This window comes from Pseudomonas migulae NBRC 103157 (assembly GCF_002091715.1).
Taxonomy (GTDB): Bacteria; Pseudomonadota; Gammaproteobacteria; order Pseudomonadales; family Pseudomonadaceae; genus Aquipseudomonas; species Aquipseudomonas migulae_A.
In genome coordinates this window covers 1-112,707 of sequence record NZ_BDAG01000014.1, presented here as the reverse complement: position 1 = coordinate 112,707, position 112,707 = coordinate 1, and the positions used below count along the sequence as shown (strand labels likewise).

General features: G+C 59.5%; 109 protein-coding genes, 2 tRNA genes, 1 other RNA gene, 1 pseudogene and 1 riboswitch (1 of these 114 only partly in view). Of the genes and pseudogenes, 55 read left to right on the top strand and 58 right to left on the bottom strand.

What is annotated here, in order from left to right; all coding sequences use genetic code 11:
• The 4 genes from PMI01S_RS13350 to PMI01S_RS13335 form a co-directional block, all read left to right on the top strand.
• On the top strand, positions 1-70 hold the final stretch of the coding sequence (locus PMI01S_RS13350) for a heavy metal sensor histidine kinase (RefSeq protein ID WP_084320484.1). Its footprint begins 1,295 nt before the window's first position; only the last 70 of its 1,365 coding nucleotides appear in the window; its start codon lies beyond the left edge, outside the window; it ends in the stop codon at positions 68-70.
• A 214-nt stretch (positions 71-284) separates the two neighbouring features.
• Complete coding sequence (locus PMI01S_RS13345) at positions 285-509, top strand: hypothetical protein (RefSeq protein ID WP_084320503.1); 225 nt, start codon at positions 285-287, stop codon at positions 507-509.
• A 246-nt stretch (positions 510-755) separates the two neighbouring features.
• Entirely contained in the window at positions 756-2,024 is a 1,269-nt protein-coding gene (locus PMI01S_RS13340; protein ID WP_371850920.1) for an OprD family porin, read from the top strand.
• A 148-nt stretch (positions 2,025-2,172) separates the two neighbouring features.
• Positions 2,173-3,681, top strand: a complete 1,509-nt coding sequence (locus PMI01S_RS13335; RefSeq protein WP_084320482.1) for a sensor domain-containing diguanylate cyclase — start codon at positions 2,173-2,175, stop codon at positions 3,679-3,681.
• 182 nt (positions 3,682-3,863) lie between these two features.
• Here the strand turns inward: PMI01S_RS13335 and lpxC are convergent, their stop codons facing one another.
• The 18 genes from lpxC to rsmI all read right to left on the bottom strand — a co-directional run bounded on the left by lpxC (position 3,864) and on the right by rsmI (position 23,355).
• Complete coding sequence (gene lpxC / locus PMI01S_RS13330; RefSeq protein ID WP_017340679.1) at positions 3,864-4,775, bottom strand: UDP-3-O-acyl-N-acetylglucosamine deacetylase; 912 nt, start codon at positions 4,773-4,775, stop codon at positions 3,864-3,866.
• Positions 4,776-4,887: 112 nt separating this feature from the next.
• Positions 4,888-6,081, bottom strand: a complete 1,194-nt coding sequence (ftsZ, locus tag PMI01S_RS13325) for a cell division protein FtsZ (protein WP_017340680.1) — start codon at positions 6,079-6,081, stop codon at positions 4,888-4,890.
• A gap of 69 nt (positions 6,082-6,150) precedes the next feature.
• On the bottom strand, positions 6,151-7,410 hold the full coding sequence (gene ftsA, locus PMI01S_RS13320) for a cell division protein FtsA (protein ID WP_017340681.1): 1,260 nt from the start codon (positions 7,408-7,410) through the stop codon (positions 6,151-6,153).
• A 15-nt stretch (positions 7,411-7,425) separates the two neighbouring features.
• Positions 7,426-8,295, bottom strand: coding sequence for a cell division protein FtsQ/DivIB (locus tag PMI01S_RS13315; RefSeq protein WP_084320481.1), 870 nt, complete (start codon positions 8,293-8,295; stop codon positions 7,426-7,428).
• A gap of 4 nt (positions 8,296-8,299) precedes the next feature.
• Complete coding sequence (locus PMI01S_RS13310; protein WP_084320480.1) at positions 8,300-9,256, bottom strand: D-alanine--D-alanine ligase; 957 nt, start codon at positions 9,254-9,256, stop codon at positions 8,300-8,302.
• Positions 9,253-10,713: a UDP-N-acetylmuramate--L-alanine ligase gene (gene murC, locus PMI01S_RS13305; RefSeq protein ID WP_084320479.1), complete on the bottom strand. Its 1,461-nt coding sequence runs from the start codon at positions 10,711-10,713 to the stop codon at positions 9,253-9,255. Before murC ends, PMI01S_RS13310 begins: the two co-directional genes overlap by 4 nt.
• Positions 10,706-11,776 (bottom strand): undecaprenyldiphospho-muramoylpentapeptide beta-N-acetylglucosaminyltransferase, encoded by a 1,071-nt coding sequence (murG, locus tag PMI01S_RS13300; RefSeq protein WP_084320478.1) that lies wholly within the window; start codon positions 11,774-11,776, stop codon positions 10,706-10,708. Before murG ends, murC begins: the two co-directional genes overlap by 8 nt.
• Positions 11,766-12,983, bottom strand: coding sequence for a putative lipid II flippase FtsW (gene ftsW, locus PMI01S_RS13295; protein ID WP_084320477.1), 1,218 nt, complete (start codon positions 12,981-12,983; stop codon positions 11,766-11,768). Before ftsW ends, murG begins: the two co-directional genes overlap by 11 nt.
• On the bottom strand, positions 12,980-14,326 hold the full coding sequence (murD, locus tag PMI01S_RS13290) for a UDP-N-acetylmuramoyl-L-alanine--D-glutamate ligase (RefSeq protein ID WP_084320476.1): 1,347 nt from the start codon (positions 14,324-14,326) through the stop codon (positions 12,980-12,982). The genes ftsW and murD overlap by 4 nt, the downstream gene beginning before the upstream one ends.
• 6 nt (positions 14,327-14,332) lie before the next feature.
• Complete coding sequence (gene mraY / locus PMI01S_RS13285; RefSeq protein WP_008037292.1) at positions 14,333-15,415, bottom strand: phospho-N-acetylmuramoyl-pentapeptide-transferase; 1,083 nt, start codon at positions 15,413-15,415, stop codon at positions 14,333-14,335.
• Positions 15,415-16,782, bottom strand: a complete 1,368-nt coding sequence (locus tag PMI01S_RS13280) for a UDP-N-acetylmuramoyl-tripeptide--D-alanyl-D-alanine ligase (protein WP_084320475.1) — start codon at positions 16,780-16,782, stop codon at positions 15,415-15,417. The genes mraY and PMI01S_RS13280 overlap by 1 nt, the downstream gene beginning before the upstream one ends.
• On the bottom strand, positions 16,775-18,238 hold the full coding sequence (locus tag PMI01S_RS13275) for a UDP-N-acetylmuramoyl-L-alanyl-D-glutamate--2,6-diaminopimelate ligase (protein WP_084320474.1): 1,464 nt from the start codon (positions 18,236-18,238) through the stop codon (positions 16,775-16,777). Before PMI01S_RS13275 ends, PMI01S_RS13280 begins: the two co-directional genes overlap by 8 nt.
• Positions 18,238-19,977, bottom strand: coding sequence for a peptidoglycan D,D-transpeptidase FtsI family protein (locus PMI01S_RS13270; protein ID WP_174602668.1), 1,740 nt, complete (start codon positions 19,975-19,977; stop codon positions 18,238-18,240). The genes PMI01S_RS13275 and PMI01S_RS13270 overlap by 1 nt, the downstream gene beginning before the upstream one ends.
• Positions 19,977-20,270 carry a cell division protein FtsL gene (gene ftsL / locus PMI01S_RS13265; RefSeq protein ID WP_032828607.1) on the bottom strand — a complete coding sequence of 98 codons (294 nt, stop codon included), beginning with the start codon at positions 20,268-20,270 and terminating at the stop codon, positions 19,977-19,979. Before ftsL ends, PMI01S_RS13270 begins: the two co-directional genes overlap by 1 nt.
• Positions 20,267-21,214 carry a 16S rRNA (cytosine(1402)-N(4))-methyltransferase RsmH gene (gene rsmH / locus PMI01S_RS13260; protein WP_084320472.1) on the bottom strand — a complete coding sequence of 316 codons (948 nt, stop codon included), beginning with the start codon at positions 21,212-21,214 and terminating at the stop codon, positions 20,267-20,269. The genes ftsL and rsmH overlap by 4 nt, the downstream gene beginning before the upstream one ends.
• A complete protein-coding gene (gene mraZ, locus PMI01S_RS13255) occupies positions 21,211-21,666 on the bottom strand; it encodes a division/cell wall cluster transcriptional repressor MraZ (RefSeq protein ID WP_008025967.1) in 456 nt (151 codons plus the stop codon). The genes rsmH and mraZ overlap by 4 nt, the downstream gene beginning before the upstream one ends.
• A gap of 354 nt (positions 21,667-22,020) precedes the next feature.
• An RNA gene (gene rnpB / locus PMI01S_RS13250) (RNase P RNA component class A) lies at positions 22,021-22,374 on the bottom strand.
• Between the two features lie 75 nt (positions 22,375-22,449).
• Complete coding sequence (gene rsmI, locus PMI01S_RS13245; protein ID WP_161990822.1) at positions 22,450-23,355, bottom strand: 16S rRNA (cytidine(1402)-2'-O)-methyltransferase; 906 nt, start codon at positions 23,353-23,355, stop codon at positions 22,450-22,452.
• Positions 23,356-23,531: 176 nt separating this feature from the next.
• Between rsmI and PMI01S_RS13240 the strand changes: the two genes are divergently transcribed.
• From PMI01S_RS13240 to PMI01S_RS13225, 4 genes are all read left to right on the top strand, one after another.
• Positions 23,532-25,343: a penicillin-binding protein activator gene (locus PMI01S_RS13240; protein ID WP_084320471.1), complete on the top strand. Its 1,812-nt coding sequence runs from the start codon at positions 23,532-23,534 to the stop codon at positions 25,341-25,343.
• Positions 25,343-25,705: a YraN family protein gene (locus tag PMI01S_RS13235; protein ID WP_084320470.1), complete on the top strand. Its 363-nt coding sequence runs from the start codon at positions 25,343-25,345 to the stop codon at positions 25,703-25,705. Before PMI01S_RS13240 ends, PMI01S_RS13235 begins: the two co-directional genes overlap by 1 nt.
• A 104-nt stretch (positions 25,706-25,809) precedes the next feature.
• The gene (locus tag PMI01S_RS13230) at positions 25,810-26,403 is read left to right on the top strand and encodes a phosphoheptose isomerase (RefSeq protein WP_008025961.1); all 594 of its coding nucleotides are present in this window, start codon (positions 25,810-25,812) and stop codon (positions 26,401-26,403) included.
• Positions 26,400-26,978, top strand: a complete 579-nt coding sequence (locus tag PMI01S_RS13225; protein WP_008025960.1) for a BON domain-containing protein — start codon at positions 26,400-26,402, stop codon at positions 26,976-26,978. The genes PMI01S_RS13230 and PMI01S_RS13225 overlap by 4 nt, the downstream gene beginning before the upstream one ends.
• 142 nt (positions 26,979-27,120) lie before the next feature.
• Here PMI01S_RS13225 and PMI01S_RS13220 read toward each other — a convergent pair whose 3' ends face one another.
• The 7 genes from PMI01S_RS13220 to rplM form a co-directional block, all read right to left on the bottom strand.
• Positions 27,121-27,534 (bottom strand): ClpXP protease specificity-enhancing factor, encoded by a 414-nt coding sequence (locus PMI01S_RS13220; protein WP_008037283.1) that lies wholly within the window; start codon positions 27,532-27,534, stop codon positions 27,121-27,123.
• Positions 27,535-27,550: 16 nt separating this feature from the next.
• Positions 27,551-28,168 carry a glutathione S-transferase N-terminal domain-containing protein gene (locus tag PMI01S_RS13215; protein ID WP_007905304.1) on the bottom strand — a complete coding sequence of 206 codons (618 nt, stop codon included), beginning with the start codon at positions 28,166-28,168 and terminating at the stop codon, positions 27,551-27,553.
• 150 nt (positions 28,169-28,318) lie between these two features.
• Complete coding sequence (locus PMI01S_RS13210) at positions 28,319-29,101, bottom strand: cytochrome c1 (protein WP_084320469.1); 783 nt, start codon at positions 29,099-29,101, stop codon at positions 28,319-28,321.
• Positions 29,101-30,312, bottom strand: a complete 1,212-nt coding sequence (locus tag PMI01S_RS13205; RefSeq protein ID WP_007943720.1) for a cytochrome b — start codon at positions 30,310-30,312, stop codon at positions 29,101-29,103. Before PMI01S_RS13205 ends, PMI01S_RS13210 begins: the two co-directional genes overlap by 1 nt.
• The gene (gene petA / locus PMI01S_RS13200) at positions 30,312-30,905 is read right to left on the bottom strand and encodes a ubiquinol-cytochrome c reductase iron-sulfur subunit (protein ID WP_084320468.1); all 594 of its coding nucleotides are present in this window, start codon (positions 30,903-30,905) and stop codon (positions 30,312-30,314) included. Before petA ends, PMI01S_RS13205 begins: the two co-directional genes overlap by 1 nt.
• A 267-nt stretch (positions 30,906-31,172) precedes the next feature.
• A complete protein-coding gene (gene rpsI / locus PMI01S_RS13195; protein WP_003205364.1) occupies positions 31,173-31,565 on the bottom strand; it encodes a 30S ribosomal protein S9 in 393 nt (130 codons plus the stop codon).
• Positions 31,566-31,579: 14 nt separating this feature from the next.
• Entirely contained in the window at positions 31,580-32,008 is a 429-nt protein-coding gene (rplM, locus tag PMI01S_RS13190; RefSeq protein WP_007905295.1) for a 50S ribosomal protein L13, read from the bottom strand.
• A 245-nt stretch (positions 32,009-32,253) separates the two neighbouring features.
• Between rplM and PMI01S_RS13185 the strand changes: the two genes are divergently transcribed.
• Positions 32,254-33,294 (top strand): NADP(H)-dependent aldo-keto reductase, encoded by a 1,041-nt coding sequence (locus PMI01S_RS13185; protein WP_084320467.1) that lies wholly within the window; start codon positions 32,254-32,256, stop codon positions 33,292-33,294.
• Between the two features lie 89 nt (positions 33,295-33,383).
• Here PMI01S_RS13185 and PMI01S_RS13180 read toward each other — a convergent pair whose 3' ends face one another.
• Positions 33,384-34,520, bottom strand: a complete 1,137-nt coding sequence (locus tag PMI01S_RS13180) for an acyl-CoA dehydrogenase family protein (protein ID WP_084320466.1) — start codon at positions 34,518-34,520, stop codon at positions 33,384-33,386.
• 244 nt (positions 34,521-34,764) lie between these two features.
• Here PMI01S_RS13180 and PMI01S_RS13175 point away from each other — a divergent pair, with 244 nt between their 5' ends.
• From PMI01S_RS13175 to PMI01S_RS13155, 5 genes are all read left to right on the top strand, one after another.
• On the top strand, positions 34,765-35,661 hold the full coding sequence (locus PMI01S_RS13175; protein WP_174602667.1) for a GlxA family transcriptional regulator: 897 nt from the start codon (positions 34,765-34,767) through the stop codon (positions 35,659-35,661).
• A 248-nt stretch (positions 35,662-35,909) separates the two neighbouring features.
• Complete coding sequence (locus PMI01S_RS13170; RefSeq protein ID WP_084320464.1) at positions 35,910-37,856, top strand: flavin monoamine oxidase family protein; 1,947 nt, start codon at positions 35,910-35,912, stop codon at positions 37,854-37,856.
• A gap of 145 nt (positions 37,857-38,001) precedes the next feature.
• The gene (locus tag PMI01S_RS13165) at positions 38,002-38,889 is read left to right on the top strand and encodes a nitrilase family protein (RefSeq protein ID WP_084320463.1); all 888 of its coding nucleotides are present in this window, start codon (positions 38,002-38,004) and stop codon (positions 38,887-38,889) included.
• A 17-nt stretch (positions 38,890-38,906) separates the two neighbouring features.
• Complete coding sequence (locus tag PMI01S_RS13160; RefSeq protein WP_084320462.1) at positions 38,907-40,103, top strand: threonine/serine exporter family protein; 1,197 nt, start codon at positions 38,907-38,909, stop codon at positions 40,101-40,103.
• Between the two features lie 79 nt (positions 40,104-40,182).
• A complete protein-coding gene (locus PMI01S_RS13155) occupies positions 40,183-41,163 on the top strand; it encodes an asparaginase (protein WP_084320461.1) in 981 nt (326 codons plus the stop codon).
• Positions 41,164-41,321: 158 nt separating this feature from the next.
• Here PMI01S_RS13155 and zapE read toward each other — a convergent pair whose 3' ends face one another.
• From zapE to PMI01S_RS13140, 3 genes are all read right to left on the bottom strand, one after another.
• Positions 41,322-42,416: a cell division protein ZapE gene (zapE, locus tag PMI01S_RS13150; protein WP_084320460.1), complete on the bottom strand. Its 1,095-nt coding sequence runs from the start codon at positions 42,414-42,416 to the stop codon at positions 41,322-41,324.
• Between the two features lie 90 nt (positions 42,417-42,506).
• Positions 42,507-43,862 (bottom strand): tryptophan--tRNA ligase, encoded by a 1,356-nt coding sequence (locus PMI01S_RS13145; protein ID WP_084320459.1) that lies wholly within the window; start codon positions 43,860-43,862, stop codon positions 42,507-42,509.
• Positions 43,863-43,886: 24 nt separating this feature from the next.
• Positions 43,887-44,516 carry an alpha/beta hydrolase gene (locus PMI01S_RS13140; protein ID WP_084320458.1) on the bottom strand — a complete coding sequence of 210 codons (630 nt, stop codon included), beginning with the start codon at positions 44,514-44,516 and terminating at the stop codon, positions 43,887-43,889.
• A gap of 144 nt (positions 44,517-44,660) precedes the next feature.
• On the opposite strand from PMI01S_RS13140, the gene PMI01S_RS13135 reads away from it, so the two are divergent.
• Complete coding sequence (locus tag PMI01S_RS13135) at positions 44,661-45,095, top strand: Z-ring associated ZapG family protein (protein ID WP_008025941.1); 435 nt, start codon at positions 44,661-44,663, stop codon at positions 45,093-45,095.
• A 252-nt stretch (positions 45,096-45,347) separates the two neighbouring features.
• Here PMI01S_RS13135 and PMI01S_RS13130 read toward each other — a convergent pair whose 3' ends face one another.
• The 7 genes from PMI01S_RS13130 to PMI01S_RS13100 form a co-directional block, all read right to left on the bottom strand.
• The gene (locus PMI01S_RS13130; protein WP_084320457.1) at positions 45,348-46,079 is read right to left on the bottom strand and encodes a YiaD family glycine zipper/OmpA-like lipoprotein; all 732 of its coding nucleotides are present in this window, start codon (positions 46,077-46,079) and stop codon (positions 45,348-45,350) included.
• A gap of 101 nt (positions 46,080-46,180) precedes the next feature.
• Positions 46,181-46,822 carry an MBL fold metallo-hydrolase gene (locus PMI01S_RS13125; protein ID WP_084320456.1) on the bottom strand — a complete coding sequence of 214 codons (642 nt, stop codon included), beginning with the start codon at positions 46,820-46,822 and terminating at the stop codon, positions 46,181-46,183.
• An 86-nt stretch (positions 46,823-46,908) separates the two neighbouring features.
• Complete coding sequence (locus PMI01S_RS13120) at positions 46,909-49,647, bottom strand: winged helix-turn-helix domain-containing protein (protein WP_084320455.1); 2,739 nt, start codon at positions 49,645-49,647, stop codon at positions 46,909-46,911.
• Between the two features lie 174 nt (positions 49,648-49,821).
• Complete coding sequence (locus PMI01S_RS13115; protein WP_084320454.1) at positions 49,822-51,186, bottom strand: DUF1329 domain-containing protein; 1,365 nt, start codon at positions 51,184-51,186, stop codon at positions 49,822-49,824.
• 28 nt (positions 51,187-51,214) lie between these two features.
• On the bottom strand, positions 51,215-53,161 hold the full coding sequence (locus tag PMI01S_RS13110; protein WP_084320453.1) for a DUF1302 domain-containing protein: 1,947 nt from the start codon (positions 53,159-53,161) through the stop codon (positions 51,215-51,217).
• A gap of 337 nt (positions 53,162-53,498) precedes the next feature.
• Positions 53,499-55,181, bottom strand: a complete 1,683-nt coding sequence (locus tag PMI01S_RS13105; protein ID WP_084320452.1) for a fatty acid--CoA ligase — start codon at positions 55,179-55,181, stop codon at positions 53,499-53,501.
• 234 nt (positions 55,182-55,415) lie between these two features.
• Positions 55,416-56,045: a LysE family translocator gene (locus PMI01S_RS13100; protein WP_084320451.1), complete on the bottom strand. Its 630-nt coding sequence runs from the start codon at positions 56,043-56,045 to the stop codon at positions 55,416-55,418.
• A 242-nt stretch (positions 56,046-56,287) separates the two neighbouring features.
• Here PMI01S_RS13100 and PMI01S_RS13095 point away from each other — a divergent pair, with 242 nt between their 5' ends.
• From PMI01S_RS13095 to PMI01S_RS13085, 3 genes are all read left to right on the top strand, one after another.
• Positions 56,288-57,253, top strand: coding sequence for a 2-hydroxyacid dehydrogenase (locus PMI01S_RS13095; protein WP_084320450.1), 966 nt, complete (start codon positions 56,288-56,290; stop codon positions 57,251-57,253).
• Between the two features lie 34 nt (positions 57,254-57,287).
• Positions 57,288-58,286 carry a methyltransferase gene (locus PMI01S_RS13090; protein WP_084320449.1) on the top strand — a complete coding sequence of 333 codons (999 nt, stop codon included), beginning with the start codon at positions 57,288-57,290 and terminating at the stop codon, positions 58,284-58,286.
• Positions 58,287-58,325: 39 nt separating this feature from the next.
• A riboswitch (yybP-ykoY riboswitch) is annotated at positions 58,326-58,451 on the top strand.
• An 88-nt stretch (positions 58,452-58,539) separates the two neighbouring features.
• Complete coding sequence (locus PMI01S_RS13085; protein WP_084320448.1) at positions 58,540-59,124, top strand: TMEM165/GDT1 family protein; 585 nt, start codon at positions 58,540-58,542, stop codon at positions 59,122-59,124.
• A 148-nt stretch (positions 59,125-59,272) separates the two neighbouring features.
• Here the strand turns inward: PMI01S_RS13085 and PMI01S_RS13080 are convergent, their stop codons facing one another.
• The gene (locus PMI01S_RS13080; RefSeq protein WP_371850919.1) at positions 59,273-59,977 is read right to left on the bottom strand and encodes a M48 family metallopeptidase; all 705 of its coding nucleotides are present in this window, start codon (positions 59,975-59,977) and stop codon (positions 59,273-59,275) included.
• A gap of 322 nt (positions 59,978-60,299) precedes the next feature.
• On the opposite strand from PMI01S_RS13080, the pseudogene PMI01S_RS32410 reads away from it, so the two are divergent.
• Positions 60,300-61,586, top strand: a pseudogene (locus tag PMI01S_RS32410) (methyl-accepting chemotaxis protein); the annotation flags it as partial.
• 12 nt (positions 61,587-61,598) lie between these two features.
• Entirely contained in the window at positions 61,599-62,441 is an 843-nt protein-coding gene (locus PMI01S_RS32405; protein ID WP_371850918.1) for a methyl-accepting chemotaxis protein, read from the top strand.
• Between the two features lie 97 nt (positions 62,442-62,538).
• Here the strand turns inward: PMI01S_RS32405 and PMI01S_RS13070 are convergent, their stop codons facing one another.
• The 3 genes from PMI01S_RS13070 to PMI01S_RS13060 are packed head-to-tail and all read right to left on the bottom strand — an operon-like array spanning position 62,539 to position 63,652.
• Complete coding sequence (locus tag PMI01S_RS13070; RefSeq protein WP_084320445.1) at positions 62,539-63,162, bottom strand: SOS response-associated peptidase; 624 nt, start codon at positions 63,160-63,162, stop codon at positions 62,539-62,541.
• 35 nt (positions 63,163-63,197) lie between these two features.
• Positions 63,198-63,461, bottom strand: coding sequence for a putative signal transducing protein (locus PMI01S_RS13065; RefSeq protein ID WP_084320444.1), 264 nt, complete (start codon positions 63,459-63,461; stop codon positions 63,198-63,200).
• An 8-nt stretch (positions 63,462-63,469) separates the two neighbouring features.
• Positions 63,470-63,652: a CPXCG motif-containing cysteine-rich protein gene (locus tag PMI01S_RS13060; RefSeq protein WP_084320443.1), complete on the bottom strand. Its 183-nt coding sequence runs from the start codon at positions 63,650-63,652 to the stop codon at positions 63,470-63,472.
• A 142-nt stretch (positions 63,653-63,794) separates the two neighbouring features.
• On the opposite strand from PMI01S_RS13060, the gene PMI01S_RS13055 reads away from it, so the two are divergent.
• Positions 63,795-64,958, top strand: coding sequence for a 1-acyl-sn-glycerol-3-phosphate acyltransferase (locus tag PMI01S_RS13055; RefSeq protein ID WP_174602666.1), 1,164 nt, complete (start codon positions 63,795-63,797; stop codon positions 64,956-64,958).
• A 71-nt stretch (positions 64,959-65,029) separates the two neighbouring features.
• On the opposite strand, the gene PMI01S_RS13050 is transcribed toward PMI01S_RS13055, so the two are convergent.
• Entirely contained in the window at positions 65,030-65,308 is a 279-nt protein-coding gene (locus PMI01S_RS13050; protein WP_084320441.1) for a hypothetical protein, read from the bottom strand.
• Between the two features lie 195 nt (positions 65,309-65,503).
• On the opposite strand from PMI01S_RS13050, the gene PMI01S_RS13045 reads away from it, so the two are divergent.
• Positions 65,504-65,710, top strand: a complete 207-nt coding sequence (locus PMI01S_RS13045) for a hypothetical protein (RefSeq protein ID WP_084320502.1) — start codon at positions 65,504-65,506, stop codon at positions 65,708-65,710.
• 190 nt (positions 65,711-65,900) lie between these two features.
• Here PMI01S_RS13045 and PMI01S_RS13040 read toward each other — a convergent pair whose 3' ends face one another.
• The gene (locus tag PMI01S_RS13040; protein WP_084320440.1) at positions 65,901-66,485 is read right to left on the bottom strand and encodes a YajG family lipoprotein; all 585 of its coding nucleotides are present in this window, start codon (positions 66,483-66,485) and stop codon (positions 65,901-65,903) included.
• Between the two features lie 206 nt (positions 66,486-66,691).
• Between PMI01S_RS13040 and PMI01S_RS13035 the strand changes: the two genes are divergently transcribed.
• Together PMI01S_RS13035 and mqo are read left to right on the top strand one after the other, a co-directional pair.
• On the top strand, positions 66,692-66,925 hold the full coding sequence (locus PMI01S_RS13035; RefSeq protein WP_084320439.1) for a hypothetical protein: 234 nt from the start codon (positions 66,692-66,694) through the stop codon (positions 66,923-66,925).
• Positions 66,926-67,662: 737 nt separating this feature from the next.
• Positions 67,663-69,171 (top strand): malate dehydrogenase (quinone), encoded by a 1,509-nt coding sequence (mqo, locus tag PMI01S_RS13030; RefSeq protein WP_084320438.1) that lies wholly within the window; start codon positions 67,663-67,665, stop codon positions 69,169-69,171.
• A 197-nt stretch (positions 69,172-69,368) separates the two neighbouring features.
• Here the strand turns inward: mqo and PMI01S_RS13025 are convergent, their stop codons facing one another.
• On the bottom strand, positions 69,369-69,656 hold the full coding sequence (locus PMI01S_RS13025) for a PA4642 family protein (protein ID WP_084320437.1): 288 nt from the start codon (positions 69,654-69,656) through the stop codon (positions 69,369-69,371).
• Positions 69,657-69,719: 63 nt separating this feature from the next.
• Positions 69,720-70,205 carry a hypothetical protein gene (locus PMI01S_RS13020; RefSeq protein WP_084320436.1) on the bottom strand — a complete coding sequence of 162 codons (486 nt, stop codon included), beginning with the start codon at positions 70,203-70,205 and terminating at the stop codon, positions 69,720-69,722.
• A gap of 150 nt (positions 70,206-70,355) precedes the next feature.
• Between PMI01S_RS13020 and dauA the strand changes: the two genes are divergently transcribed.
• On the top strand, positions 70,356-72,077 hold the full coding sequence (dauA, locus tag PMI01S_RS13015) for a C4-dicarboxylic acid transporter DauA (protein WP_084320435.1): 1,722 nt from the start codon (positions 70,356-70,358) through the stop codon (positions 72,075-72,077).
• Positions 72,078-72,084: 7 nt separating this feature from the next.
• Here dauA and PMI01S_RS13010 read toward each other — a convergent pair whose 3' ends face one another.
• On the bottom strand, positions 72,085-72,558 hold the full coding sequence (locus tag PMI01S_RS13010; RefSeq protein ID WP_084320434.1) for a WbuC family cupin fold metalloprotein: 474 nt from the start codon (positions 72,556-72,558) through the stop codon (positions 72,085-72,087).
• Positions 72,559-72,561: 3 nt separating this feature from the next.
• A complete protein-coding gene (locus PMI01S_RS13005) occupies positions 72,562-73,119 on the bottom strand; it encodes a hypoxanthine-guanine phosphoribosyltransferase (RefSeq protein ID WP_084320433.1) in 558 nt (185 codons plus the stop codon).
• Positions 73,120-73,295: 176 nt separating this feature from the next.
• Here PMI01S_RS13005 and upp point away from each other — a divergent pair, with 176 nt between their 5' ends.
• Together upp and PMI01S_RS12995 are read left to right on the top strand one after the other, a co-directional pair.
• The gene (upp, locus tag PMI01S_RS13000; RefSeq protein WP_017340734.1) at positions 73,296-73,934 is read left to right on the top strand and encodes a uracil phosphoribosyltransferase; all 639 of its coding nucleotides are present in this window, start codon (positions 73,296-73,298) and stop codon (positions 73,932-73,934) included.
• A 2-nt stretch (positions 73,935-73,936) separates the two neighbouring features.
• The gene (locus PMI01S_RS12995; RefSeq protein ID WP_084320432.1) at positions 73,937-75,211 is read left to right on the top strand and encodes a uracil-xanthine permease family protein; all 1,275 of its coding nucleotides are present in this window, start codon (positions 73,937-73,939) and stop codon (positions 75,209-75,211) included.
• Between the two features lie 122 nt (positions 75,212-75,333).
• On the opposite strand, the gene hemH is transcribed toward PMI01S_RS12995, so the two are convergent.
• Together hemH and PMI01S_RS12985 are read right to left on the bottom strand one after the other, a co-directional pair.
• Entirely contained in the window at positions 75,334-76,359 is a 1,026-nt protein-coding gene (gene hemH, locus PMI01S_RS12990; protein ID WP_084320431.1) for a ferrochelatase, read from the bottom strand.
• Positions 76,360-76,372: 13 nt separating this feature from the next.
• Positions 76,373-77,275, bottom strand: a complete 903-nt coding sequence (locus PMI01S_RS12985) for a TIGR01777 family oxidoreductase (protein ID WP_084320430.1) — start codon at positions 77,273-77,275, stop codon at positions 76,373-76,375.
• Positions 77,276-77,471: 196 nt separating this feature from the next.
• Between PMI01S_RS12985 and PMI01S_RS12980 the strand changes: the two genes are divergently transcribed.
• The 12 genes from PMI01S_RS12980 to PMI01S_RS12925 all read left to right on the top strand — a co-directional run bounded on the left by PMI01S_RS12980 (position 77,472) and on the right by PMI01S_RS12925 (position 87,618).
• Positions 77,472-78,458: an NAD(P)/FAD-dependent oxidoreductase gene (locus tag PMI01S_RS12980; RefSeq protein ID WP_084320429.1), complete on the top strand. Its 987-nt coding sequence runs from the start codon at positions 77,472-77,474 to the stop codon at positions 78,456-78,458.
• Positions 78,455-78,670, top strand: a complete 216-nt coding sequence (locus PMI01S_RS12975) for a TIGR02450 family Trp-rich protein (protein WP_084320428.1) — start codon at positions 78,455-78,457, stop codon at positions 78,668-78,670. Before PMI01S_RS12980 ends, PMI01S_RS12975 begins: the two co-directional genes overlap by 4 nt.
• Positions 78,671-78,887: 217 nt before the next feature.
• The gene (locus PMI01S_RS12970; protein WP_084320427.1) at positions 78,888-79,847 is read left to right on the top strand and encodes a YbgA family protein; all 960 of its coding nucleotides are present in this window, start codon (positions 78,888-78,890) and stop codon (positions 79,845-79,847) included.
• Entirely contained in the window at positions 79,847-80,788 is a 942-nt protein-coding gene (locus PMI01S_RS12965) for a MerR family transcriptional regulator (protein ID WP_084320426.1), read from the top strand. Before PMI01S_RS12970 ends, PMI01S_RS12965 begins: the two co-directional genes overlap by 1 nt.
• Before the next feature lie 18 nt (positions 80,789-80,806).
• Positions 80,807-82,252, top strand: a complete 1,446-nt coding sequence (gene phrB, locus PMI01S_RS12960) for a deoxyribodipyrimidine photo-lyase (RefSeq protein ID WP_174602665.1) — start codon at positions 80,807-80,809, stop codon at positions 82,250-82,252.
• On the top strand, positions 82,245-82,667 hold the full coding sequence (locus PMI01S_RS12955) for a nuclear transport factor 2 family protein (RefSeq protein WP_084320424.1): 423 nt from the start codon (positions 82,245-82,247) through the stop codon (positions 82,665-82,667). Before phrB ends, PMI01S_RS12955 begins: the two co-directional genes overlap by 8 nt.
• The gene (locus PMI01S_RS12950; RefSeq protein ID WP_084320423.1) at positions 82,664-83,446 is read left to right on the top strand and encodes an SDR family NAD(P)-dependent oxidoreductase; all 783 of its coding nucleotides are present in this window, start codon (positions 82,664-82,666) and stop codon (positions 83,444-83,446) included. The genes PMI01S_RS12955 and PMI01S_RS12950 overlap by 4 nt, the downstream gene beginning before the upstream one ends.
• The gene (locus PMI01S_RS12945) at positions 83,443-84,690 is read left to right on the top strand and encodes an NAD(P)/FAD-dependent oxidoreductase (RefSeq protein WP_084320422.1); all 1,248 of its coding nucleotides are present in this window, start codon (positions 83,443-83,445) and stop codon (positions 84,688-84,690) included. Before PMI01S_RS12950 ends, PMI01S_RS12945 begins: the two co-directional genes overlap by 4 nt.
• Positions 84,687-85,502: a DUF1365 domain-containing protein gene (locus PMI01S_RS12940; RefSeq protein WP_084320421.1), complete on the top strand. Its 816-nt coding sequence runs from the start codon at positions 84,687-84,689 to the stop codon at positions 85,500-85,502. The genes PMI01S_RS12945 and PMI01S_RS12940 overlap by 4 nt, the downstream gene beginning before the upstream one ends.
• Entirely contained in the window at positions 85,489-86,760 is a 1,272-nt protein-coding gene (locus tag PMI01S_RS12935; protein WP_084320420.1) for an SAM-dependent methyltransferase, read from the top strand. Before PMI01S_RS12940 ends, PMI01S_RS12935 begins: the two co-directional genes overlap by 14 nt.
• Entirely contained in the window at positions 86,753-87,259 is a 507-nt protein-coding gene (locus PMI01S_RS12930) for a DUF2878 domain-containing protein (protein WP_084320419.1), read from the top strand. Before PMI01S_RS12935 ends, PMI01S_RS12930 begins: the two co-directional genes overlap by 8 nt.
• Positions 87,260-87,312: 53 nt before the next feature.
• A complete protein-coding gene (locus PMI01S_RS12925) occupies positions 87,313-87,618 on the top strand; it encodes a YkgJ family cysteine cluster protein (protein WP_084320418.1) in 306 nt (101 codons plus the stop codon).
• Between the two features lie 130 nt (positions 87,619-87,748).
• Here PMI01S_RS12925 and PMI01S_RS12920 read toward each other — a convergent pair whose 3' ends face one another.
• The 6 genes from PMI01S_RS12920 to hemA all read right to left on the bottom strand — a co-directional run bounded on the left by PMI01S_RS12920 (position 87,749) and on the right by hemA (position 93,106).
• Entirely contained in the window at positions 87,749-88,267 is a 519-nt protein-coding gene (locus PMI01S_RS12920; RefSeq protein ID WP_084320417.1) for an acyloxyacyl hydrolase, read from the bottom strand.
• A gap of 113 nt (positions 88,268-88,380) precedes the next feature.
• Positions 88,381-89,172 carry a glutamate racemase gene (gene murI, locus PMI01S_RS12915; protein ID WP_084320416.1) on the bottom strand — a complete coding sequence of 264 codons (792 nt, stop codon included), beginning with the start codon at positions 89,170-89,172 and terminating at the stop codon, positions 88,381-88,383.
• Positions 89,165-89,920, bottom strand: coding sequence for a molybdopterin-synthase adenylyltransferase MoeB (locus PMI01S_RS12910; protein ID WP_084320415.1), 756 nt, complete (start codon positions 89,918-89,920; stop codon positions 89,165-89,167). The genes murI and PMI01S_RS12910 overlap by 8 nt, the downstream gene beginning before the upstream one ends.
• Positions 89,914-90,744, bottom strand: a complete 831-nt coding sequence (prmC, locus tag PMI01S_RS12905; protein ID WP_084320414.1) for a peptide chain release factor N(5)-glutamine methyltransferase — start codon at positions 90,742-90,744, stop codon at positions 89,914-89,916. The genes PMI01S_RS12910 and prmC overlap by 7 nt, the downstream gene beginning before the upstream one ends.
• Complete coding sequence (prfA, locus tag PMI01S_RS12900) at positions 90,741-91,820, bottom strand: peptide chain release factor 1 (RefSeq protein ID WP_017340754.1); 1,080 nt, start codon at positions 91,818-91,820, stop codon at positions 90,741-90,743. The genes prmC and prfA overlap by 4 nt, the downstream gene beginning before the upstream one ends.
• Complete coding sequence (gene hemA / locus PMI01S_RS12895; RefSeq protein ID WP_084320413.1) at positions 91,817-93,106, bottom strand: glutamyl-tRNA reductase; 1,290 nt, start codon at positions 93,104-93,106, stop codon at positions 91,817-91,819. Before hemA ends, prfA begins: the two co-directional genes overlap by 4 nt.
• A 326-nt stretch (positions 93,107-93,432) precedes the next feature.
• Here hemA and PMI01S_RS12890 point away from each other — a divergent pair, with 326 nt between their 5' ends.
• The 8 genes from PMI01S_RS12890 (at position 93,433) to ychF (ending at position 100,356) form a co-directional block, all read left to right on the top strand.
• Positions 93,433-95,157 carry a tetratricopeptide repeat protein gene (locus PMI01S_RS12890; RefSeq protein ID WP_084320411.1) on the top strand — a complete coding sequence of 575 codons (1,725 nt, stop codon included), beginning with the start codon at positions 93,433-93,435 and terminating at the stop codon, positions 95,155-95,157.
• Positions 95,158-95,161: 4 nt separating this feature from the next.
• The gene (gene lolB / locus PMI01S_RS12885; protein ID WP_084320410.1) at positions 95,162-95,779 is read left to right on the top strand and encodes a lipoprotein insertase outer membrane protein LolB; all 618 of its coding nucleotides are present in this window, start codon (positions 95,162-95,164) and stop codon (positions 95,777-95,779) included.
• Position 95,780: 1 nt separating this feature from the next.
• Positions 95,781-96,632, top strand: a complete 852-nt coding sequence (gene ispE / locus PMI01S_RS12880) for a 4-(cytidine 5'-diphospho)-2-C-methyl-D-erythritol kinase (protein ID WP_084320409.1) — start codon at positions 95,781-95,783, stop codon at positions 96,630-96,632.
• A gap of 36 nt (positions 96,633-96,668) precedes the next feature.
• Positions 96,669-96,743 (top strand) — tRNA-Gln (locus PMI01S_RS12875).
• A gap of 46 nt (positions 96,744-96,789) precedes the next feature.
• The gene (locus PMI01S_RS12870; RefSeq protein ID WP_003171603.1) at positions 96,790-97,731 is read left to right on the top strand and encodes a ribose-phosphate pyrophosphokinase; all 942 of its coding nucleotides are present in this window, start codon (positions 96,790-96,792) and stop codon (positions 97,729-97,731) included.
• A gap of 141 nt (positions 97,732-97,872) precedes the next feature.
• Positions 97,873-98,475 (top strand): 50S ribosomal protein L25/general stress protein Ctc, encoded by a 603-nt coding sequence (locus PMI01S_RS12865; RefSeq protein WP_084320407.1) that lies wholly within the window; start codon positions 97,873-97,875, stop codon positions 98,473-98,475.
• 172 nt (positions 98,476-98,647) lie between these two features.
• The gene (pth, locus tag PMI01S_RS12860) at positions 98,648-99,232 is read left to right on the top strand and encodes an aminoacyl-tRNA hydrolase (RefSeq protein ID WP_008037207.1); all 585 of its coding nucleotides are present in this window, start codon (positions 98,648-98,650) and stop codon (positions 99,230-99,232) included.
• A gap of 23 nt (positions 99,233-99,255) precedes the next feature.
• Entirely contained in the window at positions 99,256-100,356 is a 1,101-nt protein-coding gene (gene ychF / locus PMI01S_RS12855; protein WP_017340760.1) for a redox-regulated ATPase YchF, read from the top strand.
• Between the two features lie 189 nt (positions 100,357-100,545).
• Here the strand turns inward: ychF and PMI01S_RS12850 are convergent, their stop codons facing one another.
• Positions 100,546-101,763, bottom strand: a complete 1,218-nt coding sequence (locus tag PMI01S_RS12850; protein ID WP_084320406.1) for an MFS transporter — start codon at positions 101,761-101,763, stop codon at positions 100,546-100,548.
• Between the two features lie 440 nt (positions 101,764-102,203).
• Here PMI01S_RS12850 and PMI01S_RS12845 point away from each other — a divergent pair, with 440 nt between their 5' ends.
• On the top strand, positions 102,204-104,264 hold the full coding sequence (locus PMI01S_RS12845; RefSeq protein WP_084320405.1) for a methyl-accepting chemotaxis protein: 2,061 nt from the start codon (positions 102,204-102,206) through the stop codon (positions 104,262-104,264).
• A complete protein-coding gene (locus tag PMI01S_RS31690; RefSeq protein ID WP_159439544.1) occupies positions 104,257-104,424 on the top strand; it encodes a hypothetical protein in 168 nt (55 codons plus the stop codon). The genes PMI01S_RS12845 and PMI01S_RS31690 overlap by 8 nt, the downstream gene beginning before the upstream one ends.
• A 611-nt stretch (positions 104,425-105,035) precedes the next feature.
• On the opposite strand, the gene PMI01S_RS12835 is transcribed toward PMI01S_RS31690, so the two are convergent.
• A complete protein-coding gene (locus PMI01S_RS12835) occupies positions 105,036-105,941 on the bottom strand; it encodes a LysR substrate-binding domain-containing protein (RefSeq protein ID WP_084320403.1) in 906 nt (301 codons plus the stop codon).
• 226 nt (positions 105,942-106,167) lie between these two features.
• Between PMI01S_RS12835 and PMI01S_RS12830 the strand changes: the two genes are divergently transcribed.
• The 6 genes from PMI01S_RS12830 (at position 106,168) to PMI01S_RS12805 (ending at position 111,769) form a co-directional block, all read left to right on the top strand.
• The gene (locus PMI01S_RS12830) at positions 106,168-107,286 is read left to right on the top strand and encodes an ABC transporter ATP-binding protein (protein ID WP_084320401.1); all 1,119 of its coding nucleotides are present in this window, start codon (positions 106,168-106,170) and stop codon (positions 107,284-107,286) included.
• A 15-nt stretch (positions 107,287-107,301) separates the two neighbouring features.
• Complete coding sequence (locus PMI01S_RS12825; protein WP_084320400.1) at positions 107,302-108,222, top strand: ABC transporter permease; 921 nt, start codon at positions 107,302-107,304, stop codon at positions 108,220-108,222.
• Positions 108,219-109,028 (top strand): ABC transporter permease, encoded by an 810-nt coding sequence (locus PMI01S_RS12820; RefSeq protein ID WP_084320399.1) that lies wholly within the window; start codon positions 108,219-108,221, stop codon positions 109,026-109,028. The genes PMI01S_RS12825 and PMI01S_RS12820 overlap by 4 nt, the downstream gene beginning before the upstream one ends.
• A gap of 27 nt (positions 109,029-109,055) precedes the next feature.
• The gene (locus PMI01S_RS12815; RefSeq protein WP_084320398.1) at positions 109,056-110,090 is read left to right on the top strand and encodes an ABC transporter substrate-binding protein; all 1,035 of its coding nucleotides are present in this window, start codon (positions 109,056-109,058) and stop codon (positions 110,088-110,090) included.
• Between the two features lie 61 nt (positions 110,091-110,151).
• On the top strand, positions 110,152-111,612 hold the full coding sequence (locus PMI01S_RS12810; protein WP_084320397.1) for an amidase: 1,461 nt from the start codon (positions 110,152-110,154) through the stop codon (positions 111,610-111,612).
• Between the two features lie 80 nt (positions 111,613-111,692).
• Positions 111,693-111,769: transfer RNA gene (locus PMI01S_RS12805), tRNA-Met, on the top strand.
• A gap of 243 nt (positions 111,770-112,012) precedes the next feature.
• Here PMI01S_RS12805 and PMI01S_RS12800 read toward each other — a convergent pair.
• Both PMI01S_RS12800 and PMI01S_RS31845 read right to left on the bottom strand, forming a co-directional pair.
• A complete protein-coding gene (locus PMI01S_RS12800) occupies positions 112,013-112,336 on the bottom strand; it encodes a hypothetical protein (protein WP_084320395.1) in 324 nt (107 codons plus the stop codon).
• Positions 112,337-112,511: 175 nt separating this feature from the next.
• A partial coding sequence (locus PMI01S_RS31845) for a hypothetical protein (protein WP_218028107.1) occupies positions 112,512-112,707 on the bottom strand: 196 nt, incomplete at its 5' end.

Here is a 112,707-nt window from a genome sequence, read left to right as displayed (position 1 = left end):
GCATGGCGGCGACGTGTTTGTGCGCAGTGACCACGGCATGAATACCTTCGGCATCCACCTCCCGGTCTGATCTTTCGCAAATCTGTAGGAGCCGGCTTGCTGGCGATCGGTCTTAAGTTCTGCGATGTTTTTGAAGACGCCATCGCCAGCAAGCCGGCTCCTACAGGTAGCGATCTTTGCTTATCCCGCAACAGTCCTTTCTTGAATTGGCTCTGTTTCCCGCCCGCCAAGATCCTTATCTTTGCGCCACCAAACAGCACTTGCCAAGCAAGAAGGTTTTAAAGATGTCCAACACTATGGGTATTGCCAGCGCTTTCGTTTTGTCTTCCTTGTTCCTCTCCCCGTTCGCCGTCGCTGAAGAGTCGCAGACCTTCGTCGCGCACAATGCCGCGCGCGCCGCAGCGTATGAAGAGCAACACAGCGAAATGACGGCCAAGGCTCAGGACGCTGCGCAAACCCCTCAAACATCGACCATTCAGGCCCAGCCACGGGTCGAGAAAGATAGCTGATCGCAAAATACCGCTCTGTTTCCCTCGACACTTTCCATCGGCTCTTCCCTTTGAAAAGTTGTCTTCAAAGCCGCTGCTATCAGCGGCTTTTTTTCGTTGCGGGTTAAACACCGTCCGGTTCGTCTTCACTAACAAGAAACATTTTGCACTTCAAGCCTGTGAAGTGCCTGGTTGACCCAAGGAGCTTTACCGCAAGTGCATTTTCCTCTCCGCTTCAGCCCGCTGTTCATTGCAATCGCTGCAACGATGCCCCCCGCCGCCGACGCCGCCGACGAATCCAGCCATGAAGGTTTTGTGGAAGGTTCGAGCCTCAACCTCAATGCCCGTAACTACTACATGAACCGCAACCGTCTGCAGCAGGCGGACGACAACGTCGAATGGGGCCAGGGTTTCCTGGGCATCTTTGAATCGGGTTTCACCCAGGGCACCGTCGGATTCGGCGTTGATGCCCACGCCATGCTCGGGCTCAAGCTCGACGGTGGTGGTGGTACGGATGGCTCGAGCATCCTGCCGATCGGTGATGGCAATGGTAAAGCGCCGGGGTCGTTCTCGACGGCGGGCGGCACGCTGAAAATGCGCGCCTTTGATACCGAACTGAAAGCCGGCGACCTGTTCCTCGCCAATCCGGTAATTGCCGGCGGCGAGACTCGCATGCTGCCGCAGACCTTTCGTGGCGTCAGTGTGACCAACCACAGCTTCGACGGCTTCCTGATCGAAGGTGGCCAAGCGAGCTTCACCAAGCCGTACAACCAGAGCGGTCACACCCGCATCGGCACCTCCTATGGCAGCCTGGCAGACGGTGACGACAGTCAGCACCTGAACTGGGCCGGCGTGGCCTGGAGCGGTTTACCGGGTCTGACCAGCAGCCTGTACGCATCCGAACTCAAGGACATCTGGAACCAGTACTACTACGACCTGGATTACACCTACGCGCTGAACGACCTGGTCAGCCTCAACCCAGGCCTGCACTTCTATCACACGCAAGACACCGGCGATGCGTTGTTGGGCAACATCGACAACAACACCTACAGCCTGCATTTCACCGTCGGCGTGGGCAATCACAGCGTTACCGCGGCGTATCAGCGGGTCAACGGCAACACGCCGTTCGACTACATCAGCCAGGGCGATAGCGTCTTCCTCGACAACTCCCAGCAGTATTCGGACTTCAACGGCCCGAACGAGCGCTCGTTGAAACTCAAGTACGCCTACGACTATGCCAGCCTCGGCCTGTCCGGCCTGACCTCGGCGCTGTCCTACTCCCGGGGCGAACTGAACCTGACCAAAGCCGATCCAGACAGCCGCGGCTACGCCTCGTGGTACAGCGCCGACGGCAAAAATGCCACGCACTGGGAACGTGACATCGATCTGAAGTACGTGGTTCAGGGCGGCAAGGCCAAGGATCTGTCGGTACGCTTGCAATGGGCCACCAACCGTGGCGGCAAAGGCTACGGCGCGCTGGATCAAGACACCGACGAATACCGGGTGATCGTCGACTACCCGCTGAATGTCTTCTAAGCTTCACTAAGCAAAAGGCCAGCATGTTTTGCTGGCCTTTTTTTTATCCGGCATTTATACAAGCCCTCTGGACGCGACCGGTTTCTGGGACTCTGCCCGATTTTTGTAAGAAAATTTTCATAACGCCTTATTTGCAGAAGTCAGAACCATGAGTGTGAGCAGTGTGAAAACTCAAGATCCGATCGGCTCGACACGATCGGAGCAACTTCTGATTCTCGGCAGTGTGATATTGGTGATTGCGATACTCAGCATCGTGACTTTCCTGTTGATCCGTGAGCGCGCGAGCGCCGAATTGTCCGCCGCTCGCGCCGCCAAAAACATCGTGCAATTGATCGACGCCGACGTGCTGCGCAATGTCGAACTCTATGATATTTCCCTGCTGGGTTTGATCGCGGCCTCCCAGCGAGAAGATCTCAAGAGCGTATCTCCAGCCATTCGCCATATGGCCTATTTCGACCGCGCCACTGTCGCGCCGTACAAGGGCAACATTTTGTTGCTCGACAATAAGGGCGACGTGATCGCCGACTCGGCTTCGGTGGAGCCCAGGCAAGGCAACTACGCCGATCGCGAATACTTTCAGTCTCACGTGAACAACCCGGACCCGGGCATGTTCATCAGCCCCCCCTTTAGAGGCAGGTCGCCCGAACAGGATTGGCGTATCAGTTTCAGTCGACGCCTGAGCGGCCCCCACGGTGAGTTTCTGGGGGTGGCCGAAGCCGCCATGCGCTTGAGTTACTTCGATCAGTTGTTCAACAGTTTGAGCATCGGCCGCGATAGCTCGGTCAATCTGATCAGCAAGAACGGGATTCTCCTGGCCCAGCAACCACGCCTGGCCGAAGAGCTTATCGGCAAGGATTTCAGTAATCGCCCCAATTTCCAACGCATCGTCAAAGAAGGCAACGGCAGCTTCACCAGCATGTCCGACCGATACCGTGACAAGCGTCTGTACACCTTTTCCAAGGTCGGAAATTTGCCGTTGATCGTCATCGTTGCGCTGTCCAGTGATGAAGTTTTTGCGGCCTGGAAGCGCACGGCAGTGGTGGTCAGCTCTGCAACCTTAGCCTTGTGCGCGAGCCTGCTGTGGCTGACGTGGTTGCTACGCCGCGAATTGCGCCGGCGTCACAACGCCGAACACGAACTGGCGCAACTGGCCGCCACCGATGCGTTGACGGGGCTGGCCAACCGCCGAACGCTGGATCAGACCCTGCGCCATGAGTGGTTTCGCGCCCAACGGTCGGGTAAACCGCTGTCGGTGCTGATGATCGATGCCGATCACTTCAAGGCGTTCAATGATCAACATGGCCATCAGGCCGGCGACGATGCGCTACGCGCACTGGCCAAGGTGATCGCCGAGAACGTAAGGCGGCCGGCGGATCTGGTCGCCCGGTACGGAGGAGAGGAGTTTTCGGTGATCCTGGCCGAAACGGACAGCGCAGGGGCGCAGCAGATTGCCGAACACATCCGCGTTGCCGTGGAGCAGCTGCCGTTTGTGGCGGGCGTTGAATCGCCGGTTACTGTCAGTATCGGCATCAGCACCTGGACCTCGGCCTCGACCTCGACCACCGATGGCAGCCTTGAGCAGTTGCTGTTTGCGGCGGACAAGGCGCTGTATCAGGCGAAAGAAGGTGGACGGAATCGGGTGGTGGCTGCGCGGTGAGATTTTCGCTGTAGCTGCAGGCCCTATCGCCAGCAAGCCGGCTCCTACACGTCATTCGGCGATCCCCCCTGTAGGAGCCGGCTTGCTGGCGATGACGTCAGAACAAACACCGCATGACTTTCCGGCAGGCATAAAAAAAGGCCACCCGAAGGCAGCCTTTAAAAACTAGAGAGGTTTTTTACTTACACCGCCGCAACCGGACGCATGTAAGAGATCGGTGCAGTGCTGGCGTCTTCGAAAGTCACGACTTCCCAAGCATCTGTCTGCTCAATCAACTTGCGCAGCAGCTGGTTGTTCAATGCATGTCCGGACTTGAAGCCCTTGAACTCACCAATCAGGCTATTGCCCAGCAGGTAGAGGTCACCAATTGCATCGAGGATCTTGTGCTTCACGAATTCGTCTTCATAGCGAAGGCCGTCTTCGTTCAGTACACCATCCGCGTCGACCACAATAGCGTTTTCAACGCTGCCGCCGAGTGCGAGGTTGTGCTTGCGCAGGTACTCGATGTCACTCATGAAACCAAAGGTACGGGCGCGGCTGACTTCTTTTACGAACGAAGTGCTGGAAAAGTCCACGCTTGCACTTTGTGTGCGATTACGGAAAACCGGGTGATCGAAATCGATCTCGAAACTCACCTTGAAACCTTCGAAAGGGACGAAAGTGGCGCGCTTGTCGCCGTCTTCCACTGTCACTTCCCGCAGAATCCGGATGAACTTCTTCGGTGCGTCCTGTTCTTCCAGGCCGGCCGATTGAATCAGGAATACGAAAGGTCCAGCGCTACCATCCATGATCGGGACTTCGGACGCGGAGAGCTCGACGTAGGCGTTATCGATGCCCAGGCCAGCCATGGCCGAGAGCAAGTGCTCCACCGTATCCACTTTGGTGTCACCACTGACCAGCGTGGTCGACATCGTGGTTTCACCAACGTTTTCCGCGCGGGCAGGAATCTGCACCACAGGGTCGAGATCGGCACGACAAAACACAATGCCGGTGTCGATAGGTGCGGGCTTGAGGGTCAGGTATACCTTCTCCCCGGAGTGCAGGCCTACACCTGTGGCACGGATAATATTTTTCAGTGTGCGTTGTTTAATCATGGCTTGGGCCGCTTCAGCGCAAATTGCGAACTGGTATCAACAAAGGCTGGCGATGATAGCAGACCAGACCTTTGCTGAACACCAATCACCTTCATAGCCCTGATACATTCCATTAATCGGCCTGACGACGCAGGAAAGCCGGGATGTCCAGGTAGTCCAGATCATCTTGCGGATTCATCTTCGCGGCAGTTGCAGCACCGGCCTGGGCCTGGTTGCGCATGACGGTCGGACGGTCCAGATCACGGTAGTTAACCGCTGGCGCTTCCTGACGAGCGGGAGCCGATTGTTGCGGCTGCGACGCCATGGAGGTGTGAACGGTGTTGTCGATGACCTTCACAGGCTTCTCGATTTTCGCGCCCAGACCTGTGGCAACCACAGTCACGTGCAGCTCGTCGCGCATGTCCGGATCGATAACGGTACCGACCTTGACCATCGCGTGCTCGGAAGCGAAGGCTTCAATGATGCTACCCACGTCGGAGTACTCACCCAGAGACAGGTCAGGACCGGCGGTGATGTTCACCAGGATGCCGCGTGCACCTTGCAGGTTCACGTCTTCCAGCAACGGGTTGCGAATGGCCGCTTCGGTGGCCTCGCGTGCGCGGTTCGGACCGCTGGCGCAGCCAGTGCCCATCATCGCCATGCCCATTTCGCTCATCACGGTACGTACGTCGGCAAAGTCGACGTTGATCATGCCCGGACGCTTGATGATGTCGGAGATACCGCGAACGGCACCGGCCAATACATCGTCAGCCTTGGCGAAAGCCGACAGCAGGCTGGCGTCTTTGCCGAGGATGGTCAGCAGCTTCTCGTTGGGAATGGTGATCAGCGAGTCGACGCTTTCGGACAGCAGACGAATACCTTCGTCGGCGATCTGCATGCGCTTGCGACCTTCGAACGGGAACGGACGGGTCACCACCGCAACGGTGAGGATCCCCATTTCCTTGGCCACTTCAGCAATGATCGGCGCAGCACCGGTACCGGTACCGCCACCCATGCCGGTGGTGATGAACACCATGTTCGTGCCCTGCAGGACTTCGGCAATGCGCTCGCGATCTTCGAGAGCGGCCTGACGACCTACTTCAGGGTTGGCGCCAGCGCCGAGACCTTTGGTCACGCCGGTACCCAGTTGCAGGATGGTCCGCGCGCCAATGCTCTTCAGCGCCTGGGCATCAGTGTTGGCGCAGATGAATTCAACGCCTTCAATGTTGCTCTTGACCATGTGATTGACAGCGTTGCCGCCGCCTCCGCCAACACCGATAACTTTAATGACCGGGCTTGCGGGGATGTTGTCTACGAGTTCGAACATTTTCCCTCTCCTTTGATTCTCTAGTTTTTTCGCCTACTGCCTGTATCTACAACGGTGCTGCGGTAATTCTTAGAAGTTGCCTTGCACCCAGCTCTTGATGCGATCGATCAAGGCGGCTTTCGGCTCTTCATTGCTGTAGCTGTCGCGGCTGCTGATACCCGAGAACGAAATCCCGTCGGACTGCTTTTGCAGGCCGTACATCAACAGGCCAACGCCGGTGGAATAAATCGGGTTGCGCACCACATCGTCCAGCCCCTTGACGCCATGGGGCACGCCCAGGCGGACCGGCATGTGGAAGATCTCTTCGGCCAGTTCGACCGCGCCTTCCATCTTCGAAGTACCACCGGTCAGCACGATGCCGGCCGGGATCAGGTCTTCGTAGCCGCTGCGACGCAGCTCAGCCTGGATCAGCGTGAACAGCTCGTCGTAACGCGGCTCGACCACTTCGGCCAGGGCCTGGCGGGACAGCTCGCGCGGCGGACGGTCACCAACGCTTGGCACCTTGATGGTTTCACCGGCACCGGCCAGTTTGGCCAGGGCGCAGGCGTAGCGAATCTTGATTTCTTCGGCGTACTGGGTCGGGGTGCGCAACGCCATGGCGATGTCGTTGGTCACCTGATCGCCCGCAATAGGGATCACCGCGGTGTGACGGATCGCGCCTTCGGTGAAGATCGCGATGTCGGTGGTGCCGCCGCCGATGTCGACCAGGCACACGCCCAGCTCTTTCTCGTCGTCGGTCAATACCGAGTAGGCCGAGGCCAGTTGCTCGAGAATGATGTCGTCGATTTCCAGACCGCAGCGACGCACGCATTTTTCAATGTTCTGTGCGGCGTTAACGGCGCAGGTGACCACGTGGACCTTGGCTTCCAGACGTACGCCGGACATGCCCAGGGGTTCACGAACGCCTTCCTGGTTATCGATCACGTAATCCTGCGGCAGGGTGTGCAACACGCGCTGGTCAGCCGGGATCGCCACGGCCTGGGCCGCGTCAAGCACACGTTCGAGGTCGGCGGAGCTGACTTCGCGATCACGAATCGCCACGATGCCGTGGGAGTTCAGGCTGCGGATGTGATTGCCCGCCACGCCGACGAACGCCGAGTGGATCCGGCAACCGGCCATCAGCTGCGCTTCTTCGATGGCGCGCTGGATCGACTGCACGGTGGACTCGATGTTCACCACCACGCCTTTCTTCAGGCCGCGGGACGGATGAGTGCCGATCCCGACGATTTCCAGCGTGCCGTCGTCCGAAACCTCGCCTACCAGCGCCACCACCTTGGAGGTGCCGATATCGAGACCGACGATCATTTTGCCGCTTTGCACGTTTGCCATGGGTCCTGCCTCTTCTTAATTCTTCGCGACAGCGGGTTGGGCTGTCGTGGGCGCTACAGGTTCCCGCCAGCCAACAGCGAGGCCGTTGGCGTAGCGCAGATCGATGCGCGCAATGTTCGTAATCTGTTCTTTAAGCGTCTTGTCGTAGATGGCAATGAAACGGCGCATCTTTTCCACCAGGTTGCCGCGGCCCAGCAGCAGTTCGATCCCCGGGCCCGAGCTGCCGGCGCCGGTGGTCAGGAACCAGCTGCCCCGTTCACGCAACTCCAGGCGTGCAATCGAGAAGCCCAGCGGCCTGAGCATCTGGCTCAGCACCTGGTATTGCTGCATCACTTGCTGCTGAGCCCGTTGTGGGCCGAACAGCTGTGGCAAGTGTTCGTAGTTCGCCAGCTCACGCGGGGTGAACGCCTGACCCTGGTTGTTCAACAGCGACTCATCGCCCCAACGGGCCACCGGCAGTTGTTCTTCCAGGCGGATCACCACTTGATCCGGCCACACCCGACGCACTTCGGCGTGGGCAATCCATGGCATCTGTTCCAGCTCGGTGCGCATGCTCGCCAGGTCGATGGTGAAGAAGCTCGACGCCACGTACGGGGCGATCCGCTGCTGCACCGCTTGTTGGCTGATGTAACTCAGGTCGCCCTGCACCGCGACCTTGGTGATCGGCCGGTCGGCGTATGGCAACAAACGCTGCGCGCCTTCGTAAGTACCGAACCCCACCGCCACCAGCATCACCGGCCAGAACAAGGCTTTGAGAAAACCAAAATTGGCTTTCGGCAGGCGCGCGGACATCGGCTCTTTGGCCACCATTCGGCTGGCACCCCGCGGCACCGGCTTGCGGCCGGGGACGGGTGGGGGCTGATGTCTGAGCTGTGCGCCTTGCATGGTCTTAACCTCGCGCCTCGATGCTGGCTGCCAGAATCGCCAGAACCAGCTGCTGGAAATCCAGACCGGCAGCACGGGCCGCCATCGGCACCAGACTGTGATCGGTCATGCCCGGTGCGGTGTTGACTTCGAGGAACCAGAACTGCCCGTCGGCATCCTGCATCACGTCTGCCCTGCCCCAACCGGCGATACCCAGCGCCTCACAGGCTTTCGCCGTGAGGTCCATCAGTTCTTGTTCCTTGTTGCTGTCCAGGCCACACGGAATCCGGTACTGGGTATCGGAGGCCACGTACTTGGCGTCGTAGTCGTAGAAACTGTGCGTCGTGCCCAGGGCAATCGGTGGCAACACCTGGTCACGCAGGGTGGCGATGGTGAACTCCGGACCTTGAATCCATTGCTCGACCAACACTTGCGAATCGTAGGTACTGGCCGCTTTCCACGCGTCGATCAACTCCGGCGCGGACGTCACTTTGGCCATCCCGATACTTGAACCTTCATGGGCCGGTTTGACGATCAAAGGGAAGCCCAGTTCCGTCGCCGCCGAAATACAATCGGCCTCGGAACTCAATACCGCGTGGCGTGGCGTCGGAATACCGAGGCTGTGCCAGACCTGTTTGGTGCGCAGCTTGTCCATGGCCAGTGCCGAGGCCAGAATGCCGCTGCCGGTGTACGGAATGCCCAGGCATTCCAGCAGGCCTTGCATGCTGCCGTCTTCACCGCCACGACCGTGGAGAATGATGAAGGCGCGGTCGATTTTTTCGTTGAGCAAACGCTGCAACAGGTCATCGCCCACGTCGAGGCCGAACGCATCTACACCGGCACTTAGCAGCGCTTCGAGAACCGCGTTACCCGACTTCAGGGACACCTCACGCTCGGCACTCTTGCCGCCGAACAGCACGGCGACGCGGCCGAAATCTCTCGGCGCGATCGTGGAGACGAGGTTGGCGTAAGCAGCAGTCATTTCAACTTCCCCACGCTTGGCGCGGCAACCGCGCCAGCGAACAACGGACTCTTCAACAGTTTCGGTGCAAGACCGCCGATATCACCGGCGCCCTGGCACAGCAGGATGTCGCCGGCACGCAGCAGCGGCTTGACCACCGGCGCGAGGTCGACACCGCGCTCGATGTAGATCGGGTCGAGCTGGCCACGCTGACGGATGCTGTTGCACAGCTTGCGGCTGTCGGCGCCCGGAATCGGTTCTTCGCCCGCCGGGTACACTTCCATCAGCAACAGGACGTTGGCGTCGGCCAGTACATTGACGAAATCGTCGTACAGGTCGCGGGTGCGGCTGTAACGGTGCGGCTGGTAAACCATCACCAGACGGCGCTCCGGCCAGCCACCGCGCACGGCCTTGATCACGGCGGCAACTTCGGTCGGGTGGTGACCGTAATCGTCGACCAGCATCACACTGCCGTCTTCGACCGGCAGTTCGCCATAGACCTGGAAGCGTCGGCCGACACCCTGGAACCCGGACAGGCCCTGGACGATGGCTTCGTCGCTGACGCCTTCGTCAGTGGCGATGCAAATGGTGGCCAGCGCGTTCAGCACGTTGTGGTTGCCCGGCATGTTCACCGAGACGTCCAGCGGCTCGCGGTCAGGACGCAGCACGGTGAAGAAGGTCTGCATGCCCTGCTGGCGCACATTGATCGCGCGCACATCGCAGTCGTCGCCGAAGCCGTAAGTAACGGCCGGACGTTTCACCTGAGGCAGAATTTCACGCACCACCGGGTCGTCCAGGCACACCACCGCCAGACCGTAGAACGGCAGGTTGTGCAGGAACTCGACGAAGGTTTTCTTCAGCTTGTTGAAGTCCCCGTCGTAGGTCGCCATGTGGTCGGCGTCGATGTTGGTGACCACGGCCACCAGCGGCTGCAGGTGCAGGAAACTGGCGTCGCTTTCATCGGCTTCGGCGATCAGGTAACGGCTGGTGCCGAGCTGGGCATTGGTACCCGCTGCATTCAGACGACCACCGATGACGAACGTCGGGTCGAGGCCACCGGCGGCGAACACCGAAGCGATCAGGCTGGTGGTGGTGGTTTTGCCGTGCGTACCGGCGACGGCGATGCCGTGGCGATAGCGCATCAGCTCGGCCAGCATCTCGGCACGCGGCACCACCGGGATACGGCGCTCCAGTGCGGTGGCGACTTCCGGGTTGGAGGTGTTCACGGCGCTCGACACCACCAGCACGTCGGCGGCAGCAGCGTTTTCGGCGCGGTGGCCGATGAAGATTTGAGCACCGAACGATTCAAGACGCTCGGTCACCGGCGAAGCTTTCAGGTCGGAACCGGACACTTCATAGCCCAGGTTCAGCAACACTTCAGCGATCCCGCACATACCCACACCGCCGATACCGACGAAGTGGATGCGGCGGATGCGGCGCATTTCCGGTTGTGGCATGGCTTTCTGATTCTCAACCATGGGCCACCTCCAGGCAGGTATCGACCACGTTACGGGTCGCATCGGGTTTGGCCAGGCGGCGTGCCGCAGTGGCCATGTCGGTGAGTCGTTGTGGTTGCATCAGGACCTCTGTCAGGCGTGCGGCTAGATCCGCTGCGCCAGTCGTTCTTTGCGGCATCAGGAAGGCAGCGCCTTCACGGGCCAAATAATCGGCGTTGCGGGTCTGGTGATCGTCGATCGCGTGGGGCAAAGGCACCAGCATCGAGGGCAGACCGGCGGCGGCCAGTTCACTGATGGTCAGCGCACCTGCGCGACATACCACCAGGTCAGCCCAGCCATAGGCGTGGGCCATGTCTTTGATGAAAGGCTGCACTTGCGCCTCGACGCCAGCCGCGCGATAGCGCTCTGCAGTCACTTCATCATGGTTTTTGCCGGCCTGATGGAACACTTCCGGGCGCAGGTCGGGGGCGACGTGCGACAGGGCTTCAGGCAGCAACTTGTTCAACGGTTCTGCGCCCAGGCTTCCGCCCAGGATCAGCAAACGCGCCTTGCGACCCGCCAGGGCTGGTCGCGGTGTATCGAGGAACAGCTCGGTGCGCACCGGATTACCGGTGGTCCGTCGGCTGTCCGACAGGGTAAAGGTGTCGGGGAACGCTTCACAGACTCGGGCGGCCAACGGCACCAGCAACCGATTGGCGGTACCGGCCACGGCGTTCTGTTCGTGAACGATCACCGGCACGCCGGCCAGTTTCGCTGCAACGCCACCGGGACCGGTCACATAACCACCGAAGCCGACCACGCACACCGGCTGCAGCTGGCGAATGATCGCCCGCGCCTGCCAGACGGATTTGAGCAACATCAGCGGCGCCTTGAGCAGGGACAATTTGCCCTTGCCGCGCAGACCGCTGGCATTGATCCGATGCAGCTCGATACCGGCTAGTGGCACCAGATCGTTCTCGATGCCACGCGGCGTCCCGAGCCAATGCACGGTGTAACCGCGCGCCTGGAATTCGCGAGCGCAGGCCAGCGCCGGGAACACGTGGCCACCGGTGCCGCCCGCCATGATCAAAACGTTAGCGCCCATGGGTCGACTCCTCGGCGAAGTCACTCTCATGAAACTCCATCTCTTCGCTGCCCAGGTGGGTTCGACTCTCCCACTCAATGCGCAGCAACAAGCCGAGACAGGCACAGCAGATCACCAACGAACTGCCGCCATAACTGAGGAACGGCAAGGTCAGGCCCTTGGTCGGGAGCAGGCCGACATTCACCCCGATGTTGATCAGGAACTGACCAATCCACAGGAACGACAGGCCATACGCGATGTAAGCGGCAAAGAACTGTTTGGCCTTCTCGGCCCAATAACCGATGTACATGCCGCGAATACAGACGAAGACGAACAGCGCGACCGTGCACAAGGAACCCACGGCGCCCAGTTCTTCGGCCAGGACCGAAAACACGAAGTCGGTGTGGGCTTCCGGCAGGTAGAACTGTTTCTGCACGCTGTTGCCCAGGCCCACGCCCAGCCATTCGCCGCGACCAAACGCGATCAATGCCTGCGACAATTGATAACCGGCACCGAACTGGTCAGCCCACGGATCGGCAAAGTTTGTCAGGCGCGCCATTCGATACGGCTGCACTTGAATCAACAACACCACCGCCGCGACCGCCAGAACCACCATCAAGGAAAAACGGAACAGCCCGACCCCGCCGAGGAACAGCATCGCCGCAGCCGCGCCCATCATTACGACGGTGGCACCGAAGTCCGGCTCCATCAGCAACAGGCCCGCCATCGGCAACAGCACGATGAACGGCTTGAAGAAGCCCATCCAGCTTTCCCGCACTTCTTTCTGGCGACGCACCAGATAACCGGCGAGGTAGATCACCACGAACACCTTGGCGATCTCGGAAGGCTGAACGTTGAAGAAACTGAAACCGATCCAGCGCATCGAACCGTTCACTTCACGGCCGATCCCCGGAATGATCACCATCACCAGCAAACCGAACGCACCAATCAGCATCAGCCAGCCCAGGCGTTGCCAGGTGGCGATCGGAATCATCATGGTGACGATGCAGGCACCCAGGCCCAGCACCACGTAGATCAAATGGCGAATCATGTAGTACAGGGCACTGCCCGACTGCACGGCCCCCACTTCGGTCGAGGCAGACGCAATCATCACCAGCCCGAGGCCGAGCAATGCCAGGCAACCGGCGAGCATCGGGAAATCGAGGTCGATACCGCGCCCGGTAATCAGCGGCGAAGGATACGGCTTGATGATGTTGAGCAGGCTCATGCCAGATCCTCCACGGCGCGGACGAACTGGTGACCACGGTCTTCGTAATTCTTGAACATGTCGAAACTGGCGCAGGCCGGCGACAACAGCACCACGTCGCCCGGTTGCGCAACGGCGCGGCATTGTTCCACCGCTTCGACCAGCGAACCGACGCGGATCAGCGGCACGGCGTCGCCAATGGCCTCGCCGATCTTGTCGGAGTCGCGGCCCATCAGGATCACGGCGCGGCAGTTGGCCGCCACCGGATCACGCAGATCATTGAACTCGGCACCCTTGCCGTCGCCACCGGCGATCAGCACGACCTTGCCGTCGATGTCCGCGCCCAGGCCTTCGATGGCAGCCAGTGCGGCGCCAACGTTGGTGGCTTTGGAATCGTTGTAATAGCCCACGCCATCGAGGTCACGAACCCACTGGCAGCGATGCTCGAGCCCGGCGAACGTGCGCAGGCTCGACAGCATGGCGTCGAACGGCAGGCCGACCGCGTGGCCCAGGGCCAATGCCGCCAGGGCGTTGGACTGGTTGTGGGCACCGCGAATTTTCAACTCGCGCACCGGCATCAGGTTCTGGAATTCGAAGGCCAGGTATTTCTCGCCGTCCTCTTCCCGGATACCAAACGCTTTGAAATCGGGTTTGCTCAAACCGAAGGTCCAGCAAGGCTGGCCTTCACCCATCAACGGACGACTCAGGGCATCCTGACGGTTGACCACGAACTGCTTGGCGCCACGGAAGATCCGGTGCTTGGCCAGGTGATAGGCCGGCAGACCGCTATAGCGGTCCATGTGGTCTTCACTGACGTTGAGCACGGTCGCTACTTCGGCGTTGAGCTGGTCGGTGGTTTCGAGCTGAAAGCTCGACAGTTCCATCACGTACAGCTCGACGTCGTCGCGAAGCAGATCCAGCGCCGGAGTGCCAAGGTTGCCGCCGACGGCGACGCGCTTGCCCGCCGCAGCCGCCATCTCGCCCACCAGGGTGGTCACGGTGCTCTTCGCGTTGGAACCGCTGATGGCGACAATCGGCGCCTTCGCGTTACGCGCGAAGAGCTCGATGTCACCGGACAATTTCACGCCACGGGCAGCAGCGGCCTGCAAGGCCGGGGTCGCCAGCGCCAGGCCGGGGCTCACGTAGAGCTCGTCGGCACGGCACAGGAATTCGACGTCCAGCTCGCCACAACGCACTTCCACGTACGGATAGTCACGCTTGAGCGTGGCCAGTTCCGGTGGATTTTCCCGCGTATCGGCCACGGCAAACGACGTGCCCCGGTTCGCCAGGAAGCGAACCAGGGACATGCCGCTCTTGCCGAGGCCGACAACGATGCGGAAGTGGTCAGAAGCGATCAGAGACACGAATTTCTACCTCAGCTTCAGGGTGGCAAGGCCAACCAGCACGAGAATTACGGTGATGATCCAGAAACGGACAATCACGCGCGGCTCGGGCCAGCCCTTGAGTTCAAAGTGGTGGTGAATCGGCGCCATGCGGAACACGCGGCGACCGGTCAGCTTGAAGGAAGCCACCTGAATGACGACCGACAGGGTTTCCATCACGAACACACCGCCCATGATGAACAGGACGATTTCCTGACGGACGATCACCGCGATGGTGCCCAGGGCTGCGCCCAGCGCCAGTGCGCCGACGTCGCCCATGAAGACTTGTGCCGGATAGGTGTTGAACCAGAGGAAACCAAGGCCAGCACCGATCAGCGCACCACAGAACACAATCAGCTCACCGGCGCCCGGTACGTACGGGATCAGCAGGTATTCAGCGAATTTCACGTTACCCGACAGGTAGCAGAAAATACCCAGGCCACCGCCAACCATTACGGTCGGCATGATCGCCAGGCCGTCGAGGCCGTCGGTCAGGTTGACCGCGTTGCTCGAGCCGACGATCACGAAATAGGTCAGGACGATGAAGCCGGCACCCAGCGGAATGCTGTAGTCCTTGAGCATCGGCAGGATCAGGGTGGTTTCCACCGGCGTCGCAGCGGTCATATAAAGGAAGATCGCCGCGCCGAGGCCGAACACCGACTGCCAGAAGTACTTCCAGCGGCTCGGCAGGCCTTTGGAGTTTTTCTCGATCACCTTGCGATAGTCATCGACCCAGCCGATGGCGCCGAACAGCAACGTGACCAGCAACACGGTCCACACATAGCGGTTGCTCAGGTCAGCCCAAAGCAAAGTGCTGACACCGATGGACGACAGGATCAGCGCACCACCCATGGTCGGCGTGCCGGATTTGGACAAGTGCGATTGCGGACCGTCGTTACGAACGGACTGACCGATCTGACGGTTCTGCAACGTGCGGATCATCCACGGGCCATAGCACAGCGACAGGACCAGCGCGGTCAGCACACCGAGAATCCCGCGCAGGGTCAGGTACTGGAAGACCGCGAAGCCTTTGTAGAACTGTTGCAGGTACTCCGCTAACAGCAGCAGCATCAATGTTTCTCCAGGCTGGACCCGCACAAAGCGGCGACGATGTTTTCCATCGCAGCGCTGCGCGAGCCCTTGATCAAAATGGTGGTGTTTGTGTCTTGTTCGGCGCCGAGAGCCTTGATCAGTTCAGCTTGGGTACTGAAGTGAAAAGCCTGCTCGCCGAAAGCCTTCACGGCGTGGGTCATCATCGGCCCGACGGCGTAAAGCGCAGAAACCTTGCCACGGGCGTACTCGCCCACGCCGCGGTGCCCCTGCTCCGCCCAATCGCCCAACTCGCCGATATCCCCGAGCACCAGAACGGTGCGGCCGGAAAAGCCGGCGAGTATATCAACGGCAGCGCACATGGAGGTGGGGTTCGCGTTGTAAGTGTCATCGATCACGCGCATGCCATTGGTGGCCAGTTGCGCAACGGTGCGACCCTTGACCGGCTGCACCGCGCCGAGGCCGGTGGCGATGCCGAACAAAGACACGCCCAAGGCATGTGCGGCAGCGGCGGCGGCCATGGCATTGGCAACGTTATGGGTGCCGAGCAGGTTCAGTTGAACGCGCTCCACGCCGTCAGGACTGTGCAGGTTGAATGCCGGGCAACCGCGAGCGTCGCGGTCCAGATCACTGGCGTAGAAGTCGGCGCTGACGTTGCTCAGGGCAAAGGTCAGGACTTTGCGACCGGCGGCGCGGGTCTTCCAGATCCCGAATGCCTTGTCGTCGAGATTGAGCACAGCGACGCCATCGGCCGCCAGCCCTTCAATAATTTCGCCCTTGGCTTCAACGATTTTTTCCGGCCCGCCGAATTCGCCGACGTGGGCAGTTCCGGCATTGTTGAGCACGGCCACATGGGGTTTGGTCATGCCGACGGTGTAGGCGATTTCGCCAAGGCGTGAAGCACCCAGTTCGATCACGGCCGCGGTGTGTTCCGGCGCGAGTTCGAGCAAGGTCAGCGGCACGCCGAGGTCATTGTTCAGGTTGCCACGGGTCGCCAGCACCGGACCGCGGGTGCGCAGGATGCTCGCGAGCATTTCCTTGACCGTGGTCTTGCCGCTGGAACCGGTGATGGCCGCCACCGGATGGGTAAACGCCGCACGATTCATCGCGCCCAGTTGACCCAGTGCCTGACGGGTGTCCTTGACCAGCAATTGCGGCAGCGTGCTGTCGGCGACTTCGCGTTCGACCAGAGCACCGACAGCGCCTTTGTTGGCGACGTCGTTCAAATAATCATGACCGTCGAAGCGCGGACCGGTCAGGGCAATAAACAGCTGGCCCGGCTTGATCGCACGGCTGTCGATGCTGACGCCATCGAACGTTGCATCGGCGACGATCAATCGGCCATTCAGCGCGCCGGTCAGCTCGCTCAGTTTCAGGTTCTTAAGCATGGGCCACCTCCCACGCGGTCAACGCGTGATCCGCTTCGACCAGATCAGAGAAGTCGTGGCGCTGGCCGTTGATTTCCTGATAGTCCTCGTGACCTTTACCGGCCAGGACAATCACGTCATCCACCGAAGCGCTGGCGATCAATTGAGCAATCGCCTGACCACGGCCAGCGACGAAGGTAACTTTGTCCACATCGGTGAAACCGGCGCGGATGTCGTCGAAGATCACGGCCGGGTCTTCGGTACGCGGGTTGTCATCGGTCACCAGCACGCCATCGGCCAGACGCTCGACCACTTCAGCCATCAGCGGACGCTTGCCGCGATCGCGATCACCGCCGCAACCGAACAGGCACAGCAAGCGGCCTTTGGCGTGCGGACGCAGGGCCATCAATACTTTTTCCAGCGCATCCGGGGTGTGGGCGTAATCGACCACCACCAACGGCTGGGTGCCACCGCCCAGGCGCTGCATGCGTCCAGCGGGGCCTTCAAGTTTTGGCAAGACCTTGAGGATTTCGTCCAGCGCATAGTCCAGACCGAGCAAGGCGCCGACCGCCGCCAATACGTTGCTCAGGTTGAAACGACCGAGCAAGGTGCTGCGCAGATGGTGTTCACCCTGCGGTGTAACCAATGTGGCGCGCACGCCTTCATCGTCGAACTGCGCTTCGCGGCAAAACAGGTAGGCGCTGCTGTCGAGCAGGCTGTAGGTGATCAAGCGCGATTCGCGTTTTTCGGCGGCCAGTTGCCGGCCGAAATCGTCGTCGAGGTTAACCACCCGGCATTTCAGGTCGTTCCAGGCAAACAACCTGGCCTTGGCTTCGCCGTAGGCCTCCATGGTGCCGTGGTAATCCAGATGATCACGGGACAAATTGGTCATCACCGCCACATCAAATGCCAACGCGGTGACACGCCCCTGATCCAGACCGTGGGACGACACTTCCATGGCCACGGCTTTGGCGCCGGCCTTTTTCAGGTCAGCCAGGGTCGCTTGCACCGCGATCGGGTTCGGTGTGGTGTGCAGGCCGCTTTCCAGCGCGCCGTAGAAACCGGAACCCAATGTGCCGACGATGCCACAGTGTTGACCGAGTAGATCCAGCGCTTGCGCAACCAGCTGGGTCACACTGGTTTTGCCGTTGGTGCCGGTCACGCCGATCAGATTCAGGTGGCGGCTCGGGTCGCCGTAAAAACGCCCGGCGATGTCCGACAGCTGCGCCGCCAGGCCTTTGACCGGAATCATCGGCACATCGGTGATCGGCAATACGGTTGCGCCTTCAACTTCATAAGCCACGGCCGCCGCACCGCGCTGCAAGGCGTCGGTGATGTGCGCGCGGCCGTCGAACTTGCCGCCGGGGACGGCAAGAAACAGGTCGCCTGCCCGCACGTTGCGGCTGTCCAGTGCCAATTCACGGATCAACAGATCGCGGCCGGCGTGGGCGAAAATCTTGTTCAGACTCAGAGACATCAGCCGCGCCCTCCATTGGCTTTCAGCGGAACGACCGGTGTTGCGTTGGCCTGTTGAACGGGTGGCAGGTTGTCCGGCGTAACGTTCATCAGGCGCAAGGTCCCGGACATCACTTTGCTGAACACCGGTGCCGATACCAGGCCACCGAAGTAACCGGCCTTGGTCGGTTCATCGATCACCACTACGATGGCGTAACGCGGATCGCTCATCGGGCCGAAGCCGGCGAACAGCGAGCGGTAGGAATTCTCGGCGTAGCCTTTGGTGCCGACCGACGTTTTACGTGCGGTACCGGACTTGCCGCCGACGTGATACGCCGGCACCTGCGCACGGAATACACCGCGCGGGGCCTCGATCACTTGTTGCAGCATGGTCTGCATGGTTTTCGCGACCGCTTCCGGCAGCACTTGCGTGGTTTGCGGCGCCTTGTCGGTCTTGATCAGGGTCAGTGGCGCGAGGCGACCGTTGTTGGCCAGGGCCGAGAAGGCGTGGACCAACTGGATCGCAGTCACGGAAATACCGTAGCCGTAGGACAGCGTCGCGGTTTCAGCCTTGCGCCATTCGCGGTAGTTCGGCAGGTTGCCCACACGCTCGCCCGGGAAGCCGAGGCCGGTGTCCTGGCCGAGGCCGACTTTCTGTGCCAGACGGAAAATGGTTTCGCCGCCGATATCGAACGCGACCTTACTCATGCCGACGTTGCTGGAGTTGATCAGAATGCCGGTCAGGTCGAGCACCGGACCTTCGGTCTTGGAGACGTCCTTGATGGTGTACTTGCCAATCTGCAAGGAGCCTGGATACACCTCGACGGTGTCGGTCGGTTTCCAGCGGCCGGTTTCAATCGCGGCGCTCATGGAGATGGCTTTCATGGTCGAACCCGGTTCGAACACGTCGATCATCGCGCGGTTACGCATCATCGCCGGTTGCAGGTTGCGACGGTTGTTCGGGTTGTAGGTCGGCTGGTTGACCATGGCGAGGATCTCGCCGGTCTTCACGTCCATGATCACCAGGCTGCCGGCCTTGGCGCCGTTTTCGATGATCGCGTTGCGCAGCTCGCGGTTGGCCAGGTATTGCAGACGCAGATCAATGGACAACGCCAAGGGCTTGCCGGCCTTGGCGTTTTTGGTCACCTGAACATCTTTGATAAGTCGACCGCGCCGGTCCTTGATGACCTGCCGCTTGCCGGCGACACCGGCGAGCCATTCGTCATAAGCCAGCTCGACACCTTCGCGACCGTGGTCATCGATGTCGGTAAAGCCGACCATGTGCGCCGTCACTTCGCCAGCCGGGTAGAAACGGCGGAATTCTTCGATGCCGTAAACGCCCGGCACTTTAAGATCGAGCACAGACTGGCCTTGCTCAGGCGTCAGCCCGCGCACCAGATAAATGAATTCTTTGTTGGCCTGGGCTTCGAGACGTTCGGCCAGGGCTTTTGGATCCTGTCCCAACGCGGCCGCCAGTGCGGGCCACTTCTCTTTGGCCTGCTGCATTTCCTTGGCGTTGGCCCACAGGGTGGTGACCGGCGTACTGACGGCCAAAGGCTCGCCATTACGGTCGGTAATCAGACCACGGTGAGCCGGAATCGGGATGTGACGAACGCTGCGCGCGTCGCCCTGGCCTTTCAGGAAGGCACGGTCGACCACTTGCAGGTCAATGATGCGCCAGCAGATCGCCGCGACCATGACGCCAAGCAAACCTACCACCAGGCGAAACCGCCATGGGAACAGTGCGCCTTCGAGTTTCATCATGGCGCCACCATCTGCACGTCAGCCGCGCCAGGGATGTGCATCTTCAGCTGTTCGGTGGCCAGGACTTCGATACGGCTGTGGGCGGTCCAGGTGCTCTGCTCGAGAATCAACCGGCCCCATTCCGCCTGCGCCTTGTCGCGCACGCTCAACTCGTTGTACAGCGAGTTCAACAGCTGACGGTTCCAGTGGGCGCTGTACGACACGCCGATGGCCGACACGAGCACGCCAACGAACAGCAGCAGCATGAAAAAGCTTCCGCCGGGCAGTGGCTTGGCGAAAAGCTTGCTCACCGCAGCTTCTCCGCGACGCGCATGACGGCGCTACGGGAACGTGGGTTGGCTTTGAGTTCGGCCTCGGAGGCGGACTGCGCTTTGCCATGGACTTTGATTTTCGGTTCAAAGGCGACGTGACGTACCGGCAGGTTGCGCGGCAGGTTGTCGGCTTCGCCTTTCACCAGTTTGCGCATGAACAGTTTGACGATGCGGTCTTCCAGCGAATGGAAGCTGATGACCACCAGACGGCCGCCGATTTCCAGGCATTCCAGCGCGGCTTCGAGACCGGCTTCCAGATCGCCCAGTTCATTGTTGACGTGGATACGCAGGCCCTGGAACGCACGGGTCGCCGGGTTCTTGCCCTTTTCCCACGCCGGGTTGGCGACTTTCAGGACTTCAGCCAGGTCGCCGGTGCGCTCGAACGGCTTGATGTCGCGACGCTCGGCCACGGCACGGGCCATGCGGCCGGAGAAACGCTCTTCGCCGTATTCCTTGAACACCCGGGCGATTTCTTCCACCGGTGCGGTGTTGACGAATTCGGCAGCGCTGATCCCGCGGGACGGGTCCATGCGCATGTCCAGCGGACCATCGTTGAGGAAACTGAAGCCGCGCTCAGGGTCGTCGAGTTGCGGCGAGGACACGCCCAGGTCGAGCAAAACGCCGCTGACCTTGCCGGCCAGACCGCGTTCGGCGACTTCCGAACCGAGCTCGGCAAAGCTGCGCTGCACAACGACAAAGCGGCCGTCTTCGGCCGCTAGCGTCTGCCCGGTGGCAATCGCTTGAGGATCCTTGTCGAATCCGAGCAACCGCCCCTCGGGACCGAGCTGGCTGAGGATCAACCGGCTGTGCCCGCCGCGCCCGAACGTGCCGTCCAGATAGCAGCCATCAGGACGTACGGCGAGAGCCTCGACGGCTTCGTCAAGCAGTACGGTGATGTGGTTAAAGCCGCTATCAATAGTCACAGGATCAAATCACGCAGTTCATCAGGCATGGCGCCCGGTTGTTGAATAGCAGCCAGGTCAGCGGCAGAAACCGCATCCCAGGCATCCTCGTCCCACAATTGGAACTTGTTCAGTTGGCCTACCAGCATCGCGCGCTTGTCCAATCGGGCATATTCACGAAGACGCGGTGGAACCAGAAAACGACCACTGCCATCGAGCTCGAGGTCGACGGCATTACCAATCAGCAAACGTTGCAGGCGGCGGTTCTCTTCGCGAAGCGAAGGCAGTGCGCGCAGTTTGGTTTCAATAATTTCCCACTCATCGAGGGGGTAAACACACAAACACGGATCAACGGCATCAATTGTGACGATTAACTGCCCGGAACTACGCGAAACGAGCTCGTCACGGTACCGGCTCGGCATAGCGAGACGGCCCTTTGCGTCGAGACTGATAGCGTTAGCTCCGCGAAACACGACAGCGTTTCTCCAAATATTAGCGTTTTACGTTCAAAAAACCCACTTCATGCCACTTTCCGCCACTTGCGCACACTATAGGAATGCGGCCACCGCACCGTCAAGGCGCGGATTAAAGGAAAACCCTTACAGAACTGAGATTTAGGAGCGTATTAGGAGGGGTAACGAGAATCTGGCGGATGAATCTGTCCAATAACTTGAATGAGCACTGAAGGCTGCGTTCAGAAGTTAAAGTAATTTGTTAAGAGTAAGATTTTTTCGGTATTACAAAAGAGGATATGCGATGGATTGTGCAAGGAGGGAAACTGCCATTACGAGCGCCCTGCTCAATTATTCAAACAGGGAGGGAAAAAGGTGGAGAGTCGATCTGTAAGCCGGGTTCTGTCTTGAACAGTCATTCGTCTACGATGGCCATCACTGGACATCTTTAGCAACCTACCCGGTCCCAGCGCGGGCCACGCCTTGGGACCCTATTTGGTCTTGCTCCAAGTGGGGTTTACCTAGCCACGAACTGTTGCCAGACGTGCGGTGCGCTCTTACCGCACCTTTTCACCCTTACCGGCGCCGAAGCGCTTAGGCGGTTATTTTCTGTGGCACTTTCCGTAGGCTCACGCCTCCCAGGCATTACCTGGCACTTCGCCCTATGGAGCCCGGACTTTCCTCCCCCCCCTAATTTTCATAGAGGGCAGCGACTGTCCGATCGACTCTCCGCCGCGAAGGTTAACGGCAGAGCGGCCGAAGAACAAGTGATAAACGCCTGCAGCCACTCCAGCACGTCGGGTTTTACTCGCCCTTCTGTTTATCCAGCGCGACCTGATACAGAACATTCTTGCGCTCGCCGGTAATTTGCGCCGCCAATGCCGCGGCGCGCTTGAGCGGCATCTCTTCGAGCAACAGGTTGAGGATGCGCATGGCTTCACTGCTGACGGCGTCCTCGGTTTCGGGGGCCGACCAACCCGCGACCAACACCACGCACTCACCGCGCTGCTGATTGCTGTCCGACTCGACGAACTCGCGCAGCTCGGCCAATGGCAAGCCTTTCAGGGTTTCGAAGGTTTTGGTCAGCTCCCGCGCCAGCAACGCCGGACGCTCGCCACCAAAGACCAGCTCCATGTCCTGCAGGCATTCAAGGATACGGTGCGGGGCTTCGTAGAAAATCAGCGTGCGCGGCTCTTCTTTAACCAGCTCAAGACGAGCACGACGACCGACAGCCTTGGCCGGCAGGAAGCCTTCGAAGATAAAACGATCCGACGGCAGACCCGCCGCCGACAGCGCCGCAATCAATGCACAGGCACCAGGAACCGGCACCACGTTGATTCCAGCCGCACGAGCCTGACGCACCAGGTGATAACCCGGATCGGAAATCAGCGGCGTTCCGGCATCGGAGATCAGCGCCACATCGTCGCCGGCGAGCAGACGGGTAATAAAGCGGCTACCTTCATCCCGCTCGTTGTGTTCATGGCAGGCTGCCAGCGGCGTGGGGATGCCGAAGTGCTGCATCAATCGCTGGGAGTGACGCGTGTCTTCGGCGGCAATCAATGCCACTTCGCGCAGGATCTTCAGCGCACGCGCACTGATGTCGTCCAGGTTGCCGATGGGCGTCGCCACCACATAAAGCGAGCCAGCAGCGGAATTCAAAGCACCTGGAGCAGTCAAAGCGCACACCTCATGATCGGTAAAAGCCGCCATTGTAGCGCGTAGCGATGGTTTCGATACGCGCAAGCAAGCCCGGTTTTTTCAGCCATTTGTGCGGCACTGCAACATTTGTACGAGCTAAATTGATCGATTCACGCCAGCAACATCGCGCCCCGGCCAGTGCTTGGGTACAATTCCACGCTAATTTGATCGAGTATCAGGAACACTACATGATCGCTTGCCTGCGGCTGTTCACTGCCCTCTGCCTCGCTGCCTTGCTGGCGGCTTGCGCCAGCTCGCCCTCTTCCAGCCTTGGCGAACTTCCACGGACCCCGGATGCCAGCATCGAGCAACTGCTCGATCAGGCCGCCAAAAGCAAAACGCCGGAGCAAGCTGCGCTGCTTCGCCTGAGTGCGGCAGACCTGGCTTATCGCCAGGGCAATGCCGGCCAGTCCGCGCAAATCCTGCAACAAGTGCCGGTCGAACAACTCAAGCCTGGCCAACAGGTATTTGCCAGCACCCTGGCGGCCGAACTGGCCATGGTGCGCAATCAACCGAAAGCAGCGCTGACTGCCTTGAGCCACCCAAGCCTGCAGCGCCTTGGCGAATTGCCTGTCGAACAACAGGTTCGCACCGGCACCGTGCATGCACGCGCCCTTGAAGCCGACGGCCAGACCCTCGCCGCCGCACGGGAGCGTATTTTCATCGCGCCGATGCTCAGCGGTGAAGCGGCAAGCAAAAACCACGAAGCGATCTGGATCCTGATCGCCTCGCTGCCAACCGATCAACTGCAGCCGACCGCCAACGACGACCTCGGTGGCTGGATGGGCCTGGCGCTGGCAGTGAAAACCGCTGGCACCCTGGAGCAGCAGCAAGCCGCGATCGACAACTGGCGCGCCCAAAACCCTAAACACCCGGCCGCCATCCAACTGCCGCTGCCACTGACCAAGCTCAAGGAACTGGCCAGCCAGCCCGTGAGCAAGATCGCCCTGCTGCTACCGCAAGACGGCCCGCTGGCATCGGTCGGCAAAGCGCTTCGCGAAGGTTTCATGGCGGCTCATTACCAGGCCCAACAAGCCGGTCAGAAGCCGCCAGCCATCGAGTTCTATGACAGCTCGCGCCTGACCTCCCTCGACGAGCTCTATCGCAAGGCTCAGGCCGATGGCGTGCAACTGGTCGTCGGACCGCTGGAGAAGCCGCTGGTCAAACAGCTCAGCGCTCGTCCGCAACTGCCGATCACGACCCTCGCGCTGAATTACAGCGAAGGGGAACAAGGCCCGGCGCAGCTGTTCCAGTTCGGTCTTGCCGCTGAAGACGAAGCCCGCGAAGTGTCCCGCCGCGCTCGCGCTGACGGCCTGCATCGCGCCGCCATCATGGTGCCGAAAGGCGAATGGGGCGATCGCGTACTGAGAGCGTTCAGCCAGGATTGGCAAGCCAACGGCGGCAGCATCGTTGCCACCGAGCGTGTAGATCAGCCGGTGCAACTGGCCCAGCAGATTGCCGACATGTTCCAGCTGCGCCAGAGCGAAGGCCGCGCCAAGAGCCTGCAAAGCACTGTTGGCTCGCAGGTAGCCGCCCAGCCGTCGCGCCGCCAGGACATCGAGTTCATCTTCCTGGCTGCAACCCCTCAGCAAGCCCAGCAGATCAAGCCGACCCTGAACTTCCAGTACGCCGGTGATGTGCCGGTTTACGCCACGTCCCACGTGTTCAGTGCCAGCGGCGACGTCAACCAGTACAACGACATGAACGGCATTCGCTTCTGCGAAACCCCATGGTTGCTGGACGCCACTGACCCGCTGCGCAAACAAGTGACCGCACAATGGCCACAAGCCGGTGGCAGCCTGGGTCGCCTGTATGCAATGGGCGTCGACGCCTATCGCCTGGCTCCACGCCTGGGGCAACTCAAGGCGCTGCCGGACAGCCGCATCGAAGGTCAATCGGGCAGCCTGGGCATGACTCAGAACCAACGCGTAGTGCGTCAGTTGCCGTGGGCCCAGTTCGTCAGCGGCCAGGTTCAACGCCTGCCGGACACCCCACGCTGATGCCTGACAGGTCACGCCAGCAAAGCGGTAAAGATGCCGAGCGCCATGCGCTCGAGCATCTTCAGCAACAAGGTCTGCGCCTGCTGGCGCAGAACTGGTTATGTAAACGCGGCGAGCTTGATCTGGTCATGCTTGATGGCGATACAGTAGTATTCGTTGAAGTTCGCTACAGAAAAAACACTCAATGGGGTGGCGCGCTCGATAGCATCGATGAGCGCAAACGGCAGAAACTGATTTTTGCCGCGCAGTATTTTCTTCAGCGCGAGTCGTGTTGGGCCAATTCCCCTTGCCGTTTCGACGTGGTCGCCATCGACAGCAACCACGATCAGTTGAACTGGCTGCAGAATGCCTTCGACAGCTGATCGCGTGCGTCCCGAAGCGGACACTTTCACCCAACAATTTTGCTCTTTGCTTTGCGGGCTGCACATTCATGTGCCGAGTAGCCGCGCTAATTAAGGTCACACAGATGGACATGCAATCCCGAATTCGCCAGCTTTTTCAGGCCAGTATCGATACCAAGCAAATGGCGATGGACGTACTTGCACCGCACATCGAGCAAGCCAGCCAAGTGATGGTCAACGCCCTGCTCAACGAGGGCAAAATGCTTTCCTGTGGTAACGGCGGCTCTGCCGGCGACGCCCAGCATTTCTCGTCCGAGCTGCTCAACCGCTTCGAACGCGAGCGCCCGAGCCTGCCAGCCATCGCGCTGACCACCGACAGCTCGACGATCACCTCGATCGCCAACGACTACAGCTACAACGAAATATTCTCCAAGCAAATCCGCGCGCTCGGCCAGCCGGGCGACGTATTGCTGGCGATTTCCACCAGCGGCAACTCGGCAAACATAATTCAAGCGATCCAGGCCGCACATGATCGTGAAATGATTGTCGTAGCATTGACCGGTCGCGATGGCGGCGGCATGGCGTCGCTGCTATTGCCCGAAGACGTCGAGATTCGCGTACCGGCCAACGTCACCGCACGTATTCAGGAAGTCCACCTGCTGGCGATCCATTGCCTTTGCGACTTGATCGACAGCCAACTGTTCGGGAGTGAAGAATGACCCCTAATCGCCTAGGCCTTCTGGCCTTGACCCTGTGCCTTGGCATCAGCGGCTGCACCTCGGTGGTTAACGCCAGCCGTGAAGCGCCGATCGATGATGACCGCGGCACGCGCACCTTAGGCAGCAAGATCGACGACTCTCTGATCGACACCAAGGTCGGCGTGAACATCGCCAAGGCCGATCCGGCCCTGGACAACGACTCGCACATCGTCGTCACCAGCTTCAATGGTGTCGTACTGCTCGCCGGCCAAACCCCACGCGCAGATCTCAAGGCCAAGGCCGAACAGGCCGCCGCCGCCGTCCAGCGTGTGAAGACGGTGCACAACGAACTGCAGGTGCTGCCACCTTCCGGCTTCCTTGCCCGCCAGAACGACACCTGGCTGACCTCCAAGATCAAGACCCAGATGCTCACCGACCCGAACATCCCGGGCTCGCGCATCAAGGTTGTCACCGAGAACGGCATCGTTTACCTGCTGGGCCTGCTGACCAAGCAGGAAGCCGCCCAGGCGACGAACCTGGTGCAAGGGGTTTCCGGAGTGCAGAAGATTGTGAAGCTGTTTGAGTACATTGACTGACCCTCCCGGCGATGGCGATTTTGAAATCGCCATCGCCCCATAGGAGCCGGCTTGCTGGCGATAGCGTCTTCCGGATCGCCATCGCCAGCAAGCCAGCTCCTACAGTAATAAAAAAGGCGATCCTTTCGGATCGCCTTTTTTATTACTTCACCACTTTCAAACTGGGTCGACCGCTTGGGCGCGGCGGTTCACTGTCCGGTGGCGGAAGATCATCATCCGGCTCGATCTCTTCCTCGTCCTCCATGGGCGACTCCAGATCGAACACCATGCCCTGGCCATTCTCCCGGGCGTAGATACCCAGGATCGATGCGATAGGCACGTACAGGGTGTGCGGCACGCCACCGAAGCGGCCTTCGAAGCTGACCGCTTCGTTGTCCATGTGCAAATGACGCACGGCGGCCGGCGATACGTTCAGGACAATCTGTCCGTCACTGGCGAAACCCTGTGGCACCTGCACCGACGGATACTCGGAATTGACCAGCATGTGCGGGGTGCAATCGTTGTCCACAATCCACTCGTAGAGCGCGCGGACCAGATAAGGTCGACTGGAGTTCATAGCGGCTCCTTAAGCCTTAGCGCATATCGCGTTCGACACCAGACAGACTCGCCTGGAAAGCCTCACGCGCAAACGAGCGCTCCATATAATCAAGCAGCGGCTTGGCAGGCCGCGGCAGTTCAATACCCAGAATCGGCAAGCGCCAGAGTATTGGCAGTAGGCAGCAATCCACCAGACTTTGTTCCTCACTGAGGAAAAACGGCTTGTCGGCAAACAACGGCGACACGCCTGTCAGGCTTTCGCGCAGCTCTTTACGAGCCACCACGCGGGCTGCTTCCTTGGTCCGCGAATCCAGGATCAGATCCACCAGACCACACCAGTCACGCTGAATACGATGAATCAGCAGACGGCTGTTGGCACGCGCCACTGGATAAACCGGCAGCAGAGGCGGATGCGGGTAACGCTCATCCAGATATTCCATCACCACGGTCGACTCCCACAACGCCAGGTCACGATCGACCAGGGTGGGCAGGCTTCCGTAAGGGTTCACTTCAATCAGTTTAGGCGGCTGGCGGCCAGCTTCCACGTAAATGATCTCGGCGCTGACACCCTTCTCTGCAAGTACGATGCGCACTCGGTGGGAATAGTGGTCGGCGGGGTCGGAGTAACAGGCCAACCGATTGGTCACGCCCATGGCGGTCCTCCTCGCTTGTTGAAATTATCGGAAGCGGAAAAACGAGCGCGCCCAGAGGGCGCCTCCCGTAACGCCTGGATGACCAGGCTCGTTACACCTTCAGAGACGCCCTTGGGCGCGCGCGATTAACAGCAATTGCTTGAAACTTTATCAGTGCACATCTTTCCAGTATTCGCGCTTGAGCAAGTAGGCGAATACGAAGAAGAACGCCAGATACAGCAAGACGTAGGTACCAATGCGCTGATGCTGCAGCTTAACCGGGTTAGCCGAGTAAGCCAGGAAGGTTACCAGATTCTTGACCTTCTCATCGAACTGCTCTTCGGTCAGAGCACCACTCTTCGGCACGATGGTCAGCTGATCGCACGCTTCATGAGTCAGCGCGGTACCGGTCAGCGGATCATATTGCTTCTTGCCGTCTTCGACGATCTGCACCTGTTTGCAACCTACGACCTGACGACCTTGCAGGCCCGCCAGGACGTTCGGCATGCCCACGTTCGGGAAGACCTTGTTGTTCACGCCCCAGGGACGCGACGGATCTTCGTAGAACGACTTCAGGTAACCATAGAGCCAGTCCGTACCACGAACACGAGCCACCAGGGTCAGGTCAGGTGGCGCGGCACCGAACCAGGTCTTGGCGTCAGCCGGCTGCATGCCGATGTTCATGTGGTCGCCAATCTTGGCGCCAGTGAACACCAGCTTCGACAGCATCAGATCGTGAGGAATGCCCAGATCATCGGCAACACGCTCGTAGCGCTGGAACTTGGCACTGTGGCAGCCCATGCAGTAGTTGGCGAACGTACGCGCGCCATCCTGCATGGCAGCCTTGTCGGAAACGTCGATGTCGACCTTTTCCAATTCAGGAGCACCAGCTGTCGACGCGAACGAGAACACAGGCATGGCAGCAAGAATCAGTACAGCAAATAGTTTTTTCATCAGCCAGTCACCCTTTCCGGAACCGGTTTGGTCTTCTCGAGCCTGGTGTAGAACGGCATCAGAATGAAGTAGGCGAAGTACAGGAAGGTACATACCTGCGACAGCAACGTACGGCCTGGAGTCGGCGCCAGAACACCCAGCACGCCCAGAATCACGAACGAAATGCAGAACACCCAGAGCCAGATCTTGCTCAACCAGCCCTTGTAGCGCATCGACTTGACCGGACTACGGTCCAGCCATGGCAGGACGAACAGCACAGCGATGGCCGCACCCATGGCGATAACGCCCAGGAGCTTGTCCGGAACCGCCCGCAGAATCGCGTAGAACGGGGTGAAGTACCAAACCGGAGCGATGTGCTCTGGCGTCTTGAACGCGTTCGCCACTTCAAAGTTCGGCTTCTCGAGGAAGTAGCCGCCCATTTCAGGGAAGAAGAACACGATCGAACAGAAGATGAACAGGAACACCACCACACCGACGATATCTTTCACGGTGTAGTACGGGTGGAAGGCAATGCCGTCCAGCGGTACGCCGTTTTCGTCTTTGTATTTCTTGATGTCCACGCCATCCGGGTTGTTCGAGCCGACTTCGTGCAGCGCCAGAACGTGCAACACCACCAGACCGAGAATCACGATCGGCAGGGCAACCACGTGCAAGGCGAAGAAGCGGTTCAGGGTAATACCGGAAATCAGGTAGTCACCACGAATCCACTGGGTCAGGTCGTTGCCGATGACCGGGATCGCACCGAACAGCGAGATGATCACCTGGGCACCCCAGTAGGACATCTGGCCCCATGGCAGCAGGTAACCCATGAAGGCTTCCGCCATCAGCGCCAGGTAGATCAGCATGCCGAAGACCCACACCAGCTCACGCGGCTTCTGGTACGAACCGTAGAGCAAGCCACGGAACATGTGCAGATAGACCACGATGAAGAACGCCGAAGCGCCGGTGGAGTGCAGCAGACGCAGGATCGAGCCGTACTCGACGTCACGCATGATGTATTCGACGGAGGCGAATGCTTCTTCCGCCGACGGGGTGTAGCTCATGGTCAGCCAGACACCGGTGACGATCTGGTTAACCAGAACGAGCAGCGCCAGGGAACCAAAGAAATAGAAGAAGTTGAAGTTCTTCGGGGCGTAGTACTTGCTGAGATGGTCTTCCCACATTTTGGTCGCGGGAAAGCGCGCATCAACCCAATCCATGAACTTGCTCATCACGCTTTCTCCGTATCGACGCCAATGACAATGATGTCATCGGTCTCATAGGAATGCGGGGGAACTGGCAGGTTCAAAGGCGCAGGTTGCGACTTGTAGACGCGGCCAGCCAAATCGTAGTGGGAACCGTGGCAAGGGCAGAAATAACCACCTACCCAATCCTTGCCCAGATCCGCAGGCGCCACTTCTGGACGGAAGGTCGGCGAGCAACCGAGGTGTGTGCAGATACCGATCAGCAGCAGAACCTCTGGCTTGATCGAACGCGTTTCCGGGTCGACATAAGTCGGTTGAGTCGAGTTCTTGGAGGTCGGGTCAGACAGCTGGCCCTCGATCTTTTTCAGATTCCCCAGGATTTCCGAAGTACGGCGGACAATGAACACCGGCTGGCCGCGCCACTCAGCAATCATCTGCTGGCCTGGCTCGATTTTGCTGACATTCACTTTCACCGGTGCACCTGCGGCTTTCGCCTTGGCACTGGGAAACCATGACCCCACGAACGGGACCGCAGCCCCCACCGCTCCTGCAGCACCCACCACGGATGTGGCTGCTACCAAGAAGCGACGCCGGCCTGCATTCACGCCGTCATTGCTCATTCAGTCCTCTCCCATCAGCTTTGTGGCCTGTTAAATCAGGCATCTACTAAGTAAAACTATGTACTTATAAAAATTTTGCCGAATGGTAATGAAAAGCCCCAATCCTGACAAGGTAATTACCGAAGGGCTCCACTGCCAAGCCTTGCAGTATAGGGGCTCTACGGCTGTGGCAAGTTGTCACAGAGCAATTCTTTGATAAATAGCGCCCATAAAAAAACGCCCAGCTTCGCGAGGAAACTGGGCGTTCTTTTTGAACGCGAAAGCGAATTAACGCTTCGAGTACTGCGGACGCTTACGCGCTTTACGCAGACCGACTTTCTTACGTTCAACTTCACGTGCGTCACGGGTTACGAAGCCGGCTTTGCGCAGAGCACCGCGCAGAGTTTCGTCGTAGTCCATCAGAGCGCGAGTGATACCGTGGCGGATTGCGCCAGCTTGACCACTTACACCACCGCCGATCACGGTGACGTAGATGTCGAACTTCTCGACAGTCTCAGTCAATTCCAGCGGCTGACGAACTACCATGCGGGCAGTTTCGCGGCCGAAGAAATTATCCAGCGAACGGTTGTTGATGGAGATGTTACCAGTGCCCGGACGCAGGAAAACGCGTGCGGTTGCGGTCTTGCGACGGCCAGTGCCGTAATTTTGAGTCGCCGACATAATGAACTATTCCGTTAAAACTTCAGTTCTTGGGGCTGCTGAGCAGTATGAGGGTGTACAGCGCCCGCATAGACTTTCAGCTTACGATACATGTCGCGACCCAGCGGGTTCTTAGGCAGCATGCCTTTGACCGCGGTCTCGATCACGCGCTCAGGGGCTTTAGCGATCAGCTTTTCGAAGTTGATCGACTTGATGCCGCCCGGGAAACCGGAGTGGGAGTAGTAGATTTTGTCGGTGGTTTTAGCACCGGTTACACGAATCTGCTCGGCATTGATAACGACGATGTAATCGCCGGTGTCAACGTGAGGAGTGTACTCAGCTTTATGCTTGCCACGCAGACGGCTCGCGATTTCGGTGGCCAGACGACCCAGGGTCTGACCTGCAGCGTCGACGACAAACCAGTCGCGCTGTACTGTTTCCGGTTTAGCAGTAAAAGTTTTCATTCTTTATAGCCTCAGGGGCCGCCCTGTAAATTAGACGGCGGATCTTACTGAATAGTGCGTACTTTGACAAGTCAAAGGCAGCCGGATACAGACGCTTTCGGGGGCTCGGGTCGGCGCGTCCGTTCAACGGCAAGATTCTTCGGCGGCGGCGCATCACTTCCACTGCAGAAAGAGGTGCGCAATTATGCAGATTGCGAAAAATATTTCAACCTGCTTTTATGATTGTTTTGCCCAAGGAGCTCTTGATGGACTATCGCCAGCTAGGCCGAACCAATCTGAACGTGAGCGCCATCTGCCTCGGAACCATGACCTGGGGCGAGCAAAACAGCGAGGCTGAAGCCTTCGCACAGATTGAACGGGCCAAAAGCGCCGGGATCAATTTCATTGACACCGCCGAGATGTACCCGGTGCCGCCGAAGGCCGATACCTATGCCACCACCGAGCGCTACATCGGCAATTACTTCAAAAGCCATGGCGATCGTGCCGACTGGATCCTGGCCAGCAAGATCGCCGGCCCCGGCAACACCATCGACTACATCCGCGACAAAAACCTGCGCCACAACCGCCAGCACATCACCGAAGCGGTGGATGCGAGCCTCAAGCGCCTGCAAACCGATTACATCGATCTCTATCAGTTGCACTGGCCGGAGCGCAGCACCAACTTCTTCGGTCAACTGGGTTACAAACACAAGATCGAAGCCAACCTGACGCCACTCGAGGACACCCTCGAAGCACTGGACGAACAGGTCAAAGCCGGCAAGATCCGCCACATCGGCCTGTCCAACGAAACGCCGTGGGGCACCATGCGTTTCCTGGCGCTGGCTGAAGCCCGTGGCTGGCCGCGCGCTGTATCGATCCAGAACCCGTACAACCTGCTCAACCGAAGCTTCGAAGTCGGCCTGGCGGAAATCGCCATCCGCGAACAGTGCGGCCTGCTCGCCTATTCGCCGCTGGCGTTCGGTTTCCTGTCGGGCAAGTACGAAGGTGGCGCGCGTCCGCCGAAGGGGCGCCTGAGTCTCTACAGCCGCTTCAGCCGCTATTTCAACCCACAGTCGGAAGCGGCATGCAGCCGTTATGTGGCGCTGGCCCGTGAGCATGGCCTGGATCCGGCGCAAATGGCGCTGGCGTTCGTGACGCAGCAGCCGTTCGTGACCAGTAACATCATCGGTGCGACGACGCTGGAACAACTGGACAGCAACATTGCCAGCTTCGAGCTGAAACTTTCCGATGAAGTGCTGGCGGGGATTGAGGCGATTCACAAGGATCACCCGAATCCGGCGCCTTGACCCGCACTTGCAGGAGCTGGCTTGCTGGCGATTGGGACAACGCGGTATACAGCGAAACCGCGCCGTTTCTATCGCCAGCAAGCCGGTTCCTACAGTGATCTGGCAATGATCTCCTTCATGATTTCATTGGTACCGGCATAAATCCGCTGCACCCGCGCATCCGCCCACGCACGGGCGATCGGGTATTCCCACATGAACCCGTAACCGCCGTGCAACTGCACGCACTCGTCGAGCACCTTGCACTGCAAGTCCGTGCCCCAATACTTGGCCATCGCCGCCGTCGGCACATCGAGTTTGCCTTGCAGGTGCAATTCCAGGCAGCGATCGACGAAAACCCGGCCAATCTGAATTTCAGTCGCCATTTCCGCCAGCTTGAAGCGGGTGTTCTGGAAATCGGCAATCGCCTTGCCGAACGCCTTGCGCTCGCGTGTGTACTCCAGCGTCCATTGCAGCGCAGCCTCAGCCGATGCCAGTCCGCCAACAGCGACCGTCAGACGCTCCTGCGGCAATTCCTGCATCAGATATGCAAAACCCATCCCGGCCTGCCCCAGCAGGTTTTCCTTCGGCACACGAACATCCTGGAAGAACAGCTCCGAGGTGTCCTGCGCCTTCATGCCGACTTTTTCCAGGCGCTTGCCCTTGGCGAAGCCAGGCGTGTTCGCCTCGACCAGAAACAGACTGGTGCCCTTTGCGCCCGCCTTCGGATCGGTCTTGGCCACGACAATCACCAGGTCAGCGAGATAGCCGTTGGTGATAAAAGTCTTCGAACCGTTGATCACGTATTCGTCGCCATCGAGCACCGCGGTGGTTTTCACCCCTTGCAGGTCGGACCCCGCGCCCGGCTCGGTCATGGCAATCGCAGTGACCATCTCGCCAGACACCAGTTTCGGCAGGTATTTGTGTTTCAGCGTTTCACTGCCGTAATGCAGGATGTACGGCGCAACAATGTCGGAATGAAGGGAAAAACCAATGCCGGTCAGCCCCAGACGTCCCACCTCTTCGATCACCACCGCGCTGTAGAGAAAGTCTGCCCCCAGCCCACCGTATTCCTCCGGCAGGTGCGAACAGAGCATCCCCGCCTCCCCCGCCTTGTTCCAGAGCTGGCGGTCGATATAGCCTTGCTTCTCCCATTGAGCATGAAACGGCACGGCCTCTTTTTCGAGGAACGTTCGCACGCTGTCGCGAAAAAGTTCGTGTTCGGGGCTGAACAAGGTTCTGGGGATCATGCGGCACCTGTCGTTATTGTTAGAAGGAATTGACCTTCAGAGACTAAGCCCCGCATCCGATACAGGACACTGGACACATCCGACAAAAAATAAGACGATCCAGCCGTCTGGTGACCACTTTCCCCTATAAGAATAAAGTTGAATTATGTCTAACCAAGTCTCCACGCCCCTGCGGCGCGTCAGCATCCTGGCTATCGACCGGGTTTTCGCTTCCACCCTCATGCAAGCCAAGGATTTCTTTCACCTGGCCAGCCTGCGCTACGGCAAACAACTGGGCCAGGGCCTGACACCGGCGTTCGAAACGCGGCTGGTCAGCCCCGACGGCAAATCGGTGAACAGCTTCAGCGATGTGATCATGCCGGTGGACGGCGGCCTGGAAAACGCTGACGTCATCATCCTCCCGGCGTTCTGGGACGATTTCGAAACCCTTTGCCAACGTTACCCGCAGGTCCTGCCGTGGCTGCGCCAGCAACATGCGCGCGGCGCGGTACTCTGCGGTGAGGCCACGGGGGTGTTCTGGCTCGCCGAAGCCGGGCTGCTCGATGGCAAGGAAGCGACCACCTACTGGCGCTTCTTCAACGCCTTTGCCGAACGATTTCCGAAGGTTCACCTCAATCAGGACAAGCACCTGACCGACGCCGACAACCTGTATTGCGCCGGCGGCACGACCTCGGCGTGCGATCTCTACATCTACCTGATCGAGCGCTTCTGCGGCGCCAACGTGGCCCAGGCCGTGGCCCGCGACATTCTCTATGAAGTGCAGCGCAGCTATTCACCGGGACGCATCGGTTTCGGCGGGCAGAAGCTGCACCAGGACGTGATCATCCTGCAGATCCAGCACTGGCTCGAAGAGCATTTCGCCGACAAGTTCCGCTTCGAAGACGTGGCGCGCGAGCACGGCATGAGCATCCGCAACTTCATGCGCCGATTCCAGACCGCCACCGGCGACAAGCCGCTGCATTACCTGCAACGCCTGCGCATTGAAACGGCAAAGGGCTTGCTGTCCGGCAGTCGCAAAAGCATCAAGACCATCAGTTATGAAGTCGGATATGACGATGCTAGCTTCTTCGCGCGACTGTTCCGCCAGCACACGGAATTGTCGCCGAACCAGTATCGGCAGCAGTTTCAGCAGGCTGCATAAACCCCCTGTGGGAACGGGCTTACCCGCGATTGCGTCGGCACATTCAGCAATGATGTGACTGACACCGTTATCGCCGGCAAGCCGGTCTCGCTCCCACACTGGGATTTGCATACACAGTGGATTGGCAATGCACTTTCCTACGCAAATCACGGAAAACAGAACGACAAAGCCCCCGATTCTGCCCACAGACACTGTCCCTGAAAAAGCCCAGCATTCTTCCCTGCTATCAACATCAGGGAAGATCAACAGTGACCATCGGATCAAGCTACGAATACCCGGCACACGCGACCAAGACTGCCGCTCGATCAAAGCGCTCGACTGACAACAAATGGACGGGGCGTTTTCCAAATCCCCCCGACCTCTGTTTCGACTATCGAGCACTGGTCGAACAGGAAAACGGCATCGCCAAGGCAACCAACCCACACCATAAAATCTGCATCATCGGCGCAGGTGTCACCGGACTTACTGCCGCCAGAGAACTCTATCGTTGCGGCTTTACCGATATCACCCTCATTGAACAATCCAGGAGAATTGGCGGCCGCCACCTGACCGTTGCTGGAAGCCAGCGCTCCTCGATCAGCCACACACCTTTTGAAATGGGCGCAATGCGCATGCCCTTCTTCAACAGGGCAGACGAATCACCGACAGACGGCCGTTCGCTGATGGCCTACTACGCGAAGACCTTTGATTTGGCATTTTCGGATTTCGCCAATCCCGGAAGTCAATGGGTGACGTCGACCGGTATCTATCTGCGAGAGGGCAGCATGGGCGACGGACAGACTCCGCAAATGCTCATCTGGAAAAATGAAGATGGGCAGACACCGCCTCCCGGCGATGAACTGCAGAAAGTTTATGCCAAGTGGAAGGCCTTTGCCGACCGGATGACCCAGCACGTCGCAGAAGTCTACGCCAGCCAGGAATGGGAAACCCTATGGGCCGCAATCGTCGAAAAATACGAAAGCATTTCCTTTCGCGACCTGGTGAGTATGCCGGCCCTGGAAGAGTGGGACGAACGCTCGCCGGGAGACTTTGGCGGTATGGGAATGTCCGCACAAGAGTCGGCCATTTTCTATGCCATCGGTATTGGCGACGGCAGCTGGGGAGCGTTTTATGATGTCTGCTCTCTTTATCCCCTGCGTACTGCGATTTTCGGGTTCAGCAGCCAGTTGCAACTGATCCATGGCCGGGTAGATTCTCAGGGCGATCCGTTGGCTTCACCTTATCTGCAGAGCACAGCCGTATTTGATTCAAAAGGGCTGACTTTCGACGGCCCACGTTACATCGGACTGGCCGCGCTGGACGAATGCCTGCTGTTCTTGAAAACCGCGGAAACCGGAAAGTCTTTCTACGATCATTGCAGTGAACGGGGCAGCGGTTTGCTGACGGACTCGTCCGTCACAAAACTCAAAAAACTGCCCGATCAGAAAATACGCGTCTACTACAACTGGAAACACAGCCAAGCCGAGCACTTCCAGGAACAGTTCGAAGACTTTGATTCGGTCATCATGACCCTTCCTTCCTGGTTGATCGAAACCCGGATCAAGCTTGAAAACTTCACGCCGCAAATGCTGCCTTTCGAGACGATCAATGCCTATAAAACGGCGCATTGGGAAACCAGCTGCAAAGTCTTCGCCCCGCTAAAGAAATCCTTCCTTTCGAAAAACAGCAAAATCCCGCAAGCCATTGTCACCGACAGTTTTATCCATGACGTTTATACCTACCGATACAACGATACCTACAGCTATGACTGCATCCTTTTGAGTTACACATGGGAGGACGATGCCACCAAGCTGGCCTCATTTACCGACAAGGAACTGGTGAGCAAATGCGCCAAAGAGCTGGACCGAATCCTTGTGAACGCCACCAATATCCAAGAGAGAATCTCTCCCTACATCGGGCTTGATCAAGCCGTGGTTCAACGCTGGATGACCGATAAAAATGCACTGGGCTGCGCAAAGTTGTACCGGCCCGGCACCTACTACGACGCCGTAAGCCTGATGAAGTACAACAGAGACTTGGCGCATGTTTCAGGCCTGTACTTGTCTGGGGAGTCATTTTCAGTCGATGCCGGCTGGACGGAGCCTTGTTTCCGGGGTGCCGTTGATGCGGTCATTCACATCTGCAATAAAACGTCTGCGACCTTCAATGGCGGGTTTTCCTTGAACGACTATCCACACTACAACGTCAGGGCCTGATCACTTGCACGAGCCCCGAACGGGTCTGATTGGGATCCGGACTACAACCTAAACGGAAGTGACTGACTTACTCCGATCTACTGATTCACCTCTTATAGGCACGCAATTCAACAGCGTGAATAACAATAAAAAGAGGTCATCAACAATGAGTGAGCCAACAAGCCCTGTTCGTGTAGCAGTCGTGCAATTCGACCCTCAGGTCGGCGTGGACAATCGAGAAGGAAATCTGCATCGCAGCCTGCAATTGGCGCTGGAAGCTGTAAACGGCGGGGCGAACCTCATCGTCCTGCCTGAACTCTCGAATACCGGGTATTTCTTCAGCAATCGACAGGATGCGTTTGACCACTCGGAAATGATTCCCGGCGGCACAAGCGTGCAAACCTGGATGGAATTCGCCCGTCAGCACAAGGTTTACCTGGTGGCCGGTCTGTCCGAGCGCGACGGCATGCGACTGTTCAATACCGGTGTTCTGGTCGGACCTGACGGTTTTATCGGCAAGTATCGAAAAGCTCATTTGTGGAATCTTGAAAAGCTGTGGTTCACGCCAGGCGATCTGGGTTTTCCGGTTTTCGATACACCGATCGGTCGAATCGGTTTGTTGATCTGCTGGGACATCTGGTTCCCCGAAGTGCCGCGAATTCTGAGCCAGCAAGGGGCAGACATCATTTGCAGCTTGAACAATTGGGTCTGGACGCCGCCGCCCCTATTTGATGACGCCGGCAAGTGCATGGCGTCGTACCTGACGATGACTGCCGCCCATGTAAACAATGTGTTTATCGCCGCGGCCAGTCGAATCGGCGAAGAGCGAGGGGCTCGCTATCTCGGCTGCTCGCTGATTGCCGGAACCAATGGCTGGCCGATTGGTGCTGTCGCCTCGGCGGACCAACAAGAAATCCTGTTTGCCGACATCGACCTGACCAGCTCCCGCAGCGCGCCAATCTGGAACGACCTGAACGATCTGCATCGCGACCGTCGAACCGACCTCTACGACCAGATGCTCGGTTACACCCAACATCCATGTCTGCCGCGTTGATGAGGGGAGCAAAACGGATGGAAAGTACGACTGAAGAAAAACAACTGCCCCGCAAATCGCCGTTCGATGCGGTAATCCTCCTGCTGATACTCGGCGCGATTCTGCTGATTGTCTGGCTTTCATTCACTAACCGTTCTTATTGGTCAGCTCACTGGCCAAGCTACAGCGACATGCTGTCAGGCCTTCCCGAACCGAGTGCCTGGTTGCGTTGGGTATTGGGAGACATCAGCGAAGTAGCGTTCTACAAACACGAGTTCGCCTCAATCGGGCTGCTGGCGGGCGCTTACCTGGCCTACTGGGCGAATCGAACGGGAAAACGCTGGCAAGGCTTTGCCATTTCCTACGGCAGCGGACTATGGCCGTGGTTGATCACCAGTTCACTGCTCGGACTGCTGCTGAGCAACCTGCTCTGGGGCTGGACGGTGACGGCTACCACTTGGCAGCCCACGTTTGCAGCCTTTGTTTCGTTGCCGGCCGCGATGGTGCTAATGTTTGGTGGCGGCTGGAAGGTGGCGGTCAACGGCGCAATCATGGGTGCAGTGTTCGTCACGCCAATGTGTCTGCTGATCGTCAACTATGTTTGCAATCCACTGGGTTTGCCGGCCGTGATCGGTAACGTATCGGGCATGGCGGTCGCCAGCGTCTTCGCTTTTCTGCTCTGTCGTTACGTTCCGAGCCTCATGAAGTCCGAAGCACCCGTGAAGCCTTCCGCTCCACCTTCCTTGCCCACAAAAACACCGGATTACGGTGTTATCTGGAGCCTGCGGCGGGTCCTGGCTGACTTTTCGGAAGCGCCGTTCTTTGGCAATGAATTAGCGAGCCTCGGCCTGATAGCGGGTGCACTGCTGGCTTACACCCTGAACCCGATAAGTCCGGTATACGGTTCCGGTCTGCTACCACAGCTGATTGGCGCACAGGCATTGACCTCGGCAATAGGCGTCTTGATCTGGCGTCGACAATGGATGTCGCACGGCTGGTACCCCACCTACGTTCCACTGGTCTCAGTCGTGCCGGCAGCGATCCTGACCTATGGCGGCAGCTGGCAGGTCATTGTCATGAGTGCACTGCTAGGCGCCCTGATTGCGCCGCCATTGGCCTGCGCGATTGCCAAAAGGTTGCCCGCCGATATGCATGCCTACATCGGCAACGTCCTGTCCATGGCCATCAGCACTCTGCTGATCATTCCGTTTATCGGACTGCTGATAGCCAGCTGACTTGCTCTGCCATCCGGCTGTATCGCGGGCTCCGGTCCGGATACAGCCGCTTTTTCAATCCAACAAGCGAGGTATCCACATGGAACTGCCCAAACTGGCCATTGCGGCGCTTGGCGGCACCGTGAGCATGCAAGCCATGAACGCTGGTGAAGGTGTTACACCGATCATCAGCGGAGAAGTCCTGTTGGACTCGGTTCCGGAGCTGGCGACACTGGCACGGGTCAACGTTGAAACGCTCGGATTGTTGCCAAGCGCCTCACTGGATTTCGAGTTCTTGCTGAGCGTTCTTTCCTGGGCCAGTTTCCAGATCAGGCAAGGTGCAGTCGGTGTTGTCATCACCCAAGGCACGGACACCCTCGAGGAAACCGCAACTTTTTTCGACTTCTTGTGGGATCACGACCAACCACTGGTCCTGACCGGTGCCATGCGTTCAGCGGCAAGTGCGGGTGCCGATGGGCCCGCGAATCTACTGGATGCCTGCCGGGTAGCGCTGGCTGCGCAAAGCCGACAGCGAGGCGTTCAAGTGGTGATGAACGGACAGATTCACTCCGCGAGCGTCGTCCGCAAAACCGATTCATTGGCGTTGCAGGCGTTTTCCTCCCCCATAGTCGGTCCTGCCGGCATGCTCGTGGAAAACGCCATCCACTATTTGCACCCGCCGACCCAGCGGAAGGTTTTACCGCTGCCGCAGCACACAACGCAGCGAATCGCCCTGCTGGAAGCGTCGCTTTCCGCAGACAGCCTTATGCTGGAAAACATCATCGAACTCGCCTACGACGGGCTTGTGATTGCGGGATTTGGTGCTGGACACGTTCCCGAGAACTGGGCTGGTGTGATCGAAACTATCGCCGGAACAATCCCGGTCATCATTGCAACCCGGACCGGATCCGGCCCTACCGCGCAATCTACCTACGGTTTTATGGGTGGCGAGATGGACCTGATCCGTAAAGGTGCGTCGATGGCCGGGTTTCTGTGCCCACGTAAAGCCAGGATTTTGCTGTGGCTGCTCGTGGGTTGCCAGCAGCAACATCGACTGGCGAGTTATCTCTCAAAAGACTGACACTCCCCCTGTAGGAGCGAGCTTGCTCGCGATGGAGAATCAGCAGCATTGATGTCGACTGACACACCATCGCGAGCAAGCTCGCTCCTACAGAGGATCTGCGGTGAGCGAAAAAGGGCCTGCAAATGCAGGCCCTTTTTTTTATTTTCCGAATCGTCCTACGGCTTATGCGCCCGGGACAGGAATTCGTGTGACTGCATTTCCAGCAAACGGCTGAGGGTGCGCTGGAACTCGAAGTTCAGGCGACCGCCGGTGTAGAGGTCTTTGAGTTCGACTTCAGCGGAAATGATCAGCTTGACGTTACGGTCGTAGAACTCGTCGACCATGTTGATAAAGCGTCGGGCGATGTCGTCAGTGGTGACGCTCATCTGCTCGACACCGCTGAGCAGCACGGCGTGGAAGATCTTGCCCAGTTCGATGTAATCGTTCTGGCTGCGTGGGCCGTCGCAGAGTTCGCGGAAGTCGAACCAGGCCACGTCATCGCAGGTGCGCAACGCACGGATTTCGCGGTTCTCGATCATCAGCACATCGTTTTCGATGGCCGCCGTGCATTCCGGCGTCAGGGCGCGGAAGCTCTTGCGCAAGCTTTCGTGGGACGCTTCGTCGAGCGGGAAGTGGAACAGTTCCGCTTGCTCGAGGTGACGCAGACGGTAATCGACGCCACTGTCGACGTTGACGATCTCGGTGTTCTGCTTGATCAGCGCGATGGCCGGCAGGAAGCGTGCGCGTTGCAGGCCGTCCTTGTACAGGCCGTCCGGCACGATGTTCGAGGTGGCGACCAGGGTCACGCCGTTTTTGAACAGCTCTTCCATCAACGTACCGAGGATCATCGCGTCGGTGATGTCGGAGACGAAGAATTCATCGAAACAGATCACTCGCGACTCGTCGGAAAACCGCTTGGCGATGATGGTCAGCGGGTTTTTCTCACCGCCGAGCGTCTTCATCTCTTCGTGCACGCGCTTCATGAAGCGGTGGAAGTGAGTGCGGGTCTTTTCCTTGAACGGCAGCGCTTCGAAGAAGGTATCGACCAGGTAGGTCTTGCCGCGGCCTACGCCACCCCAGAAATACAGGCCCTTGACCGGCGCCTGTTCTTTCTTGCCAAACAGCTTGCCGAGCAGGCCCGGTTTGTTCTGCGAGGCTGCGACCAGATCGTCGTACAGGCGCTGCAAATGGCGCACGGCTGTTTCCTGCGCGGCGTCATGGAAGAATTCCGGGCGTTTCAGATCAGCTTGATATCGTTCTAGGGGCGTCATAATTCGTTAGCAAGGCAACAAAAACGGGCCGTCACTGTAGCGACGGCCCGTGGGAATGGCAATCGGCCCTTGGTCGGACCGAGCCGTTGATTATTCCTGAACCGGCGTCAGCGCAATCCGCAGGGCGTCGATGGCGACATCGCGAGCAGCACTGTCGGCGAAGGCCGGGCTATCGGCAACGCACTCGCCTTCCAGCCAGACACTGAAACTCAAGTCTTCGCTGCGCACGTCCAATGGCTGGCCCGCTTGCAGTTGCTTGGTCACCTGACCGGCGGTTTTACCGTCGGCGAAATTGCGCGACAGCAACAATTGCTCGCCATCGGCCGCCAGCAGACGGAAACGGAAGCTGCCGTCGTCTTCACGGAAGCTGACGAAGCGTGCGGCTTTCACGGCTTTCTTCTTGGTGGTCGCCGCGACCTGGGTCTGAGCAACAAAAGAACGCAGGCCCACCGCTTCACGCAGTTCGTTGAGGAACGGCGTCGCCACGGCACGGGCCTTTTTGGCACCGATTTGCAGGATGTCTTCCAGGTCCGCCGGGCGTTCGATCAGTTGGTGATAACGCTCGCGGGACTCGCCCAACTCGCTGTCGAGCAGCTGGAACAGGCGATTCTTCGCCTCGCCCCAACCCAGGCCCTGCAACAGTTCGCTGCGGAATTCGTCGGACTGCGCCGGGGTGGCGAAGGCCTGGAACAGGGTGAACAGGTGTGAGTTGTCCGGATCTTTCGCTTCGCCCGGTGCACGGGAGTCGGTGACGATCCGCGAGATGGCGTCTTTCATTTCTTTGGCGCTGCTGAACAACGGGATGGTGTTGTCGTAGCTCTTCGACATCTTGCGACCGTCGAGGCCTGGCAGCGTGGCGACGCTTTCTTCGATCAGCGCCTCGGGCATGGTGAAGAATTCTTTGCCCTGTCCAAACAGATGGTTGAAACGCTGACCGATGTCGCGGGCCATTTCCACGTGCTGGATCTGGTCCCGACCGACCGGCACCTTGTGCGCGTTGAACATCAGAATGTCCGCGGCCATCAGCACCGGGTAGCTGTAGAGGCCCATGGTGATGCCGGCATCCGGGTCTTCGCCGGCTTCGACGTTCTTGTCCACCGAGGCCTTGTAGGCGTGGGCGCGGTTGAGCAAGCCCTTGGCGGCAACGCAGGTCAGCAGCCAGGTCAGCTCGGGGATTTCCGGGATGTCGGACTGGCGATAGAACGTCACGCGGTCCACATCCAGGCCACCGGCCAGCCAGGTCGCGGCGATTTCCAGACGCGAGCGCTGGATGCGCAGCGGGTCATCGCATTTGATCAGGGCGTGGTAGTCGGCCAGGAAGTAGAACGAATCGGCATTGCTGTCGCGACTGGCAAGGATCGCCGGGCGGATGGCGCCGGCGTAGTTGCCCAGATGCGGCGTGCCGGTGGTGGTGATGCCGGTGAGGATACGGGTACGAGTCGTCATGGGTAATCGCTTGTCAGACTGCAATCAATTCGAAAGACGCGGCAGGATCAGATCCTTGAGATCAGTCAGCTTGCCATGAAAAAAGTGTCCGCATTCTGCCACTTTCAGCAGCTCATGGGGACGCTCGAGTTTCGAGGACCAGTCGTAGACGGCTTGCGGGTCGATGACTTCGTCGGTTTCCGGTTGGATCAGGGTCAGCTCGCCTTGCTGCGGCAGGGGGTCTTGATCGCCGAGGCGCATCACCGCTGGCGCGACCATGAACAAATGCTTGAGCCGTTCGCCCTTCGCTTCCAGGCGCCCGCCGAGACTGGCTGCAACAAAACCGCCGAAGGAAAAACCGAACAGCGTCAGCGGCAAGTCCGGATGCTTCGACCGCAGCCATGCGGCCGCCGCCTGAGCATCGTCGACTTCGCCGGTGCCCATGTCGTGCGAGCCTTCGCTGGCACCGACGCCACGGTAATTGAAACGCAAGGTAACCAAACCGGCATCGCGCGCGGTGCGCTGCAGGGTCGAGACCACTTTGTTGAGCATGGTGCCGCCCTGCACCGGGTTCGGGTGGCAGATCAGCGCGATGCCGCGAGGCGCTTCATTGTTCAGGTAAAGAGCTTCCAGTTGACCGACCGGGCCATCAATCACTACAGGGGTTTCGCGCATAAGCAAGGAAGGAACTCCGTGACCTCGAATCGGGTCGACTCGTCTAGCAAATTGTCTGTGCCGATGTATTGCGAGTGAATCGCGGTATACAGCGCAGGTTCGAGCCGTTAACGTAAAGCAAAGCCGTTTATAGAGGAAGGACTCGTGGAACACTCGCTCTTAGTTTGGTTGTTGCCGACTCTTGCCCTGGTTGTGGGTGTCGCCATTGGTTTCCTGATCGCTCGCCTGGTGCCGAACGCCGCGCCGAGCAGCACACAACGTCAGCTGGATGACATTCAGGAACGTTTCGACAGTTATCAGAACGAGGTGGTCACCCACTTCAACAGCACTGCAAACCTGGTCAAGAAACTGACTCAGAGCTATCAGGAAGTGCAGGATCATCTCGCCGAGGGTGCCAACCGTCTGGCCCTGGACGAGCAGACCCGCCAACGCCTGCTGGCCTCGCTGCACGCCGACGCAGCCGCCGCCCCACGGGAGCGCCTGACGCCACCGCGCAATCAGGAACCGCCTCGCGACTACGCTCCAAAAGCCCCGAACGCGCCGGGCATGCTCGATGAGCATTACGGCCTGAAGAAGTAATCAGGTTTCGCGCGACATGAAAAAGCCCCTGGATGAGTGATCGTCCGGGGGCTTTTTTATTACTGATCCAATATCTCTGGTGCTGATTCGGGCCTCTTCGCGAGCAAGCCCGCTCCTACAGGGTTCTGCTCATACACAAATCCCTGTGGGAGCGGGCTTGCTCGCGAAGAGGCCCGAATGGGCGAAACAAAAAAACCGCCCGATCTGTTGAGGATCGGGCGGTTTTTTTACGCCTGGGGTTCAGTCAGACGATTATGGATACTGCTGAACAGTGCCCTGCTGCTGCTGCCCACCATACTGCTGACCCGGAATCGCTTTCAGGTTGACCTCGACCCGACGGTTCTGCGCCCGGCCATTGACGTCAGCGTTGCTGGCAACCGGGTTATCCGGCCCCGCACCGCGCGCCGACAGGTTGGCACCACTAACACCTTGGGAAGTCAGGTAAGTCGCCACGCTCTGGGCGCGACGCTGGGACAGGTCCATGTTGTGCTGACGGCTGCCCGTGCTGTCGGTGTAGCCGACGATCTCGATCTGGTTCTGGTTGAACTCCTTGAGCGAGCCTGCCAGGTTGTTCAGCGGCTGATAGAAGCTTGGAGCGATGTTCGCCGAATCGGTGGCGAACGTGATGTTGCCCGGCATGATCAGTTTGATCTGATCGCCCTGGCGCTGCACTTCTACGCCGGTATTGGCCATGCTGGCACGCAGCTTTTTCTCTTGCTGGTCGGCGTAGTAACCGTAACCGGCAGCGGAAGCACCCACCACGGCAGCACCGATCAGCGCCCCCTTGCCACGGTTGTTGTGGTCAATCGCGGCACCGGCGAGTGCGCCGGCCAGAGCACCGAGGCCACCGTATTTCGCGGTTTTGCTCATGCCCGTGGAACCACCATCGGCCTGGCCCTGGTTGTCGTAAGGATTAGGCGAGGCGCAGCCAGACAGCAAGGCAACAGCCGTAGCGACAATAATCAAACGCTGCTTGGTGAACATGAAGAGCTCCTACTTTCTGCATTCTATGGTGCAACGGAACAAGGCATCGGCCTTTGCGGGCGTTGGATCATTTCGGGAGGCGAAAATTCCATCGGTAACCGTCAAGCCCGAACAAAAGGGTTGTCACGCATTTCATCGCCCAGGCGCGTATCCGGCCCGTGCCCGGTCACCACTGTCGCCTCCTCATCAAGGGTATACAGCCGTTGCTTGATCGAACGCACGATGGTCGCCTGATCGCCACCCCACAAATCCGTGCGCCCCACTCCGCGACGAAACAGCGTGTCACCGGCAATCAGCAGCTTAGCCTCTGAAAACCAGAAGCTCATGGAACCTGGCGTATGACCGGGCGTGTGCAATGCCACGCCGCAGCCGCAGGCCAGTTCTTCATCATCGGCCAACCAGCGATCGGGGGATGGAACCGGGGCATAAGGCACACCGAACATCTGGCATTGCATCTCCAGATTGTCCCAGAGGAACTGATCTTCCTTGTGCAGATGCAAGGTCGCGCCGGTTTTTTCCTTCAACTGACCGGAGGCCAGGAAATGATCCAGGTGCGCGTGGGTATGAATGATGCTGACCACCTTCAGGCCCAAGGCGTCGAGCCGAGCCAGGATCAGCTCGTGATTGCCGCCCGGATCGACCACGATGGCCTTTTTCGTGACCGGATCGCCGATGATCGTGCAGTTGCACTGCAACGGGCCGACGGGGAAGGTTTCGCGGATGAGGGTCGGTTGTTGGGACATCGGGGCATGCTCGATAAACAGGGACGGGGGATTTTCGCACACATTGGCATCCCGCCCTCCACCACCATGTGTGTCGACAAACGACGTCAGCCCAAAACACCCAACGCCTTCGCCCGAGCCACCGCCTGCGTGCGCCGCTCAACCCCGAGCTTGCTGTTGATGTGGCTGGCATGGGTTTTAACGGTGTGCAGGGAAATGAACAGCTGATCGCTGATTTCCTGATTGGAGCAGCCTTGGGCAATGAGTTTCAGAACCGACAGTTCGCGGGAGCTGAGCTGTTCGCAGGCTTGTGAGGGCTCCGGGGCAATGCGCGCGGCGGCAAGGGGGAGCCGTTCTGAAAGGCTCTGCGAAACCACGGCTTTCGCGCAGTTCTGCAACTGCTCGCGAAGCCAGTCGGGGTGTTTGCTCAGCAAGCCATCAAAAGGCTGCAGCGCGCCGCCGCTGGCCGCTTCCAGGGACTGAGCGAAGGCCTGCCGGGCTTCAGGCTCACGGTTATGCGCAAGCAGCAGTTCGGTTTTCTGTGTCAGGGCCATCACACTGAGTAATTGCCGACCGGTTTGCTGACCATGCTCGAGCAACGCATTCAATCGTCCCTCGGCCAGCATCGGCTGCGCCTGAATGACCTCCAGCAAGGCCTGTTGCAATTCGATATGCAGCGGCAGTTGCGGATGGAACTCCGGTGGGGCGGCCGGCTGTTCGCCGTTGTAGGTCTGGCCCAGCCGCGCCAGCCAGGCTTCCGCCAGATCGGTACGCCCCTGAGCCAGCCAGAGCTCGCATTTGACCAGGGTGATCATCGCCAGATAGTAGATCGGCGGTACGTCCCAGATGTGCATCAGCCGTTCGGCTTCGGCGAGTTCGGCAAACGCCTTGGCATATTCGCCGCTGCTGCCTTCGAGCCTGGCGATCACGCAATGGCCGATCAGAACGCTGATATCGCGACAGGCGCGGGCTTCAGTCAACCCCGCCTGCAAGCGCAGCCGCGCCGTCTGCGGTTGCAGACGCAGGGCCAGCAGGAACCCCTCGTACAAGGTCAGCCGGGCGCGTACGGCATAGAGCCGTTGCGACGACAATCCTTGCAGGCGTTGCAGCCCCTGGTGGACTTCATCCAGCGAACGCAGGATCTCCCCTCGCGCCTGCAATACCCGGGCTCGATCGTAATGGGCCAACGCTTCGAACAATGGATTGCCCACCCGTTGCGCCAGCTCCAGAGAATCACGGTTCAGACCGCGGGCCCGCCATAAGTCGCCGTCGGCAATGGCCAGGTTGGACAGGGTTGAAAGGCACATCAGGCGCTGGCCGTAACGCTTGGACGGAAGACTCTCCAGCGCTTCGGTGCAATACAGCAGCGTCAACTCGCGATTGCCGCGACCTCGGGCGATGATGCCGCTCAAGGCCAGCCATTGCGCCAGCATGGACTTCTGCGCGGTGGCCGATGGCGCCGGCAGGAAGCGGCTCAGGTGACTGGCCAGCTCCTCGGCGGCATCCAGCTGACAGGCCAGCCCCAGCGCCCAGCTGTAGAGCACGATCAAACGGGGCGTGCTGATCAACAGGCTGTCGGGCAAATCCATTTTCCAGCGCAGCAACATGCCGACATTCTGTTCTGCCAGCAGTTGTTCTTCGGAAAGGTTCTGTACCAGATTGGCCGCCACGTCCAGATGCCCGGCGCGCAACGCCTGCTCTACCGCTTCATCGAGCAGGCCCTGGGCATTGAACCAGCGACAGGCGCGCAGGTGCAGGCTGGCCGCCGGCACCATTGCCTGACGGGTAGGCCGGGTGCGCAGCAGGTCGGAAAACAGATGGTGATAACGATACCAGTGACCGTGTTCGTCCAGCGGCACCAGGAACACTTGATGCGCGAGCAGAAAACCCAGGATCTCGGCACTGTCATGCGCCTCGCGGACAGCGTCGCACAGCTCGCTGCAAAAACGCTCCTGAGGCGCTGTGTCATACAGAAATGACTGCACCTCGGCGGGCAGACAATCGATGACCTCTTCGAGCAGGTAATCGCGAATCAGCCCTTCCCCGCCATGCAAGGACTGGGGCAATGCGCCTTCGGAGCCGGCTTCGGAAGCCGCCAGTAACCAGAAACGCAAGCCAGCGACCCAGCCCTCGCTGCGCTGGATCAGGCTCTCCAGCGCTTCGCCGCGCAAGGACGTGCTGTGTCGGTCGAGCAGGGTCAAGGCTTCGTCGTGGGTCAGACGCAGATCCTGCTCATGCAACTCGAGCAATTGCCGTGACAGGCGCAGGCGTGCCAGATGCCAGTCCGGACGCTGGCGACTGGTGACCATCACCAGCAAGCCGTCAGGAAGATGATTGAGGAAAAATTGCAGGCAACGATCGAGCACCGGGCCCTGGGCCAGATGGTAGTCATCGAGTACCAGCAGCAGTGGCGCCGTCGGCAACAAATGCACGGCCAACTCGTCGAGCAAACCGTCCAGCCATTCTTCGAAGGCAAACGGCTGATGCCGCTGACGCATTTTCAACAGGCCCAGGGACTGCCTGCCCAACTGCGGAAAAAAGTCCTGGAGGCCTTCGAGCAACCGTTCTAGAAAACGCCCGGGATCGTTATCTCGCGGACTCAACCCCAGCCACAGGCTTTGCCAGTGAGCTGGCAGCCCCTGGCAGAACTCGACTGCCAGCGAACTCTTGCCGAACCCCGCCGGTGCGCTGACCAGCAACAGCCTGCCACCGAGGCCGGCACTCAGGCGTTCGCACAAACGAGGTCGCAGCACGTGCCCGTCAGGCAGCGGTGGCCGAAAGAAACGACCGTCCAGTGTCGCGACGGCAGCGCTTGCAGGGCCCGGGAGTGGGGACAAATCAGTCATGGCCGGCTCTTGTTTGAAATGCTGTTGGCGGCGTTGCAGATGTCCGCAGCCTAGCGGTAAACGAAGAGGTATTGAAGGTTATTGCTACAAATGGCTACAAAAAGTCTACGTGCAAAAAAAAGCCCCGAACCAGTCGGGGCTTTTTTCGAGGATGCGGCCTCTGTTCAGTTCAGGTTAACGAACCCCGGCCTGACGCAATGCCGCCGGAGTGAAGTCGCTGGTGGTGGCAGTGAAACCGAAGTTATACGCCGACTTCTCTTCGTTCTTCATACCCAGTGCCAGGTAACGGCCAGACTGCAGGTCGTACAGGGTTTCCAGGGTGTACCACGGCACTTGAACGTTGTAGTAGTTCTGGGCGTGAGCTTCGGCTACACGCCAGAGTTGATTGCGACCGTCGTAGTGATCGATCACCGCCGCTTGCCAGGTGTCTTCGTCGATGTAGAAGTCACGCTTGGCGTAGATGTGACGCTGACCTTCCTTCAGGGTTGCGACCACGTGCCAGACCCGACGCAGCTCGTAACGAGCCAGGTCCTGGTTGATGTGACCGGCCTTGATAATGTCGGCGTACTTCAGCTTCGGATCGTCGAGCTTGTAGCTGTCGGAGGCGATGTACATCTCTTTCTTGCCTTCGAGTTTCCAGTCGTAGCGATCCGGCGCACCGTTGTACATGTCCAGGTTATCGGAGGTACGCAGGCCGTCCGCTGCGGTACCCGGCCCGTCATAGGACACTTGCGGCGCACGACGCACACGACGCTGACCGGCGTTGTAGACCCACGCCGAACGTGGTTCCGCCACCTGGTCGAGGGTTTCGTGCACCAGCAGCACACCACCGGCCAGACGTGCCGGCGCGGTCACTTCCTGCTTGAAGTAGAACAGGATGTTGCCCGGGTTTGCCGGATCGAAATCTTTCATCTTGTCGCGGAATACGAACTGGTCCTGGAAGTACACCAGGCTGAACGAGCCGTTCGGTTGCGGGGTGGCCTGGGTCACCAGACGGGTCACGCTGCCACCGCGATAGCGAGTGATGTGGTTCCAGATCACCTCGACACCGCTCTTTGGAATCGGGAACGGTACGGCTGTCTCGAAGTTTTTCAGCCCGTTGCCGCCGGATACCAGCTCCGTGGCAGTGGCGTTTTTCTTGATGGCAGCGAACACGTCATCCGGCACGGTCGCGCCGCGATGGGACGGGTAGACCGGCATCTTGAAGGTTTCCGGGTAGCGCTTGAACATCGCGTACTGGCCCGGAGCAAGCTTGTCCTTGTACTGGTCGACGTTCTGCGCCGTGATGGTGAACAGCGGCTTTTCACTGGCGTACGGGTCGGACAGGAAACCCTTGCTGTCGACAGCGCCAGCGTTTTTCGGCAACGGCTTCCAGGCCGGAATCGAACCGTCGGCATTGCCGGCCATCTCGGCGCCCATCGGCGTCAGGCTCTTGCCCAGCTTGTCCGCTTCGGCCGCAGGGACCGCTGCCATGACGCTGGTCGCCAGCAGCGTTAGCCCCAGAAATCCAGCGTGGAACAGACTCTTTGTTGTTTTCATAGGTGTGTTCGTCCTGAAAATGCAGTGCTTAGAAGTTCACGCCGAAGCTGAGCGCAACGAAGTCGCGGTCATCCACGGTGGTGTACTTGCCGTCAAAGAAGTTGGTGTAGGCCAGGGACGCGGTGTAGGTGTTCTGGTACTCGGCATCGAGACCCAGGCTGACCGCTTTGCGACCTTCCTCGAAGTTGCCGCCAGGGCCTGGCGAGTAACCGTCCACGTCATGGGACCAGGCAATGTTCGGCTTGAGGTTTACACCGGCGAATACGCTGTTGTAGTCCCAGATGGCACGAGCGCGATAACCCCAGGAGTCTGTCGTGGTGAAGCCATCGTTTTCACAGTAGCGACTGACGTTGTTTTGTGGTCCACCCGCCAGTGTGCCGGTGTTCAATGTCTGGCACTGACCACCTGGCAATGGACCAGGGCCGTAGCTCGGGTCACGACCGTAACGCGCTTTCGACGTGCTTTCCAGGCCGCCGACGTGGGTCCAGCCAACCTCACCCACCAGGGTCAGGCGCTCGGCCCCCATCACCTGATCGAAGAAGTGCGTGAAGGTGGTCTGGAGCTGAGTGACTTCCTTGCGGCGATAGCCATGCTGATCTTCCCCCGGACGTCCTTGAAGTACGGAAACATTAGGGCTCAGTGGTGTCAGGCCGGAATACAGGATGTCGGTGGTATTGAGTTGCACCGGTGCATTCGGACGGTAACTGACTTCACCACTCCACGCCGTGCCGGTAGGCAACGTGGTGGAGAAGCTCAGGCCATACAGGCGAATGTCCTCCGGGTACTCGACGAAGTAGCTGGAGTTACCTACCACTTGGAACGGTACCAACTGCGCAGCCAGACCCGTCTGGCCAACCACGATTGCGCCCGGAATACCGGCGCCAATCAGTGCGCCGCCCAGGGCAGTGCCATCGTAAGCGCTCGCCGGAGCGCCTTTGCCGCTGAAGATCGGCGCACGGCTGTGGTAGTTCATGAAATAGCCACCGAACTCGGTGTCCAGCGGTTCGAACATGTATTTGAAGGACACGCCGAACTGACCGCTGTCGCGTGCATCACGATCCGGACCGCGACGGACGACGGCACCTTCATCCGGGTTGCCCCAGGTCACGCCCCGGGCAGCCAGGGTGTTGATCGCAGCATTACGAAACCCCGCCGGCAGCCCCGCGGCCGCCAATGAGCTATTGAGCCCGTTACGGGTCCGCAGCACGGCCAGGTTTTGGTCGCAGCCATCCGAAATCACGTCCGGTTGCGAGAAGAACGTGCCGCAGTTGTCGGTAACGGTCTGGTCCCATTCCAGTTGATAGAACGCTTCGGTCGACAGGTTCTCGGTCAGGCTCTGGGACACGTAGAACATGTTGACCGGGATCAAGCCTTCCTTGATCTCGGCACCTGGACGGCGGAACGCGGAAACGTCGATCGGGTTGATCGAGTTGATGCCGCCGCCGATGAACGTACTCTCACCCCAGCTCACGACCTGCTTGCCCAGACGCACGGAACCCGGCTCATCGGCAATCGAGTAGTTGTGGTAGATGAAGGCGTCGAGAATTTGCCCGCCGGAGGACTTGGCGCCTTCCTTGCGGTTGCTGTCGCTGATGTCCTTGAACGGACGGTCTTCGTCCTTGAGTTCGAAGTCATACCAGTATTTGCCCCGGACGAAAATGCCGGTGTCGCCATATTTCAATTCAAGATCATGGATGCCTTTGAAGATCTTCGAGAAGGTTTCCCCGCTCTTGAAGTTCAAGTGACCGTCATCGGAGGTCTGGGACAGGCCGCGACCGCCGTTGTTGACGCCGATGAGGTTCTTGTTGGCGCTTTCGGTAGACCAACTGGCACCAATCGACAGGGATGAGTCGAACTGACCTTCGATTTCACCAACGTTGAAACTGACGCCGAATGCGGGCCCGGCGAGCGAAGAGGCAAGACTGACAGCCAGGGGCAGTTTAGCCCGGCGCCAGAACTGGTTTACTGATGTCATCGACGCTACTCCATGTGCATTATTGTTATGGCAGTGAGTACTTTTAAAAACGCTGTGGTTGACCGGGGGCCAAGGCCTCCCGAAATCATTCCAAAGTTGCATCGCCCCGTTTTGTGCGTGTGCCCCGTTCTTAAAAATCCTTGAGCGGACTATAGCCAGCAGGTAGTACTGCTTGATCCCTCTAAAGTGTGATTTGCAGCTGCCAGCCACTCTGGAACAGTCCTTTCGCCAGACCGACACCTGTCGGCACGGGAAGGATGGCTGAAAATTCGGATTTCACAAGCCAAGCGCTTGCTTGGTGGGGCTGGCGTGCCCTTTTGGGGCACGCCGGAAGACGCTAAAGCGTCGAGAGGAAGGTGCTGTTGTTGGCTTGCCATTCGGTGATGTCGACGCGGATGCGTTTCTTGTCGAGCTTGCCGACGCTGGTCTTGGGAATTTCAGTAACAAGGGCGATCTGACTAGGGATAGCCCACTTGCTCAGGTGCCCCAGCTCCACAAACGGCTTGAGGTGTTCCTTGAGTTCTTTGGCCCCGATTGCATGGCCCTCGCGGATCACCAGCAGGGCAAACGGGCGCTCGCCCCACTGCGGATCGGCAATGCCCACCACTGCTACTTCGCGTACCGCTGCGTGGCGACTGATCAAATCTTCGAGGTCCAGGGAGGAAATCCATTCGCCGCCGGTCTTGATCACGTCCTTGATCCGGTCGCGAATATCGATCACGCCCATGCTGTCCAGCGTTGCTACGTCTCCAGTGTGCAGCCAGCCGCCGGCCCAGAGCTCGGCGCCCTTCTGCGGCTCATTGAAATAACCTTCGGTGAGCCACGGCGCGCGCAGCACCAGTTCGCCCTGGGTCTCGCCATCGGCGGGCAGGAAGTTGCCGTCGGTGTCGACGATCGCCGCCTCCACCAAGGGCCCCGGTACACCGGCCTTGATTCGATACGTGGTGCGCTCGTCTTCGGTACCGGCCATCAACTCATCGTTGAGGTGCGCACACGAGACCAGCGGCCCGGTTTCCGACATGCCGTAAGCGGCGGTCAGCTGAATGCCCTTGGCCTTGGCGGCGTCGTACAACGCACGATTCAACGCACTGCCGCCGATCACGATTTTCCAGCCAGCGAAATCCGTGCCTTGCGCAGCCTTGGCGTTGAGGACCATTTGCAGGATGGTCGGAACGCAGTGCGAAAAGGTGACCTTTTCCTTGCGCCACAGCTCCACCAGGTATTCCGGATCGTAGCGCCCCGGATAAACCTGCTTGAGCCCGAGCATCGTCGCCACATACGGCAACCCCCAGGCATGCACATGGAACATCGGGGTGATCGGCATGTACACGTCGTTGGTGCCCAGCAGCCGCACGCTGTCGATAGCGCCCATGATGGTCGACACGCCCATGGTGTGCAGCACCAGTTGCCGGTGGGTGAAATACACACCCTTGGGATTGCCGGTGGTGCCGGTGGTGTAGAACGTGGTGGCGACCGAATTCTCGTCGAAGTCCTGGAAGTCGTACTGCGTGCTCGCGGCCGCCAGCAATTGTTCGTACTCGCCGACGAGGTTCGGCAAGTCGGCGGTTTTTTCCGGGAGGTCGGTCAGCAGCAGGGTTTTCTCGACGGTGGTCAGGTGCCCGGCAATCGCGTTGTACAACCCCACGAACTCACTGTTGACCAGCACGAAGCGGTCCTCGGCGTGGTTCATGGTGTAGAGGATCTGTTCCGGCGACAGGCGCACGTTGATGGTGTGGATCACCGCGCCGATCATCGGGATGGCAAACATGCATTCCAGATAACGATGGCTGTCCCAGTCCATCACCGCCACGGTATCGCCGGCCTTGACGCCGGCTGCCGTCAGTACGTTGGCCAGGCGTGCGACCCGTTCGATCAGGGTCGGATAGGTGTAGCGCAACTGATCGCGGTAGATGATCTCGCGGGTTTTCTCATAGCGCGTGCCAGACATCAGCAGCCGTTTGATCAGCAATGGATACTGGTAAGCGCCTTCGGCTGGGGGGATAACGCGAGTCTGCAACATAAGAATCCCTTTTCTGACTGCACGGTCGTGACTGAAAGTAAGCACTCTAGTGCCCTTCCATGACAACCAAATCAGCCGAAGGAATGATTTGCAACATTCAGCAAATGCTAGCGTTGCGCCAGCATCGAACCGCAATCCAGACCTGTAGGAGCCGGCTTGCTGGCGATAGGAACGCCAAGGTCTATCTGACAGACCGCGGCGATGTCATCGCCAGCAAACCGGCTCCTACAAAGATCAATGCATTTCTGTGAACGCGAGTTTCACGCCGATGGCGATCAGCACCGCGCCCATGGTCCGGTCGAACCAGTGGCCCATGCGGGCGAAACCGGCGCGCACGCGTTGCTGACTGAACAGCATCGCCACCAGGCAGAACCAGACGGCGGTTGCCACGGCGAGGTAAATCCCGTAACCCGCCTGCACGGCCAGCGGTGTGTGCGGATTGATCACCACGGTGAACAACGACAGGAAGAACAGTGTGGCTTTGGGGTTCAGACCGTTGGTCACGAAACCCGAGGTGAAGGCGCCGCGAGCCGTGCGCTCGCCGGCTTCCTTGTGCAGGTCATCAGCCACCGGTTTGGCCGGTTGTGCACGCAGGGCCTTGAAGCCGATGTACAACAGGTAAGCGGCGGCCGCCCATTTCAAGGCGTTGAACAGCATGATCGACTGGGACACGATCAGGCCGATGCCGAGCAGCGAATAACCGACATGCAGGAAAATCGCCGTGCCGACGCCCAGCGCGGTCCACGTGCCGGCGCGACGACCGTGGGTCACACTCTCACGCACCACCACGGCAAAGTCCGGGCCGGGGCTGGCCACGGCCAGCAAATGGATGAGGGCAACGGTCAAGAACTCTGTCCAGTACATGAAGGCTCCTTTGGGGCTGAACGGTCGAATTGAAACTTACAGGCTGACATCCCCCCTGTGGGAGCGGGCTTGCTCGCGAAAGCGGTGTGTCAGTTAACAATGATGCTGGCTGACGCATCGCTTTCGCGAGCAAGCCCGCTCCCACAGGTTCGGCGCCTGGCCTGGCTATGAGTAACCATTTGTTTCTATCTGGTAGGCTCGGCAGATTACGCCTTCAATTCAATGCACAAAAGGTACAGTTGATGACGAACCCTCGCCGCGCCGTTTTCCTCGACCATCCCTCGCTGGACCTCGGCGATCTGGACCTCAGTCCATTGCGTGATTGCTTCGACGATTTGCAGCTGTTCGCGCAGACCATGCCCGAACAGGTCATCGACCGTCTCAAAGGCGCGACCGTCGCCATCAGTAACAAAATCCTGATCGACGCCGCAGCCATTGCCGCCAGCCCCGAGCTGAAGCTGATCCTGATCACCGCCACCGGCACCAACAACGTCGATCTCGCTGCCGCCCGCGCCCACGGCGTTACCGTCTGCAACTGCCAGGGTTACGGCACGCCGTCGGTGGCGCAGCACACGATCATGTTGCTGCTCAACCTGGCGACGCGCCTAGCCGATTATCAGAAAGCGGTCGGCGAAGGTCGCTGGCAGCAAGCGAAACAGTTCTGCCTGCTGGACTACCCGATCGTCGAACTGGAAGGCAAAACCCTCGGCTTGCTCGGTCACGGCGAGCTGGGTGGCGCGGTCGCACGGCTGGCCGAAGCCTTCGGCATGCGCGTGTTGCTCGGGCAGATTCCGGGGCGCCCTGCCCGGCCGGATCGTTTGCCGCTAAATGAATTGCTGCCGCAGATTGATGCACTGACCCTGCACTGCCCGTTAAACGAACACACTCGTCACTTCATCGGCGCCCGGGAACTGGCGTCGATGAAACCGGGCGCTTTCGTGGTCAACACCGCCCGTGGTGGCTTGATCGACGAACAGGCTCTGGCCGATGCCTTGCGCAACGGCCACCTGGGCGGGGCCGCCACCGACGTGCTGAGCGTCGAACCGCCAACCGCCGGCAACCCGCTACTCGCCGCCGACATTCCACGTTTGATCGTCACACCGCACAACGCCTGGGGCAGTCGCGAGGCGCGGCAGCGGATCGTTGGCCAATTGACCGAAAACGCTCAGGGATACTTCAGCGGTAAGGCACTGCGGGTCGTCAGTTGATAAACTGCGGCACTTTTTTTCACAGGAGCAGAGTATGGATCCGCGCAGTGAAGTACTGCTTCGTCAGGCCGAGTTATTCCAGGGTTCGGTGTTGCTGGCCGGTTTGCCCGCCGATGATTTGCTCGGGCGCCTGCCCGACGCCCATGGCTGGTGCTGGCACGCCGGCGACCAGGCTGCGCTGGACGCTCGTTTCTCCGAGCGCAGCCACTTCGGCGTGACCGCGCCCGAGCGCGAGTTCGACACTGCGGTGGTGTTTCTGCCCAAGTCCAAGGACCTTACCGACTACATCCTCAACGCCCTCGCCTCACGCCTGGCCGGTCGCGAGCTGTATCTGGTGGGTGAAAAACGCAGCGGTATCGAAGGCGCAGCCAAACAACTGAACCCGTTCGGCAAACCACGCAAGCTCGACAGCGCGCGTCACTGCCAGCTCTGGCAGGTCACAGTGGCCGATGCGCCAGCGGCCAAATCGTTGGAAAGCCTGGCTCAGACCTATGAGTTGCCGCTGGCCGAAGGTCCGCTGAAAGTCATCAGCCTGCCGGGCGTGTTCAGCCACGGTCGCCTGGATCGCGGCAGTGCGTTGCTGCTGGAGCATCTCGACAAATTGCCAAGCGGCCATTTACTGGATTTCGGCTGTGGCGCGGGTGTATTGGGTGCAGCGGTCAAGCGTCGTTATCCGCACAATCAGGTCACGCTGCTCGACGTGGATGCGTTTGCCGCCGCCAGCAGTCGCTTGACCCTGGCTGCCAACGGTCTGGAAGCCGAGGTGATTACCGGTGATGGCATCGATGCGGCGCCGATGGGTTTGAGTGCGATCCTGAGCAATCCGCCGTTCCATGTCGGTGTACACACCGACTATTTCGCTACCGAGAACTTGCTGCGAAAAGCGGCCAAACATCTGAAAAACGGTGGCGAACTGCGCCTGGTTGCGAACAGCTTCCTGAAGTATCAGCCACTGATCGAAGAGCACCTTGGCGTGTGTGCGATCAAGGCTGAAGGACAGGGCTTCAGAATTTATCGAGCCAAGCGCGGTTAGAAATTTGTTCTTGCCCAATCGGATTTGGCTAGGCAGAATCCGCTCCGTCCTAGGGGAGTAGTCTCCCACGAGCGCCATGCTCGTCCGGCATACGTCAACATACTTGGTCCTCAGACCATGGCGTATGCGACCCAAGCGTCCGCATCAGACGGATCGCCAGGGTTTGACAAGACCTATGACACGAACACCTTACCCGGGGCGGGAAGGCTGTACGTGTCATAGCCGTGTCGACCCGCCCCTTAGGAAAACCCTGATGCTGGATTCACTTCTCGTTCCCACCGCAATCGTTGCCTTGGCCGAAATCGGCGACAAGACGCAACTGCTCGCGCTCATTCTCGCTGCCCGCTTTCGCAAACCATGGCCGATCATCGCCGGCATCGTCGCCGCCACCCTGGCCAACCACGCTGCAGCCGGTGCGGTAGGCGCCTGGGTCGGAAGTTTCTTCTCGGATGCGATGTTGCACTGGATTCTCGCCGCGAGCTTCACCGCGACGGCGTTGTGGACCCTGGTGCCGGACAAGATGGATGAGGATGAAGCCAGCACCGCCCGCAAGTTCGGGCCGTTCCTGACGACGCTGATTGCGTTCTTCCTCGCGGAAATCGGCGACAAGACTCAGATCGCGACCGTGATGCTTGCCGCGCAATATCCGGAATTGTGGCTAGTGATCATCGGCACCACCTTGGGCATGTTGATTGCCAACGTGCCAGTGGTGTTGGCAGGTAACTTTGCGGCGGACAAACTGCCCCTGACGTTGATCCGTCGCCTGGCGGCGTCGGCGTTCTTCGTCCTGGCGATTGTCGCGGTGTACAAGGCGATGCAGAGCAGTGGGTGGGTTTAAAGCGGTAAGTCAGTAACTCCGCGTAATCGTTCATCGCGGGCAAGCCCGCTCCCACAGGTTTTCGGTCGATCACATCATTTGTGTACGGCACAAAATTTGTGGGAGCGGGCTTGCCCGCGAAGGCGTCAGCGGATTCAACGCATACCTATCAGGATTTAGGCGCTTTCTCGTACAGAGGCATCACCTTCGGAATCGCCGCCTGCAACGCCGCTGTCCGGCTACTCGAAGACGGGTGCGTACTGAGGAATTCCGGCGGTGCGCCTTCATCCGCCTTGCTCATTTTGTCCCACAAGGTCAGTGCTGCATTCGGGTTGAAACCGGCGCGAGCCGCCAGCTCCAGACCGATCAGGTCTGCCTCGTTTTCATTGGTGCGGCTATTAGGCAAGGTCATCAACAGATTCACGCCGTTATTCCCGACCGCCACAATCGATGCCGGCGCGCCTGCCGCAATCGCCACTTCCTTGGCGATACTCCAACCATAGGATTTGGATAACGCCTCACGACCGTGCTCACGCAAGGCATGGGCGATTTCATGACCCATTACCGCGGCCAACTCGTCGTCGGTCAGTTTTAGCTTATCAATCAAACCGGTGAACACAATCACTTTCCCGCCAGGACCGCAGTTGGCGTTGAGGTCATCACTCTTGATCAGGTTTACCTCCCATTTCCATTGCGCGGCATCCGGGCGAAACGTCGGCGCCTGGGCGATCAGTCGATCGGCAATCGCCTGAACACGTTTGGCCTCAGCACTGGTTTTGTCGAGGATGTTTTTGCTGCTCGCGTCGCCCAGAGTCTGCTGGTAGTCCTGCGCATACGCTTGATTGACCTGCTCACTCGAGAGCAACGTGGTCATCCTTTGCTGGCGAACGACGCCGACCTCACCCGCGCTGGTCGTGTTTACGGTTTCGCAGCCATTGAGCAACAGCGCCGAGCCCAACATGCACGCAACCAGAGACTTGTTCATCAAGACACTCCCTTTAATCCGCCACCCGATCGAGAGACGGTAGTATCAAAAAATTCATACTGCACTGACTGCCTGACTGCACAAAGGTTCGGTACCTGCCTGATAGCGACATCCACCACTCCAAAACTGCCATTTCACCCTGCCTCACTCATGGCCCTCGCCCCCCCTGCCGATACAGCACCGCAGATGTCCTCTTGCGTGCGGAGCACCCATGAAATTCAAGTCGATTCAGTTTTCCGTGGCGGCCCTCGCCGGTGCCATCGTTCTCAGCGTAGTCGCCGCGCTGGTGCTATACGCCCTGTTTTCCGGTGCCCGAACCCAAGAAATGGTTCAAGAGCGGACCCAGGCGCAATTCGAGCAAGTCATCGAACAGCGCCTGACGTCCCTGGCGCAAACCCAGGTCAGCCAGATCCAGCGCGAACTTGAAGCGCCCCTGCTGATTGCCGGCGGACTGGTGCGGGTCAACGCCCTGATCGGCACGCCGGGTGCAGACGGCCAACCACAGTTGAGCCTGAGCCGTGAGCAATTGATCAGCCTGATCAAGGAAAACGTCGCCAAAAACCCGAAAATCCTCGGCACTTACATCGGCTGGGAAAAAGACGCACTCGACCACAACGATGCGGCCTACGTCGGCACCAAGGTGGTAGGGATCGACGCCAGCAACGGCCGCTTCCTGCCATGGTGGTTCCGCAACGAAGACGGCACGCTGGGCCTGGACAAACTGGTGGACGTCGACGACCAGAAAACCCTGTCCACCGGCGTGCGCGCCAGCGAGTACTACCTGTGCTCGAAAGAAACCAAAAAATCCTGTGTGATCGATCCGGCGCCCTACAAGGTCGGCGACAAGATCGTCATGCTCGCCTCCTTTATCGAACCGATCATGCTCGACGGCGCCTTCCAGGGCATCGTCGGCGCCGACCTGTCGGTGAACTTCATCCAGGAAATGCTCCTGGGCGCGAACCAGAAGCTGTACAACGGCTCGGGTGTCATGGCGCTGATCGGCGGCAACGGCCGGATCGTGGCCTACACCAAAGACCCGAGCAAATTCGGCGAGAAGGTCAGCGACATCCTCGACAGCCAACAGATCGCCAACATGGCCAATCTCAAGCGCGGCGAAGTCACTTACACCGTCGACAAGGCCCAAGGCCGGATCGAATTGTATCTGCCATTCGGCATCGGCCAAACCGACGCGCGCTGGACCCTGATGCTGCAACTGCCGCTTAACGCAGTGATGGCCGACCTGCAAAAACTCCAGGCCGACCTCGACACACAGCGCAAATCCGACACCTTCGGCATGGCCATGGTTGGCCTGCTGATTGCCGGCATCGGCTTGCTGGTAATCTGGCTGGTGGGCCATGGCATTGCCCGGCCGCTTAAACAGATGGTCGCCATGCTCGACGACATTGCCAAAGGCGAAGGCGACCTGACGCGCCGCCTGACCAGTGATCGCGCCGACGAATTGGGCTCGATCGCCAAAGGCTTCAATACCTTCCTCGCCAAGTTGCAGGCGATGATCACTCAGGTCGTGACGTCGGTGCAGAGCGTCAGCGATTCGTCGGAACACACCGCTGACATCGCCATTCGCACCAATATTGGCGTGCAGAAACAAATGGTCGAGATCGATCAGGTTGCCACGGCGGTGCATGAAATGACCGCCACCGCCCAAGACGTGGCGCGCAACGCGACCCAGGCAGCGCAAGCGGCCAGCCATGCGGATCAGGCGGCGGCGCAGGGCAAACAGATCGTGCGCGACACCTCGAATTCGATCGGTGTGCTGGCGGTGGAAATCGGCAAGGCTGTAGGCGTGGTGCAAAACCTGGCCAAGGACAGCGAGAACATCAACGCGATCCTCACGGCCATTCGCGGGATTGCCGAGCAGACCAACCTGCTGGCCTTGAACGCGGCCATCGAAGCGGCACGCGCCGGCGAACAGGGCCGTGGCTTTGCAGTGGTGGCGGATGAAGTGCGCAACCTGGCGCAGAAAACCCAGCAGGCCACCGAAGAAATCCAGACCATGATCCAGCAGCTGCAACAAGGCACGCGCGATGTGGTGCGGGTGATGGAGGACAGCCAGAACCGTACCGATGAAAGCGTGCAACATGCGGAGAAAGCGGCTGAAGCGCTGGATGCGATCACTCAGGCGGTGTCGGTGATCAACGACATGAACACGCAGATTGCCAGCGCGGCCGAAGAGCAGAGCGCGGTGGCGGATGACATCAACCGTAACGTGATCAACATCGGGCAGGTGGCCAATGAAGTGGCCGGTGGCGCGGATGAGTCCAGTGCGGCGAGTGCGGACCTGACCAAGCTGGCGGAACAGCAGCGGCGGTTGATCAATCAGTTCAAGGTTTGATCCAGAGACCCCATCGCGAGCAAGCCCGCTCCCACAGTTGATCGCATTCGATTGCGGGAGCGGGCTTGCTCGCGAAGGGGCCGGTACAAACAACGCATCAACCGGGGGTCAAACACTCCGGCCCATTCAACTTCGGATCATTCACCAGATTCGCCAACACCCGCTCGCGCAACGCAGCGGGCTCACTGGCCAGCAACCCCTGCAACACATGCAAAGGCGTCTCGGGATCAAGCCATGCCTGCTGCCCCGCCGCATCCAGAATCAACGGCCGACGCTGACTCGCCGCCGGTTGCGTGATCACTGCCGTGCTCAACCACATCTGCTCCTGCACCGGATACGCTTCCCAGATCGCCGCAAAATACAGCGTCGAGCCCTCCCCCGGCGTCAGCCAGTAAGGCCGCTTGCGCGTCGTGCCGCGCCATTCGTAAAAACCGTTGGCCGGCAGCAGGCACCGGCGCTCGCGCAGGGCCTGACGGAACATCGGTTGCTCAGCCACGGTTTCGGCCCGGGCATGGGCCGGCGTGCGGGACAGATCGGTCAGCCACGGCGGCGTCAACCCCCAGCGCGCGCGGGCCAACTCTCGCTGGCTGTCGGCACCGGCACGCAGCATCAATACCGAATCGTTTGGGGAAATATTCCACTGGGCCTGCTGGTCGGCGGGAAAGCCAGGCAGGGCCGCGAAGGCGGGGTTCCAGCGAAACAGGGCATAACGTCCACACATGGGGCAACACGACTCTTGATAAAACGAACGTCAGCCTAACAGACCAGCGTGCCGGGAAAGCTGTCCGGTTGTTCATCGCCGGGCATTGGCAGCGCTGCATTGTACGCGGTGATCAACTCGCGGGCGTATTCGGCCTGGTCGTTATCCACCGCCAACCCGAGCAAGCCGAAAATTGGCAATTCGCCCGTGCCGCCCACCAGATCCCGGCCCACCAGATGCGCTTCGATGCCCTCGCTGGCCAGCATGCCTTGCAGCAACTCGCCCTCCATCAGGTTTTCCGGCTCGTAGATTCGCTGCATGGACGCCCTCACTCATTCTCGCTGAACACTTCGAGATGCCATTCCTCTCCATGAACCTGCAACACAAACGTAATGGGCCGACAACACACCTGACAGTCCTCGATATAGGTCTGATCGCCTGCCGATAAATCCACAGTCGTCTCGACCTCTTCACCACAATACGGACATTCGTAGCGCTCGGTTTCCAGCATCGCGGTCTCCTGGGTGACTTGTGCGTATAATCGCCGGTCTATTTGCAGGGCTATTTTTGTCTGGCTACCTTTTCAGACCGTGCCCCGTTGGTTTTCGATCAAAACCTTTACTTACCCTAGCCGTTTCTAACAAGAGAGCATGATGGGCGAATTCGATGCCATCCGACCTTACGACGACAGCGAAGTCCCAGCGGTACTGAACCGGCTGCTCGGCGACAAGGCGTTTCTAGATATCCTCATCCACTTCCGCTTCCCGCGTTATGCCGGTGCCTTCGGCTGGATGCTCAAACCCCTTATAGCCCATCGGCTGCGCCGTGAGTTCGCCGGTGTCCATTCGGTGGCGACGTTGCAGGACAAAGTCGAGGTGTACGTTGACCACACCATCGAGCGCGCCACGGACGGTGTGACGTACACCGGCGTCGAGCAATTCAAGTCCGGCAGCGCTTACCTGTTCATCGCCAACCACCGCGACATCGTGATGGACCCGGCCTTCGTCAACTATGCCGTGTACCACGCCGGCCTGCCGACACCGCGCATCGCGATTGGCGACAACCTGCTGCAGAAACCCTTCGTCAGCGACCTGATGCGCCTGAACAAGAGCTTCATCGTGCACCGCTCGATCACCGGTCGCCGGGAAAAAATGGCGGCATATCAACTGCTGTCCGCCTACATCAACCACTCGATCCGCAACGATTGCGCCTCGATCTGGATCGCTCAGGCCGAAGGCCGGGCCAAGGACGGCGACGACCGCACCGAGTCGGCGATCCTCAAGATGTTCCACATGAGCCGCAAGGATGAGCCGTTCGGCGAAGTCATCCGCTCGCTGAACGTCACCCCGGTTTCGATCAGCTACGAATATGATCCGTGCGACCAGGCCAAGGCGCGTGAGCTCTACATTCGCGCCACCACCGGCAGCTACACCAAAGTGCCGGGCGAGGACGATGTGAGCATCGCCAAGGGCATCACCGGCTACAAGGGCCGCGTCCACGTGAACTTCGCCGCGCCGATCACCGAGCTCTACGAAGACACCAAGCAATTGGCGATCGAAATGGACAAGCAGATCCTCGGCGGTTACCGCTTGTTCCCGGTGCACTATCTGGCTTACGCACAGTGGGAGGACGCTGATCCGCAGTTGCAGGTGCCGAAAGCGGCTGAAGTGTTTGCGGCCGACGAACTGGCGAAGGCCCAGGAAGAATGGCAACGGCGTCTGGACGCTTGCCCGGAAGAACATCGCCCGTTCCTGGTGCTGCAATACGCCACGCCGGTGCGGAATCAGTACCGCGTGAAAGCCGGGTTGCCGCTGTAGGTTTTTACAGCAAGATCAAAAGATCGTCCGAAGGCTCGGGCCGCGTTCGGACGATTTTTTGCTTCAAGGGATCAAACGCGAGTGCTGATCCACGACACCAGCAACGCCACCCCCAGGCAGGCAAAACCGAAACGATAGAAAAACCGGTTCATGCGCAAGGTCGCCCAATCCAGCACGGGCTCTTCACTGGGACGGCTCTGACGCTGCGCTGCCAGACTGGCCTGCGCGCGTTGTTCGCGGCGACGCGTTGCATGCAGCAACCAACTGCCCGGGAAGGCAAACAGCAAGGCGAGCAGGTTGATCAATTTGGCGGGATGGGCGGTAAACAGCGTCATCAAATGCAGCGACATCACAAACCTCAGTCAAAACAGGTGTGGCGAACGCCGGACCGACGACCGCGGCGCGGATTCTACCGAAAGCCGTCCCTCCTGCCCGCCGTTTTACGACAAATAACTCACCATCTGGCAGATTCCTGCCCTGCGTCACGGCTTCGTCATCTGAATGCGCCAGTCTCTCGGCCCATCGAAACCGACATGGAAACCGTCATGCTGCACGCCGAAAACCAGGATCGCCTCTACCTCATCGCTCAAAGCGACGAACAACAAGCCTTAGTCGGCAGCCTTGCCTTCAACGTTCAGGATCGCCATTGGCTGGTGTATTGCGCACTGGGCGGGCATCAACATGCGGATTTGCCGGAGACGGATTTGTTGACGGGCGTGAGTGTGCTGGATTTTTATTCGCAGGCCGCGTGACAACACCGCTGATCCGCTGTGGGAGCGGGCTTGCTCGCGAAAGCGGTGGGTCAGCTTCATTGATGTTGACTGACACTCCGCCTTCGCGAGCAAGCCCGCTCCCACAGGGGATGGGTATATCCAAAAAATCAGCGGCACAAAAAAGCCCGGCGCCATCACTGGTGCCGGGCTTTTTGATGTCAGCGAAAACTTACTCGCCGAGAATCTGACCCACGGTCGGGTCCTTGAACAGACGCGTCAACGCGTCACTCAACACATCGCTGACCAGCTTGGTGTTGGTTTCCTGATTCGGCGCCATGCCGAAGCGCTGATCCAGCGACGCGCCGTAACGACCGCTGTAGCGGCGGTTGGCGTTCTGTACATCGGAGCGGAAGGTCGCGCCAATGGTCGCCTCGGTCACGTACATGCCTTCTTTCGGCGATTGATACTTCAACTCGGCCAGTGTCACCGTCAGTTGCGGTGCGTTCATCGCATTGGATGTCGGGGTAAAGCCCAGCAAGCGCACGGCCGCTTCGGCCTGGGCCTGCAACTTCGGCAGGATCTGCGCGCCCTGGACCGTGATCGCACTGGTCTCCGGATACAGACCGCCACGGGTGCCCAGGGTTGGCGACGGACGACCGTCCACCACACGCACCACCACTGGCTGACCATGGCCGACCGGCGCCAGCTGAGCCGTCAGCTTCGGCTCCGGGTTCAGTTGTTGCGGGCTGTGGGCGCAGCCAACCAGGGTCAAACTGGTCACAGTGATCAAACCGAACAACAGGCGTTGCAACATGCTCTTCTCTCCAGAATCAGGCACAAACAGGCCGGCAGTATAGCGGTGGGCCACTGCGGGTAACCAGCGCCTCGCAGTGAATACTGAAATGTCTGACAAACCCTTGGGAAGCCGGTTCCTGTCACACAGATGTCACCGCCCATACACGTGCATGTCACGGCGCTCTGACAACCTTCTCGGCAGTCACCCCTTCAAGGTACTTTGCCATGCGCTACCTGATCTCGCTGTTCGCGCCACGCCCATTGCATCGCTGCTTCGCCCTGCTCGACCGCAATGGTCATTGCCAGGCATTCAAGCAGTGCAGCCTGCAGCCGATGGGCGATGGCTGGGTCGAAATCGAAGAAATCCGCCTCAACTGGCTGCACCATCCCCTGCCCGCCAGTGCCCGTGTCAGCCAGCACCGACCGCGTGCGCGGGCGCAGCAGCTGTTGGCCACCTGACCAGACGCCTAATAAAAGTCATTAAACACGTCCATTTCCCTGCGTTTCTTAGATACAATCTCCCCCCGATTATAAGGACGTCTCCTGATCGGGCCTCGCAGCATCGTCAATGCTTCGGTATTGGCACCCCCGCACCGCCCACAGAGAGCCGCCCACACAGATCGAGTGAAGCTGGCGCGCTTGCTGTTCCTTGAGCAAAACCCCCACTTTTCGCGAATCTGCAGAGCTGTCATTACGCTCGGTCACTGAGCTGTTTGCCCGTTTTGCCTGTCATGTATCCCATGACGGCAATCCATCCGGGCACGGTGCCAGGCTGGGGCAGCCCTTTTTTGAGGTTCACGTCTTCAAAAGAGCGTGAAAAAAACGGGTTTTCACAACTTCACAAGAGTGTGGCGAGCAAATGAATAGTTTTGCGTCTGAATATGCACCATTAGCGTCTGGAACAGCCCAACGACACAGGACCGAGTATTCCTCGAACACCGGAGCCTGAAGCCTGTCCGCTACGGATTTGGTTGCACAAACGGAAGTCTCGACCATAAGTCGAATTGCCAGTCGCGCGTTGAAATGAGTTCATAGACCTCATTCACCCGGTCGGTAGCCTCCGTCGAAGTTGCGATAAATTGCGAAGATTCGGACATGGCGATACTGCCATGGTTACCTTGGGCCCACTGATACGCCCCGGAACGCCTGGCAGCCATGCCGACAATTTGGTGCTGCAGATTTTGGAGACGCGTTAAATGGCGCATAACGAAGCAGTCGACGTAGTACTGGTTGGGGCCGGCATCATGAGTGCCACCCTCGCAGTACTGCTCAAAGAGCTCGACCCCGCGATCAAGCTGGAAGTCGTCGAGCTGATGGATTCCGGTGCTGCGGAGAGTTCGAACCCGTGGAACAACGCCGGTACCGGTCACGCCGGGCTGTGTGAGCTCAATTACACGCCGCAGGCTGCCGACGGCACCGTCGACATCAAGAAAGCCGTGCACATCAACACCCAGTTCGAGGTGTCGAAGCAGTTCTGGTCGTACCTGACCAAAAAAGGCACCTTCGGTTCGTGCAAGTCCTTCATCAGCCCGGTGCCGCACCTGAGCTTCGTGCAAGGTGACAGTGGCGTGTCCTTCCTCAAGGAGCGCTTCAAGGTGCTGAGCAAGCACCACGCCTTCTCCGATATGGAGTACACCGAAGACAAGGCAAAAATGGCGGACTGGATGCCATTGATGATGCCTGGTCGTCCGGCTGACGAAGTCATCGCTGCCACCCGCGTGATGAACGGCACCGACGTCAACTTCGGCGCGTTGACCAACCAATTGCTCAAGCACCTGACCAGCGCACCCGATGCCCAGGTCAAGTACTGCAAGCGCGTCACCGGCCTGAAGCGCAACAACGGCGGCTGGACCGTCAGCATCAAGGACGTCAACAGCGGCAACACCCGTGAAGTCGACGCCAAATTCGTCTTCCTCGGCGCGGGCGGCGCGGCATTGCCGCTGTTGCAGGCTTCGGGCATCGAAGAGAGCAAAGGCTTCGGCGGTTTCCCGATCAGTGGCCAATGGCTGCGTTGCGACAACCCGGAAGTGGTCAAACACCACCAGGCCAAGGTCTATAGCCAGGCCGCCGTGGGCTCGCCGCCGATGTCCGTGCCGCACCTGGACACCCGAGTCGTCGATGGCAAGAAGTCCCTGCTGTTCGGACCGTATGCCGGCTTCACCACCAAGTTCCTCAAGCACGGTTCCTTCATGGACCTGCCGATGTCGGTTCGCGCCGGCAACATCGGCCCGATGCTGGCCGTGGCGAAAAACAACATGGACCTGACCAAGTACCTGGTCAGCGAAGTGATGCAGTCGATGGAGCAGCGCCTGGAGTCCCTGCGTCGCTTCTACCCTGAGGCGAAAGCCGAAGACTGGCGCCTGGAAGTGGCCGGCCAACGGGTTCAAATCATCAAGAAAGACCCGAAAAAGGGCGGCGTCCTGCAGTTCGGTACCGAACTGGTCGCGGCCAAGGACGGTTCCCTTGCTGCACTGCTCGGCGCTTCGCCAGGCGCTTCGGTGACCGTTTCGATCATGCTGGAGCTGATCGAGAAATGCTTCCCGGCCAAAGCGTCCGGCGAGTGGGCGGCCAAACTGGCGGAAATCTTCCCGGCCCGTGAAAAGGTTCTGGAAACCGATGCTGCGCTGTATCGCAAGATCAACACGCAGAACAACATCGCGCTGGAACTGGTTGAAGAAAGCAGCGAGACCCCAAGCTACGCTTGATCGTCGCGCATAAAAAACGCCCCGTTCTCATTGAGAGCGGGCGTTTTTTTATGCCTGCTTCACGACGAATCCAATTTTGCAGGAGCCGGCTTGCTGGCGATGGCATCAATTCGGTATGTCAGATAACACCGAGGTGATGCCATCGCCAGCAAGCCGGCTCCTACAAAGGCGGCTTTTTTTCGTCGGATGAAAGGGCCTTAACCGCGAGCCTTGTCGATCAGCTCGATGTACTCGGCCGCGTTGCGCTGATCCTTGATCAGGGTCACAAAGTCATTGCCGTGCTCATCCTTGCCGTTCAAATCCAGGCCGGCTTCAACAAAGAACGTCAGAAACCGCTCGAAATCGTCGATGCGCAGGCCACGGTAAGCCTTGATCAGTTTGTGCAGGGACGGCGAAGTGGCGTCGACCGGTTCGAAATCGAGAAACAACTTGATCTGCTCATCGCCGATCTCGTCACCAATCACTTGCTTCTTATCTTTACGCATTGCCGACTCCAGCTCGCAGACATTTCACGGGGCGGGCAGTTTACCCCTCACTGGCCGCCGGGCTCAACGCGGACGAACGGCCCCGGTGTGCAGGTCAGCCCAGACATGGCCATTGGCGTAGCTGAGGAACTGGCAATACACCGTCTCATTGCGCAACAAGTCGATCACCACGCGGTACTGCGCCATCGGATAAAACAGCGTCAGGGTTTTGCTCTTGTCGTCGTAGATCGGCTTTTTCAGGCTTTTGCTTTCGCCATCGAAGTTGACCAGCACCTGATTGATGGTCGCGCCCTTGTTCAAGGGTTTGCCCTTGAGGCGGATCAGCAGCGGAGACGTTACCGGGATCGGCTGTTGGGTGGACTGGCGCTGACTGCCGACCACTACCGAATATTCGGTGACCTGCAACAGTTGTTGCTGCTCGGGTTCGGCATCACGCAGGGTCAGGTCGTCCGGCGGCAGAAACTGCGCATGCATCGGCGCCGGCGCGGCGGCCAGGGGCAGGCTGAAGGTCAGCAACAGGGCGGCGCAGCAGCGGATCAAACGGCTCATGACAGGCTCCCAGGGCGAAGCCGAGCACTCTAGCACGAGGATCAACCGTGCGAATTAGCGATATGGGTCAATACTTCGCGATACCAAGCTGGCCATACTGGAAGAGCTTTCAGCCGTCGATAACGGTGCACCGTCTACTGTGGAGTGCTTATGTCGTTCTCCGTTCCCCCGTTATTCGCCGCCTGGCGTCAAACCTGGCACGCCGGCTACACCCTCAGACGCTTGCGCGGCGACATCAGTGCCGGGGTGACGGTGGGGATTATCGCCATCCCATTGGCCATGGCCCTGGCGATTGCCGTCGGTGTACCGCCCCAGCAAGGGTTGTATACGGTACTGATCGCCGCGCCCCTGATCGCCTTGACCGGCGGTTCGCGTTTCAATGTCAGTGGGCCTACTGCCGCGTTCGTGGTCATTCTGCTGCCCATCACCCAACAATATGGATTGGGCGGCCTGCTCCTCTGCACCATGCTTGCCGGCGTCATCCTCATTGCCCTGGGGCTGATTCGAGCCGGGCGGTTGATTCAGTACATTCCGTATCCGGTCACCCTGGGCTTTACCGCCGGGATCGGCATTGTCATTGCCACCCTGCAATTGAAGGATTTGCTGGGCCTGAACACCGCCGGCCAGGCAGAACACTACATCGAGCAGCTGGGTGTACTGATTCTCGCGTTACCCAGCGCTAATCTGGGGGACGGAATTATCGGCATCGCCTGCCTGGCCATTCTGATTGTCTGGCCACGGTGGGTGCCGAGGATTCCGGGGCATTTGGTGGCGCTGACCATCGGCGCACTCCTGGGGTTGGCGCTGGAGCACGGCGGGCTGGCAGTGGCGACATTGGGTGAGCGTTTCAGCTATATGGTCGAGGGCGTCAGCCATCCCGGCATTCCGCCGTTCCTGCCGAACTTCGATTGGCCGTGGAATCTACCCGGCCCCGACGGCCAGCCGCTGCACCTGTCCTACGACTTGATCCGTCAATTAATGGCGCCAGCGTTCGCCATTGCCATGCTCGGCGCCATCGAATCCTTGTTGTGTGCGGTGGTGGCGGATGGCATGACCGGCAGCAAACACGAGCCCAACGCAGAACTGCTGGGCCAGGGCCTGGGCAATCTGATCGCACCGTTGTTCGGCGGCATTACCGCCACGGCGGCCATTGCCCGTAGTGCCACGAATGTGCGCAGCGGGGCCTTTTCGCCATTGGCGGCCATTATTCACAGCGCGGTGGTGCTGATGGCGATACTGGTCCTCGCACCGCTTTTCAGCTACCTGCCGATGGCTGCGCTGGCAGCATTGCTGGTCATGGTGGCGTGGAACATGAGCGAAGCCCGGCACGTGCTGCATACCTTGCGCATCGCGCCCCGCAGCGATGTGCTGGTCTTGCTGACCTGCCTGAGCCTGACGGTGTTGTTCGATATGGTGATGGCCGTCGGCGTCGGCCTGCTGCTGGCCGCCGGGTTATTTATCAAACGCATGAGCGATCTGACGGATACCGCCGAACTGCCACGCGGTTACCATCAAGCCTTGCAGGAGATGCCGGAGCATGTTCGGTGCTATGCGATACGCGGGCCGCTGTTCTTCGGCGCGGCCGAAAAAGCCTTGGGGGTGCTGCGCAAATTCAGTCCGGAGGTCAAAGTAGTGATCGTCGAGATGAGCGCGGTGCCCATGCTGGACATGACGGCGCTGGCGGCCTTCGACAATATCCTGAGGGATTACCGCACGGACGGCATTGGCCTGATTCTGGTGGCGACCACCCCACGGGTGCGCCTGAAGCTCAGACGCGCGGGCATCCATCGTGAGCAGCGTCAGTTGGCCTACGTGAACAACCTGGAACAGGCTCGTCGCAAAAGCGAACGCTGGCTGGCCGGGAAAAACTGAGCGCGCCTCAGGCGAACTGAGCGCGCATCCAGGCTTGATACTCGGCGACACCCGGCTCGCCTTCACGCGGCGCCCAATCAGCCAGCTCACCTTCGCCAACTGGGCGATAAGGGCCGGCCTTGCACTCGAACATCAAGCTATCGGCTTCCAGCACCACCAGGCCATGGAACACACCGGTTGGCAGGTCGACACCCACACAGTCGCCACCGGCCTGCAGGATCTGCTTGCGCACCACCGCGCCGGCCTCATCGAAAATCAGCAGACCAAGCCGCCCTTTGAGGACCAGCAAGGTTTCAGCCTTGTTGTCCCCCAGATGCCGGTGAGGCGGGATGTACGTGGACGGCTGCAAGCCCACCGCCATGCGATGGCAAGCCTCTTCCATCTGATGGAAGTTGTGATGCTGACGTCCACGTGGATTTGCCGCCGCCTTGCCGGCCAATTCATTGAACAAGGCTTGATCAAGAAAGCTCGGCGCGCTCATTGCTTACATCCCTTTGACGGCGAAAATTCCGTTGGCATTACGCCAGTAGCCTTTGTAGTCCATGCCGTAACCGAAGATGTAACGGTCGATGCACGGCAGGCCGACGAAATCGGCTTTCAGGTCCGGGCGAGCCTTGCGGTCGTGGTCCTTGTCGATCAGCACGGCGGTGTGCACTTTGCGCGCGCCGGCGTGTTTGCAGAAGTCGATGATCGCGCCCAGGGTGTGACCTTCGTCGAGAATGTCGTCGATGATCAGCACGTCGCGGTCGATGAACGACACTTCAGGCTTGGCTTTCCAGAACAGGTCGCCGCCGCTGGTTTCGTTGCGATAGCGGGTGGCGTGCAGGTAGGACGCTTCCAGCGGGAAATGCAGGTGGGTGAGCAGCTTGCCGGCGAAAATCAGGCCGCCGTTCATCACACAGAACACCACCGGATTTGTGTCAGCCAGTTGTTCGTTGATGTGTGCACCGACGCGGGCGATGGCCGCCTCGACTTCAGCTTCGGTGTACAGGCAGTCAGCCTCTCGCATGATTTGACGGATATGCTCGAGATCAGCGGACATGGCGCTCTCCAGGGGGATTTGAGGGGGAGGGACGGTTCAGGAAAAGCGGGCAAAGGTACGCATCAAGCGAGGCCAGATCAAGCGTTTGTGGACTAACGTACTCTATGTCTATAGGACAACACCCTCGGATAGATTAATCTAGGCCGGTTTTTTTGCCCGCCGCCGGAGCCTTTCCCATGCCCATCCTCGAGATCCGCCATCCGCTGATCCGCCACAAACTCGGCCTGATGCGCCGCGCAGACATCAGCACCAAGAATTTCCGCGAGCTCGCTCAGGAAGTCGGTGCCCTGCTGACCTATGAAGCCACTAAAGACCTGCCGCTGGAATCCTACGACATCGAAGGTTGGTGCGGCACTGTGTCGGTCGAAAAAATCGCCGGCAAGAAGATTACTGTGGTGCCGATCCTGCGTGCCGGCATCGGCATGCTCGAAGGCGTGCTCAGCCTGATCCCGGGCGCCAAGGTCAGCGCCGTGGGCGTGGCCCGCAACGAAGAAACGCTGCAGGCCCACACCTACCTGGAGAAACTGGTTCCGGAAATCAACGAACGCCTGGCGATGATCATCGACCCGATGCTCGCCACCGGCAGCTCCATGGTCGCCACCATCGACCTGCTGAAAAAGGCCGGTTGCCGCGACATTCGCGCCATGGTGCTGGTCGCCGCGCCGGAAGGCATCGCCGCCGTGGAGAAGGCTCATCCGGACGTGACCATCTACACCGCTTCCATTGACGAGAAACTGAACGAGCACGGTTACATCATCCCGGGCCTGGGCGATGCCGGCGACAAGATCTTCGGCACCAAGCAGAAGGACGCTTGAGCATGCAGCAAGAGTTCAACGATCCGCTCTGGCGCACGGTGCTGTCGGGTGCGCAGATGCTGTTCGTGGCCTTTGGCGCGCTGGTATTGATGCCGCTGATTACCGGCCTCGACCCGAACGTGGCGCTGTTCACGGCGGGTCTGGGGACGATTCTGTTCCAGATCGTCACCGGGCGTCAGGTGCCGGTGTTCCTGGCGTCGAGCTTCGCCTTCATCACCCCGATCATTCTCGCCAAAGGCCAGTTCGGTCTTGCGGCGACCATGGGCGGCGTGATGGCGGCCGGTTTCGTCTACACCTTCCTCGGCCTCGCCGTGAAGATCAAAGGCACCGGTTTCATCGACCGTTTGCTGCCTCCGGTGGTGATTGGTCCGGTGATCATTTCCATCGGTCTGGCCATGGCGCCGATTGCCGCCAACATGGCGATGGGCAAGGCTGGCGACGGTAGCGAGCTGATTCATTACCAGACAGCCATGCTGATCTCGATGCCGGCGCTGCTGACGACGCTGATCGTCGCGGTGTTCGGCAAAGGCATTTTCCGCCTGGTGCCGATCATCTCCGGCGTGCTGGTCGGATTTGCCATGGCGTTCTACTTCGGCGTGGTCGATACCGCGAAGATTGCCGCTGCACCGTGGTTCGCGATCCCGAACTTCACCGCGCCGGAATTCAACTGGCAGGCGATTCTGTTCATTGTTCCGGTGGCATTGGCCCCGGCCATCGAACACATCGGCGGCGTGATCGCCGTCGGTAGCGTGACCGGTCGCGACTACCTGAAAAAACCCGGCCTGCACCGCACGCTGCTCGGTGATGGCATCGCCACCACCGCCGCCGGTTTGTTCGGCGGTCCGCCCAACACCACGTACGCCGAAGTGACGGGCGCGGTGATGCTGACCAAGAACTACAACCCGAAAATCATGACCTGGGCGGCGATCTTCGCCATCAGCCTGGCGTTCATCGGCAAGTTCGGCGCGTTGCTGCAAAGTATTCCGGTGCCGGTGATGGGCGGGATTCTGTGCCTGTTGTTCGGTTCGATTGCTGCGGTGGGGATGAACACCCTGATTCGCCACAAGATCGACCTGGGCGAAGCGCGCAATCTGGTGATTGTCTCGGTGACGCTGGTGTTCGGGATTGGCGGTGTGCTGGTCGGCACCGGCACCGGTCCGGACGACTTCGGCCTCAAAGGCATCGCACTGTGCGCGGTGGTAGCGATTGCGCTGAACCTGTTGCTGCCGGGCAATGACAGCTGGAAGCACAAGAAGGCGAATGAGCCGCTGATATAAGCCAAGGGCTTTGTTGCTGCTTCAGACGCCATCGCCAGCAAGCCGGCGCCTACAGGTTTTATGTCGATCACATGAATGTGGAACGACTCGATCCTGTCGGAGCCGGCTTGCTGGCGATGCTTTTACAGCGCCAACGGCGCTCGTTCGCACAATGTGGCTAACGCCTTGGCCCACTGCGGGTCATCGTTGAGGCATGGCACCAGCACCAACTCCTCCCCCCCCGCTTCGCGGAACTGCTCTTTGCCGCGATCACCAATCTCTTCCAGCGTCTCGATGCAATCGGCAACGAACGCCGGGCACATCACCAGCACCTTCCTGACGCCCATTCCCGCCAACTCATCAAGGCGCGCTTCGGTGTAGGGTTCGATCCATTTCGCCCGACCCAACCTCGACTGAAACGACACTGACCATTTGCCGTCCGGCAAGCCCATGCGTTTGGCAAACTCGGAAGCTGTGCGCAAGCATTGGGCGCGGTAGCACGTGGCCAACACTTCGGGTGAAGCATTCTGGCAGCAATTTTCGCTTTGAAAACAATGGTGGCCCGTTGGATCGATCTTGGTCAGATGCCGCTCCGGCAAACCATGGAAGCTCAGCAGCAGGTGGTCATGATCCTGTTCAAGATAGGGTTTGGCGCTGGCCACCAACGCATCGAGGTACTCAGGCTGATCGTAGAACGGCTGGAGAATCGAAAACTGCACATCCAGCTGTTTCTCACGGACCACCCGCCTGGCTTCCTCGATCACCGTAGTCACGGTGCTGTCGGCGAACTGTGGATAAAGCGGCGCGAGCGTAATTTTCTTGTGGCCCTGAGCAGCGAGCTGCACCAGTTTCGATTCAATCGACGGCTCGCCGTAACGCATGGCCAGCTCTACCGGCCCGTGTGTCCACTGTGTGGTCATGGCCTGCTGCAAGCGACGGCTGAGCACCACCAGCGGCGAGCCCTCCTCCCACCAGATCGAGGCGTAGGCGTGGGCCGACTGCTCCGGGCGCTTGATCAGAATCAGCGACACCAGCAAACGCCGCACCGGCCAGGGCAGGTCGATCACATACGGGTCCATCAGAAATTGATTGAGGTAACGGCGTACATCCGCCACCGACGTGGAGGCAGGTGAACCCAGATTGACCAGAAGCAACGCGTGATCGGTCATGCAACGTCCTATTTCAGAGGCGGCTGGACAAGTCGTCCAACGCCGCACGCAGGTCAGTGAACTGGAAGATGAAACCCGCTTCCAGCAAGCGCGCCGGCATAGCCTTCTGGCCACCCAGCAACAGCGATGACAACTCGCCCAGGCCCACCTTCAATGCCAGGGCCGGCATGGGCATGAACGCCGGACGGTGCAGCACGCTGCCCAGCGTCTTGGCAAATTCGCGATTGCGCACCGGTTTGGGCGCGCAGGCATTATAGGGACCACTGGCGTTTTTCTGATGCAGAAGAAAATCGATCAAGGCGATTTGATCCTTGATATGGATCCACGGCATCCACTGCCGACCACTGCCCAAAGGCCCGCCCAGCCCCAGTTTGAACGGCAGCAAGAGCCGCGACAAAAAGCCGCCCTCAGCCGACAACACCAGCCCGGTCCGAACGAAGATCACGCGCATGCCCAAGGCCTCGGCACGTTGCGCGGTTTCCTCCCAGGCAATGCATAACTGACTGGCGAAATCATCAATGACCGGTGCAGACTTTTCCGTCAATTCGCGCTCGCCACCGTCACCGTACCAGCCAATGGCAGACCCCGAGATCAACACCTGCGGTTTCTGTTCACGGCTTTCCAGCCACGCCAACATCGTTTCGGTCAGTGTGATGCGACTGCTCCAGAGCAAGGCCTTGCGCCGGGACGTCCACAAGCGGTCGGCAATCGGCGCACCCGCGAGGTTGATAATCGCGTCCACCGGCTCTTGCCCGAGGTCTTCAAACAGGGCGATACCGCGGACCTGTGCACCGCAAATTTTTGCGACTTTTCCAGGTGACCGACTCAAGACCGTCAGGCGATGTCCCTGGCTCAACCAGTGTCGGCAGAGTTGACGTCCTATCAAACCAGTACCGCCGGTCAGCAATATGTGCATGACATCTTCCTCGCGTGGCGTTTTACCCTGATCACTAGTCTATTTTTATAAGCAGGGATCTTTGATATCGGGCAGGCTCTGTGTTTAACAATAGGCCAAGCTGTCAGAACGAGAACGCTAAAAGTTATACCAAAAAACAATATTGTACAGGTTTCATCCACGGCGTAGTCTGTACAGAAAGGTAAACGAGGCCCCTATGACTGTACCTATCGCAATCATCGGCACCGGCATCGCCGGACTCTCAGCCGCCCAGGCCCTGACGGAAACCGGGCATGTCGTTCAACTTTTCGATAAAAGCCGCGGCAGTGGCGGACGCATGTCGAGCAAGCGCAGCGATGCGGGTGCCCTGGACATGGGCGCGCAATATTTCACTGCGCGCGATCGCCGCTTCGTGACTGAAGTCCAGCGCTGGCAAGCCAACGGCTGGGTCGCCGAATGGGCACCACAGCTCTACACCTACCACGGCGGCCAGCTCAACCTGTCGCCGGACGAACAGACTCGCTGGGTCGGCACACCTCGCATGAGCGCCATCACCCGCGGCCTGCTCGGTGATCTGGAAGTGCATTTCGCCTGCCGCATTACCGAGGTCTATCGCGGTGAAGAGCATTGGCATCTGCAGGACGCAGAAGGTTTCACTCATGGTCCGTTTGGCCACGTGGTGATCGCCACGCCGGCACCTCAAGCGACGGCACTGCTGGCCTCCGCACCCAAACTCGCCGGGGCCGCCGCGGGGGTAAAAATGGATCCGACGTGGGCCGTCGCACTGGCGTTCGATACGCCATTGGACACACCCATGGAGGGTTGTTTCGTGCAGGACAGCCCACTCGACTGGCTGGCGCGCAACCGCAGCAAACCAGGGCGCGACAATACGCTGGACACTTGGGTGCTGCATGCCACCAGTACCTGGAGCCGGCAACACATCGACCTGCCCAAGGAGGCGGTGATCGAGCAATTGCACGGTGCATTTGCTGAACTGCTGCATGACTCAATGCCTGCCCCGACCTTCAGCCTCGCTCATCGCTGGCTCTACGCACGCCCGGCCAGCAGTCATGAATGGGGAGTTCTGGCCGACGCCGACCTGGGCCTGTATGTGTGTGGTGACTGGTGCCTGTCCGGTCGGGTCGAAGGTGCCTGGCTCAGCGGACAGGAAGCTGCCCGCCGCCTGCATGCGCACTTGCAGTGAACCGTATCAACCCGAGCAAATTGCTGCTGTCGAAGTGGACAGCAGCCCACCCGCAAAACCGCGAAAAACACTTTCTGGTGACCGAGTTGTTCCGAGACGAGGAAGGCACGGTGCTGGATGTCGAACTGCAGGCGGTGCTGACCCGACGCAGCGAACGGCTCGACTGGCAAACGCTGAAAAACAGCGACGCCTGGAGCCCCGGCTGGAAATAGCCCCCTGTAGGAGCCGGCTTGCTGGCGATCCAAACGCCGCGATCTCTCAGGAATACCCCGTCATCGTTCATCGCCAGCAAGCCGGCTCCTACAAAGAGCTCTTCAGCGCGGCATAAAACCTATACAAACAATTTGACTTGTACACCTTTGAATCTATGATGAAGTCCATGTTGTACAGAAACTCATCTCTGTACAGGTTTGGATTCGAGGTGTCCCGATGTCCCATGCCAGCGAAAAACCAAAAATAGCGATCAGCGCCTGCCTGATGGGTGCCGAGGTGCGCTTCAATGGCGGGCACAAGGAATCGCGGCTGTGCAGCCGTACCCTCACTGAGTATTTTGATTTCGTCCCGGTGTGCCCTGAGGTCGCCATTGGCCTGGGTATTCCTCGCCAGCCCATCCGGCTGGTCGGCGACGCTGAACATCCCGAAGCCATCGGCACTGTTCATCCCGAACTGAACGTCACCCGGCCGCTGGCCGATTACGCCCGAAAGATGGCCGCCGAGCTTGACGATATCTGCGGCTACATTTTCATGCAGAAATCGCCGTCTTGCGGACTGGATCGGGTCAAGGTCTACCACGCCAACGGCGCGCCGTTAGAAGGGGGTGGCCGAGGCATTTTTGCCCAGGCGTTCTGTGCACAGCACCCGGATTTGCCAGTGGAAGAAGACGGACGGCTCAACGACCCGGTGCTGCGGGAAAATTTCCTCACCCGCGTATTCGCCTACAGCGCCTGGCAACAATTGCTGCAAGCAGGCCTGACTCGCCGCGGGTTGACGGAATTTCACTCGCGCTACAAATACCTGCTGATGGCCCACAACCCGGTGCAGTACAAAACCCTGGGCAATCTGCTGGGCAACATGGGGCAGATCGACCCGAAAGAACTTGGCCCACGCTATTTCAGCGAACTGATGGCGGCCTTGAAGAAGTGCGCCACGCGCCGCACTCACTCCAACGTTCTGCAACACATCAGTGGCTACCTCAAGCAGGTCATCAGCACTGAAGACAAACAGGAAGTGCAACACGTCATTGGCCAGTATCGCCACGGCATCGTGCCGCTGGTGGTGCCGCTGACGCTGCTCAAACATCACTTTCGCCAACACCCGGACCCGTACATTGCGCAACAGGTTTACCTGCAACCGCACCCGGAAAACCTCAGCCTGCGAAACGCGATCTGATGAAAACCCCACTCGATACCAGTGCCCGGGAAGACCTCGGCGACGACTTTAAAAAAGCCCTCGACGAAGGCTGGCTGCCGATTCGCGAAGTGGCCCGGCAGACTGGCGTCAACGCCGTCACCTTGCGCGCCTGGGAACGGCGTTACGGTTTGATCGTGCCGCAGCGCACGCCGAAAGGGCACCGGCTGTTCAGCGCCGAACACGTGCAACGGATCCTGACGATCCTCACCTGGCTCAATCGCGGCGTAGCCGTCAGCCAGGTCAAGCAACTGCTCGATACTCCGCAAGCCTTTAGCGAAGCGGTCGAAAACGATTGGCAGGTGCTGTGCAACACGCTGATCCAAGCGGTCACTCAGCTCAACGAGCGCACCCTCGACGACACCGTCAATCAGGCGATCGCGCTCTACCCGCCGCGGACCTTGTGCGAACAACTGCTGATGCCGTTGCTGACCGAACTTGAACAACGCTGGCAGGGCCAGTTTGGTGCGCAGATGGAGCGCGTGTTTTTCCACTCCTGGCTACGTAGCAAATTCGGCGCGCGCATCTACCATAACAACCGTCAGTTGCGCACCGCGCCGCTGCTGTTGATCAATCACTCCGACCTGCCGCTGGAACCGCATCTGTGGCTCACGGCGTGGTTGATCAGCAGTGCCGATTGCCCAGTGGAAGTGTTCGACTGGCCGCTGCCGGCGGGCGAACTCGCACTGGCAGTCGATCACCTGCAAGCCCGCGGCGTCCTGCTGTATTCCAGCAAAGCCATGAACCTTTCGCAGCTGCCGAAACTTTTGAACGGCGTCAGTTGCCCAAAAATGATTGCAGGACCAACGGTGTGCATCCACTACGCCGAGTTGTCCGTAAAAACAGCAGAAATTGCCGAATTGTTCCTGGCCGAAGATCCGTTATCGGCGCATCAGGAGCTGGTACGGCGCGGGCTCGTATAAATGAAGACGGACACCTCCATGCAACTGATCTGGCTGCGCAGCGACTTGCGTCTACATGACAACACCGCTCTCTCGGCCGCCGCTTCCCGGGGACCGAGCGTGGCGGTGTACCTGCTGAGCCCGCAGCAATGGCGCGAGCACGACGACGCGCCGTGCAAAGTGGATTTCTGGCTGCGCAACCTGAGCGAGTTGAGCCAGGCACTGGATGAACTCAACATCCCGCTGCTGATCCGCAACGCCCCCTGCTGGGATGATGCGCCGAAGGTTTTGCTCGAGCTCTGTCAGCAACTGAAGATCAGTGCAGTGCACGCCAACGAGGAGTACGGCATTCACGAGAGCCGTCGTGACGACGTGGTGGCCGAAGCGCTGAAGCTCAACGGCATCGACTTCCATAGCTACCTCGATCAACTGCTGTTCAAACCCGGCAGCGTCTTGACCAAAACAGGTACGTATTTCCAGGTCTTCAGCCAGTTCCGCAAGGTTTGCTATGAGCGTCTGCACCGTTCATTGCCAACGCTGGTCAGCGCGCCCATGGCTCAAGCGAAGTTGAACATCGACAGCGACCACATACCCTCAAGCGTTGAAGGCTTCGCAACACCCGGCGCAGCCTTGCGTGCCCTGTGGCCTGCCGGCGAGACCGAAGCCCGGCGCCGCCTCGATACTTTCGCCGATGCGCAAATCGACTACTACAAAAGTGAGCGTGACTTTCCGGCAAAACCCGGCACCAGTCAGCTCTCGGCCTATCTGGCAGCCGGGGTCATTTCCCCACGCCAGTGCTTGCACGCCGCCCTGCAAAGCAATCAAGGCGAGTTCGAAAGCGGCAAAGTCGGCGCCGTCACCTGGATCAACGAATTGCTCTGGCGCGAGTTCTACAAACACATTCTGGTGGGCTACCCGCGCGTCTCTCGTCACCGCGCCTTCCGCCCGGAAACCGAAGCCCTGGCCTGGCGCGATGCACCGCAAGAACTGGCCGCCTGGCAAGAAGCGCGCACGGGTCTGCCGATCATCGACGCAGCCATGCGCCAACTGCTCGAAACCGGCTGGATGCATAACCGTTTGCGCATGGTGGTGGCGATGTTCCTGACCAAGAATCTGCTGATCGACTGGCGTGAAGGCGAACGTTTTTTCATGCGGCACCTGATCGATGGCGACCTCGCCGCGAACAACGGCGGCTGGCAGTGGAGCTCATCCACCGGCACCGACTCGGCGCCCTACTTCCGGATTTTCAATCCGATCAGCCAATCGGAAAAATTCGACAGCGAAGGCCTGTTCATCAAGCACTGGCTGCCGGAACTGGCCGGGCTGAACAAGAAAGACGTGCACAACCCGGCGAACCTCGGCGGCTTGTTCGGGGTGGCAGATTATCCGTCGCCCATCGTCAATCTGAGTACATCCCGTACACGCGCGCTGGCGGCGTTCAAAAACCTGCCGTCGCGACAGAGCGCGGGGGGTGGTTATGAGTGATTTCCTGCGGCACTTCGCCCGGCAGTTTGCCGAGCTGAACAAAGACAACCTGCAGCGACTGAATGAACTGTACGCCACCGACGTGCACTTCACCGATCCGCTGCACGAAGTTCAGGGCATCGCGCATTTGCGCAGCTATTTCAGTGAGCTCTACGCCAACATCAGCGAGCTGCGCTTCGATTTTTACGGCTTCGACCAGATTGGCGAAGGCGAAGGTTATCTGCGTTGGGTCATGAGTTACCGCCATCCGCGTCTGGCCGGCGGCCGCTTGATTCGGGTGGACGGCTGTTCGCACCTGCTCTGGCGTGAAAAGGTGTACCGCCACCGGGATTACTTCGATGCCGGGGCACTGCTTTACGAACATGTACCCGTGTTGGGTCGGGCAATCGCCTGGCTGAAAAGGAGAATGGGATGAGTCTTACACCTCCACGACGATATTGGCTGACCGGGGCCAGCAGCGGCATTGGCGCCGCGCTGGCTGAGGAAATTCTGAAAACCGGTGCCCATCTGGCGGTAAGTGCACGCTCGCTGGCGCCGCTGAAAGTCTTGTCGCAACGCTACCCCGGGCAAGTGCTGGTGGTGGCGGGCGATCTGACCAACAGCCAGACCGTACGCGAAATCGGCGAGCAAATCGCGCATGACTGGGGCTCGCTGGATACGGTGATTCTCAATGCCGGCACCTGCGAGTACGTCGACGCCCAGCAGTTTGATTCGTCGATCGTCGAGCACGTGGTGCGCACCAATCTGCTGGCCAGCAGTTACTGCATCGAAGCGGCGCTGCCGCTGTTGCGCAAAGGCACCGCGCCGCATTTGGTGGGCGTCGCGAGTTCGGTGACTTACCTGCCGCTGCCACGGGCGGAGGCGTATGGCGCGTCGAAGGCCGGGCTGCGTTATCTGTTCGAATCGTTGCGCATTGATCTGGCGCCTGAAGGCATAGAAGTCACCGTGGTCAGCCCGGGGTTCGTCGACACACCGCTGACGGCAAAGAACGATTTCCCGATGCCACTCAGTTGGCCGGTGGGCAAAGCAGCGCGACACATCTTTGCCAAGCTGAAGCATCGGCCACTGGAAATTGCATTCCCTGCACTGTTCATGGCGGCGCTCTGGCCACTGTCGAAAATGCCCAACCGGGTCAAGCTCGCCATCGGCAAACGCATGGTGCGCAGCAGTCCGCCAATCAAGGACATCCCGTGAACATCGCCATCATCGGCAGCGGTATCTCGGGGCTGACCAGCGCCTACCTGCTGAATCGCAACCACGAGATCACCCTGTTCGAGGCCGGCGACCGGGTCGGCGGTCATACCCACACGGTGGACGTGGAGGTCAATGGCCAGCGCTATGCCGTGGACACCGGCTTCATCGTGTTCAACGACTGGACGTACCCGAATTTCATTCGCCTGCTGGGCCAGATCGGCGTGGGCTTCAAAGCGACCGAGATGAGCTTCTCGGTCACCGATCCGGACAGCGGCCTGGAGTACAACGGCAACAACCTCAACAGCCTGTTCGCCCAGCGCCGAAATCTGCTGTCGCCGGGGTTCTGGGGCATGCTGCGCGATATTGTGCGCTTCAACAAACGCACTCAGTTGGACCTGTCCGAAGGCCGGATCGCGCAGGACACCACGCTCAACGAATACCTCAAGGCCGGCGGATACGGCGAGCGGTTCATCCTGCATTACATCGTGCCGATGGGTGCGGCGATCTGGTCGATGCCGATGGCCGAGATGCTGAATTTTCCGCTGCAATTCTTTGTGCGGTTTTTCAAGAATCACGGTTTGCTGTCGATCAACAATCGCCCGCAATGGCGAGTAATCGAGGGTGGTTCGAGTGCTTACATCGCCCCGTTGACCGCGACGTTCAAAAAAAGGATCCGCCTCAACTGTCCCGTGATGCGGGTCGAGCGCGATGCCGATGGCGTGGTTATCCACAGCAGCGCCGGCAGCGAACGCTTCGACAAAGTCGTGTTCGCCTGCCACAGCGATCAGGCGCTGAAACTGCTGGCCAAACCGAGCGAAGCCGAACAGTCGATCCTCGGCGCCCTGCCCTACGCCGACAACGAAGTGGTGCTGCACACCGACACGCGCCTGCTGCCTTCGCGCAAACTTGCCTGGGCCAGTTGGAATTATCGCCTCGGTGGGGCCGGCCATACGCTGGCCGCGGTCACCTACGACATGAACATCCTGCAAGGCATCCAGAGCGATACCACGTTCTGCGTCAGCCTCAACCAAAGCGCCGGCATCACTCCGTCTCTGGTGCTCGGCCGATTTACCTATGCCCATCCGCAATACAGCCTGACGGCCGTGGCGGCGCAGGCTCGCTGGGAAGAATTGAACGGCGCCCAACACAGCTTTTATTGCGGTGCCTATTGGGCCAACGGTTTCCATGAAGATGGTGTGGTCAGCGCGTTGCGTGTGGCCCGCTCGTTCGGGGAAGTGCTGTGAACAGTGCCCTTTATAGCGGCTGGATCGCTCATCGGCGGTTTGCTCCGAAGCACCATGAATTCCGTTACCGGATCGGCCTGCTGTACCTCGATCTCGAAGAACAGGACGCCGTTCTCGGCTTATCGCCACTGTCGGGCAATGGCCGTTTTTCACCGTTTTCGTTTCGCGAAAGCGACTACCTCAAAGCCTTCACCGGTAACGGCACGCGCCTGATCGATGCGGTGCGCGAACAGGTTCGCCAGGCCATTGGTCATGCGCCACAAGGTTCGATCTGCCTGCTGACCCAGCCTCGCAGCTGGGGCCTGGCGTTCAACCCGGTGAGCTTTTTCTATTGTTACGAAGCCGACGGCCAACTGGCGGCGATTCTTGCCGAAGTCACCAACACCCCTTGGCGCGAACGTTTTCACTACGTGTTGCCGGCCAGGACGCCGCAAGACCTGCGCGACTTTCATCAGCATTTCGCCGTGGCCAAGGCCTTCCATGTGTCGCCGTTTCTGCCTCGGGATCTCGAACACCGCATGAGCTTCAGCCCGGTCGCCAATAAAATCGGCGTGCACATGGCCGACTGGCAAGGCGAACTGAAGCTGTTCGACGCCACGCTCAACCTGAAACGCGAAGCCCTGAGTCGCGCCAGCCTGCACCGTTACTTGTGGCGTTTTCCGTGGATGACCGCGAAAACCGGTTTGGCCATTTATTGGCAAGCCCTGCGCCTGCTGCTCAAACGCGCACCGATATTTGCTCATCAAGCTGCCGATGGCAGCTTTCAAACCGCCACCGTTCCACCCAAGGATCGCCGCCATGAAATCCACTAGCGTTTCAGCCAAAGGCTCCCTGTTCAGCACCAACAGCCTGACCGGGACAGTGCTGCGTCGCGGTGTGCTGCGGCAATTGGCGCAGCTGAAGCACGGGCAACTGGTGGTCGTCGAAGACGGCGAACGGCATCTGTTCGGCACCGTTGGCAGCCATTTACTGGGGGAGATTCACGTCCTCGACGCCGCGACGTGGGGATTGGTGGCCAGCAACGGTTCAATCGGTGCGGGAGAGGCATTTATCCATGGTTATTGGAGTTCGCCGGACCTGACGGCGGTGGTTCGCGTGTTCGTCAGCAACCTTGAAGTGCTGGACGCGCTGGAAGGTGGCCTGGCGAAACTCGGCCGCCCCTTCGTTCACGGCCTGCACTGGCTCAACCGCAACACACGCAAAGGCTCACAGAAAAACATCGCCGCGCACTACGACCTGGGCAATGACCTGTTCGAGCAGTTTCTCGACCCGACCATGATGTATTCGGCTGCACAATTTCTGAGTCCCGAGGACAGCCTGGAGCAGGCGCAGTTGAACAAACTGGAGCGGATCTGCCAGAAGCTCGACCTCAAACCCAGCGATCACCTCCTGGAAATCGGCACGGGCTGGGGCAGCATGGCGCTGTACGCGGCGCAGAATTATGGCTGCAAAGTCACCACCACCACGCTGTCCAAAGAGCAACACGCCTTTACCGCACAACGGATCGAAGCGCTCGGACTGCAACAGCAGGTCACCTTGCTGCTCAAGGATTACCGCGATCTCACCGGGCAGTACGACAAGTTGGTGTCGATCGAAATGATCGAAGCCGTGGGCCATCGCTTTCTGCCGACCTACTTCAAGCAATGTGCGCACCTGCTCAAGAGCAATGGCTTGATGCTATTGCAGGCGATCACCATCCGCGAGCAGCGCTACGAGCAAGCCAAGGGCAGCGTTGATTTCATTCAGCGCTACATCTTCCCGGGCGGCGCCCTGCCCTGCGTGCAGAAAATGCTCGAGATCGTCAGCCGCGACACCGACATGAACTTGCTGCACATGGAGGATTTCGGCCTGCATTACGCGCGAACCTTGCGTCTGTGGCATGAGAACTTTCGTCGCGCCCAAGGCCGCTTGAGCGAACTGGGTTACGACGATTACTTCCTGCGGCTGTGGGAGTTTTACCTGTGCTACTGCGAAGGTGGCTTCCTGGAGCGCACCATCGGCACTGCGCAGCTATTGCTGGCCAAACCTTCGGCGATCACCGCGCCGCTGCTTGGTCGTTTCGATGCTTGAACGCCTGGCCAACGCCGCGTTGTTTCAGCTCGGCTGGCTTGCCTGCGTAATCGGCGGCAACAGTTTGTGGTTACTGGTGGCGCTGGGCGCCTTGGTGATTCATCTGCTGTGGATAAGTCGCTGGGCTGAGGAGGGTCGGCTGATTCTCAGCGTTGTGCTGCTGGGCACGACCGTTGACAGTTCATTGCGCTGGCTGGGGGTGTTCGAGTTCAACGAGGTCGCGCCGCTGATTCCTCTGTGGCTGATGCTGTTGTGGGCACTGCTGGCAACAACCTTGCGTCATTGCCTGCAATGGACCGCAAAACCCTGGTGGGTGGGCAGCTTGCTCGGCGCCGTGGGTGGACCGTTATCGTATTACGCGGGAGGGCAACTGGCCGGGGTGCAATTCCCTTACGGCCCATTACCGACGCTGATCGGCATCGGATTACTCTGGGCGCTGCTGTTTCCCGCGCTGCATTTCATGGCCCGGCGGCTGGCGGCGTCCGACACTCACGGCTAAGCGTCCGTCAGGCCTTTTACACAGCGCCGACCGACTGACTTACACTGCGCGCCATGAAAACCATTCCCCACACGCAAATCGCCGAGCCTGCGGTCACGTGCTCGACCTGCGCGGCCTGCTGCTGCCAGCTCGAAGTGATGCTGATCACCGACACGGGCGTGCCTGAACGCTTTATCGATACCGATGACTGGGGTGGGGAAGTCATGCTGCGCCTGGACGACGGCTGGTGCGCCGCACTGGATCGCAACAGCATGATGTGCACGATCTACGAGAAACGCCCGCTGATCTGCCGGGAATTCGAGATGGGCGCACCAGAGTGCATCGATGAGCGCCAGGGGATTACCACGGCGTATCGGTGAAACTCTGCCAACTGAAGATCTGATGTGGGAGCGGGCTTGCTCGCGAAAGCGGTTTAACATTCAACAATGATGTTGACTGACCGTCCGCTTTCGCGAGCAAGCCCGCTCCCACATTTGTCTTACAGCGTTCTCAGAGCGGCATCGTGTAGTGCAGCGCGTAGCTTTCTACACCGTTGTTCGGGCTACTGAGCCCGGCGTTGGAGTAATGCGTCGCACGAATCCCGACTTCATGCCCGCCCGCAAAACGCAGGCCAAAGCCGAACCGGTCTTCGAACTGGAAGGCACTGCCAAGTTGATTGTTTTCAACTTCGGTATTGGCGAACAACGCCACGCCCACCCCGAGCTCTACATAAGGTTTGACGTTCTGACCGGCAAACTCATAAACAAACACCGGCGAGAACGACAGGCTGTGGTTGCTGGAGGCTTCGTCGCCGTCCCAGTAAGTGTAGGCGCCACTCCAGTAACCGGTCAGGCGACCGACATCACTCTGCAGCCAGCTCTTGTCCCAATCGAATTGCATGCCCAGTCGATAGGTCATGGTCGATTCGCTGGTCTGGCCGACCCCGAACTCCACGCCTGCCGCTTGTGCGGTGAAACTATGCCCCATCAGTGCGGCCGCAATCGCGGCCAAGCAGAATAGTCGCTTCATTAGAAACATCCTTTTCCGAACGATTTCGTAAGGTTTTTTTTGTTGCTCACCGCTATAGAAGGCGACGCTTAATCAGAAGTTCACCCAATTATTCGTTCTCCCCAGGGTTTTGTTTATCCCTTGAAGCTTTGCACAACGCCAGCGGTATTCCACAGGATCGGCAAGATATTTGCGAAATGTTCCGGATCGGCACTGGTCCAGAATTGCGCGGCGCGCGCTGGCCCTTCAGCGAGCAACTCGCGCTCGGCCAACAAACGTTGAAGTTGACGTGCCACCGCGGCCCCTGTGTCGATCAGGCTGATGTCCTCAGGGATCATCTGCTTAAGCAACGGCTTAAGGAAGGGATAATGCGTGCAGCCAAGGATTATCGTGTCGCAGCCTGCCGCGAGCAGCGGCCCGACATACCGGGCAAGCAATTCACGCAGGGCGGGACTGTGCAGATCGCCGTTTTCAATCAACTCCACCAGCCCCGGGCACGGCTGAGTGATTACCCGTACATCCGTGGCGAAGCGGTCGAGTAACGCGGCGAACTTGGCACTCTGCAAGGTGCCGGTGGTGGCGAGCACACCGACCACACCGCTGCGGGTGGCAGCTGCAGCCGGCTTGACCGCAGGCTCCATGCCAACGATGGGCCACTGGGGATAATCGCGCCGCAAATCGGCAACACCGGCCACCGTTGCCGTGTTGCAGGCCAGCACCAGGGCCTTGGCGCCCTGCTGCTGAAAAAAATCAGCCATCACGCTGCAACGCTGCTGGATGAATTCCGGCGTCTTCTCGCCGTAGGGAATATTTCCACAATCGGCGACGTACAGCAGCGTTTCGTTGGGCAGCAATCGCTGGATCTCGGCCAGCACCGAGAGCCCACCGACGCCGGAGTCGAACACGCCAATCGGCGCTTCACGCATGTTTGGGCCCACAGACGCTGCAGCCCGGATCACGCTTGACCCGCAATTCACGGAAGCGCGAGCCCAAGGCATCAATCAACAACAAGCGCCCCACCAGCGGTTCGCCGAAACCCACCAACAGCTTCATCGCTTCCAGTGCCTGGAGGCTACCGACCAACCCAACCAACGGACCGACGACGCCAGCTTCACTGCACGTCAGTTCGGCTTCGCTGCCGTGCCCATATAAACAGTGGTAGCAAGGACTTTCCGGGCGACGCGGGTCGAACACCGACAATTGCCCTTCGAGGCGAATGGCTGCACCGCTGACCAACGGTTTGCCCGCGGCCACGCACGCGGCGTTGACCGCTTCACGGGTGGAAAAATTGTCGGAGCAATCCAGCACCAGGTCCACGGCGGCAACCGCTGCCGCCAAAGAATCTTCATCCAGCGCAGTGCGATGGGCGACTAACGTGATCTCGGGGTTGATTGCACTCAGGCGACGGATCGCCGAGTCGACCTTGGTCAGGCCAACGCTGTCGGTGTCGTGAACGATCTGGCGTTGCAGGTTGGTCAGGTCAACGGTGTCGAAGTCCGCCAGATGCAGCTCACCGACGCCAGCCGCGGCGAGGTAAAGCGCAACCGGTGAACCGAGACCGCCAAGACCGACGATCAATACGCGGCTTTCTTTCAGTCGCAACTGCCCGTCGATGTCGACGTGCTGCAACAGAATCTGCCGACTGTAGCGCAACAATTCCTGATCATTCAGCACGGCAGGCGCCCCAGGCTGATCCGTTGGTGGCCGCCCAGATCGGTGCGGCTGTGGACTGCTTCAAAGCCGCGGGTCTGTAGCAGATCGCGCACGGCTTCGGCTTGATCATAACCGTGTTCGAGCATCAACCAGCCACCCGCTTCCAGGTAATCCGGCGCCTGGTCGACGATCAGGCGCAAGTCGTCGAGCCCGTCGATACCGGCTACCAGAGCGCTCTCCGGTTCGAAACGCACATCGCCTTCCACCAGATGCGGATCGGTCGATGCAATATAAGGTGGATTACTGATGATCAGCTGAAAACGCTGACCTTCCAGCGCGCTGAACCAATGACTGCTCAGCACGGTGGCATTGTTCAGGTGCAGGCGCTGACGATTGCGCTCGGCCAGGGCCACGGCTTCAAGCACGCGATCCACGGCAGTGACGCTCCACGCCGGACGTTCACTGGCCAGGGCCAGAGCGATGGCGCCGCTGCCGGTGCCTAGATCGAGGACCTTGGCGGGCGTGGCGGGCAACAATTCCAGCGCGGCCTCCACCAGCAATTCGGTGTCCGGGCGCGGGATCAGCGTGTGCGGCGCGACTTCCAGGTCAAGTTTCCAGAAACCTTGCTGGCCGAGAATGTACGCCACCGGCTCGCCGCCACGACGGCGTTGCAGGTATTCGGCAAATTTCAGCGCGGCATCGCTCGGAACGATGCGCTCCGGCCAGGTGTGCAGAAAACTGCGGGACTTGCCCAATGCCGCGGCCAGCAACAATTCAGCATCCAGACGCGCCGTCGGCGAGTCGGGCAGATCAGCGGCGCGCAACAGACTGGCAATGATCGTCATTCGATGGCCGCCAGTTGGTCAGCCTGATATTCGGCCAGCAACGGTTCGATCACCGCATCGACACCGCCCGCGAGGATTTCGTCGAGGGAGTACAGCGTCAGGTTGACCCGGTGATCGGTAACCCGGCCCTGGGCAAAGTTGTAGGTACGGATCCGCTCCGAGCGATCTCCCGAACCCACCAGCAATTTACGCTCGCTGGCGATGGCATTCGCCGCAGCGCTGGTCTGCTGATCGTTGAGTTTTGCCGACAGCCAGGACATCGCCCGGGCGCGGTTCTTGTGCTGGGAACGTTCTTCCTGGCATTCGACGACGATACCGGATGGCAAGTGCGTGATGCGGATCGCCGAGTCGGTCTTGTTGACGTGCTGGCCGCCGGCGCCGGAGGAACGATAGGTGTCGACCCGCAAATCCGCCGGGTTGATCTCGATCGCTTCCTGTTCGTCCGGCTCGGGCAACACTGCCACGGTGCAGGCGGATGTGTGGATGCGCCCCTGGGATTCAGTGGCCGGAACCCGTTGCACGCGGTGCACGCCGGATTCGAATTTCAGCTTGCCGTAGACGTTGTCGCCTTCAACCCGAGCGATGACTTCTTTATAGCCGCCATGCTCGCCGATGTTCTCCGAGAGAATTTCCACCCGCCAGCCACGCCGCTCGGCGTAACGCGAATACATGCGGAACAGGTCGCCGGAGAAAATCGCCGCCTCGTCGCCGCCGGTGCCGGCACGGATTTCGAGGAACACGTTGCGCCCGTCGTTCGGGTCCTTGGGGAGCAAAAGCCGTTGCAGGCTGGCTTCGATCTCGATCAGTTGCTCTTTGGCTTCGCGAACTTCTTCCACGGCCATTTCGCGCATGTCCGGGTCGCTGTCCTTGAGCAGGGCCTGGGCGCCTTCGAGGTCGCTTTGCACCTTGAGCAACTGTTTATAGGTGTCGACGATCGGCTCGACTTCCGCGTACTCCTTGGAATAGGCGCGGAATTTGGTCTGATCGGAAATGACTTCGCCATCGCCAAGCAAGGCGGTCAATTCCTCGAAACGGTCCTGGAGGATGTCCAGCTTATTGAGCAGTGACGCTTTCATTGCGGTTTTTTATCCGAAAAGCTATCCGATGAGCCCTCACCGAGGGCAAAGAGTTCCTGGGCCATGGCCAGTGCGTCGAGGCGACCTTCGGCTGAGAGCTTTTTCAACTGCACGCTCGGTGCGTGCAAGAGTTTGTTGGTCAAGCCACGCGCCAGTTGCACCAGCACGTCTTCGGCGCTGCTGCCGTTGGCCAGCATCCGCTGGGCCTTCTGCAATTCTTCGTCGCGCATGCGCTCGCTTTGTTGGCGATAGGCCTTGAGCACATCCACCGCCGCCAGTTCGCGCAGGCGGATCATGAAGTCTTCGGCGCCTACCGAAACCATCTCTTCCGCCGCTTGCGCAGCGCCCTGACGGCTCTTGAGGTTTTCGGCGACCACTTCGTGGAGATCGTCGACGCTATACAGGTAAACGTCATCCAACTCGCCGACTTCAGGCTCGATATCGCGTGGTACGGCGATGTCCACCATGAAGATCGGCTTGTGCTTGCGCAGCTTCAAGGCACTTTCCACAGCGCCCTTGCCGAGAATCGGCAACTGGCTGGCGGTGGAACTGATGACGATGTCGCTGCGCACCAGTTCAGCCGGGATGTCCGAAAGCAAGACAGCATGTGCGCCAAACTGCTCGGCCAGAATGCTCGCGCGTTCCAGGGTGCGGTTGGCGACGACAATGCGCTTCACACCCAGCTCATGCAGATGGCGGGCGACCAGGGTGATTGTTTCGCCAGCGCCGATCAGCAAGGCCTGGCTGCGTTGCAGGTCACTGAAAATCTGCTTCGCCAGGCTGACCGCGGCAAACGCCACGGACACCGGGTTTTCACCGATGGCGGTGTCGGTGCGCACTTGCTTGGCCGCATTGAACGTCGCCTGAAACAGACGCCCGAGCAGCGGACCGATGGTGCCAGCCTCGCGAGCCACGGCGTAGCACGATTTCATCTGGCCGAGAATCTGCGGTTCGCCCAACACCAGCGAATCGAGCCCGGAGGCGACCCGCATCATGTGACGAACTGCCGCATCATCTTCGTGCACATAAGCGCTCGCGCGCAGTTCGTCGAGGCTCAAATGGTGATAATCGGCCAGCCAGCGCAGCACGATGTCAGCCGAAAGGTGATCCTGTTCTATATACAGTTCACTGCGATTGCAGGTGGAGAGGATCGCAGCTTCGCGGCTGTCGGTGAGTCGGCAGAGCTGCTGCAAGGCCTCCACCAGCTGCTCAGGGGTAAAGGCCACGCGCTCGCGGACGTCTACTGAAGCAGTCTTGTGGTTAATACCGAGTGCAAGGAAGGCCATTCAAGGTCGCTGATGGTGACGTGAAGCCGGCAATTGTCCTACTTCGTCTGATTCAGAACAACCACTCGATATCTATAGCTCTGGTAGATGACGCCCGAGCCTGCGAGCGGTTCTCGTTTACACCCGCTATGAGACGCACACCGCCCTTGCAGGAGCCGGCTTGCTGGCGATGGCCTTGCAGGCACCGCGTCCGTTCCAGAATAAATGCGTCATCGTTCACGACCAGCGCCAGCAAGCCGGCTCCTACAATTGAGGTTCGGCGGTTATGTTTGGTCGAAGGCTTGTGTCATGATGATCCGACCGCAGGTTAGTCGTCCTCTTCCTATATGAATAGATCTTCCGCGTTGCTCCTCGCTTTTGTCTTCCTCAGCGGCTGCCAGGTCATGGCACCCGTTTCACCGGACGGTACGCCGCCGGCCGAAGACAGCACCCCGGCCCCTGAAAAGCCCAAGGTTTACAGCTCATTCAGTGAAGAAACCATCTTCAGTCTGTTGAGCGCCGAACTGGCTGGCCAACGCAATCGATTCGACATTGCGCTGGACAACTACGTGACCCAGGCCATCAATACCCAGGATCCGGGCATCTCCGAGCGGGCGTTCCGCATCGCCGAGTACCTGGGCGCCGATCAGGCCGCCCTGGACACCGCGCTGATCTGGGCGAAAAACGCCCCGAACGACCTCGAGGCGCAACGGGCCGCAGCCGTACAGCTGGCTCGCGCCGGGCGCTATGACGACTCCATGGTCTATATGGAGAAAGTCCTGCAAGGCAAGGGCGACACGCATTTCGACTTCCTCGCCCTGTCCGCGGCCGATACCGACCAGGAAACCCGCAACGGCCTGATGAAGAGTTTTGACCGTTTGCTGCAGCGCCATCCGCAAAACAGCCAGCTGCTTTTCGGCAAGGCCTTGTTGATGCAACAGGACGGCGACAGCAAAGGTGCACTGGCCTTGCTGGAAGACAACCCGCCGGACGAAGGTGAAATCGCCCCGATTCTGCTGCGCGCACGCCTGCTGCAGACCCTCGATCGCGGCGATGAAGCCTTGCCGCTGTTGCAAAAAAGCATCAAGAAGTACCCGGACGACAAACGCCTGCGCCTGACTTACGCACGCATGCTGGTCGAACAGGACCGCATGGACGACGCCAAAGCCGAGTTCTCGAGCCTGGTTCAGCAATACCCGGAAGACGACGAACTGCGATATTCCCTGGCGCTGGTGTGCCTGGAGGCCAAGGCCTGGGACGAAGCCAAGGGCTACCTCGAAGACCTGATTGCCCGGGAAAGCCATGTCGACTCGGCGCACTTGAACCTCGGTCGCATCGCTGAAGAGCGCAACGATCCCCAGGGTGCATTGATCGAATATGCCCAGGTCGGCCCGGGCAACGATTACCTGCCGGCGCAGTTGCGTCAGGCCGATATCCTGATGAACAACGGCAAGACCGCCGAAGCGCAAAGCCGTCTGGCGAGCGAGCGCGATGAGCAGCCCGATTACGCGATTCAGTTGTATCTGATCGAAGCCGAAACGCTGTCCGCCAACAAGCAGCCGGACAAGGCCTGGAATGTTCTGCACAAAGCCTTGCAGCAATACCCGGACGATCTGAATCTGCTGTACACCCGCGCCATGCAGGCGGAAAAGCGCAATGACCTGGCGCAGATGGAAAAAGACCTGCGCCTGATCATCAAGCGCGACCCGGACAACGCGATGGCGCTCAACGCCCTCGGCTACACCCTGTCCGACCGCACGACGCGTTACGCGGAAGCCAAGGCCCTTATCGAACAGGCGCATCAGATCACCCCGGAAGACCCGGCGGTACTCGACAGCCTCGGCTGGGTGAATTTCCGCCTGGGCAATCTCGATGAAGCCGAGCGGTATCTGCGCCAGGCACTGGATCGCTTCCCGGATCAGGAAGTCGCGGCTCACCTGGGTGAAGTCCTATGGGCCAACGGCAAGCAACGGGAAGCCAAGCAGATCTGGGGCAAATTCCTCAAGGCACAACCCGACAGCCCAATCCTGCGCGGCACCATCAAGCGCCTGACCGGATCAGAGACTCTTTAACATCATGTTCTTGCGCCACTTCATCGTTTTCAGTTTTATCGCCTTGCTCGCCGGTTGCGCGGGCTTCGGTGCCCGCGAATCGGTTCAGGGCCAGGGCGACGCCGGTCTATGGCGCGTTCACAAAGAACAACTGACCAGCCTCGATGGCTGGCAGATCAACGGCAAGATCGGCATCCGTGCGCCAAAAGACTCGGGCAGCGGCACGCTGTTCTGGCTGCAGCGCCAGTCGTATTACGATATTCGCCTGTCGGGCCCTCTGGGTCGCGGCGCCGCACGCCTGACCGGACACCCCGGAAATGTTTCGCTGGAAGTCGCCAACCAGGGGCGCTATGAAGCGCCGACGCCGGAAGTGCTGCTTGAAGAACAGCTCGGCTGGAAGCTGCCGGTGTCGCACCTGGCCTGGTGGGTCCGCGGGCTCCCGGCGCCGGACAGCAAAAGCCGCCTGACACTGGATGCCGACAGCCGCCTGGCCAATCTGGATCAGGATGGCTGGCAGGTCGAATACCTGAGTTATGCCGAGCAAAACGGCTTCTGGCTGCCCGAGCGGATCAAACTGCATGGCACCGACCTTGACGTCACGCTGGTGATCAAGGAATGGCAACCTCGCAAACTGGGGCAATGACATGACGGCCCCACGCTTGACGCTGCCCTCTCCTGCCAAACTCAATCTGATGCTGCACATCCTCGGCCGCCGCGAAGACGGTTACCACGAGTTGCAGACGATTTTTCAGTTTCTCGACTACGGCGATGAAATCACCTTCGCTGTGCGCGACGACGGTGTGATCCGACTGCACACTGAATTCGATGGCGTTCCCCACGACAGCAATCTGATTGTTCGAGCCGCGAAAAAACTTCAGGAGCAATCCGGTTGTTCGCTCGGTATCGACATCTGGATCGAAAAAATTCTGCCCATGGGCGGTGGCATCGGTGGCGGCAGTTCAAATGCCGCGACGACTTTGCTTGGCCTCAATCATCTCTGGCAACTGGACTGGAACGAGGATCAGCTGGCCGCACTGGGCCTGACGCTGGGCGCGGACGTCCCGGTTTTCGTGCGCGGACACGCCGCTTTTGCCGAGGGCGTGGGGGAGAAACTCACCCCTGTAGACCCCGAAGAACCGTGGTATCTCGTGCTTGTGCCGCAAGTATCTGTAAGTACAGCAGAAATTTTTTCAGATCCACTGTTGACACGTAACTCTCCTCCCATTAAAGTGCGCCCCGTTCCCAAGGGAAACAGTCGAAATGACTGCTTACCGGTGGTAGCAAGGCGTTATCCAGATGTACGTAACGCATTGAATTTGTTAGGTAAATTTACCGAAGCAAAACTCACCGGAACTGGAAGTTGTGTGTTTGGGGGCTTCCCAAGCAAAGCTGAAGCTGATAAAGTCTCGGCCCTTCTTACAGAGACCCTTACAGGGTTTGTAGCAAAAGGAAGCAACGTTTCGATGTTGCATCGCAAGCTGCAAAGTCTGCTCTAAAGGAACCGAGTACTGGGTACTCGTTGCAACAGATACAGGGGCGTCGCCAAGCGGTAAGGCAGCAGGTTTTGATCCTGCCATGCGTTGGTTCGAATCCAGCCGCCCCTGCCATTTTCCTATACTCATCCAGGTTACCCTCAGCCTCTAGGTACTGCGCGTGTCCAAGATGATGGTCTTTACGGGGAACGCTAACCCCGATCTGGCTCGGCGTGTTGTACGTCAGCTGCATATCCCTCTCGGTGACATCTCTGTCGGTAAGTTTTCCGACGGCGAAATTACAGCCGAGATCAATGAAAACGTCCGCGGTAAAGACGTCTTCATTATTCAGCCGACTTGCGCTCCGACCAACGATAACCTGATGGAACTGGTAGTGATGGCTGATGCCTTCCGCCGCTCCTCGGCTACTCGTATCACTGCTGTTATTCCTTACTTTGGTTATGCCCGTCAGGATCGCCGTCCGCGTTCCGCACGTGTGGCTATCAGCGCGAAAGTCGTTGCTGACATGCTTACCGTAGTCGGCATCGACCGTGTTCTCACGGTTGATCTGCATGCTGACCAGATCCAGGGTTTCTTCGATATTCCGGTAGATAACATCTACGGCTCCCCAGTATTGGTGGATGACATTGAAGATCAGCGCTTCGAAAACCTGATGATCGTGTCCCCGGACATTGGTGGCGTCGTGCGTGCACGTGCTGTTGCCAAATCCCTGGGCGTGGACCTCGGGATCATCGACAAACGCCGTGAGAAAGCCAATCACTCTGAAGTGATGCATATCATCGGTGATGTCGAAGGGCGTACCTGTATTCTGGTCGATGACATGGTCGATACCGCCGGCACTCTGTGCCACGCGGCAAAGGCTTTGAAAGAGCATGGCGCTGCCAAGGTTTTCGCCTACTGCACGCACCCTGTGCTGTCGGGTCGGGCGATCGAAAACATTGAAAATTCCGTGCTGGACGAGCTGGTGGTGACCAACACCATCCCGCTGTCCGCTGCAGCACAAGCCTGTGCGCGTATCCGTCAACTGGATATCGCACCGGTTGTTGCCGAAGCGGTCCGCCGCATCAGCAATGAAGAATCGATCAGCGCGATGTTCCGTTAAGGGCCCTGCCCTTCTCGAACATCTCGTTGACGAAAAGCGCCCCGCCACGGCATTCCTGTCGGGGCGGGGCTTTTTTGCCCATATCGCCTTTAGCGCTGGTCGCAAACGCTGGGGCGAATGTGGTTATTTTGGAGATACAACATGAACGAATTTACTCTGAATGCTGAAGTGCGTTCCGACCTGGGGAAAGGTGCGAGCCGCCGCCTGCGTCGTCTCGCAAGCCTGGTACCAGCTGTAGTTTACGGTGGCGAAAAAGCCCCTGAATCCATCAGCATGCTGGCCAAAGAAGTTGCCAAACTGCTCGAAAACGAAGCGGCTTACAGCCACATCATCGAGCTGAACGTTGGCGGCACCAAGCAAAACGTAATCATCAAGGCTCTGCAGCGTCACCCGGCCAAAGGCCACGTGATGCACGCTGACTTCGTACGCGTTGTAGCCGGCCAGAAACTGACCGCTATCGTGCCTGTACACTTTGTTGGTGAAGAAGCTCCGATCAAGAAAGGCGGCGAAGTTTCGCACGTTGTTTCGGAAATCGAAGTGACCTGCCTGCCGAAAGACCTGCCTGAATTCATCGAAGTCGACCTGGCTAACGCCGAAATCGGCTCGATCATTCACCTGTCCGACCTCAAAGCCCCTAAAGGCGTTGAGTTTGTTGCTCTGGCACACGGCGATGACAAGGCTGTTGCCAACGTCCACGCTCCACGTGTTGCTCCAGAAGCTACTGAAGAAGGCGCAGCAGAGTAATTTACTCTGTGATGCCGGAGTGACCCGGTAACATCGCGGACTGGAACGTAGCGAGAAAGCGGGCGAGAACGCGGAGTTTACATAATGGTAAATGAGCACTTGTCGTCCACTTTCGCCGCACACCCGGATTGCGGCGATGTTATCCACCACTCCAAAAGGAAGGGCCCCTATCGTGACTGCCATCAAACTGATCGTTGGCCTGGGAAATCCAGGCGCTGAATACGAACAGACCCGGCATAACGCAGGGGCCCTTTTTGTTGAGCGCATCGCGAACGCACAAGGCGTGAACCTTGTGGCGGATCGCAAATATTTCGGCCTGACCGGACGCTATTCGCATCAGGGTCAGGATGTTCGCCTGCTGATACCCACCACGTACATGAACCGTAGCGGCCAGGCCGTAGCGGCACTTGCCGGCTTCTTTCGCATCAAGCCGGAAGAGATACTCGTGGCGCACGACGAACTCGACCTGCCTCCGGGCGTTGCCAAACTCAAACAGGGCGGCGGCCATGGCGGTCACAACGGATTGCGCGACATCATCGCGCAACTGGGCAATCAGAATACCTTCTACCGCTTGCGGCTTGGCATTGGCCACCCGGGCGTAGCCAGTATGGTTTCAAATTTCGTCCTGGGTCGTGCGCCACGCGCCGAACAGGAAAAACTCGATGCCAGCATCGACTTTGCCCTCGGCGTGCTGCCGGATATCCTCGCCGGGGAATGGAACCGCGCGATGAAAAACCTGCACAGCCAGAAGGCCTGACTCTACTCCTCGGGGAAAACACCATGGGATTCAATTGCGGCATCGTCGGCCTGCCTAACGTCGGCAAGTCCACCCTGTTCAACGCCCTGACCAAATCCGGGATCGCGGCCGAGAACTTCCCCTTCTGCACCATCGAACCGAACACCGGTATCGTGCCGATGCCGGATCCACGACTGGAAGCCCTGGCGGCCATCGTCAATCCAAAGCGCATCCTGCCGACCACCATGGAATTCGTCGACATCGCGGGCCTCGTTGCCGGCGCTTCGAAAGGTGAAGGCCTGGGTAACAAGTTCCTCGCCAACATCCGTGAGACCGATGCCATCGCTCACGTGGTCCGCTGCTTCGAAGACGAGAACGTGATTCACGTCTCCAACAGCGTCGACCCGAAACGCGACATCGAAATCATCGACCTGGAACTGATCTTCGCCGACCTCGACAGCTGCGAGAAGCAACTGCAGAAAGTCGCCCGTAACGCCAAGGGTGGTGACAAGGACGCCGTTGTCCAGAAGGGCCTTCTGGAGCAATTGATCGCTCACTTCACCCTCGGCAAGCCAGCGCGCACCCTGATGAAGAACATGGCGGCCGACGACAAGGCGGTGATCCGTGGCTTCCACCTGCTGACCACCAAGCCGGTCATGTACATCGCCAACGTTGCTGAAGACGGTTTCGAGAACAACCCGCTGCTGGACATCGTCAAAGCCATCGCCGAAGAAGAAGGCGCCATGGTGGTTCCTGTCTGCAACAAGATCGAAGCCGAAATCGCCGAGCTGGAAGACGGCGAAGAAAAAGACATGTTCCTCGAAGCCCTTGGCCTCGAAGAGCCTGGCCTGAACCGCGTGATCCGCGCCGGCTACGAAATGCTGCACCTGCAGACCTACTTCACCGCCGGTGTCGAAGAAGTCCGCGCATGGACCGTCCGCGTCGGTGCCACCGCACCGCAAGCCGCTGGCGTGATCCACACCGACTTCGAAAAAGGCTTCATCCGCGCCGAAGTCATCGCCTACGACGACTTCATCCAGTACAAGGGCGAAGCCGGTGCCAAAGAAGCCGGTAAATGGCGCCTGGAAGGCAAGGACTACATCGTTAAAGACGGCGACGTGATGCACTTCCGTTTCAACGTCTAGTTTTCAGGAAGCAGCAGCCACACAAGAAAAAAGCCGCGTTTGATACGCGGCTTTTTTGTGCCTGAAATTTCGTTCATCGCAATCCTGTAGGAGCCGGCTTGCTGGCGATGAACGATCACGCGATTCGTCTGATTAACCGCGGGGCCTGAATCGCCAGCAAGCCGGCTCCTACATTCGATTTGTGTTGAGTCAGGCCTTTTTGGTTCTTGGCAGGAAGATCGCCAACACGCCCAGCAGCGGCAGGAACGAACACAGGAAGTACACGTATTCAATGCCGTGCACATCCGCCAGATGCCCCAGCAACGCCGCGCCAATCCCGCCGAAGCCAAACATCAGCCCGAAGAACACCCCGGCAATCATCCCGACATTTCCTGGTACCAATTCCTGCGCATACACCACGATGGCCGAGAACGCAGAGGCGAGGATGAAGCCGATCACCACACTGAGAATGCTGGTCCAGAACAGATCAACATGCGGCAGGATCAGCGTGAACGGCGCCACGCCCAGGATTGAAAACCAGATCACTGCCTTACGCCCGATCTTGTCGCCGATCGGCCCACCGAAGAATGTCCCCGCCGCCACCGCGCCCAGGAACAGGAACAAATGCAGCTGCGAACTGGCCACCGACAGGTCGAACTTCTCGATCAGGTAGAAGGTGAAGTAGCTGGTGAAACTGGCCATGTAGAAATACTTGGAGAACACCAGCAAACCGAGCACCACCAGCGCACTGATGACCCGGCCCTTCGACAAACCATGCGTCGCAGCCTGACCTTGCTTGAGCTTGAACAGGTTCAGGTGATTGGCGTACCAGCGACTGATCCGGTAGAGCACGAACAGCGCAAACACCGCGAACAAGCCAAACCACGCCACATGCCCCTGACCAAACGGAATGATGATCGCCGCCGCCAGCAATGGACCGAAAGCGGAGCCCGCGTTACCACCGACCTGGAAAGTCGATTGCGCCAGGCCAAATCGCCCGCCCGATGCCAGCCGCGCCACGCGGGACGCTTCCGGGTGAAAGGTCGACGAGCCAATGCCGATCAACCCCGCCGCCAGCAGAATCAATGGAAAAGTGCCGACCACCGACATCATCAAAATGCCGATCAACGTGCACACCGTCCCCGCCGGAAGCAGCCAGGGTTTGGGATGACGATCGGTGTGGTAACCGACCCACGGCTGCAACAGCGAGGCGGTCAGCTGGAAGGTCAGGGTGATCAGACCGACCTGAGTGAAGGTCAGGCCATAGCTGGCCTTGAGCATCGGATAGATCGAAGGCAGCACCGACTGAATCAGGTCGTTGATCAAATGCGCCAGCGCCACGGCGCCGATGATGCGCATGACCAGAGGGCTGCTTTGAGAAGTCGCGGATGCCGGCGTCGCGCCGGTCTGGGCATTGCTGATAGCCATGGGAATTTCCGTACAGCAGATGGGTGCACACGGGCAGGTGCGTCAATGTGCCATTTTTCAGTGCAGCAGCGCCATCCCCTTAGCCAGCTAACGAACTAAATGCCCCCCCTTCCTTGCAGTAGCGAGCTTGCTCGCGATGATCGTCAATGATGCTGCTGGGCGCCTGACACTCCTCGGCGTTCTTTCAATCAACGCGAGCAAGCTTGCTCCTACAGTCAAGTCCCAGTAATAGCGCAACGCCATGGTCTGAATCTTGCCTCCTTTATCCTCTTCAACGCGGTGCCTTACAAAGGACACCGAGAATGGGAAGTTTCGCTACAGAGTCGGCCTACAGAGCTGACGAGGGTGAACTTTCGAGGCCTTTAAAAAGGGCACGAGTCGCGGTCGCAACGACCTCGACGCACGCGATTGGTGCGTGGTGTCCAGAGGAGTCATGGGGCATGCAGGCTTTTTTATCTCCGGGGATCGGGTTGCTGGGGCGTTTCGGCTTCGCCCGCAAGTTTCAGCTGTTGTTTCTGCTGTTTATCCTGCCACTCGCGGGCAGCCTGCTGATGATCGGCCAGGACTATCGCGCCAAACTGAACCTGATTTCCGGCGAGCGTGCCGGGGTCCGGCAACTGCTCGCGCTGGACGCGCTGGATAACCTGCTCGCCGCCCAGCGTGACCGCGCCGCGCGCTGGCGCGCCACCGAGACCAACCGGCAGCCGACACCCGCCACTCTCGCGGCGATGGCCGCGTTCGATGCGGTTCAGCCGGCAGTGGCCCAGGCCACTGCGGACCTTGGCAACGCGTTGCAAACCGAAGGCGCCGAGGGCGAAACACTGGCCCGCTATCAGGCGCTGCAAACCGCCCTCAATGGCCTCGACTCGAAAAGCCTGAGCAGCGTCGGCTGGTGGCCGGACGGTTACGACCGTTTCACCAATGCCTTGAGCGCTCTGCAAGCCTTGCGCGAACAGATCGCCATGGACAATCGCCTGACGCTCGCACCGTGGCTGGAAACCTACCTGCTGACGCAGATCTCCACGCAACACGCGCCGGACCTGATCGAACGCGTAGGCCGTCTGGCCAGCGTCGGCCAGGCGTCCGTGGTGTCCGGTCAGTTCACGCTGCAAAGCCGTCTGCAATTGCGCGACCTGCGCAGCCGCATCGGCGACGCCCGTGAACAGCTGGTGAAAACCGCCACGCTGCTCGAAGCGCGCCTTCCCAGCGCCTTGCAGGCCTGGGCCGGGCAATACCATGACAGCCTCAAACACCTCGATGCCGAACTGAAAGTCCTTGATGACGGTGTGTTTGGCGGCAGCATCAAACTCAAACCCGAGGAGTTCGAACGCAGCCTCGACAGCCTGCTCACCGACCTCGCTTCGCTGCGCCAGCAGTCGTTGGTCTCGCTGGATCAACGCCTGGATTACTACCACGGCTCGGCGATCCGCCAGTTCATTGTGGTGGCGGTGATCTTTGGTTGCCTGCTGCTGGCCGCGTTGTACCTGTTTATCTGCTTGCAGGCTTCGATTCGTCGCAGCGCCAGCGGCATCACGCTGCTGGCCGAAGCCTTGCGCGACGGTAATCTGAGCCTGCAAGTGCCAGTTGAGGGTCGCGACGAACTGGCCGCGATCAGTACCGCGCTCAACGTCGCCGTGGTGCAACTGCGCAACAGCCTGCTGGGGGTCGATCACGAAACCCTGCAACTGAGCAACGCGGTGCGCACGCTCAACCATCATTCCAGTGGTGCGTTGGGCGAGGTCGAAGCGCAGCAATTGCAGATCAGTCAGATCGCCGCGGCCGCAACGCAATTGGCCGCCACCTCCCAAGGCGTTGCCCAGAGTTGCGAACAGGCTTCCGGCAGCGCCCAGCACACCCAGCGCATTGCTGCCGACAGCAGCCGCGACAGTCAACGCACCACCGCGAGTATTCAGCAGCTCAACCAGCGTTTGAACGACACGGCGGCGGCACTCGGGCGGGTCAGTGAACAAGGCCAGCAGATTCAATTGGTGGTCGACACCATTCGCGGGGTCGCCGAGCAAACCAACCTGCTGGCGCTCAACGCCGCCATCGAAGCGGCTCGCGCCGGTGAACAGGGTCGAGGCTTTGCGGTGGTCGCCGATGAAGTGCGCAGCCTGTCGCAACGCACCCAATCGTCCACCGCGCAGATCGCCGGCACCGTCGACAGCTTGCGTAACACGGTGAATGAAGCCGTGAGCCTGATGGAAGCCGCCTGCGGCCAGGCGCAATCCGATGCGCAAGCGGTCACCGGCCTCGGCGAACGACTGGGGGAAATCGCCAGCGCCGTGCAGAGTGTCACCGACACCCTGGCGCAGATCGCCACGGCGGTCGATGAGCAAGCAACCACTGCCGACGAAGTCAGCGGCAACATCCAGCAAGTCGACCAGGCCGCCGTGCGCTTGCTCGAAGGCGCGCGGGCGGTGAATCAGGCAGCGGACACCTTGAGCCAGGGCAGCAAGGCCCTGAGCGCCAACACCGGACGGTTTCGTTTGAATGTCTAGTCCCGATTCTGTAGGAGCCGGCTTGCTGGCGATGAACGATTACGCGGTTTGCCTGGTGAACCGCGGTGCCTGGATCGCCAGCAAGCCGGCTCCTACAGTGCAGATCTATCAGCCTCAGGCGGCGATCACCGCTTCCGGAACACCGGACGTTTTCGTTTGAGTGTCTAGTCCCGATTCTGTAGGAGCCGGCTTGCTGACGATGAACGTTTACGCGGTTTCCCTGGCAAACCGCGGCGTCTGGATCGCCAGCAAGCCGGCTCCTACAGTGCAGATCTATCGGCCTCAGGGGCGATTACCGCTTCCGGAACACCGGGCGGTTTCGCTTGAATGTCTAGTTCTGTAGGAGCCGGCTTGCTGGCGATGAACGATTACGCGGTTTGCCTGGTGAACCGCGGTGCCTGGATCGCCAGCAAGCCGGCTCCTGCAGTGCAGATCTATCAGCCTCAGGGGCGATTACCGCTTCGGGAACACCGGACGTTTTCGTTTGAGTGTCTAGTCCCGATTCTGTAGGAGCCGGCTTGCTGGCGATGAACGATTACGCGGTTTCCCTGGCAAACCGCGGCGCCTGGATCGCCAGCAAGCCGGCTCCTACAGTACAGATCTATCGGCCTCAGGGGCGATTACCGCTTCCGGAACACCGGGCGGTTTCGTTTGAGTGTCTAGTTCTGTAGGAGCCGGCTTGCTGGCGATGAACGTTTACGCGGTTTCCCTGGCAAACCGCGGCGTCTGGATCGCCAGCAAGCCGGCTCCTACAGTGCAGATCTATCGGCCTCAGGCGGCGATTACCGCTTCCGGAAAGTCCTGCTCCAGCTCGGCCTTCAGCCACTGAATGAACCACGACACATCCGCCGAAAGTTCGGCGGATGGCGTCAACACACGATAGCTTTCCAGTTTGACTTCGGCGTCCAGCACCCGTACCAGCGCACCGCTTTTTAGTTCTTCACGCACCAGCACTTCGTTGGCCAATGCGATGCCCTGCCCGCTCTCGGCCACCGACAGCGCGTGGTCGTTGTTGACGTACAGCATGTCCGAGTTGAGGTGCACGTCCAGATCGTGGGCGGCGAACCACAGGTTCCACCACTCGCCGTCATCGACGTGAATCAGGTTGAGTTTCACCAGGTCGGCGGGCCCGTCGACGGGGTCGATGCTGGCCAGATATTCCGGCGTACAGATCGGGAATACACGCGGGCGGATCAGGCTGACGCGGGAATGCGCGTATTGCCCATCCACGCCGTAGACAATCCCGAGGTCGGCGCTCTTGCCATCCACATCGGTGAACGTCGAGTTGGGCTCGATGGCGAACTTCAGGCCCGGCCGCAAATGGCGCATGACTTCAATGCGCGGCATCAGCCAGCGCTTGGCAAAACCCGGCACCACCATGATGCGCAACCAGCGCTCGGCATCCTTGGGCCTAGCCTCCTTGCCAGCCTCGATCATCAGCTGCAAGGCAGCGGCAATCTTGCGGTGATATTTCTCCCCCGCCAACGTCAAGATCACACCACGAGACGTGCGCTCGAACAGCTGAATGCCCAGCCATTCCTCCAGCAATTTTACGTGCCGACCGATGGCAGGCTGGGTCACATGCAGCGCCTTCGAGGCCTCGACGTAGCTGCCCAGACGAGCCGCCGCATCAAAGGCACGCACCGCATTCAGTGGTGGTAAACGGTGGTCAGGCATGGGGTTGGCCGCCTTTTGCTATTAAATTATTTAACAGGTCGTATGTTAAAATTGAAGTTTCGCCCCCGCAACCCCTCACTGATAATCCAGGCACAGCACAACAAAAAAACAGCTGGCTCAAACACCCGAACACATCTCGATCCTGCCCAAAAAAATAATATCCATGGCCCGACGGTGCTGCTGATATCAGCGTATTCGCAGGCGATGGGGGAATCGGAGGTAACGCATGAATGCCCTGCATTCGCTGCAAACACTGGCGGTGTCCATCCGCTCGGTGCGCAAAGTCTACGGTGATCCACAGACCGGTCCGGTGGCGCTGAAAAGCATCGACCTGGACATTCGCGACAACGAATTCTTCACCCTCCTCGGTCCTTCTGGCTGCGGCAAAACCACGCTCTTGCGGATGATCGCCGGGTTCGAGTTTCCGACCGAGGGCGAGATTCTGCTCTACGGCGAAAACATCGCCGACCGCCCGCCTTTCGAACGTCCGGTCAACACGGTGTTTCAGCATTACGCGCTATTCCCGCACATGACCATCGCCGAGAACCTGGCTTTCGGCCTTGAATCGCACCCGATGGGCAAGGTCATGAACAAGGCCCAGATCGCTGAGCGTGTACGCGAAATGCTCGCGCTGGTGCAGATGGAACGTTTCGCCGCGCGCAAACCGGCGCAACTCTCCGGCGGCCAGCAACAGCGCGTTGCCCTGGCGCGGGCACTGGCACCGCATCCCAAAGTGCTGCTGCTCGACGAACCGCTCTCGGCCCTCGACCTCAAGCTGCGCCAGGCCATGCGCGAAGAGCTGAAAACCATCCAGGCCAAGACCGGCATCACCTTCATCTTCGTCACCCATGACCAGGAAGAAGCGCTGACCATGTCCGACCGCATCGCCGTGCTGTCCGAAGGCGAAGTGCAACAGGTCGGCCGCCCGGAAGACATCTACGAACGCCCGCGCAACCGTTTCGTGGCGGACTTTATCGGCGAAACCAACTTCATCGAAGGCACGGTCACTCGCGTCGAAAACGGCCAGGCCTGGTTTGCCGGTCCCGCCGGGCATCCGCTGCCGGCACAGCCCTGCAGCGACGTTCAGATCGGTGCCAACGTTGCGCTGTCGGTGCGCCCCGAGCGTCTGCACCTCGTGCCTGGCGACACCGGCGGCGCGCTGCCGTGCCGGATCGATGCGCAGATCTACCTCGGCACCGACCTGCAATATCAAGTCAGCCTGAGTGACGGCTCGCGCCTCACCGTGCGCACGCCCAACAGCGTCGATCGCAGTCTGCGCTTTGCCGTGGGCACCCAGGCCGGCCTGTTGTTCGACAGCGGCAGCGCCAGCGTCCTGCACGATTGAGCCCGAGGATTTGCCATGCACGCTTTACCGATCGCCAACACACTGGAGCGCCGGCGGGCCTTCCAGAGCTTTCTCGGGGTCAGCCCGGCGCTGATCGCCATCGGCCTGTTTCTGATCGTGCCGATCCTGATTGTCATCGGCTACTCGCTGATGGAAGCCAACCCCTATGGCGGGGTCAACAAAGTCTTCAGCACTGACGCCTACACTTCGCTGCTGTTCGAGCGGCAACTGGATGACAGTCTGGCCTTCGCCGATTCCTATCTGCTGATCGCCTTGCGCTCCATCGGCATTGCCGGGCTGACGACGATTATCACGTTGCTGATCGGCTTTCCGGTGGCGGTATGGCTGGCCATGCAACCGGCGCATCGGCGTGGCCTGCTGATCTTTCTGATCACCGTGCCGTTCTGGGCCAACCTGCTGATCCGCACCTACGCCTGGATTTTGCTTTTGCGTAACACCGGGGTGATCAACAACAGCCTGATGGGCCTCGGCGTTATCGACCAACCGTTGCAATTGCTCTACACCGACGGCGCCGTGTTGCTGGGTCTGGTTTACACCTACGCGCCCTTCGTGGTGCTACCGATTTACGCGACGCTGGAAAAGATGGACATCCGCCTGCTGGAAGCCGCGCAGGACCTTTACGCCGGACGCTGGCGCACTTTGCGCAAAGTGGTGCTGCCCATCGCCAGACCGGGGATTCTCGCCGGCGCCATCCTCACGTTCGTGCCGTGCCTGGGCGCGATGATCGCTCCGGAATTGCTGGGCGGCGGCACGCGGATGATGCTCGGCAACCTGATCTTCCGGCAGTTCAGCGATGCGCGTAACTGGCCTTTCGGCGCGGCGCTGTCGCTGGTGCTGATGGCCGCCGTGATGCTGGTGCTGACGGTATATGCCTTGCGCTCCGAACGTCAGCGCATCGCCAAGGGAGGTGCATGATGCTGCGTCTATTCAAGCGAAACGGCCTGGGTGTGCAGGATTTTCCGGGCTTCGGTGGCTTCAGTTTCCTGTTCTACCTGTACCTCTACGCGCCGATCGTGGTGCTGGTGGTGTTCTCGTTCAACGCTAATCAGTCGGCGACGGTGTGGACCGGGTTCAGCCTGGACTGGTACCGCGCGGCTTTCGCCAATCAGGCGCTGCGCCAGGCGGCCGGCAACAGTCTGTTGATCGCCGTGTGCGCGAGCATGATCGCCACGGCCATTGCCACCCTCGCCGCCCTCGGTACCTCGCGCGGTGCCAGGTTCAAGGGCCTGCAACTGTCGATGGGGGCGATCATGCTGCCGCTGGTGTTGCCGGAAATCGTAGTCGGCGTCGCCACGCTGGCACTGTTTTCCACCCTCGGTCTGTCCCTGGGTTACGGCAACCTGATCATCGCCCACACGGTGTTCTGCATTCCATTTGCCTACCTGCCGATTCGTGCGCGACTCAACGACATGGACCTGTCCCTGGAACAAGCCTCGGCCGACCTTTACGCCGGCCCGTGGCGGACTTTTCGCAAGGTCACCCTGCCGCTGCTGATGCCGGGGATTTTTTCCGGACTGATGCTGGCCTTCATCGTTTCGCTGGATAACTTCGTGATCTCGATGATGGTCTCCCAGGCCGGCACCACCACCTTGCCAATCTTTATCTTCGGCCTGTTGCGGATGGGCGTGACGCCCGACGTCAACGCTGTTTCGACCCTGATCCTGGGCGTCTCGGTGCTGTTCGTCAGCCTCTCGTACCTGTTGGGCAAAAAGAACACCTGAACCTTCTACGTACCGTGGGGAAATAGCATGAGCAAGTTGATTGCAAGCATCGGGACTTCGTTGTTAGTGACACTGGCCGGCAGCGTCCAGGCCGCAGAAAAGCTTAACGTAGTGAGCTGGAGTGGCTACTTTTCGCCGGAAATCCTCGCCAGGTTCCAGAAACAGACCGGCATCGAAGTCACCGTGGACTCCTACGATTCCAACGAAACCCTGCTGGCGAAACTGAAACAGGGCGGCGCGGGTTACGACGTGGCGATTCCGTCGCACCAGTTCGTGCCGATCCTGATCAAGGAACATCTGCTGGAACGCTTCGACCCGGTCAAAGAGCCCTACTACGCCAGCGTTGTGGATAACTTGAAAAAACCCACCTGGGACCCGGAAGGTGCCTATTCCGTGCCGTTCATCTGGGGCACCACCAGCGTGGTACTGAACACCGAACGCTATAAAGGTCCGACCGACAGCTACAAGGTGCTTTACGAGCCGCCAGCCGAGTTGCAGGGACGGATCAACATGTTCGATTCGGTCAGCGAAGCCATCGACATGGCCAGCCTGTACCTGAACATCCCGCTGTGCAGCGAAGACCCCAAGCAGATGCAGCAAGTGCTGAGCTTGCTCAAGGCGCAGAAACCTTTCGTCAAGACCTACAGCTCCAAGGCCGGCTCGATTCGCGAGAACCTGGCCGCGGGTGAAATCGACATGTCGATGTTCTGGGGCGGTTCGTCGATGCGCGCCCGGGAAATGAAGCCCAGCCTGAAATACCTCTACCCGAAAGAAGGCGTGCTGGCCTGGGTCGATAACATGGTGATCCCGACCGGCAGCAAGAATCCGGCGAACGCCAAGGCGTTTATTGCGTTCCTCAGCCAGCCTGAAAATGCCGCCATGACCCAGAACTTCCTCAAGCACCAAAGCCCGATCAAGGGTGTGGAACCGTTCCTCGACGCCAGCCTCAAGGACGCCCCGGAGCTGCACATTCCCGAAGGCACCCAAGTGATGTTCAGCAAGACCTGCGGCGAAGGCGCGATTCGCCTGGCCGACCGTCTCTGGACCAGCCTGATGCGTTGATTTCAACCGCCCCGTCGCGGTGACGGGGTGTTCCTCCAGCCGTCCGAAAGGCAGCGTTGCAATGACTTCTAATAACATCAGCGAACTGGTCCTGCTGCAGGCCCACGAACTCGCCGAACGCATTCGCCTGCGCGAGGTTTCCTGCCGGGAAGTGATGCAGACTTACCTGGCCCATATCGATCGTTTCAACCCGAAGGTCAATGCGCTGATCAGCCTGCAGGCGCCGGAAGACTTGCTGGCCCAGGCCGACAGGCGCGACGCCGAACTGGCTCGGGGCGAGTACCGTGGCTGGATGCATGGCTTGCCCCATGCGGTCAAAGACCTGTCGCTGACCCGTGGCATCCGCACGACGCTGGGTTCGCCGCTGTACAAGGACTTTATTCCCGATCGCGACGGGATCATGGTGGAGCGGCTGAAAGCGGCCGGCGCAATCATCATCGGCAAGAGCAACACCCCGGAATTCGGCCTCGGCTCGCAAAGTTACAACCCGCTGTTCGGTGCCACCGGTTGCGCTTATGACCCGGGTAAAACGGCCGGCGGCAGCAGCGGTGGCGCAGCGGCGGCGCTGGCGATGCATCTGGTGCCGGTGGCCGATGGCAGCGACATGATGGGCTCGCTGCGTAACCCGGCCGCTTTCAACAACATCTTCGGTTTCCGCCCGTCCCAGGGCCGCGTGCCCTTCGATGACAGCGCCGACCTGTTCATCGATCAGCTCGGCTACGAAGGCCCCATGGGGCGCAGCGTGCGCGATGCCGCGTTGCTGCTGTCGGTGCAGGCCGGCGCCGATGCCCGGGCGCCGCTGTCCATCGCCGAATCCGGCAGCGCCTTTGCGGCGCCGCTGGAGCGCGACTTCAAAGGCACGCGCCTGGGTTGGCTGGGAGATTTCAACGGCTATCTGCCAATGGAAAAAGGCATTCTCGACCTCTGCGAAAAAACTTTCGCCGACTTCGCAAGCCTCGGATGTCATATCGAAGCGGTGCAACCCCAGTTCGCTCCGCAACAGCTGTGGAGCAGTTGGCGAACCTTGCGTCACTGGATGGTCGCCGGCTCGCTGGGCGCGATTTACGCCGACCCGCAAAAGCGCGCACAGTTGAAACCGGAAGCGTGCTGGGAGATCGAACACGGTTTGAAACTGTCCGCCAGCGAGGTGTTCAAGGCGTCCGTGGACCGCAGTAACTGGTACCGGGCGATCTCCCGACTGTTTGAAGAGTTCGATTACCTGCTGCTGCCCAGCGCTCAGGTGTTTCCGTTCGATAAAACCCAGCCATGGCCGACGTCTATTGAAGGCGTGAACATAGACACCTATCACCGCTGGATGGAGGTGGTGATCCCCGGCACCTTGTCCGGCTGTCCGGTGGCGAATGTGCAGGCAGGGTTCAATTCGAACGGTTTACCGATGGGGCTGCAAATCATCGGCAGGCACCAGGCCGACTTCGCCGTCCTGCAACTGGCCCACGCTTACGAACAGGCGAGTCGCTGGTTCCAGCGCTGCCCTTCGCCACTGTTGAACGAGGGATTTTGATAAACGGTTGATAGCGTAGATAAATTTTTTAAAAAAGCGCTTGACGCATATTCGTTTCCCGCGAATAATGCGCGCCACTTGGCTACATAGCTCAGTTGGTTAGAGCATAGCATTCATAATGCTGGGGTCCGGGGTTCAAGTCCCTGTGTAGCCACCAAGTACTAAAAACGGCTTACCGAAAGGTAGGCCGTTTTTTTATGCCCGGAGAAAATGCGCAGGCCCCCACTTCCGACAAAAATCCTGTAGGAGCCCGGTTTACCGGCGATGAGGCCCTTAAGTCCTGCATCAATTTTGGGGCCGCCATCGCCAGCAAGTTACTCCTATAGGAGCTGCCGAAGGCTGCGATCTCTTGATCCTGATGGCGAGGGAGCTCGCTCCCGCGCCACAACAACGTCCGGCGCTACTCCGAACGCCGCGCTTTCAACCGCCGCCCCAGCACATCCAGCACATCACACCCATCCCGCAACGGAATGGCGCAGAGCAATGCAAAGTCACTAAGGATGAAAGACTGACATTCGATCGAGCCACGCATCGACAGGTTTTCCATTACCTGGGTGACGGCGCAGATTCGATAGTGGGCCGCGTCGTATAAAACGTCGAGTGGTGCGAGGGTATCGACGAACAGGGTGGGCATGTCGTCGCAGTTGCTGGTCAGTGCCATGAAGCGGCTTTTGGGTGGAGGAACTGGTTTTTCGTAGGGTGGATCGGGGTGAAGATTTGTCATTTTTTAGAGACCTTGGTGGATAGATTGAAGCTACCAACGGCCTTTCCTACGGGCTTGGGTGGCAGCCGTGCGCGGGAGTAGGAAACTGAGACATCCACCAAACTCAGCCACGCCGAAGCGTGTCCCACGCACAGCCGCCGCGAACGATCTTACGGACACTGATTAAGTGCCGCAATCAAACGACAGCGCTGACGCGCGGTGATTGTCCAAGGGTTCCTACACCCTGCCGCTGCTCTTGCTGCGACAGCCAAAGACTATCCATGGAATTCACTTCGCACCAGTTCATGGAAACCGCTACAACTTGAAGGAAACTTCCGACGACTTTGCCCAGAAATTTCGCTACCTGTAGGACCCCCTTCGCGGGCAAGCCG

What these genes read in the sequence shown, in the direction of transcription:
- PMI01S_RS13050 (WP_084320441.1), bottom strand. Translation starts at nt 65,308, where the DNA reads ATGTCGCTGCATTTGATGACGCTGTTTACCGCCCATCCCGCCAAATTG.
- ftsZ (WP_017340680.1), bottom strand. Translation starts at nt 6,081, where the DNA reads ATGTTCGAACTCGTAGACAACATCCCCGCAAGCCCGGTCATTAAAGTT.
- PMI01S_RS12865 (WP_084320407.1), top strand. Translation starts at nt 97,873, where the DNA reads ATGAACGAATTTACTCTGAATGCTGAAGTGCGTTCCGACCTGGGGAAA.
- PMI01S_RS13085 (WP_084320448.1), top strand. Translation starts at nt 58,540, where the DNA reads ATGCTGGATTCACTTCTCGTTCCCACCGCAATCGTTGCCTTGGCCGAA.
- PMI01S_RS13210 (WP_084320469.1), bottom strand. Translation starts at nt 29,101, where the DNA reads ATGAAAAAACTATTTGCTGTACTGATTCTTGCTGCCATGCCTGTGTTC.
- murI (WP_084320416.1), bottom strand. Translation starts at nt 89,172, where the DNA reads ATGCGTGAAGCGCCGATTGGCGTGTTCGACTCCGGCGTCGGTGGGCTC.
- rpsI (WP_003205364.1), bottom strand. Translation starts at nt 31,565, where the DNA reads ATGTCGGCGACTCAAAATTACGGCACTGGCCGTCGCAAGACCGCAACC.
- PMI01S_RS13280 (WP_084320475.1), bottom strand. Translation starts at nt 16,782, where the DNA reads ATGCTTAAGAACCTGAAACTGAGCGAGCTGACCGGCGCGCTGAATGGC.
- PMI01S_RS13220 (WP_008037283.1), bottom strand. Translation starts at nt 27,534, where the DNA reads ATGAACTCCAGTCGACCTTATCTGGTCCGCGCGCTCTACGAGTGGATT.
- PMI01S_RS13315 (WP_084320481.1), bottom strand. Translation starts at nt 8,295, where the DNA reads ATGCAAGGCGCACAGCTCAGACATCAGCCCCCACCCGTCCCCGGCCGC.
- PMI01S_RS12970 (WP_084320427.1), top strand. Translation starts at nt 78,888, where the DNA reads ATGTCCCATGCCAGCGAAAAACCAAAAATAGCGATCAGCGCCTGCCTG.
- PMI01S_RS12950 (WP_084320423.1), top strand. Translation starts at nt 82,664, where the DNA reads ATGAGTCTTACACCTCCACGACGATATTGGCTGACCGGGGCCAGCAGC.
- PMI01S_RS31690 (WP_159439544.1), top strand. Translation starts at nt 104,257, where the DNA reads ATGTCTAGTCCCGATTCTGTAGGAGCCGGCTTGCTGGCGATGAACGAT.
- PMI01S_RS13105 (WP_084320452.1), bottom strand. Translation starts at nt 55,181, where the DNA reads ATGTTGCAGACTCGCGTTATCCCCCCAGCCGAAGGCGCTTACCAGTAT.
- PMI01S_RS13205 (WP_007943720.1), bottom strand. Translation starts at nt 30,312, where the DNA reads ATGAGCAAGTTCATGGATTGGGTTGATGCGCGCTTTCCCGCGACCAAA.
- PMI01S_RS13070 (WP_084320445.1), bottom strand. Translation starts at nt 63,162, where the DNA reads ATGTGTGGACGTTATGCCCTGTTTCGCTGGAACCCCGCCTTCGCGGCC.
- ispE (WP_084320409.1), top strand. Translation starts at nt 95,781, where the DNA reads ATGACGGCCCCACGCTTGACGCTGCCCTCTCCTGCCAAACTCAATCTG.
- PMI01S_RS13130 (WP_084320457.1), bottom strand. Translation starts at nt 46,079, where the DNA reads ATGTTCACCAAGCAGCGTTTGATTATTGTCGCTACGGCTGTTGCCTTG.
- PMI01S_RS13010 (WP_084320434.1), bottom strand. Translation starts at nt 72,558, where the DNA reads ATGAGCGCGCCGAGCTTTCTTGATCAAGCCTTGTTCAATGAATTGGCC.
- PMI01S_RS13215 (WP_007905304.1), bottom strand. Translation starts at nt 28,168, where the DNA reads ATGGGCGTGACCAATCGGTTGGCCTGTTACTCCGACCCCGCCGACCAC.
- prfA (WP_017340754.1), bottom strand. Translation starts at nt 91,820, where the DNA reads ATGAAAGCGTCACTGCTCAATAAGCTGGACATCCTCCAGGACCGTTTC.
- rplM (WP_007905295.1), bottom strand. Translation starts at nt 32,008, where the DNA reads ATGAAAACTTTTACTGCTAAACCGGAAACAGTACAGCGCGACTGGTTT.
- PMI01S_RS13235 (WP_084320470.1), top strand. Translation starts at nt 25,343, where the DNA reads ATGCCTGACAGGTCACGCCAGCAAAGCGGTAAAGATGCCGAGCGCCAT.
- zapE (WP_084320460.1), bottom strand. Translation starts at nt 42,416, where the DNA reads ATGACGCCCCTAGAACGATATCAAGCTGATCTGAAACGCCCGGAATTC.
- PMI01S_RS12930 (WP_084320419.1), top strand. Translation starts at nt 86,753, where the DNA reads ATGCTTGAACGCCTGGCCAACGCCGCGTTGTTTCAGCTCGGCTGGCTT.
- PMI01S_RS13125 (WP_084320456.1), bottom strand. Translation starts at nt 46,822, where the DNA reads ATGTCCCAACAACCGACCCTCATCCGCGAAACCTTCCCCGTCGGCCCG.
- PMI01S_RS13065 (WP_084320444.1), bottom strand. Translation starts at nt 63,461, where the DNA reads ATGCAGCGAATCTACGAGCCGGAAAACCTGATGGAGGGCGAGTTGCTG.
- PMI01S_RS13335 (WP_084320482.1), top strand. Translation starts at nt 2,173, where the DNA reads ATGAGTGTGAGCAGTGTGAAAACTCAAGATCCGATCGGCTCGACACGA.
- ftsA (WP_017340681.1), bottom strand. Translation starts at nt 7,410, where the DNA reads ATGGCAAACGTGCAAAGCGGCAAAATGATCGTCGGTCTCGATATCGGC.
- PMI01S_RS12985 (WP_084320430.1), bottom strand. Translation starts at nt 77,275, where the DNA reads ATGCACATATTGCTGACCGGCGGTACTGGTTTGATAGGACGTCAACTC.
- PMI01S_RS13180 (WP_084320466.1), bottom strand. Translation starts at nt 34,520, where the DNA reads ATGATCCCCAGAACCTTGTTCAGCCCCGAACACGAACTTTTTCGCGAC.
- PMI01S_RS12890 (WP_084320411.1), top strand. Translation starts at nt 93,433, where the DNA reads ATGAATAGATCTTCCGCGTTGCTCCTCGCTTTTGTCTTCCTCAGCGGC.
- PMI01S_RS12825 (WP_084320400.1), top strand. Translation starts at nt 107,302, where the DNA reads ATGCACGCTTTACCGATCGCCAACACACTGGAGCGCCGGCGGGCCTTC.
- PMI01S_RS13275 (WP_084320474.1), bottom strand. Translation starts at nt 18,238, where the DNA reads ATGTCTCTGAGTCTGAACAAGATTTTCGCCCACGCCGGCCGCGATCTG.
- murC (WP_084320479.1), bottom strand. Translation starts at nt 10,713, where the DNA reads ATGGTTGAGAATCAGAAAGCCATGCCACAACCGGAAATGCGCCGCATC.
- PMI01S_RS12845 (WP_084320405.1), top strand. Translation starts at nt 102,204, where the DNA reads ATGCAGGCTTTTTTATCTCCGGGGATCGGGTTGCTGGGGCGTTTCGGC.
- PMI01S_RS13140 (WP_084320458.1), bottom strand. Translation starts at nt 44,516, where the DNA reads ATGCGCGAAACCCCTGTAGTGATTGATGGCCCGGTCGGTCAACTGGAA.
- PMI01S_RS13145 (WP_084320459.1), bottom strand. Translation starts at nt 43,862, where the DNA reads ATGACGACTCGTACCCGTATCCTCACCGGCATCACCACCACCGGCACG.
- PMI01S_RS32405 (WP_371850918.1), top strand. Translation starts at nt 61,599, where the DNA reads ATGATCACTCAGGTCGTGACGTCGGTGCAGAGCGTCAGCGATTCGTCG.
- lolB (WP_084320410.1), top strand. Translation starts at nt 95,162, where the DNA reads ATGTTCTTGCGCCACTTCATCGTTTTCAGTTTTATCGCCTTGCTCGCC.
- murG (WP_084320478.1), bottom strand. Translation starts at nt 11,776, where the DNA reads ATGGGCGCTAACGTTTTGATCATGGCGGGCGGCACCGGTGGCCACGTG.
- PMI01S_RS13165 (WP_084320463.1), top strand. Translation starts at nt 38,002, where the DNA reads ATGAGTGAGCCAACAAGCCCTGTTCGTGTAGCAGTCGTGCAATTCGAC.
- PMI01S_RS13040 (WP_084320440.1), bottom strand. Translation starts at nt 66,485, where the DNA reads ATGTTGCAACGCCTGTTGTTCGGTTTGATCACTGTGACCAGTTTGACC.
- ychF (WP_017340760.1), top strand. Translation starts at nt 99,256, where the DNA reads ATGGGATTCAATTGCGGCATCGTCGGCCTGCCTAACGTCGGCAAGTCC.
- PMI01S_RS12815 (WP_084320398.1), top strand. Translation starts at nt 109,056, where the DNA reads ATGAGCAAGTTGATTGCAAGCATCGGGACTTCGTTGTTAGTGACACTG.
- PMI01S_RS13060 (WP_084320443.1), bottom strand. Translation starts at nt 63,652, where the DNA reads ATGCTGGAAACCGAGCGCTACGAATGTCCGTATTGTGGTGAAGAGGTC.
- PMI01S_RS12955 (WP_084320424.1), top strand. Translation starts at nt 82,245, where the DNA reads ATGAGTGATTTCCTGCGGCACTTCGCCCGGCAGTTTGCCGAGCTGAAC.
- PMI01S_RS13020 (WP_084320436.1), bottom strand. Translation starts at nt 70,205, where the DNA reads ATGAGCCGTTTGATCCGCTGCTGCGCCGCCCTGTTGCTGACCTTCAGC.
- mqo (WP_084320438.1), top strand. Translation starts at nt 67,663, where the DNA reads ATGGCGCATAACGAAGCAGTCGACGTAGTACTGGTTGGGGCCGGCATC.
- lpxC (WP_017340679.1), bottom strand. Translation starts at nt 4,775, where the DNA reads ATGATTAAACAACGCACACTGAAAAATATTATCCGTGCCACAGGTGTA.
- PMI01S_RS12835 (WP_084320403.1), bottom strand. Translation starts at nt 105,941, where the DNA reads ATGCCTGACCACCGTTTACCACCACTGAATGCGGTGCGTGCCTTTGAT.
- PMI01S_RS13005 (WP_084320433.1), bottom strand. Translation starts at nt 73,119, where the DNA reads ATGTCCGCTGATCTCGAGCATATCCGTCAAATCATGCGAGAGGCTGAC.
- PMI01S_RS13095 (WP_084320450.1), top strand. Translation starts at nt 56,288, where the DNA reads ATGACGAACCCTCGCCGCGCCGTTTTCCTCGACCATCCCTCGCTGGAC.
- PMI01S_RS13310 (WP_084320480.1), bottom strand. Translation starts at nt 9,256, where the DNA reads ATGACTGCTGCTTACGCCAACCTCGTCTCCACGATCGCGCCGAGAGAT.
- upp (WP_017340734.1), top strand. Translation starts at nt 73,296, where the DNA reads ATGCCCATCCTCGAGATCCGCCATCCGCTGATCCGCCACAAACTCGGC.
- prmC (WP_084320414.1), bottom strand. Translation starts at nt 90,744, where the DNA reads ATGACGATCATTGCCAGTCTGTTGCGCGCCGCTGATCTGCCCGACTCG.
- PMI01S_RS12935 (WP_084320420.1), top strand. Translation starts at nt 85,489, where the DNA reads ATGAAATCCACTAGCGTTTCAGCCAAAGGCTCCCTGTTCAGCACCAAC.
- PMI01S_RS13270 (WP_174602668.1), bottom strand. Translation starts at nt 19,977, where the DNA reads ATGAAACTCGAAGGCGCACTGTTCCCATGGCGGTTTCGCCTGGTGGTA.
- PMI01S_RS13340 (WP_371850920.1), top strand. Translation starts at nt 756, where the DNA reads ATGCCCCCCGCCGCCGACGCCGCCGACGAATCCAGCCATGAAGGTTTT.
- PMI01S_RS12800 (WP_084320395.1), bottom strand. Translation starts at nt 112,336, where the DNA reads ATGACAAATCTTCACCCCGATCCACCCTACGAAAAACCAGTTCCTCCA.
- dauA (WP_084320435.1), top strand. Translation starts at nt 70,356, where the DNA reads ATGTCGTTCTCCGTTCCCCCGTTATTCGCCGCCTGGCGTCAAACCTGG.
- petA (WP_084320468.1), bottom strand. Translation starts at nt 30,905, where the DNA reads ATGAGCAATGACGGCGTGAATGCAGGCCGGCGTCGCTTCTTGGTAGCA.
- PMI01S_RS13080 (WP_371850919.1), bottom strand. Translation starts at nt 59,977, where the DNA reads ATGACCACGTTGCTCTCGAGTGAGCAGGTCAATCAAGCGTATGCGCAG.
- PMI01S_RS13230 (WP_008025961.1), top strand. Translation starts at nt 25,810, where the DNA reads ATGGACATGCAATCCCGAATTCGCCAGCTTTTTCAGGCCAGTATCGAT.
- PMI01S_RS13160 (WP_084320462.1), top strand. Translation starts at nt 38,907, where the DNA reads ATGGAAAGTACGACTGAAGAAAAACAACTGCCCCGCAAATCGCCGTTC.
- PMI01S_RS12965 (WP_084320426.1), top strand. Translation starts at nt 79,847, where the DNA reads ATGAAAACCCCACTCGATACCAGTGCCCGGGAAGACCTCGGCGACGAC.
- PMI01S_RS12850 (WP_084320406.1), bottom strand. Translation starts at nt 101,763, where the DNA reads ATGGCTATCAGCAATGCCCAGACCGGCGCGACGCCGGCATCCGCGACT.
- mraY (WP_008037292.1), bottom strand. Translation starts at nt 15,415, where the DNA reads ATGCTGCTGCTGTTAGCGGAGTACCTGCAACAGTTCTACAAAGGCTTC.
- PMI01S_RS12995 (WP_084320432.1), top strand. Translation starts at nt 73,937, where the DNA reads ATGCAGCAAGAGTTCAACGATCCGCTCTGGCGCACGGTGCTGTCGGGT.
- PMI01S_RS13055 (WP_174602666.1), top strand. Translation starts at nt 63,795, where the DNA reads ATGGGCGAATTCGATGCCATCCGACCTTACGACGACAGCGAAGTCCCA.
- PMI01S_RS13110 (WP_084320453.1), bottom strand. Translation starts at nt 53,161, where the DNA reads ATGACATCAGTAAACCAGTTCTGGCGCCGGGCTAAACTGCCCCTGGCT.
- PMI01S_RS12810 (WP_084320397.1), top strand. Translation starts at nt 110,152, where the DNA reads ATGACTTCTAATAACATCAGCGAACTGGTCCTGCTGCAGGCCCACGAA.
- PMI01S_RS13045 (WP_084320502.1), top strand. Translation starts at nt 65,504, where the DNA reads ATGCTGCACGCCGAAAACCAGGATCGCCTCTACCTCATCGCTCAAAGC.
- PMI01S_RS13090 (WP_084320449.1), top strand. Translation starts at nt 57,288, where the DNA reads ATGGATCCGCGCAGTGAAGTACTGCTTCGTCAGGCCGAGTTATTCCAG.
- hemH (WP_084320431.1), bottom strand. Translation starts at nt 76,359, where the DNA reads ATGACCGATCACGCGTTGCTTCTGGTCAATCTGGGTTCACCTGCCTCC.
- PMI01S_RS12820 (WP_084320399.1), top strand. Translation starts at nt 108,219, where the DNA reads ATGATGCTGCGTCTATTCAAGCGAAACGGCCTGGGTGTGCAGGATTTT.
- phrB (WP_174602665.1), top strand. Translation starts at nt 80,807, where the DNA reads ATGCAACTGATCTGGCTGCGCAGCGACTTGCGTCTACATGACAACACC.
- ftsW (WP_084320477.1), bottom strand. Translation starts at nt 12,983, where the DNA reads ATGAGCCTGCTCAACATCATCAAGCCGTATCCTTCGCCGCTGATTACC.
- PMI01S_RS12830 (WP_084320401.1), top strand. Translation starts at nt 106,168, where the DNA reads ATGAATGCCCTGCATTCGCTGCAAACACTGGCGGTGTCCATCCGCTCG.
- PMI01S_RS12980 (WP_084320429.1), top strand. Translation starts at nt 77,472, where the DNA reads ATGACTGTACCTATCGCAATCATCGGCACCGGCATCGCCGGACTCTCA.
- PMI01S_RS13120 (WP_084320455.1), bottom strand. Translation starts at nt 49,647, where the DNA reads ATGACTGATTTGTCCCCACTCCCGGGCCCTGCAAGCGCTGCCGTCGCG.
- PMI01S_RS13240 (WP_084320471.1), top strand. Translation starts at nt 23,532, where the DNA reads ATGATCGCTTGCCTGCGGCTGTTCACTGCCCTCTGCCTCGCTGCCTTG.
- PMI01S_RS12920 (WP_084320417.1), bottom strand. Translation starts at nt 88,267, where the DNA reads ATGAAGCGACTATTCTGCTTGGCCGCGATTGCGGCCGCACTGATGGGG.
- PMI01S_RS12925 (WP_084320418.1), top strand. Translation starts at nt 87,313, where the DNA reads ATGAAAACCATTCCCCACACGCAAATCGCCGAGCCTGCGGTCACGTGC.
- PMI01S_RS13025 (WP_084320437.1), bottom strand. Translation starts at nt 69,656, where the DNA reads ATGCGTAAAGATAAGAAGCAAGTGATTGGTGACGAGATCGGCGATGAG.
- PMI01S_RS13185 (WP_084320467.1), top strand. Translation starts at nt 32,254, where the DNA reads ATGGACTATCGCCAGCTAGGCCGAACCAATCTGAACGTGAGCGCCATC.
- hemA (WP_084320413.1), bottom strand. Translation starts at nt 93,106, where the DNA reads ATGGCCTTCCTTGCACTCGGTATTAACCACAAGACTGCTTCAGTAGAC.
- PMI01S_RS13100 (WP_084320451.1), bottom strand. Translation starts at nt 56,045, where the DNA reads ATGTACTGGACAGAGTTCTTGACCGTTGCCCTCATCCATTTGCTGGCC.
- PMI01S_RS13345 (WP_084320503.1), top strand. Translation starts at nt 285, where the DNA reads ATGTCCAACACTATGGGTATTGCCAGCGCTTTCGTTTTGTCTTCCTTG.
- PMI01S_RS13035 (WP_084320439.1), top strand. Translation starts at nt 66,692, where the DNA reads ATGCGCTACCTGATCTCGCTGTTCGCGCCACGCCCATTGCATCGCTGC.
- PMI01S_RS13115 (WP_084320454.1), bottom strand. Translation starts at nt 51,186, where the DNA reads ATGAAAACAACAAAGAGTCTGTTCCACGCTGGATTTCTGGGGCTAACG.
- PMI01S_RS13155 (WP_084320461.1), top strand. Translation starts at nt 40,183, where the DNA reads ATGGAACTGCCCAAACTGGCCATTGCGGCGCTTGGCGGCACCGTGAGC.
- PMI01S_RS13225 (WP_008025960.1), top strand. Translation starts at nt 26,400, where the DNA reads ATGACCCCTAATCGCCTAGGCCTTCTGGCCTTGACCCTGTGCCTTGGC.
- rsmI (WP_161990822.1), bottom strand. Translation starts at nt 23,355, where the DNA reads ATGGCGGCTTTTACCGATCATGAGGTGTGCGCTTTGACTGCTCCAGGT.